This is a genomic window from Frateuria flava (assembly GCF_017837635.1).
In the GTDB taxonomy this organism is placed as follows: domain Bacteria; phylum Pseudomonadota; class Gammaproteobacteria; order Xanthomonadales; family Rhodanobacteraceae; genus Frateuria_A; species Frateuria_A flava.
The window spans coordinates 1-112786 of record NZ_JAGJRS010000016.1 but is presented as its reverse complement, the minus strand read 5'-3'; the positions used below and the strand labels follow the sequence as shown (position 1 = coordinate 112786).

General features: G+C 69.0%; 105 protein-coding genes (1 of these 105 cut by a window edge). 59 read left to right on the top strand and 46 right to left on the bottom strand.

The genetic code is table 11. From position 1 onward, the window contains the following. Positions 1 to 1527, bottom strand: partial view of an acid phosphatase gene (gene acpA, locus J7I44_RS08295; RefSeq protein ID WP_209618785.1) — the 5' portion only. The gene continues 165 nt to the left of window position 1, outside the view; the window shows 1527 of its 1692 coding nt (coding positions 1–1527); its start codon is at positions 1525 to 1527; its stop codon lies off the left edge, out of view. A gap of 198 nt (positions 1528 to 1725) precedes the next feature. Then, positions 1726 to 2223 carry an Lrp/AsnC family transcriptional regulator gene (locus tag J7I44_RS08290; protein WP_209618782.1) on the bottom strand — a complete coding sequence of 166 codons (498 nt, stop codon included), beginning with the start codon at positions 2221 to 2223 and terminating at the stop codon, positions 1726 to 1728. Between the two features lie 115 nt (positions 2224 to 2338). Between J7I44_RS08290 and J7I44_RS08285 the strand changes: the two genes are divergently transcribed. The 3 genes from J7I44_RS08285 to J7I44_RS08275 are packed head-to-tail and all read left to right on the top strand — an operon-like array spanning position 2339 to position 4246. Next, complete coding sequence (locus tag J7I44_RS08285) at positions 2339 to 3256, top strand: DMT family transporter (protein WP_209618779.1); 918 nt, start codon at positions 2339 to 2341, stop codon at positions 3254 to 3256. Beyond that, the gene (locus tag J7I44_RS08280) at positions 3246 to 3548 is read left to right on the top strand and encodes a cupin domain-containing protein (protein WP_209618777.1); all 303 of its coding nucleotides are present in this window, start codon (positions 3246 to 3248) and stop codon (positions 3546 to 3548) included. Before J7I44_RS08285 ends, J7I44_RS08280 begins: the two co-directional genes overlap by 11 nt. Before the next feature lie 11 nt (positions 3549 to 3559). Continuing rightward, positions 3560 to 4246: a glutathione S-transferase family protein gene (locus tag J7I44_RS08275; protein ID WP_209618773.1), complete on the top strand. Its 687-nt coding sequence runs from the start codon at positions 3560 to 3562 to the stop codon at positions 4244 to 4246. Between the two features lie 3 nt (positions 4247 to 4249). Here J7I44_RS08275 and J7I44_RS08270 read toward each other — a convergent pair whose 3' ends face one another. The 4 genes from J7I44_RS08270 to ubiE form a co-directional block, all read right to left on the bottom strand. Beyond that, entirely contained in the window at positions 4250 to 4861 is a 612-nt protein-coding gene (locus J7I44_RS08270; RefSeq protein WP_209618770.1) for an FmdE family protein, read from the bottom strand. A gap of 2 nt (positions 4862 to 4863) precedes the next feature. After that, positions 4864 to 5130 (bottom strand): DUF2249 domain-containing protein, encoded by a 267-nt coding sequence (locus tag J7I44_RS08265; RefSeq protein WP_209618769.1) that lies wholly within the window; start codon positions 5128 to 5130, stop codon positions 4864 to 4866. A gap of 73 nt (positions 5131 to 5203) precedes the next feature. Beyond that, on the bottom strand, positions 5204 to 5839 hold the full coding sequence (locus J7I44_RS08260) for a TMEM175 family protein (protein ID WP_209618766.1): 636 nt from the start codon (positions 5837 to 5839) through the stop codon (positions 5204 to 5206). A gap of 3 nt (positions 5840 to 5842) precedes the next feature. After that, positions 5843 to 6595 (bottom strand): bifunctional demethylmenaquinone methyltransferase/2-methoxy-6-polyprenyl-1,4-benzoquinol methylase UbiE, encoded by a 753-nt coding sequence (ubiE, locus tag J7I44_RS08255; RefSeq protein ID WP_209618764.1) that lies wholly within the window; start codon positions 6593 to 6595, stop codon positions 5843 to 5845. A 444-nt stretch (positions 6596 to 7039) separates the two neighbouring features. On the opposite strand from ubiE, the gene J7I44_RS08250 reads away from it, so the two are divergent. From J7I44_RS08250 to J7I44_RS08235, 4 genes are read left to right on the top strand one after another with little or no spacing between them, the layout of a single operon-like run. Next, positions 7040 to 7537, top strand: a complete 498-nt coding sequence (locus J7I44_RS08250; protein WP_209618760.1) for a MarR family winged helix-turn-helix transcriptional regulator — start codon at positions 7040 to 7042, stop codon at positions 7535 to 7537. A gap of 14 nt (positions 7538 to 7551) precedes the next feature. Continuing rightward, on the top strand, positions 7552 to 9648 hold the full coding sequence (locus J7I44_RS08245; protein ID WP_209618757.1) for an FUSC family protein: 2097 nt from the start codon (positions 7552 to 7554) through the stop codon (positions 9646 to 9648). Continuing rightward, positions 9638 to 9838, top strand: a complete 201-nt coding sequence (locus tag J7I44_RS08240) for a DUF1656 domain-containing protein (RefSeq protein WP_209618754.1) — start codon at positions 9638 to 9640, stop codon at positions 9836 to 9838. The genes J7I44_RS08245 and J7I44_RS08240 overlap by 11 nt, the downstream gene beginning before the upstream one ends. A 9-nt stretch (positions 9839 to 9847) precedes the next feature. Then, positions 9848 to 10849 (top strand): HlyD family secretion protein, encoded by a 1002-nt coding sequence (locus tag J7I44_RS08235; protein WP_209618751.1) that lies wholly within the window; start codon positions 9848 to 9850, stop codon positions 10847 to 10849. 159 nt (positions 10850 to 11008) lie between these two features. Here J7I44_RS08235 and J7I44_RS08230 read toward each other — a convergent pair whose 3' ends face one another. Then, a complete protein-coding gene (locus J7I44_RS08230) occupies positions 11009 to 11605 on the bottom strand; it encodes a GNAT family N-acetyltransferase (RefSeq protein WP_209618748.1) in 597 nt (198 codons plus the stop codon). Further along, entirely contained in the window at positions 11605 to 11811 is a 207-nt protein-coding gene (locus tag J7I44_RS08225; protein ID WP_209618745.1) for a YdcH family protein, read from the bottom strand. Before J7I44_RS08225 ends, J7I44_RS08230 begins: the two co-directional genes overlap by 1 nt. 77 nt (positions 11812 to 11888) lie before the next feature. On the opposite strand from J7I44_RS08225, the gene ttcA reads away from it, so the two are divergent. The 9 genes from ttcA to J7I44_RS08180 all read left to right on the top strand — a co-directional run bounded on the left by ttcA (position 11889) and on the right by J7I44_RS08180 (position 20937). Next, positions 11889 to 12776, top strand: coding sequence for a tRNA 2-thiocytidine(32) synthetase TtcA (gene ttcA / locus J7I44_RS08220; RefSeq protein ID WP_209618742.1), 888 nt, complete (start codon positions 11889 to 11891; stop codon positions 12774 to 12776). 41 nt (positions 12777 to 12817) lie between these two features. Beyond that, entirely contained in the window at positions 12818 to 14017 is a 1200-nt protein-coding gene (locus tag J7I44_RS08215) for an amino acid aminotransferase (protein ID WP_342451882.1), read from the top strand. Positions 14018 to 14216: 199 nt separating this feature from the next. Then, a complete protein-coding gene (locus J7I44_RS08210) occupies positions 14217 to 15134 on the top strand; it encodes a recombination-associated protein RdgC (protein ID WP_209618740.1) in 918 nt (305 codons plus the stop codon). A gap of 249 nt (positions 15135 to 15383) precedes the next feature. Then, positions 15384 to 16154 (top strand): M48 family metallopeptidase, encoded by a 771-nt coding sequence (locus J7I44_RS08205; RefSeq protein ID WP_209618738.1) that lies wholly within the window; start codon positions 15384 to 15386, stop codon positions 16152 to 16154. A gap of 72 nt (positions 16155 to 16226) precedes the next feature. After that, complete coding sequence (locus J7I44_RS08200) at positions 16227 to 16661, top strand: low molecular weight protein-tyrosine-phosphatase (RefSeq protein WP_209618736.1); 435 nt, start codon at positions 16227 to 16229, stop codon at positions 16659 to 16661. 126 nt (positions 16662 to 16787) lie between these two features. Then, entirely contained in the window at positions 16788 to 17708 is a 921-nt protein-coding gene (locus J7I44_RS08195; protein ID WP_209618734.1) for an NAD-dependent epimerase/dehydratase family protein, read from the top strand. 104 nt (positions 17709 to 17812) lie between these two features. Then, on the top strand, positions 17813 to 19216 hold the full coding sequence (locus J7I44_RS08190) for a mannose-1-phosphate guanylyltransferase/mannose-6-phosphate isomerase (protein ID WP_425599749.1): 1404 nt from the start codon (positions 17813 to 17815) through the stop codon (positions 19214 to 19216). A gap of 438 nt (positions 19217 to 19654) precedes the next feature. Further along, positions 19655 to 20296 (top strand): hypothetical protein, encoded by a 642-nt coding sequence (locus J7I44_RS08185; RefSeq protein WP_209618730.1) that lies wholly within the window; start codon positions 19655 to 19657, stop codon positions 20294 to 20296. A 2-nt stretch (positions 20297 to 20298) separates the two neighbouring features. Beyond that, positions 20299 to 20937, top strand: coding sequence for a helix-turn-helix transcriptional regulator (locus J7I44_RS08180; protein WP_209618728.1), 639 nt, complete (start codon positions 20299 to 20301; stop codon positions 20935 to 20937). A 75-nt stretch (positions 20938 to 21012) separates the two neighbouring features. Here the strand turns inward: J7I44_RS08180 and J7I44_RS08175 are convergent, their stop codons facing one another. The 3 genes from J7I44_RS08175 to J7I44_RS08165 all read right to left on the bottom strand — a co-directional run bounded on the left by J7I44_RS08175 (position 21013) and on the right by J7I44_RS08165 (position 23550). Continuing rightward, complete coding sequence (locus J7I44_RS08175; protein ID WP_209618726.1) at positions 21013 to 21732, bottom strand: pseudouridine synthase; 720 nt, start codon at positions 21730 to 21732, stop codon at positions 21013 to 21015. 10 nt (positions 21733 to 21742) lie between these two features. Continuing rightward, positions 21743 to 22522 carry an ABC transporter permease gene (locus tag J7I44_RS08170; protein ID WP_209618724.1) on the bottom strand — a complete coding sequence of 260 codons (780 nt, stop codon included), beginning with the start codon at positions 22520 to 22522 and terminating at the stop codon, positions 21743 to 21745. Between the two features lie 92 nt (positions 22523 to 22614). Next, complete coding sequence (locus tag J7I44_RS08165; RefSeq protein ID WP_209618722.1) at positions 22615 to 23550, bottom strand: ABC transporter ATP-binding protein; 936 nt, start codon at positions 23548 to 23550, stop codon at positions 22615 to 22617. A gap of 90 nt (positions 23551 to 23640) precedes the next feature. Here J7I44_RS08165 and J7I44_RS08160 point away from each other — a divergent pair, with 90 nt between their 5' ends. After that, a complete protein-coding gene (locus tag J7I44_RS08160; RefSeq protein WP_209618721.1) occupies positions 23641 to 24387 on the top strand; it encodes a ferredoxin--NADP reductase in 747 nt (248 codons plus the stop codon). 114 nt (positions 24388 to 24501) lie between these two features. Here J7I44_RS08160 and J7I44_RS08155 read toward each other — a convergent pair whose 3' ends face one another. Together J7I44_RS08155 and J7I44_RS08150 are read right to left on the bottom strand one after the other, a co-directional pair. Continuing rightward, entirely contained in the window at positions 24502 to 25203 is a 702-nt protein-coding gene (locus J7I44_RS08155; protein WP_209618719.1) for a zinc ribbon domain-containing protein, read from the bottom strand. Positions 25204 to 25230: 27 nt separating this feature from the next. Further along, entirely contained in the window at positions 25231 to 25767 is a 537-nt protein-coding gene (locus J7I44_RS08150; protein ID WP_209618717.1) for a cyclin family protein, read from the bottom strand. 562 nt (positions 25768 to 26329) lie between these two features. Between J7I44_RS08150 and J7I44_RS08145 the strand changes: the two genes are divergently transcribed. The 3 genes from J7I44_RS08145 to J7I44_RS08135 all read left to right on the top strand — a co-directional run bounded on the left by J7I44_RS08145 (position 26330) and on the right by J7I44_RS08135 (position 29152). After that, positions 26330 to 27811, top strand: a complete 1482-nt coding sequence (locus J7I44_RS08145; RefSeq protein ID WP_209618715.1) for a hypothetical protein — start codon at positions 26330 to 26332, stop codon at positions 27809 to 27811. A 54-nt stretch (positions 27812 to 27865) separates the two neighbouring features. Continuing rightward, a complete protein-coding gene (locus tag J7I44_RS08140) occupies positions 27866 to 28564 on the top strand; it encodes a hypothetical protein (RefSeq protein WP_209618713.1) in 699 nt (232 codons plus the stop codon). A gap of 234 nt (positions 28565 to 28798) precedes the next feature. Then, a complete protein-coding gene (locus J7I44_RS08135) occupies positions 28799 to 29152 on the top strand; it encodes a hypothetical protein (protein WP_209618711.1) in 354 nt (117 codons plus the stop codon). A 331-nt stretch (positions 29153 to 29483) separates the two neighbouring features. Here J7I44_RS08135 and J7I44_RS08130 read toward each other — a convergent pair whose 3' ends face one another. The 4 genes from J7I44_RS08130 to J7I44_RS08115 all read right to left on the bottom strand — a co-directional run bounded on the left by J7I44_RS08130 (position 29484) and on the right by J7I44_RS08115 (position 34759). After that, entirely contained in the window at positions 29484 to 30566 is a 1083-nt protein-coding gene (locus tag J7I44_RS08130) for a fimbrial protein (RefSeq protein ID WP_209618710.1), read from the bottom strand. A gap of 70 nt (positions 30567 to 30636) precedes the next feature. Beyond that, on the bottom strand, positions 30637 to 33399 hold the full coding sequence (locus J7I44_RS08125; protein WP_209618708.1) for a fimbria/pilus outer membrane usher protein: 2763 nt from the start codon (positions 33397 to 33399) through the stop codon (positions 30637 to 30639). Continuing rightward, entirely contained in the window at positions 33396 to 34142 is a 747-nt protein-coding gene (locus tag J7I44_RS08120) for a fimbrial biogenesis chaperone (protein ID WP_209618706.1), read from the bottom strand. The genes J7I44_RS08125 and J7I44_RS08120 overlap by 4 nt, the downstream gene beginning before the upstream one ends. 74 nt (positions 34143 to 34216) lie before the next feature. Beyond that, positions 34217 to 34759 carry a fimbrial protein gene (locus J7I44_RS08115; protein WP_209618704.1) on the bottom strand — a complete coding sequence of 181 codons (543 nt, stop codon included), beginning with the start codon at positions 34757 to 34759 and terminating at the stop codon, positions 34217 to 34219. A 447-nt stretch (positions 34760 to 35206) separates the two neighbouring features. Between J7I44_RS08115 and J7I44_RS08110 the strand changes: the two genes are divergently transcribed. Genes J7I44_RS08110 through J7I44_RS08075 form a run of 8 tightly spaced genes read left to right on the top strand, consistent with a single transcriptional unit; the run spans position 35207 to position 40574 of the window. Continuing rightward, complete coding sequence (locus J7I44_RS08110) at positions 35207 to 35806, top strand: hypothetical protein (RefSeq protein WP_209618702.1); 600 nt, start codon at positions 35207 to 35209, stop codon at positions 35804 to 35806. A 3-nt stretch (positions 35807 to 35809) separates the two neighbouring features. After that, positions 35810 to 36217, top strand: coding sequence for a hypothetical protein (locus J7I44_RS08105; protein WP_209618700.1), 408 nt, complete (start codon positions 35810 to 35812; stop codon positions 36215 to 36217). Further along, entirely contained in the window at positions 36214 to 36417 is a 204-nt protein-coding gene (locus J7I44_RS08100) for a helix-turn-helix transcriptional regulator (protein ID WP_209618698.1), read from the top strand. The genes J7I44_RS08105 and J7I44_RS08100 overlap by 4 nt, the downstream gene beginning before the upstream one ends. Positions 36418 to 36429: 12 nt before the next feature. Next, the gene (locus J7I44_RS08095; RefSeq protein ID WP_209618696.1) at positions 36430 to 36819 is read left to right on the top strand and encodes a hypothetical protein; all 390 of its coding nucleotides are present in this window, start codon (positions 36430 to 36432) and stop codon (positions 36817 to 36819) included. Between the two features lie 8 nt (positions 36820 to 36827). Beyond that, the gene (locus J7I44_RS08090) at positions 36828 to 37070 is read left to right on the top strand and encodes a hypothetical protein (protein WP_209618695.1); all 243 of its coding nucleotides are present in this window, start codon (positions 36828 to 36830) and stop codon (positions 37068 to 37070) included. Then, positions 37061 to 38638: an alpha/beta hydrolase gene (locus tag J7I44_RS08085; RefSeq protein WP_209618692.1), complete on the top strand. Its 1578-nt coding sequence runs from the start codon at positions 37061 to 37063 to the stop codon at positions 38636 to 38638. The genes J7I44_RS08090 and J7I44_RS08085 overlap by 10 nt, the downstream gene beginning before the upstream one ends. Then, positions 38635 to 39369, top strand: a complete 735-nt coding sequence (locus J7I44_RS08080) for an ABC transporter ATP-binding protein (protein ID WP_209618689.1) — start codon at positions 38635 to 38637, stop codon at positions 39367 to 39369. The genes J7I44_RS08085 and J7I44_RS08080 overlap by 4 nt, the downstream gene beginning before the upstream one ends. Next, positions 39366 to 40574, top strand: a complete 1209-nt coding sequence (locus tag J7I44_RS08075) for an ABC transporter permease (RefSeq protein ID WP_209618686.1) — start codon at positions 39366 to 39368, stop codon at positions 40572 to 40574. The genes J7I44_RS08080 and J7I44_RS08075 overlap by 4 nt, the downstream gene beginning before the upstream one ends. Positions 40575 to 40753: 179 nt before the next feature. On the opposite strand, the gene J7I44_RS08070 is transcribed toward J7I44_RS08075, so the two are convergent. The 3 genes from J7I44_RS08070 to J7I44_RS08060 all read right to left on the bottom strand — a co-directional run bounded on the left by J7I44_RS08070 (position 40754) and on the right by J7I44_RS08060 (position 46519). Beyond that, positions 40754 to 42742 (bottom strand): LTA synthase family protein, encoded by a 1989-nt coding sequence (locus J7I44_RS08070; protein ID WP_209618683.1) that lies wholly within the window; start codon positions 42740 to 42742, stop codon positions 40754 to 40756. 542 nt (positions 42743 to 43284) lie between these two features. Then, complete coding sequence (locus tag J7I44_RS08065) at positions 43285 to 44517, bottom strand: multifunctional CCA addition/repair protein (protein WP_209618677.1); 1233 nt, start codon at positions 44515 to 44517, stop codon at positions 43285 to 43287. Position 44518: 1 nt separating this feature from the next. Next, entirely contained in the window at positions 44519 to 46519 is a 2001-nt protein-coding gene (locus tag J7I44_RS08060; protein ID WP_209618674.1) for a transglycosylase SLT domain-containing protein, read from the bottom strand. Positions 46520 to 46658: 139 nt separating this feature from the next. On the opposite strand from J7I44_RS08060, the gene J7I44_RS08055 reads away from it, so the two are divergent. Further along, positions 46659 to 48245 carry a glycoside hydrolase family 17 protein gene (locus tag J7I44_RS08055; RefSeq protein ID WP_209618671.1) on the top strand — a complete coding sequence of 529 codons (1587 nt, stop codon included), beginning with the start codon at positions 46659 to 46661 and terminating at the stop codon, positions 48243 to 48245. Here the strand turns inward: J7I44_RS08055 and J7I44_RS08050 are convergent. The 5 genes from J7I44_RS08050 to J7I44_RS08030 all read right to left on the bottom strand — a co-directional run bounded on the left by J7I44_RS08050 (position 48159) and on the right by J7I44_RS08030 (position 52256). Next, positions 48159 to 48572: a hypothetical protein gene (locus J7I44_RS08050; protein ID WP_209618667.1), complete on the bottom strand. Its 414-nt coding sequence runs from the start codon at positions 48570 to 48572 to the stop codon at positions 48159 to 48161. The two genes, J7I44_RS08055 and J7I44_RS08050, sit on opposite strands and share 87 nt — an antisense overlap. Further along, positions 48569 to 49384 (bottom strand): endonuclease/exonuclease/phosphatase family protein, encoded by an 816-nt coding sequence (locus J7I44_RS08045; protein WP_245188048.1) that lies wholly within the window; start codon positions 49382 to 49384, stop codon positions 48569 to 48571. The genes J7I44_RS08050 and J7I44_RS08045 overlap by 4 nt, the downstream gene beginning before the upstream one ends. Positions 49385 to 49553: 169 nt before the next feature. Further along, on the bottom strand, positions 49554 to 50204 hold the full coding sequence (locus J7I44_RS08040; RefSeq protein WP_209618661.1) for a thiol:disulfide interchange protein DsbA/DsbL: 651 nt from the start codon (positions 50202 to 50204) through the stop codon (positions 49554 to 49556). A gap of 217 nt (positions 50205 to 50421) precedes the next feature. Beyond that, on the bottom strand, positions 50422 to 51297 hold the full coding sequence (locus tag J7I44_RS08035) for a thiol:disulfide interchange protein DsbA/DsbL (RefSeq protein WP_209618659.1): 876 nt from the start codon (positions 51295 to 51297) through the stop codon (positions 50422 to 50424). An 86-nt stretch (positions 51298 to 51383) separates the two neighbouring features. Continuing rightward, entirely contained in the window at positions 51384 to 52256 is an 873-nt protein-coding gene (locus J7I44_RS08030; protein ID WP_209618657.1) for a c-type cytochrome, read from the bottom strand. Positions 52257 to 52372: 116 nt separating this feature from the next. Between J7I44_RS08030 and yihA the strand changes: the two genes are divergently transcribed. Beyond that, the gene (yihA, locus tag J7I44_RS08025) at positions 52373 to 53005 is read left to right on the top strand and encodes a ribosome biogenesis GTP-binding protein YihA/YsxC (RefSeq protein ID WP_209618655.1); all 633 of its coding nucleotides are present in this window, start codon (positions 52373 to 52375) and stop codon (positions 53003 to 53005) included. Positions 53006 to 53122: 117 nt separating this feature from the next. Here the strand turns inward: yihA and J7I44_RS08020 are convergent, their stop codons facing one another. Continuing rightward, positions 53123 to 53611 carry a GAF domain-containing protein gene (locus tag J7I44_RS08020; protein ID WP_209618654.1) on the bottom strand — a complete coding sequence of 163 codons (489 nt, stop codon included), beginning with the start codon at positions 53609 to 53611 and terminating at the stop codon, positions 53123 to 53125. Between the two features lie 62 nt (positions 53612 to 53673). Between J7I44_RS08020 and J7I44_RS08015 the strand changes: the two genes are divergently transcribed. From J7I44_RS08015 to dcp, 4 genes are all read left to right on the top strand, one after another. After that, positions 53674 to 54357, top strand: coding sequence for a TMEM175 family protein (locus J7I44_RS08015; protein ID WP_209618652.1), 684 nt, complete (start codon positions 53674 to 53676; stop codon positions 54355 to 54357). 71 nt (positions 54358 to 54428) lie between these two features. After that, positions 54429 to 55139, top strand: coding sequence for a dethiobiotin synthase (gene bioD / locus J7I44_RS08010; RefSeq protein ID WP_209618650.1), 711 nt, complete (start codon positions 54429 to 54431; stop codon positions 55137 to 55139). Between the two features lie 128 nt (positions 55140 to 55267). After that, a complete protein-coding gene (locus J7I44_RS08005; protein ID WP_209618648.1) occupies positions 55268 to 55618 on the top strand; it encodes a hypothetical protein in 351 nt (116 codons plus the stop codon). 117 nt (positions 55619 to 55735) lie between these two features. After that, positions 55736 to 57925 carry a peptidyl-dipeptidase Dcp gene (dcp, locus tag J7I44_RS08000; RefSeq protein WP_209618646.1) on the top strand — a complete coding sequence of 730 codons (2190 nt, stop codon included), beginning with the start codon at positions 55736 to 55738 and terminating at the stop codon, positions 57923 to 57925. Positions 57926 to 58175: 250 nt separating this feature from the next. Here dcp and J7I44_RS07995 read toward each other — a convergent pair whose 3' ends face one another. Further along, positions 58176 to 59543, bottom strand: a complete 1368-nt coding sequence (locus tag J7I44_RS07995; protein ID WP_209618643.1) for a glutamate--cysteine ligase — start codon at positions 59541 to 59543, stop codon at positions 58176 to 58178. Between the two features lie 252 nt (positions 59544 to 59795). On the opposite strand from J7I44_RS07995, the gene J7I44_RS07990 reads away from it, so the two are divergent. Both J7I44_RS07990 and J7I44_RS07985 read left to right on the top strand, forming a co-directional pair. Then, complete coding sequence (locus tag J7I44_RS07990; protein WP_209618641.1) at positions 59796 to 61538, top strand: peptide-N4-asparagine amidase; 1743 nt, start codon at positions 59796 to 59798, stop codon at positions 61536 to 61538. 305 nt (positions 61539 to 61843) lie between these two features. After that, positions 61844 to 63718 carry a peptide-N4-asparagine amidase gene (locus J7I44_RS07985; protein WP_209618637.1) on the top strand — a complete coding sequence of 625 codons (1875 nt, stop codon included), beginning with the start codon at positions 61844 to 61846 and terminating at the stop codon, positions 63716 to 63718. 58 nt (positions 63719 to 63776) lie between these two features. On the opposite strand, the gene rho is transcribed toward J7I44_RS07985, so the two are convergent. Beyond that, complete coding sequence (rho, locus tag J7I44_RS07980) at positions 63777 to 65576, bottom strand: transcription termination factor Rho (RefSeq protein ID WP_342451881.1); 1800 nt, start codon at positions 65574 to 65576, stop codon at positions 63777 to 63779. Between the two features lie 158 nt (positions 65577 to 65734). Further along, positions 65735 to 66061, bottom strand: a complete 327-nt coding sequence (gene trxA / locus J7I44_RS07975) for a thioredoxin TrxA (RefSeq protein WP_209618633.1) — start codon at positions 66059 to 66061, stop codon at positions 65735 to 65737. Between the two features lie 393 nt (positions 66062 to 66454). Between trxA and J7I44_RS07970 the strand changes: the two genes are divergently transcribed. The 6 genes from J7I44_RS07970 to rpoH all read left to right on the top strand — a co-directional run bounded on the left by J7I44_RS07970 (position 66455) and on the right by rpoH (position 72805). Further along, entirely contained in the window at positions 66455 to 68161 is a 1707-nt protein-coding gene (locus tag J7I44_RS07970) for a DEAD/DEAH box helicase (RefSeq protein WP_209618630.1), read from the top strand. A gap of 275 nt (positions 68162 to 68436) precedes the next feature. Further along, positions 68437 to 69114: a cell division ATP-binding protein FtsE gene (ftsE, locus tag J7I44_RS07965; RefSeq protein WP_209618628.1), complete on the top strand. Its 678-nt coding sequence runs from the start codon at positions 68437 to 68439 to the stop codon at positions 69112 to 69114. After that, a complete protein-coding gene (gene ftsX, locus J7I44_RS07960) occupies positions 69111 to 70082 on the top strand; it encodes a permease-like cell division protein FtsX (RefSeq protein WP_209618624.1) in 972 nt (323 codons plus the stop codon). The genes ftsE and ftsX overlap by 4 nt, the downstream gene beginning before the upstream one ends. Positions 70083 to 70201: 119 nt before the next feature. Then, complete coding sequence (locus J7I44_RS07955) at positions 70202 to 71035, top strand: response regulator (protein WP_209618622.1); 834 nt, start codon at positions 70202 to 70204, stop codon at positions 71033 to 71035. Continuing rightward, positions 71032 to 71748: a uracil-DNA glycosylase gene (gene ung / locus J7I44_RS07950; protein ID WP_342451880.1), complete on the top strand. Its 717-nt coding sequence runs from the start codon at positions 71032 to 71034 to the stop codon at positions 71746 to 71748. The genes J7I44_RS07955 and ung overlap by 4 nt, the downstream gene beginning before the upstream one ends. A 205-nt stretch (positions 71749 to 71953) precedes the next feature. Then, a complete protein-coding gene (rpoH, locus tag J7I44_RS07945) occupies positions 71954 to 72805 on the top strand; it encodes an RNA polymerase sigma factor RpoH (protein WP_209618620.1) in 852 nt (283 codons plus the stop codon). Positions 72806 to 73028: 223 nt separating this feature from the next. Here the strand turns inward: rpoH and dinG are convergent, their stop codons facing one another. After that, positions 73029 to 75134: an ATP-dependent DNA helicase DinG gene (gene dinG, locus J7I44_RS07940; protein WP_209618617.1), complete on the bottom strand. Its 2106-nt coding sequence runs from the start codon at positions 75132 to 75134 to the stop codon at positions 73029 to 73031. Between the two features lie 221 nt (positions 75135 to 75355). Between dinG and J7I44_RS16925 the strand changes: the two genes are divergently transcribed. After that, complete coding sequence (locus J7I44_RS16925; protein ID WP_209618612.1) at positions 75356 to 78304, top strand: bifunctional diguanylate cyclase/phosphodiesterase; 2949 nt, start codon at positions 75356 to 75358, stop codon at positions 78302 to 78304. A 5-nt stretch (positions 78305 to 78309) separates the two neighbouring features. On the opposite strand, the gene J7I44_RS07930 is transcribed toward J7I44_RS16925, so the two are convergent. The 7 genes from J7I44_RS07930 to folE form a co-directional block, all read right to left on the bottom strand. Beyond that, positions 78310 to 79965, bottom strand: coding sequence for an NAD(P)/FAD-dependent oxidoreductase (locus J7I44_RS07930; protein WP_209618609.1), 1656 nt, complete (start codon positions 79963 to 79965; stop codon positions 78310 to 78312). A 169-nt stretch (positions 79966 to 80134) separates the two neighbouring features. Next, on the bottom strand, positions 80135 to 80347 hold the full coding sequence (locus J7I44_RS07925) for a hypothetical protein (RefSeq protein ID WP_209618606.1): 213 nt from the start codon (positions 80345 to 80347) through the stop codon (positions 80135 to 80137). 160 nt (positions 80348 to 80507) lie between these two features. After that, positions 80508 to 81020: a DUF1993 domain-containing protein gene (locus tag J7I44_RS07920; RefSeq protein ID WP_209618603.1), complete on the bottom strand. Its 513-nt coding sequence runs from the start codon at positions 81018 to 81020 to the stop codon at positions 80508 to 80510. Positions 81021 to 81034: 14 nt separating this feature from the next. Further along, positions 81035 to 82345 (bottom strand): TCR/Tet family MFS transporter, encoded by a 1311-nt coding sequence (locus J7I44_RS07915; protein WP_209618601.1) that lies wholly within the window; start codon positions 82343 to 82345, stop codon positions 81035 to 81037. A gap of 107 nt (positions 82346 to 82452) precedes the next feature. Next, complete coding sequence (locus J7I44_RS07910; RefSeq protein ID WP_209618797.1) at positions 82453 to 82788, bottom strand: EF-hand domain-containing protein; 336 nt, start codon at positions 82786 to 82788, stop codon at positions 82453 to 82455. A 41-nt stretch (positions 82789 to 82829) separates the two neighbouring features. Continuing rightward, positions 82830 to 83987 (bottom strand): GGDEF domain-containing protein, encoded by a 1158-nt coding sequence (locus J7I44_RS07905; RefSeq protein WP_209618598.1) that lies wholly within the window; start codon positions 83985 to 83987, stop codon positions 82830 to 82832. 52 nt (positions 83988 to 84039) lie between these two features. Further along, a complete protein-coding gene (gene folE, locus J7I44_RS07900; RefSeq protein WP_209618596.1) occupies positions 84040 to 84639 on the bottom strand; it encodes a GTP cyclohydrolase I FolE in 600 nt (199 codons plus the stop codon). Between the two features lie 188 nt (positions 84640 to 84827). Here folE and J7I44_RS07895 point away from each other — a divergent pair, with 188 nt between their 5' ends. Then, on the top strand, positions 84828 to 85460 hold the full coding sequence (locus J7I44_RS07895; RefSeq protein WP_209618593.1) for a hypothetical protein: 633 nt from the start codon (positions 84828 to 84830) through the stop codon (positions 85458 to 85460). Continuing rightward, on the top strand, positions 85457 to 85675 hold the full coding sequence (locus J7I44_RS07890; protein WP_245188037.1) for a helix-turn-helix transcriptional regulator: 219 nt from the start codon (positions 85457 to 85459) through the stop codon (positions 85673 to 85675). The genes J7I44_RS07895 and J7I44_RS07890 overlap by 4 nt, the downstream gene beginning before the upstream one ends. Positions 85676 to 85855: 180 nt before the next feature. Here the strand turns inward: J7I44_RS07890 and J7I44_RS07885 are convergent, their stop codons facing one another. Then, positions 85856 to 87301: a DNA recombination protein RmuC gene (locus tag J7I44_RS07885; RefSeq protein WP_245188036.1), complete on the bottom strand. Its 1446-nt coding sequence runs from the start codon at positions 87299 to 87301 to the stop codon at positions 85856 to 85858. A 46-nt stretch (positions 87302 to 87347) separates the two neighbouring features. Further along, complete coding sequence (locus J7I44_RS07880) at positions 87348 to 88418, bottom strand: DNA topoisomerase IB (RefSeq protein WP_245188044.1); 1071 nt, start codon at positions 88416 to 88418, stop codon at positions 87348 to 87350. Positions 88419 to 88539: 121 nt separating this feature from the next. Here J7I44_RS07880 and J7I44_RS07875 point away from each other — a divergent pair, with 121 nt between their 5' ends. From J7I44_RS07875 to pgaD, 5 genes are all read left to right on the top strand, one after another. Beyond that, the gene (locus J7I44_RS07875) at positions 88540 to 89733 is read left to right on the top strand and encodes an NAD(P)/FAD-dependent oxidoreductase (RefSeq protein WP_209618587.1); all 1194 of its coding nucleotides are present in this window, start codon (positions 88540 to 88542) and stop codon (positions 89731 to 89733) included. 180 nt (positions 89734 to 89913) lie between these two features. Then, positions 89914 to 91968: a poly-beta-1,6 N-acetyl-D-glucosamine export porin PgaA gene (gene pgaA, locus J7I44_RS07870; protein ID WP_209618584.1), complete on the top strand. Its 2055-nt coding sequence runs from the start codon at positions 89914 to 89916 to the stop codon at positions 91966 to 91968. A gap of 1 nt (position 91969) precedes the next feature. Next, a complete protein-coding gene (gene pgaB / locus J7I44_RS07865; RefSeq protein ID WP_209618581.1) occupies positions 91970 to 93805 on the top strand; it encodes a poly-beta-1,6-N-acetyl-D-glucosamine N-deacetylase PgaB in 1836 nt (611 codons plus the stop codon). Between the two features lie 2 nt (positions 93806 to 93807). Beyond that, complete coding sequence (gene pgaC / locus J7I44_RS07860; protein WP_342451879.1) at positions 93808 to 95064, top strand: poly-beta-1,6-N-acetyl-D-glucosamine synthase; 1257 nt, start codon at positions 93808 to 93810, stop codon at positions 95062 to 95064. Continuing rightward, positions 95061 to 95528 (top strand): poly-beta-1,6-N-acetyl-D-glucosamine biosynthesis protein PgaD, encoded by a 468-nt coding sequence (gene pgaD / locus J7I44_RS07855; RefSeq protein ID WP_209618578.1) that lies wholly within the window; start codon positions 95061 to 95063, stop codon positions 95526 to 95528. Before pgaC ends, pgaD begins: the two co-directional genes overlap by 4 nt. Before the next feature lie 74 nt (positions 95529 to 95602). Here pgaD and J7I44_RS07850 read toward each other — a convergent pair whose 3' ends face one another. The 4 genes from J7I44_RS07850 to J7I44_RS07835 form a co-directional block, all read right to left on the bottom strand. Next, the gene (locus J7I44_RS07850) at positions 95603 to 96790 is read right to left on the bottom strand and encodes a class I SAM-dependent rRNA methyltransferase (protein ID WP_209618575.1); all 1188 of its coding nucleotides are present in this window, start codon (positions 96788 to 96790) and stop codon (positions 95603 to 95605) included. Between the two features lie 123 nt (positions 96791 to 96913). After that, entirely contained in the window at positions 96914 to 97348 is a 435-nt protein-coding gene (locus tag J7I44_RS07845; protein ID WP_209618572.1) for a hypothetical protein, read from the bottom strand. Between the two features lie 69 nt (positions 97349 to 97417). Next, a complete protein-coding gene (locus J7I44_RS07840; protein WP_209618568.1) occupies positions 97418 to 98362 on the bottom strand; it encodes a serine/threonine protein kinase in 945 nt (314 codons plus the stop codon). A gap of 181 nt (positions 98363 to 98543) precedes the next feature. Continuing rightward, positions 98544 to 98981 (bottom strand): hotdog fold thioesterase, encoded by a 438-nt coding sequence (locus tag J7I44_RS07835; protein ID WP_209618565.1) that lies wholly within the window; start codon positions 98979 to 98981, stop codon positions 98544 to 98546. Between the two features lie 30 nt (positions 98982 to 99011). On the opposite strand from J7I44_RS07835, the gene J7I44_RS07830 reads away from it, so the two are divergent. Further along, the gene (locus J7I44_RS07830) at positions 99012 to 100103 is read left to right on the top strand and encodes a 2Fe-2S iron-sulfur cluster-binding protein (protein ID WP_209618562.1); all 1092 of its coding nucleotides are present in this window, start codon (positions 99012 to 99014) and stop codon (positions 100101 to 100103) included. Positions 100104 to 100121: 18 nt separating this feature from the next. On the opposite strand, the gene J7I44_RS07825 is transcribed toward J7I44_RS07830, so the two are convergent. The 3 genes from J7I44_RS07825 to J7I44_RS07815 form a co-directional block, all read right to left on the bottom strand. Beyond that, entirely contained in the window at positions 100122 to 100565 is a 444-nt protein-coding gene (locus tag J7I44_RS07825; protein WP_209618559.1) for a rhodanese-like domain-containing protein, read from the bottom strand. A 227-nt stretch (positions 100566 to 100792) separates the two neighbouring features. Continuing rightward, positions 100793 to 101206, bottom strand: a complete 414-nt coding sequence (locus J7I44_RS07820) for a hypothetical protein (protein ID WP_209618554.1) — start codon at positions 101204 to 101206, stop codon at positions 100793 to 100795. 27 nt (positions 101207 to 101233) lie between these two features. Next, positions 101234 to 101710, bottom strand: coding sequence for a YiiD C-terminal domain-containing protein (locus J7I44_RS07815; RefSeq protein WP_209618550.1), 477 nt, complete (start codon positions 101708 to 101710; stop codon positions 101234 to 101236). Positions 101711 to 101791: 81 nt separating this feature from the next. On the opposite strand from J7I44_RS07815, the gene J7I44_RS07810 reads away from it, so the two are divergent. The 8 genes from J7I44_RS07810 (at position 101792) to mddA (ending at position 112491) form a co-directional block, all read left to right on the top strand. Further along, complete coding sequence (locus J7I44_RS07810) at positions 101792 to 102544, top strand: uroporphyrinogen-III synthase (protein WP_209618547.1); 753 nt, start codon at positions 101792 to 101794, stop codon at positions 102542 to 102544. Between the two features lie 159 nt (positions 102545 to 102703). Continuing rightward, the gene (locus tag J7I44_RS07805; RefSeq protein WP_209618544.1) at positions 102704 to 103783 is read left to right on the top strand and encodes a uroporphyrinogen-III C-methyltransferase; all 1080 of its coding nucleotides are present in this window, start codon (positions 102704 to 102706) and stop codon (positions 103781 to 103783) included. Next, entirely contained in the window at positions 103780 to 105036 is a 1257-nt protein-coding gene (locus J7I44_RS07800; protein ID WP_209618542.1) for a heme biosynthesis HemY N-terminal domain-containing protein, read from the top strand. Before J7I44_RS07805 ends, J7I44_RS07800 begins: the two co-directional genes overlap by 4 nt. 2 nt (positions 105037 to 105038) lie before the next feature. Beyond that, positions 105039 to 105524 carry a hypothetical protein gene (locus tag J7I44_RS07795; RefSeq protein ID WP_209618539.1) on the top strand — a complete coding sequence of 162 codons (486 nt, stop codon included), beginning with the start codon at positions 105039 to 105041 and terminating at the stop codon, positions 105522 to 105524. 380 nt (positions 105525 to 105904) lie between these two features. Beyond that, positions 105905 to 106429, top strand: a complete 525-nt coding sequence (locus J7I44_RS07790) for an ECF-type sigma factor (protein ID WP_209618535.1) — start codon at positions 105905 to 105907, stop codon at positions 106427 to 106429. 156 nt (positions 106430 to 106585) lie between these two features. After that, positions 106586 to 109261: a serine/threonine-protein kinase gene (locus tag J7I44_RS07785; protein ID WP_209618532.1), complete on the top strand. Its 2676-nt coding sequence runs from the start codon at positions 106586 to 106588 to the stop codon at positions 109259 to 109261. An 862-nt stretch (positions 109262 to 110123) separates the two neighbouring features. Then, positions 110124 to 111554 (top strand): c-type cytochrome, encoded by a 1431-nt coding sequence (locus J7I44_RS07780; protein ID WP_209618529.1) that lies wholly within the window; start codon positions 110124 to 110126, stop codon positions 111552 to 111554. A 130-nt stretch (positions 111555 to 111684) separates the two neighbouring features. Further along, positions 111685 to 112491, top strand: coding sequence for a methanethiol S-methyltransferase (gene mddA, locus J7I44_RS07775; protein WP_209618526.1), 807 nt, complete (start codon positions 111685 to 111687; stop codon positions 112489 to 112491). The last annotated feature ends 295 nt before the right edge of the window (positions 112492 to 112786 follow it).

Below are 112786 nucleotides of genomic sequence, written 5' to 3'. Positions count from 1 at the left end.
GTGTCCCTTCTTCGCATGCGGCGACACGATGATCGCCGGAATGCGCGAGCCTGGCCCCCAGCGGTCGCCCTTGGGCGGCGCCACGTGGTCCCACCAGCCGCCGTTCTCGTCGACCGTGACGATCACCAGCAGACCGGGCCACGCCGGCGACTTCTGCAGTGCCTCGATCACGGTCATCACGTGGCGGTCGCCGGCATCCACGTCGGAGTAGCCGGCGTGCATGTTGAGGTCGCCCTGCGGCTTGTAGAAGGTGACCGTCGGCAGCGTGCCGGCCGCCACGGCGGCGAGGAAGTGGTTGGTCTGGGCGGTGTCGCCCACGCCCGCGTCGCGCAGGTGCTTCTCGCGCGCCGCGGTGCCCGGCGCATACGCGGCGAAGTAGTTGAATGGCTGGTGGTGCGGCTGGAAGTTGGGTCGCTGCGGGAATTCGGCCTGGTCCCCGTCGCCCTTGCCTTCGAGCGCGAGCTTCCAGCCGCCGGCGTACCAGGCCCAGTCCACGCCCGCCTCGGAGAGCACGTCGCCGATGGTGGCGTGCTTCTGCGCGACCAGCGTGTTGGCGCTGTTGGGATCGGCGTGGGCGGGATCGTTCGGGTCCTTGGAAAAGCCCGGTGTGTAGGGCGGCCCCATGGTGTTCACCGCCCAGAAGTCCGGCGTCAGCGAGCTGGGCGCCAGCGTTTCGGGTTTGCCCTGCATCGCGCTGGCCGGCGAGTCGTGGGCGAGCTTCAGATGGATGTCGGTCGCCTCGCCACTGACCGTCTGCGCGATGTTGAAGCGTGCGGGGCTCGTATCCGCGTGCGGGTAGTACGGCGGCTGCGCGGCAACCAGGTACTGGTGGTTGAGGAACGAGCCGCCGAAGGCGCCCATGAAGAAGTGGTCGCACAGCGTGTACTGGCGCGCCAGTTGCCACAGCCGCAGGTTCGCCGCGTTGTCGCCGTAATAGCCCATCACCAGCGCGCCCGAATCGCCCCAGGCGACGAAGCCGTCGTTGCTGCCGCCGTTGATCTGGCGCTGGTTCTCGTAGAAGCGGTGCCACAGGTCGCGCGTGACCACGCCCTGCGGCAAAGGCTCGCCGCTGCCGGTGCGCAGTGCCCACGGCGCGTTGGGCAGGCCGCTGATGTCCTCCTGCCGCACCACGTACTTGCGGTGGTTGACCACCTGTTCGTGCGGGGCCACGCCATGCCATACCGGCGGCAGCGTCTTGAGCACCGAGCCATCGCGGTCGCGTTGCCGGTACTGCTCGGGCTTGAGCGCCGAGAGGGGTTCGGCCACGCCCGGGAAGTCGGCGAACAGGTTGTTGAAGCTGCGGTTCTCGGCGTAGATCACCACCACGCGCTGGATGTGCTTGCGCAGCAGCGTGTCCAGTTGCGTCGGCGCGATCGCGGCGGCGCCCTTCGTGCTGGCTACGGCCTCGGCGCCGGCACCGGCGAGCGCCAGACCGGCGCCGGCCGCGGCGAGGCCCCCGAGCAGGCGGCGACGTTGCGGATCGGTCGGCTGGTCGTCGGTCTCGGGAGGCAGGGGAAAGTCGGACATCGGGGGCTCCACAGGGTACTCAGGCGTGCAGTATGCCGGCATCCGGCGGGGCTTCCCCCATCCGCCTGTCGGCGCCTTCCCCCGCGTGGCGGGGGAAGGCTCGGAACGCCCCTCCCGGTACACGTCGGGCCAGACAACCAAGTCCTTCCCCCGCCTGCGGGGGAAGGTGCCCGAAGGGCGGAAGGGGGAGGCCTAGCCTCAGCCTTCCACCGCGTGCGCCGCCTGCCACATGGCCCGCGTGAGCGGCCGATTCGCGTGTGGCGTCTGCAACACCACCAGCGTGGTCGTGCTCACGCTCGGATGGATTTTGAGCAAGCGGTCGAGCACCGCCTCCAGATGCGCTACCGACAGCGCGACCACATGCAGCAGCGCCGAATCCTCGCCGGCCAGCCGGCGGCACTCCAGCACCTCGGGAACATCCGCCACCAGCGCGCCGATGCGTGCGCAGATGCCGCCATCGCACCGCAGGCGGATCATCGCGTCGATGCTGTAGCCCAGCCGCTTCGGATCGATGACCGCACGGTACCCGGCGATGATCCCGGCTTCCTCCAGGCGTCGGACCCGTTCGGCGACCGCTGGCGCGGACAGGCCGACCTGCCGGCCCAGTTCGGCGTAGCCCTGGCGCGCATCCTGCTGCAGCGCTTCGAGCAGCTGCCAGTCGCGGGCGTCCAGTTCGGGTTTCGATACGAAGGCCATGGCGGGACTCTACGATTCGTTCGTCGGCGAAGCATGCCATGGTGGCTTGGTTGCATGCTTCCTGCGCATCCCGGCCGTCACTAGGATGCGCACTTCCCCGCACCGGAATTCCCCCATGGAAACCCCCCGCCTGGACGGGCGGACGCTGGCCCTGATCGGCGTCGCCCTGGTCACCTGGTCCTCCGCCTACGCGGCGATCGCCTTCGCCCTGTCGGCCTTCACGCCGGGCGAGGTGGCATTCGCGCGCCTTTCGATCGGCTCGCTCTGTTTTGCGCTGTGGCTGCTGGCCAAGCGCCCGGTGCTGCCCGCACGGCGCGATTGGCCGCAACTGGCGGCGCTGGGTGTGATCGGGCTGACCGTCTATCACTTGGCGCTCAACTACGCCGAAACGCGCATCGCCAGCGGCACTGCGGCGATCCTGATCTCGCTGGTGCCGGCGGCCACCGCCGCGCTGTCGGCGCTGTGGCTGCGCGAGCGCCTGCCGGCGCGCACTCTGGCCGGCCTGGGCGTGGCGCTGGTCGGCGTGGTGATGGTGGTGCTGGCCAGCGGCAAGCAGGTGACGTTCGAACCGATGGCCGCGCTGGTGCTTCTGAGCGTCATCGCCTCGGCGATCTACTTCGTCGGGCAGAAGCCACTGTTCGCGCGCTCGAGCGTGTTCGGCGTCACCGCGTTCACCTTCTTCGCCGGCACACTGGGCGCGCTGCCGTTCGCCACGCACCTGCCGCAGGCGCTGGCCGCCGCGCCATGGCCACGCATCGGCGCACTGCTGTGGCTGGGTTTCGCGCCAACTTTCGTCGGCTACATCGCGTGGAACGTCGCCATCCACCGCAGCTCGGCCTCGCAGGTGTCGAGCTTCATCTATTTCTCGCCGCCGATCGCGGTGCTGATCGGCTGGTTCTGGCTGGGCGAGCGGCCGGTGCTGCTGACGCTCATCGGTGGCGCGGTCACCGTCGGCGGCGTGATCCTGGCCAACCTGCGCCGGCGCCCGATGCCCGCGCGGACCACACTGGAGCCGCGCACCTGTGGACGCTGAGGTTCTCGATCTGCGCGCACTGGCGACTCGGTTGCCGCAGGCGTGGCAATCGCGGCTGCTGGGGAGCGTGGGCGAAGCCCGGCTCAAGCTCGTGCGCATGAATCCGGCGCCCTCCGCCGAGGAGACGCACGACTACACCGAAGCGCTGCTCGTGCTCGACGGTGAGTTGCGATTGCGCATCGGCGGCGCCAGCCGTGTCGTGCGCGCGGGCGAGCTTTGCCTGGTGCCCGCCGGTCTCGCCCATGCGGTGGAGGCGGGCAGCACCGGAACCTTGTTGATCATCGACACCTGAAAGGAGCCACCGTGTACGAGCTCTACGTCGGCAACAGGAACTATTCGTCGTGGTCATTGCGGCCCTGGCTGTTGATGGCCGAACAGGCGATCCCTTTCGACGAGCACCTGGTCGCACTGCAGGACGGCTCCAGCTGGGATGCCTTCCGCCCCTTCGCGCCCAACGGCAAGGCGCCGTGCCTGCGCGACGACGACACGGTGGTATGGGATTCGCTGGCGATCGTCGAGTACCTGGCCGAGCGTCATCCGGGCGTATGGCCGGTCGAGGCGACGGCGCGCGCCTGGGCCCGTTGCGCCAGCGCCGAGATGCATTCGGGCTTCACCGCGCTGCGCACCACCTGTCCCATGAACTGTGCCGTGCGGGTGGACCTGCACGGTATCGACGCCCCGCTCCAGCGCGATCTTTCACGCCTGGCCGAGCTGTGGAACGAAGGACTCACGCGCTTCGGCGGCCCGTTCCTGGCCGGCCACGCGTTCAGTGCAGTGGACGCATTCTTCGCCCCGGTCGCCTGGCGCATGCAGAGCTACCGCCTGCCGCTGGACGATGTGTCGCTCGCCTACGCCCAGCGCCTGCGCGCATTGCCTGGCATGCAGCGCTGGTACGCCGCGGCACTGGCCGAAACGGTGCGGCTGATGGACAGCGAGGACACCGCACGCCGTGTCGGCACGGTCCGCGAGGACCTCCGCGCACCGGCCTGAGCGTCAGGCCAGCGCTTCGATGCGGACCACCGCCGGGTCGTCGGCATGCTCCAGCAACAGGCGCCGCACGCGGTCCTGCCACAGTTCGCCGAAGGCGCGCTGCTGCTCGGCGGTGGCTGACGGCGCCAGGGCCTCGGCCATGCGTTCACGCAGGCCGGGGACCGGCGGCACGCGCGACAGGTCCAGCGCCACCGTGACCGCCTGCCCCGTGTCGCGCCGCTGGAAGCGCACGCCCGGCACCGCGTCGGTGGCGTAACGCAGCAGGCCCTGGCGCACGAAACGTCCGCCGATGCCGTGGAAGCCGTTGTCCGCCGCCGCGCCGGTGACCAGCGTCAGCACCTGGGCGACCACGCCCGTGGTGCCCTCCTGCTCCGGCGCATCCATCCGCACCGACACGCCGCCACGCTCGGCCGGTTCGCCGGGGAACAGCCTGCGCAGCGCGGCGCGTGCCATCAGCCAGGCGCCGGCCACGGTCGGGCAGGAGTGCCCGGCCAGCCGCACCGCGTCGGCGTAGCCGTAGACCAGCAGGCCATCGTCGCTCGCGCCCAGCAGGGCGGCGAGCGGATCGCGCACGGTAATCCGCGGCGCGAGATCGAAAAACGCAGGGAAGGCCATGGTCACTCGCCGGGCAGGCCGACGATGCCGAAGTCCACCACCACGCCCTGGGGGCCGCGTTCGCGGTAGTTCACCGTCAGGTAGTCGCCGAAGCGCTCGCGCAGTTGTGCCAGCAGCGGCAGCGGGTCGTGATCGTTGATGAAGCGCATCGTTTCGCCCGAACGCAGCGCGGAAAGTGCGCCGAAGATCGCCGAATGGCGGAAGCGGCGGGCGATGCCGCGGGCATCGAAGATGTGAGTGTTTTCTTCGGGATTGAGGCTGGCGTGCATGGTGGCCACTCGCAGGATGGGAGCGCCACCCTACGGCGCCACCCATCCGCTGCCCATGACCTGGATCAGGTGCTCAGGGCGTCGCTGGCGTAGCAGGATGCCGCAGCGCGCGGCGCCGGCCGAGCGCGGCATAGGCACGCGCCAGCAGCGGGATCAGCAGCAGGAAGCAGTTGTTGTTGCCCGGCATGTGCCAGGCCGTGAGCAGCGCGACCGTGGCAGCCGTCGGCAGCGTCAGCGAACGCCAGCGCAATGCGTTGATCTCTTCCGGCGGCACGTCCGCACGCACCCGTCCGGGCTTGAGTGCCACCTGGAATAGCCACAGCTGCAGCAAGCCGGCGGCGAGCAGGGTGGCCGAGTAGAACACCTCCGGCACGCGCGCGATCGGATTGGAGCTCATCAGCGCGGTGGCAAACGGCATGAACGCGATCACCATCAGCAGCAGCATGTTCGGCCACATCAGCCGCGGCTCGTAGCTTTCCAGCACGCCGAACAGCCGGTGGTGCGCCATCCATAGTGCGCCGATGGTGAGAAAGCTCAGCACGAAGCCCATGAAGCTCGGCCCCAGGTGCGCGAGCGCGGCGAGGTAGGCGGCGTCGTCCAGCGTGTCCAACCGGGGCACATGCACTTCGATCACCAGCAGCGTGATGGCGATGGCGAAGACGGCGTCGGAAAAGGCCTTCAGGCGTTCGAGCTGCGCGCCGTGATTCATGGCTCAGAACTTCCAGGCCTTGTGGATCGCCACGATGCCGTTGGTGAGATTGCGCACTTCGACGCGACCGAAGCCGGCCGTTTCCATCATGGATTTGAGGGTCTGCTGGTCCGGATGCTTGCGGATCGATTCGGCCAGGTACTGGTAGCTGTCGGCGTCGCCGGCAAACAGCTGGCCGAGCTTCGGCAGCACCTTGAACGAATGGAAGTCGTAGAGCTTGCCGAACAGCTCGCTCTGCACGCGCGAGAACTCCAGCACCAGTGCGCGGCCGCCGGGCTTGAGCACGCGGCAGATGTCGGCCAGTGCCTTGTCCTTGTCGGTGACGTTGCGCAGGCCAAAGGCCATGGTCACGGCGTCGAAGCTGTTGTCGGGGAAGGGCAGGCACTCGGCGTTCAACTGCGTCCAGCGCAGGCCCGAGACCAGACCGCGGTCGGTCATGCGGTCGCGGCCGACCCCGAGCATGGCGGCGTTGATGTCGCCCACCACCACCTCGCCTTCGGCACCGACCACCGGCTTGAGCAGCGCAGCGATGTCGCCGGTGCCGCCGGCCAGGTCCAGCACGCGGTCGCCGCGGCGCACGCCGCTGATGGCGACGAAGTGGCGCTTCCACAGGCGATGGACGCCAAATGACATCAGGTCGTTCATCAGGTCGTAACTGCGCGCGACCGAGGTGAATACCTGGCCGACCAGCTTTTGCTTGTCACCGACGGGGACGTCGCGGAAACCGAAATGGGTGGTCTTGGGCTGCTCGCTCATGGGCGGCAATGCTACAGCCTTTCGCTTTTGCCCCCTCTCCCCGCCGGGGAGAGCGCTGGGGTGAGGGGCCGGGGCTCGCGTGGTTGCCTCCTGTACCAGGGATGCACCGGTTGTCGCTCTTGCATGGTCTCCCCGCGACCTGGCTCGCCTGCCGTGGGCTTTCGATCGCCTGTCGGCGCTCAAGCCACGTTCTTTGCTGGCCCAAGGCCAAGCCCGGCGAGGAATGAGCGCTTGGGTACCACCCCGCCTTGATGCGTGAGCTGCATGCTCCTGGAAGCGCTGCCGCCGCTTGACCGCGGGCGCCCGGAAGCCAAGGCCAGGAGGCACTGGGCAGGTCAGGTGGTGCCGGCGCGACCATGCACGTGGCTCCCTCTGCACCGAGAGATCGCCATTGCGCAAATTGCTACATAAATATAATATATCCAAAGCAGGCAACACCTTCCGATGACCAGCTTCCTACCCACCGAACAACGCCTCGCCGTGACCCGCCGGCGCCACCCCGCGTTCCCGCGTGCGCCGGCCGTGCTCGTGCGCCTCATCAAGCACCTGCACAAGCGCATCCACGACGACGCCAACGCCGCGCTCAAGTGCTTCGGCCTCAACCATCCCCAGTACAACCTGCTGATGATGCTCTACGGCACCGAGGATGGAGGACTGAGCGCGTCCGAACTGGCCCAGAGTTCGGGCGAGAAGGCCGCCAACATCACGCGGCTTACCAACGAGCTGTGCGAGAAGGGTCTGATCGAGCGTGCCGCCAGCGAGGACGATCGCCGCAAGTTGATCCTCAGCCTTACGCCCGCCGGGCTCGTCTTGATCGAACGCTTGCTGCCCTCGATCTGCGTCCTGCTGCAAGACCAGACTGAAGGGTTGACGGCGCGCGAACAGGCCGAGCTGGAACGGCTGCTCAAGAAATTCCTCGACGGGTTCGACCGCCGCGGCTGAAGGCTTCACCGACCATGTCCGCCACCACAACCGCCAAGCTGCCGCGCTGGCCTTGGCTGCGCGCGTTCCTCGCCGAGGAATCGCGCGCCTGGCTGTTCGTCGCCAAGTCACTGCTGGCGATGTACGTGGCGGCATGGCTGGCCATGTGGCTCAAGCTCGAACAGCCATCGACCACCATGATCACCGTGGCGGTGGTGATGCATCCGCACAGCGGCATGGTGCTGGCCAAGAGCTTCTACCGCGCGCTGGGCACGCTTGCCGGCAGCCTGTTCGGGCTGGCGCTGATCGCGCTGTTCCCGCAGCAGCGCGAATTGTTCTTCCTCGTTCTGTCGGCGTGGCTGGCGCTGTGCGCCGGCGGAGCGACGCTTTATCGCAATTTCATGGCCTACGGCTTCGTACTGGCCGGCTACACCGCGGCCATCGTGACGTTGCCGACGGTAGGCAACCCGCTGAACAGCTTCGACTCGGCCGTGATGCGCGTCAGCGAGGTGCTGCTGGGCATCCTGGTCGCCGCCGTGTTCAGCGACCTGCTGCTCCCGCAAAGGCTGCGCGTAGTGCTCAGGCAGAGCGCGCGTACGCAGTTCGCACGCTTCATCGACTTCGTGCGCGAGAGCACCGGAGGCGCGCTGCCGCGGGCACGAATGGAACAGGCGCACCTGGAGTTCGTACGCGCGGCCGTGCATCTGGAGGACCTGCGCGCGTCGGTGATCTTCGAGGATCCGGAAGTACGCATGCGCAGTGCACGCATGCGCCTGCTCAACCAGCGTTATATGGCCGCTGCCACCAGCTTCCAGTCGCTGCACCACCTGATCAACCGCCTGCAGCGGCGTGGCCGCGATGCCGTGGCGCAGGCGCTGATCGGCGCGTACCGGCCGATTGGCGAGGCGCTGTCGCTGCCGCTGGCGGAGCAGCACGATCCGGCCCTGCTGACCCGGCACCTGCGCGTTTGCGCGGAACGCCTGCCGGCACACGTCGCCACCTTTCGCGCGCGTTTCGACGAGCCGGCGGCGCGGCTGGAGTTCGACACGGGCGCCGCGCTGGTGCAGCGCTTTGCCGACGAGCTGGCCGACTTCACCGCGGTGGAAGCGTCGCTGCGCGCCGGCAACCTGCGCGGCAGCGTCGAGCGCGTGCACTTCCGTCGCGGCAACGACCTGGCCGGCGCCGCGGTGGCGACGCTTCGTACCTTCCTCACCATGCTGGTGCTGGCCGCTTTCTGGCTGGCCAGTGGCTGGGCCTTCGGCGGCAGCGCGATGTTGCTGGCGACGATCTTCGCCGGCTTGCTGGCGGCTTCGCCGAACCCCATCGCCGCGGCCACGCGGACGTTCTACGGGTATGCCGGCGGCATGGCCGCGGGCTTTGTGGCGGTGTTCGTGCTGCTGCCGGGCAGCGAGGGCTTCGCCATGCTGGTCTGCGCGACCGCCGGCCTGCTGCTGATCGGGCCGTACCTCGCCACGCGTGACGCGTTGCCGGGGGTCGGGGCGGGCTACACGCTGGGTTTCGTCTACATCCTGGCGCTCAAGAATCCGATGGTGTACGACCCCACGCACTTCCTCAACGACGCGATCGCGCAGGTCGCGGGCCTCGGTCTTTCCGGCGCGGCCTTCATGGTGATGCCCGGCGTCACCGGTACGCAGTGGCAGCGCCGGCGCCAGCTGCGGTTGCTGCGCGAACAGGTCACGCTCGCGGCAAGCGCGCCGCTGCCAGGGCTGATGTGGCGCTTCGAGAGCGTCAGCCGTGACCTGCTGCAGCAGGTGGTGGCGCACACCCGGCCGGACAGCGAGGAGTCGCACCATCTGCTGGCCTGGTCGCTGGCGGTGCAGGAGAGCGGTCGGGCGGTGATCGAACTGCGCCAGGAGTTGAGCGGCACCGACTTGCCGGCCACCGCGCGCGAAGCCTCGCGGGCTGCGCTCGAGGCGGTCGCCGATCTTTACCGGGCTCCCACGCCGCCGCGCTGGCAGGTCGCCGATGCGGCCGTGCTGGCCGCGATCCACGCCGTGCCGCGGGGTGCCACCGCGCGCAGTCACCTGTACCAGTTGCGCAGTGCGCTGCGCGACGAGGAATCGCCGCTAGGCGCCTACATGCCGCTGCCGGAGGCTGCCCATGCCGCCTGAGATCGAACTCTTCGGCGTGATGATGCCCAGCCTGCTGCCCGTGTTCCTGCTGAGCTTCGCGCTGATGGTGGTGCTGGACCTGGCCATCGGGCGGGCCGGCCTGTACCGGCGCCTGTGGCATCCCTCGCTGTTCCGTTTCGCCCTGTTCGTCTGTCTGTTCGGCGCCGCCGGACTGTTGCTGATCCGCTGACCCCGACCCATGAAGGCTGCCTCCCTGCTCCGATTCCTGGTCACCGCCACCGTGGTGGTGCTCGCCGTGCTGCTAGGCCACGCGTTGTGGAAGCACTACCTGTACGCGCCGTGGACGCGCGACGGCCGCGTGCGTGCCGAGGTGGTGCGGGTCGCGCCGGACGTGTCCGGGCTGGTCGACCGCGTGGCGGTGGTCGACAACCAGTTCGTGCACAAGGGCGACCTGCTGCTGGTGATCGACCAGGCGCGCTTCCGCAACGCGGTGGCGCAGGCCGAGGCCAACCTGGCCGCTGCCGAAGCCGGCGCACGCGCCGCCGGCGCCAACATCGCCGCGGCGGTGGCCAGCGCCAAGGCGCGACAGGCGCAGTACCGCATGTATGCCGAACAGGCACAGCGGCGCGAGCAGATGGGCGACGTGATCTCGCGCGAGGCGCGCAGCGATGCCGCCGCCACCGCCAGCGCGGCCCGCGCGAGCTGGCAGCAGGCCCAGGCCGGCGGCAGCCAGGCCAACGCCGCGCGCGAGCAGGCTGCCGCGGCGGTGGAGCAGGCGCAGGTCGCGCTGGACCGCGCGCAACTGGACCTGGAACGAACCGAGGTACGCGCGCCGGTCGACGGCTACGTCACCAACCTGGCCGTGCGGGTGGGCGACTACGCCGCCACCGGCACGCCGCGGCTGGCGCTGATCGATGCGCACAGCTATTACCTTTACGGCTATTTCGAGGAAACGAAGCTGCCGCAGCTGCGCGTGGGTGATCCGGTCGACGTGCGGCTGATGGCCGGCGGCGTGCATCTGAAAGGCACCATCACCGGCATCGCGCATGGCATCACCGACCGCGACAATCCGGCCGGCGGCGACCTGCTGGCGGACGTCAATCCGACCTTCAACTGGGTGCGGCTGGCGCAGCGTGTGCCGGTGCGGATAGCGATCGATACGTCGAAAATGCCGCCCGGAACGATGCTCGCGGCGGGAATGACTGCGACGGTGGAAGTGCATCCGCGCGGGGTGCGCTAGTTCCGGGCGAGCCCCGGCCCCTCACCCCAGCCCTCTCCCCGAAGGGGAGAGGGAGCAAATCGCGTAATGCCAATCGCGCTGGCTCCCGCTCCCCCTTCGGGGAGAGGGTTGGGGTGAGGGGCCAAGGCTTGCGAAAGAATCCTTACGAGCGGGAACGCTTCAGCTCGAAGCAGCCAGCCGCGCCAGCCGCAACGCCAGCCAGCGCTTCACGTCCGGCCACTCGCGCTCGAGGATCGAATAGCACACCGTATCGCGCAGGCTCCCATCCGGCCGCCGCTTGTGCGCACGAAGCACGCCTTCGCGTTGCGCCCCGAGCCGCTCGATCGCCCGCTGCGAATCGAGGTTGCGCCCGTCGGTGTGGAACTCTACCGCCACGCGCCCCATCCGCTCGAACGCATGCTCCAGCAGCAGCCGCTTGCAGGCAGTGTTGAGGTGGCTCTTCTGCCAGCGTCGGGCGTACCAGGTGTAGCCGATCGCCGCGCGCGGCGGGTCTTCGATGATGTCGTAGAAACGCGTCGTTCCCACGCATTCGCCCGTACGGCGCTCGCGGATCGCGAACGGCAGCATGCGCCCCTCGCGCTGTCCGGCCAGCGCCTTTTCGACGTACGCGGTCATCCCGCCCGGCGCCGGCACCGAGGTGAACCACAGGCGCCACAACTCGCCGTCGGCGGCAGCCGCCTCCAGCGACGGAACGTGTTCGGCGGCGAGCGGTTCGAGGACGACGTGCGCGTCCTCCAGCACGGCGGGCGTGGGCATCAGGCGTCCAGATCGGGGATCATCTTGCTTTCCAGCCGCGCAATGGCGTCCTTGAGCAGCAGCTTGCGCTTCTTCAGTCGCGTCAGTTGCAGCTCGTCGCGGGCCGGGTGCGTGGCCATGTGGCTGATCGCTGCGTCCAGGTCGCGGTGTTCCTGGCGCAATTCCGCCAGGCGGCGGGCGATCTGGATGGGATCCTGGACCTGCATGGCGGACGCGACGGTGGGGCACAGGCCCACAGTGTACCGCTGCCGGGGAATGGCGGCGGGCAGGTACAATGACGCACATGTCCTCCGTTCTTCCCGACTCCCGCGCCGATCGCAAGCGGGCCCACGAGGCCGCGCGGCTGGCCAAGCGGCTGCGCCGCCAGGTGGGCCAGGCGATCGTCGATTTCCAGATGATCGAGGAGGGCGACCGCGTGATGGTCGGCCTGTCCGGCGGCAAGGATTCCTACACGCTGCTGGACATGCTGCTGTCGCTCAAGGCGAGGGCCCCGGTGCGCTTCGACCTGATCGCGGTGAACCTGGACCAGAAACAGCCCGGGTTTCCGGCCCACGTGCTGCCGGACTACCTGACTGCGCGCGGTGTGCCGTTCCACGTCATCGAGCAGGACACCTACAGCACGGTCACCCGCGTGATTCCCGAGGGCAAGACCATGTGCAGCCTGTGCTCGCGGCTGCGCCGCGGCGCGCTGTACCGCTGGGCGGCGGAAAACGGCATCACGCGCATCGCACTGGGGCACCACCGCGACGATATCCTGGCCACTTTCTTCCTCAACCTCTTCCACGGGGCGAGCCTGAAGGCGATGCCGCCGAAGCTGCGCTCGGACGATGGCCGCCACGTGGTGATCCGGCCGCTGGCCTACTGCCGCGAGAGCGACATTGCCGAATATGCGCGCGAGCGTGCGTTCCCGATCATCCCCTGCAACCTTTGCGGTTCGCAGGAGAACATGCAGCGCAAGGCGATCGGCCGCATGCTGCAGGAGTGGGACGCGCAGCACCCCGGCCGCTGCGAGACCATCTTCCGGGCGCTGGGTAATGTCGTGCCTTCGCAGCTGGCCGACCGCAACCTGTTCGACTTCGCCGCGCTGGGTGCGCGTGAAGGTGTTGCGCGTGGCGACCTGCACGGCTGGCTGGCCGGCGAACCGGCCGATATGGCCGATAACGATATTTAGACGTCCATACTTTCTTTTCCACCTCTTGCGCGAGTCTTCCAGTGTCCCACTTTGCTTCCGTTGAAATGGCGCCCGGCGATCCGATCCTTGGCCTTACCGAGGCCTACCTCGCCGACCCGCGCTTGCAGAAAGTCAACCTGGGCGTGGGCATCTACGTCGACGAACAGGGCCAGATCCCGCTCCTGCGCGCGGTGCGCGAGGTGGAACAGGCACTGGCGGCGCAGGCCAAGCCGCGCGGCTACCTGCCGATCGATGGCCTGCCGGCGTATGACACCCTGACCCAGCACTTGCTGTTCGGCGAGGACTCGCCGCTGCTGGAGGCCGGTCGCGTGGCCACCGCACAAACCATCGGCGGCAGCGGCGCGCTGCGCGTAGGCGCCGATCTGCTCAAGAAGGTGCTGCCCAACGCGCGCATCGCGATCAGCAGCCCGAGCTGGGAAAACCACCGCGTGGTGTTCGGCAACGCCGGCTTCGAGGTCGTCGACTACCGCTACTACGACGCCGCCACGCACGGCCTGGATTTTGCCGGCATGCTGGAAGACCTCGGCAAGCTGGAACCGGGCACGGTGGTGCTGCTGCATGCCTGCTGCCACAACCCCACCGGCGTGGATCTGGATGCGCAGCAATGGCAGCAGGTGGTCGAGCTGATCAAGGCGCGCGACCTGCTGCCGTTTGTCGACATCGCCTACCAGGGGTTCGACGAGGGCATCGACGCCGACGCGACGGCGATCCGGTTGTTCGCCGCCTCCGGCATCGAAGCCTTCCTGATCGCCAGCTCCTACTCCAAGTCGTTCTCGCTGTACGGCGAGCGCGTGGGCGCGCTGTCGATCGTCGGCGCCGACCGGGAGGAGGCTGCGCGGCTGCGCGCCAAGATCAAGCAGACCATCCGCGCCAACTATTCGAGCCCGTCCACCCACGGCGGCGCGCTGGTGGCCGGCGTGCTCGGCAGCCCCGAACTGCGGGCGATGTGGGAGGCCGAGCTGGCCGGCATGCGCGAGCGCATCCATGCGATGCGCGCAGGGCTCGTCGAGAAGCTCGCCGCGCACGGCGCGCCGCAGTTCGCCTTCATCCAGCAGCAGGCCGGCATGTTCTCCTACTCGGGCCTGTCCCGCGCGCAGGTCGACCGCCTGCGCGAGGAGTACGGCATCTACGCGCTGGGCACCGGGCGCATCTGCGTGGCCGCGCTCAACCGCAGCAACCTCGACTACGTGGCCGAGGCGGTGGCGGCGGTGAGCCGCTAGTTCGGACGCCGGGCAACCCTTCGACTTCGCTGCGCTACGCTCAGGGCGAACGGAGGAGGGCTGGTCCCCGACGTTGTCCACCCCTAATTTGAACCGTTCACCCTGAGCGTAGGCGCATGCGCCGAAGTCGAAGGGCTCTTCGACTCCGCTTCGCTACGCTCAGGGCGAACGGCTTTCCCGCTTTCCTACCGGATCCCGCATGTTCTTCCGCAATCTCACCCTGTTCCGTTTTTCTCCCGCCGTCGCCGAAGACCTCTCCCGCCTTGACGAGGCGCTCGGCGAGCACCGCCTGCGTCCGTGCGGCCCGCTGGAGCTGTTCACCAAGGGCTTCGTGCCGCCGATCGGTCGCGGCGAGGAAGCCGCGCTCACCCACGCGGTCAAGCACTGCACCTGGGTGTCCGTCGGCGGCGAGGACAAGCTGCTGCCGGCCGCCGTGGTCAACGACGAGCTGCACCGGCGCGTGCAGAAGATCGCCGAGGAAGAAGGCCGCAAGGTCGGCGGGCGCGAACGCAAGCGCATGAAGGAAGACCTGCTCACCGAACTGCTGCCGCGCGCCTTCGTGCGCAACTCGCGCATGTCCGCCTACGTCGACCGCCAGCACGGCTGGCTGGTGCTGGATACCTCCAGCCGCAAGTCCGCCGAGAACGCGCTGACCCAGATGCGCGAGGCGCTGGGCAGCTTTCCGGCGGTCCCGCTCGCGCCGGAGGAAGGCCCGCGCGTGCTGATGACCGACTGGCTCGCCAACGGCACGCTCCCGGCCGGCCTTGCCCTCGGCGACGAGGTCGAACTGCGCGACCCGGGCAGCAACACCGGCGCCATCGCCCGTTGCCGCCGCCAGGATCTGGAAAGCGAGGAGATCAAGGAGCACCTGCGCAACGGCAAGCAGGTGTTCCAGCTCGGGCTGGTGTTCGACGACCGCATCAGTTTCGTGCTGGGCGAGGATCTGATCCTACGCAAGCTCAAGCTGCTGGACGTGGTGACCGACGAACTGGCCGACAGCGGCTCCGACGCCGCCGCCGAACTGGACGCCCGCTTCGCCCTGTTCACGCTGGAAATCGAGCGCCTGCTGGGCAAGCTCGAAGAATGGTTCGGCCTGCCGCGTCCCAAGGACGCCTGAGCTCAGCGGTTCTTCCCCTGCACACCGGGGAAGGCTCACCTGTACTACCCGGCCTCCGGGCCGGTCCTTCCCCCGTTTACGGGGGAAGGTGCCCGCAGGGCGGATGGGGGAAGCCTTGCCCCAGCCCCAGGCGAGGCGCAAATCGTCAACGCCACGTGAACGCCAGCCCAAAACCCCGGCCCAGCCCCATCCAACCCTTTCCTCACGCCCCCCGTTGCAAGGTTATGCTCTACCGACGGGCTCGGGACCATGGCAGCAGAACTTCAAGGCGATTGGCTGGAACTGGCAACGGCGAGCGGCAGCACCATCCGCGTGCTCAAGGCCGCCCATCCGCGCGCGCGGCGCCTGCGCCTGACGGTCACGCCCAAGGGGGCCCGGGTGTCCTATCCCAACGGGACCCATCCCTCGCAGGTCAGCGCCTTCCTGCGCAGCCACGCCGACTGGCTGGAGCGCAAGCTCGACGAGCTCAACCTCATCGTCAAACCGCTGCCGGCGCTGCGCGTAGGGCACGCGGCCGAATTTCCGCTGCGCGGCGAAACCGTCCTGCTGGACTGGGCCGAAGGCCCGTATCCGCGGGTGGAATCGTTCGACGGCGGCCTGACCCTGGTGATCCCGCGCCCGCACACGCGCGCCCTGCCGGTCGCGCGCGGCCTGCTCGCCTCGCATTTCGAGGCGCAGATGCGTCGCGACGTCTCACGCTGGATGGCAGGTTACGTGCCGCAGCTCGGGCTGGCTCCCACCTCGTTGCGTATCCGGCCGATGAAGAGCCTGTGGGGCAGCCTGGACACGCGCGACCGCATCAACCTCGATCTTGCCCTCGCGCTGGCCCCGCCGGCCGCGCTGCGCTACGTGCTGGCGCACGAGCTGTGCCATCTCAAGGTCCGCAGCCACGCGCCGCGCTTCTGGGCGTTGGTGGCCACGCTGTTCCCCCACTGGCGGGAGCAGCGCGACTGGCTGCGCGTCAATGGCGCCACGCTGAAGGCGGAGCTGGACCGGCTGGTCGCCGACGTCGCCGATTAGCCGCGCGTCCTTTCGCTTCGGACAAGCGACGCGCGGCACGTCCTTCTTTTTCAACCGCCCGGATGGGAAGTCGTGTTCGACAAAGTCCTGGTTGTCTGCATCGGCAACATCTGCCGTAGCCCCACCGCGGAGTACCTGCTGCGCGAACGACTGCGCGGGCGGGCGACCACGGTGGCTTCCGCCGGACTCGCCGCGGTCGCCGGCAATCCGATCGATCCCATGGCCGGGGCGTTGCTTGCCGAGCGCGGCATCGACGCCTCCGGCCATCGCGCACGCCAGGTGGACGAGGCGGCGATCCTCACGGCCGACCTGGTGCTGGTGATGCAGCGTACGCACCTGGCCAGCCTCGCCAGGTATTCGTCGCACGCGGTGGGGCGGACCTTCCTGCTCGGCAAGTGGCAGGGCGATCGCGACATTCCCGATCCGTATCGCAAGGAGCGCGACGCCTTCGAATACGCCTATCGGCTGATCGAGGAAGGCGTGGACGCCTGGCACAAACACCTGTGATCGATATGAGACATACAGCTCAATATTGCTGTTCTGTCAGGCAAGTGCGTGCAAAATAGGCCCGACCGCCGTCAAGGGGGGCTTTCGGGCCTGGCAAGCGGGGCGCGAATCGAATGGGGTGGGGCCATGAACCTGGATGCACGCATCCTCGTCACCGGACAGTGCGGATGGGTGGGCGGCGCGGTGGTGCGGCGCCTGTGGGCGGCCGGTTACAACAACATCCGTTTCCTGGGGCCGGACGAGGTGAACCTCGCCCGATCGGCGTCAGTGGAGGCGTTCTTTCTGCGCCATCGGCCTGAATACGTGTTTCTCACCGCCGCGCGGGAAGGCGTCGACGGTGGCCAGTCGGACCAGGCGGTCCGCGAAAGCCTGGCGGTGCAGGCCAATGTGATCCACGCGGCGTGGCGGGCGGACGTGCGCAAGCTGTGCTTCCTCGCCTCCTCGAGCCTCCATCCGGTCGGCGCGTTGCCGCCGTTGCGCGAGGGCGCGCTGCTGTCGGCGGTGGTTCCGTCGGGCGAGAACGGCGAGGCGCTTGCACAGCTCGCCGGCATCCGCATGTGCCAAGCCTATCGGCGGCAATACCGGTTCGATGCGATCGGCGTCGTGCCGGCCGAGTTGTATGGGCCCGGCGACAGCCCCGGCGCCCAGGCGGGTGTGTTGCCTCGACTGGTCAGGCGCCTCCATGAGGCGCAATCGGACGACCTGTCGCAGCTGGCGATCGATGGCGTGCCGACGCGTCCGTGGCTGCAGGTGGACGACTTCGCCGACGCGGCTCTGTTCCTGATGCGCCAATACAGCAGCGACGTCCCGGTCAACGTCGATGGGGGCGAGGCGGCCGATTTCGCCGCCGTGGCACGCATGGCGGCGGACGCCGTCGGCTACCGGGGGCGGCTGGTGCACCGCACGTGCGCGATCGGGTCCGTCGAGGCCATGCCCGAGGGCTTGCGCTTGAACGGCATGGGCTGGGTACCGTGCATGCCGCTGCGCGACGGGATCGAGCAGATGTGCGCGTGGTATCTGCAGGTCGCCGGTGCGCTGGTCGCGTAGAAGGACGCGCAGGCTTCGCGGCTACAGGGCATCATGTGCTTTTCGCGTCGATGCTCTCCCGGCGGGGGGAGCACACGGGCGCGTCAGGTTCGATGGAGACGTTGATGATTCCGGTGATTCTTTCGGGGGGCTCGGGTACGCGCCTGTGGCCGTTGTCGCGCGAGTCCTATCCCAAGCAGTTCCTGCCGCTGACCGGCAAGGACACCATGCTGCAGGCGACCTGGCTGCGCATCGCGCCGCTGGCTTCGTCCGCGCCGATGGTGGTGGCCAACGAGGCGCACCGCTTCATGGTGGCCGAGCAACTGCGCCAGGTCGGCTGCGTGCCCTCGGCGATCCTGCTTGAGCCGGTCGGGCGCAATACCGCGCCGGCGATCGCCGTGGCGGCGTTGCAGGCGACGCGCGAGGGCGCCGATCCGCTGCTGCTGGTGCTGCCCTCCGATCACGTGATCAAGGATGCTCTCGCCTTCCAGGCCGCCGTGCGCCAAGCCGAGCCGGCCGCGGCGCAGGGCCGGCTGGTCACCTTCGGCATCGTGCCCGACGGGCCGGAGACCGGTTACGGCTATATCCGCGCCGGCGCCGATGTGGGCGAAGGCGTGCGCCAGGTGGCGCAGTTCGTGGAGAAGCCGGACGCGGCTACGGCGCAGCAGTACGTCGCCTCGGGCGAATATGTCTGGAACAGCGGCATGTTCCTGTTTCGCGCGTCGGTGTACCTGGCCGAGCTCGAGCGCCAGCAGCCGGCCATGCTGGCCGCCTGCCGCGCCGCGATCGAGGGTGCCGCGCGCGATGCCGATTTCGTGCGGCTGGACAAGGCCGCCTTTGCCGCGTGCCCGGCCGACTCGATCGACTACGCGGTGATGGAACGTACCGATGCGGCCGCCGTGCTGCCGATCGACGTGGGCTGGAACGACCTGGGCAGCTGGTCGGCACTGTGGGAGGTGGCCGAACAGGACGGCGAGGGCAACGCGCACCACGGTGACGTGGTGGCGCAGGATTGTCGCAACACGCTGGCCTGGGCCGAGGGACGCCTGGTCGCGCTGCTGGGTCTGGATGACGTGGTGGTGGTCGACACTGCCGATGCCGTGCTGGTTGCCCACAAGGACCGCGTGCAGGACGTCAAGGGCATCGTCGCCCGGCTCAAGGCCGAAGGTCGCGTCGAGCCGGCCAGCCACCGCAAGGTGTACCGCCCATGGGGCAGCTACGACTCGATCGATGTGGGCGACCGGTTCCAGGTCAAGCGCATCACGGTCAAGCCGGGCGCCAGCCTGAGCCTGCAGATGCACCACCATCGCGCCGAGCACTGGGTAGTGGTCAGCGGCACCGGCCGCATCACCCGCGGCGACGAGGTGCTCACGCTGACCGAGAACCAGAGCACCTACATCCCGCTCGGGGTGAAACACCGGCTGGAGAACCCGGGGCGGCTGCCGCTCGAACTGATCGAAGTGCAGTCGGGCAGTTACCTGGGCGAAGACGACATCGTGCGGTTCGAGGACGTGTACGGGCGCGGTTGAGGGCGGTGATCAAGGCTGACGGACGCCACCCGCCATCGGCGGGCGGCCAGGCGATTGCACCTGCAGGTCTGGCAGAACACGGCCTAGGGAACACCGGCGGGCCTTCGTAGCCCGGCCGAGATCGACGAGGAGCCGAAGAACCCGTGGTCGATCACCTCGTCCCCATGCGTCTACGTGCAGTGCAAACGGAGTGGTGACACGCAGGACCGGGCTTTTTTCCTCAAGAGGGATGGCTCCCGCAGCACGGTTGGCCGCTCCGTCCGAAACCCATCACCGCCACGCGCGCCTTCCCATTTCTACCCGGGACTGGCGCGCGGCGTCGCAGCGGGAGCGCCGACACCTAACAGGTCGGCGCTTTACACATATCTCTATTGCGCGTAAACCAGGCCCGTCCAGACTCCTCCCGTCGCACCCGCGACGGCCCTCTGGAGACCGACCATGAAACCTTCGACTTGCCTGTCCGCCCTCGTCCTCGCCGCCGCCTTCGCCGCGGCGACCCCCGCCCTGGCCACCCCGCCGGACACCCCGATGTCCGCCGTCCCCGCCGCGCCCAGACTCGACGCCGCGATGCGCTCGCTCTGGCACGGCCACGTCGTGCACACCCGCGACTACGCGCTGGCGGTGCATGCGCATGACAGCGCCAAGGCCAAGGCTGCGGCCGATGCGGTGGTCGCCAATGCCAAGCAGATCGCCGATGCGGTCGGCGGCTTCTACGGCAAGCCGGCCGGAGCGCGCATGCTCGACCTGCTCGCCGGCCACTGGGGCGGCGTCAAGGCCTTGACCGACGCGCGCGCGGCCAACGATACATCCGCCGAGCAGAAAGCCATGGCCGACCTGCAATCGAATGCCACGGCAATCGCCCGGTTTCTCGCCGCCGCCAACCCGAACCTGCCGGAGAGCGCCGTGCAGGGCCTGATGGCTACGCACGTGGCGCACCATGGCACGGAGATCCAGCAGATCATGGCCGGCGACATGAAGGGCGAGCAGTCCACCTGGCAGGCGATGCAGGCGCACATGGACATGATTTCCGACGCACTGGCCAGCGCGATCGCCAAGCAGTTCCCCGACAAGGCCTCCTGAGCATGAGCGCGCTCGCACGGCTCGGCTCGACCCAGCAGCGCCTGCTTCGCCAGCTGTTGATGGCGTCGGAGGGTTGCTCGGTGGAGGAGTTGTGTGAGCGCCTGCACATCAGCCACAACGCCGTGCGCCAGCACCTGAGCGCCATGCTCGCGCGCGATTACGTCGAGCGCGGGCAGGCGCGGGCGACCGGTGGCCGGCCGCAGGCGCGCTTCCGCCTCACCGAAAACGGGCGCGGACTGTTTCCGCGCAACTACGGCCTGCTCAGCGCCGCGCTGCTGGACAAGCTGCGCGAACGCTACGGCACGGCGGTGCTGGAGGAGATGCTGCAGGACCTGGGCCGTTCGCTAGGCAGCCACGAGGTGCCGCTGCCGCCGGAGGCCAGCCACGATGACGTGGTGCGGCAGCTGGCCAGCCAGCTCGATGCGCTGGGCTATGAGGCGGTGGTCGCGCGGCACGGCCAGGAACAGCAGGTGGAAGCCTTCAACTGCGTGTTCCACGCGCTGGCCCGCAGCGTGCCGCAGGTGTGCAAGTTCGACCTGGCGTACATGGAGGCGGCCAGCGGCCGGCGTATCCACCACATGGAATGCATCATCCGCGGCGGCCACGTCTGCCGCTTCCGCATCGGCGAGGTGAAGCGTTGAGTTTCTGTAGGAGCGCACCCTGTGCGCGACGGTGGTGCCCCGCGATCGCGCACAGCGTGCGCGCCTGCAAGGTATTCACCACCGTGTGCGGCCGGGCAACAGGCCCTTCAGTTCCGCATCGGTGAGATTGCGCCACTGGCCCGGGCGCAGGTGGCCCAGGCGGACGTTGTCGATGCGCACGCGGCGCAACTGCGTCACGCGGTAGTCGAAGGCCGCGGCCATCAGGCGGATCTGCCGGTTGAGCCCCTGCGTGAGCACGATGCCGAAACCGAACTTCGCGATCTTGCGCACCTTGCACGGCAGCGTCATCTGCCCGTGGATGCGCACGCCGCGCGCCATGCCTGCGAGGAACGCGTCGGTCACCGGCTTGTTCACCGCGACCAGGTATTCCTTCTCGTGGCGGTTCTCCGCGCGCAGGATCTCGTTGACGATGTCGCCGTTGCTGGTGAGCAGAATCAGCCCTTCGGAATCCTTGTCCAGCCGGCCGACCGGGAACACGCGCTCGCGGTGGTCGACGAAATCGACGATGTTGCCGACTACGCTCTGATCGGTGGTGCAGGTGATACCGACCGGTTTGTTCAGCGCGATGTAGACCGCCTGCTTCGCCGACGGCGTGGCGGCCAGCACGCGCATGCGCACCAGTTCGCCATCGACGCGCACCTCGTCGCCCTCGAGCGCCTTGGCGCCGGTACCGACCACCTCGCCGTTGATGGTGACGCGGCCGGCAACGAGCCACTCGTCCGCCTCGCGGCGCGAGCACAGGCCGGCCTCGCTGATGTACTTGTTGACGCGCATGGCGGGACGGTCAGGAACGCAGGCCCACGCCGCGCTTGAGCAGCTGCAGCGCCACGATCGACAGCCCGGCGACGAACGCCAGCATCACCACGAACGCGACCCCGATGTGCACGTCGCTGATGCCCAGCACGCCGAAACGGAAGGCGTTGACCATGTACAGGATCGGGTTGGCGCGCGAGATCGCCTGCCACGGCTCGCCCAGCATGTTGACCGAATAGAACACGCCGCCGAGGTAGGTGAGCGGGGTCAGCACGAAGGTCGGCACCAGGGCGATGTCGTCGAATTTCTTGGCGTAGACCGCGTTGACGAAGCCGGCCAGCGAGAAGATCGTCGCGCCGAGCAGTACCGAGAAGAAGGTGACCAGCGGGTGGGCGATGTGCAGCGAGGTAAAGAACAGCGCGATCATCAGCACCAGCGCACCGACCACCAGCCCGCGGGTCACCGCGCCGGTCACGTAGCCGAGCAGGATCACCCAGTTCGGCATCGGCGAGACCAGCATCTCTTCCACCGCGCGGCTGAACTTGGCGCCGAAGAAGGAACTGGAGATGTTGCCGTAGCTGTTGGTGATGATGCTCATCATCACCAGCCCCGGCACGATGTACTGCATGTAGCTGAAGCCGCCCTGGATGGTGCCGATGCGGCTGCCGATCAGCTTGCCGAAGATGACGAAGTACAACGTCATCGTGATCGCCGGCGGGATCAGCGTCTGCGTCCAGATGCGCATGATGCGCACGATCTCGCGGCGCACGATGGTGTGCAGGGCGACCAGGTTGGCGGTGGTGTTGCTCATGCTTGGTCTCGCTTTGGTGTCCCGGCGCGCGGGAAACGGTGAGGGTGTTTCGTGTAGGAGCCGAGCTCCCGCAGGGGACGGTGGCGGTGGGCTCAGGCGGCCTTGTCGCGCCCGTTCTCGACCAGCCGCACGAACAGCTCCTCCAGCCGGTTGGTCTTGTTGCGCATCGACCTGACCGTCACTCCGTGCGCCGACAACGTGGCGAACAGCGAGTTGAGATCGTGTTCGCGCGCCATCTCCGCTTCCAGCGTGTAGTCGTCCACGCGGCGCAGCATGACACCCGGCAGCGTCGGCAACGTGGCCGGCGCGGCAACCACGTCCAGGATGAAAGCCTCCACGTCCAGCGTGGCGAGCAGCCGCTTCATCGTGGTGTTCTCCACGATCGTGCCGTGGTCGATGATCGCGATGTTGCGGCACAGCTGCTCGGCTTCCTCCAGGTAGTGCGTGGTCAGGATCACCGTGGTGCCGGCCGCGTTGATGCCGCTGACGAACTGCCACATCGAGCGGCGGATCTCGATATCCACGCCGGCGGTCGGCTCGTCCAGGATCAGCAGCTTCGGCTCGTTCATCATCGCGCGGGCGATCATCAGGCGCCGCTTCATGCCGCCGGAGAGCATCCGCGCCTGGTGCTGCGCCTTGTCCCACAGGCGCAGCTCCTTCAGGTACTTCTCCGCGCGCACCGCGGCGAGCTTGCGCGGGATGCCGTAGAAGCCGGCCTCGTTCACGCAGATGTCGAACGGCTTTTCGAACTGATTGAAGTTGATCTCCTGCGGCACCAGGCCAATCAGCTTCATCGCCTCGTTGCGCTGCTGGTTGACCGACACGCCGAAGATGCGCGCGTCGCCGCCGGTGGAGTTGACCAGCGAGGAGAGAATGCCGATCAGCGTGGACTTGCCCGCGCCATTGGGGCCGAGCAACGCGAAGAAATCGCCCTGCTGGACGGTCAGCGAGATGCCCTTGAGGGCTTCGACGCCGTTGCCGTAGGTCTTGCGCAGACTGTCGACGACGAGTGCGGGAACAGATGACATGGGCTGCACCGTGGGGGCCAGCCCTTTATTATACGGGGCCGTTTACCTGCCGCCCGCTCACGCCGGGCGTGCCTCCCGCTCCGGAATCCCATGGCCGACCACTTCACCCTCCGTCTCGTCGACAGCTACATGCTCGCCCCCAGCGTGCGCCACCTGGTGTTCGAGCGCGCCGACGGGCAGCCGCTGGCCTTCCAGCCCGGGCAGTTCCTGCAGGTGCATTTCCACTACGACGACGGCACGGCGACCAAGCGCAGCTATTCGGTGGGCACCGTCGGCGACGGCAGTTCCCCGACCATGCGCATCGAGATCGCAGTCAGCTATGTCGAAGGCGGCGCGGCCACGAAACTGCTCGCCAACCTGCAGCCGGGCCAGACCATCGAGGCCAGCGGCCCCTACGGCCGCTTCTGCCTGCAGCCGGGCGACACCCACCCGCGCTACCTGCTGCTGGCTACCGGCACCGGCGTCACCCCCTACCGAGCCATGTTGCCGCTGATCCGCCAGCTGCTGGCCAGGGGCGACCGCGAGGTGGTGCTGCTCTACGGCGCGCGCAATGAAGCCGAACTGCTCTACGGCGAGGAGTTCGAGGCCTTCGCGAAGGAAAACCCCGGCTTCACCTTCCACGGCTGCCTCAGCCGCCAACCCCGCGCCGTACCGCGCCCGAACGACCGCAGCGGCCACGTACAGACGGTCCTGGCCGAACTGGCCCCGCGCGCCGACCGCGACATCGCCTACCTGTGCGGCAACCCGAACATGGTCGATGCCGCCTTCACCGCCCTGAAGGAGTACGGCCTGCCCGTCTCCCAGATCCGCCGCGAGAAGTACATCAGCTCGCGTTGATCGGCGATCCCGGCCAACCCCGATCCACCGCATCGATGTTCCCCTCTTCCCGGGGGCAGTAATCGGGTCCCGCAGGGAACAAGTGCAGTACGCTCATCCGCCACACCCGCCTGTTCAGTACAAGGGCGCCGGCGGCATCCCGGGCGGATCACCACTTGCCGCACGCTGACCGCACTCGGGACAAAAACGGCTGCCGGCCGGCAAGGTGGCGTGGCAGCCGCTGCACTGCGGGCTGGTGGCCAGTGCGTGGCCGCACTGTGGGCAGAATTTCGCGCCGCGTGCTTCTGCATGACAGGAGGGGCAGACCAGTTGCTTGCGCGTCTGGACGTCTACCCGTCCGGCCAGGTCGGCACCGGCTTCTCTTGCCCGGTCCATGGCCGCGTCGCGCTGGCCCTGGTAGCGTGCCGTTTGCACGCTGGCGGCAAGGTCCGGAGCACAGACCTGGCACAGGCCGGTGTCGGCATTCCAGCAGCGGGCGCACACGTGGTTGTGGCACTGCGCGCAACGGTTGAAGTGTTGCTTCGCGGCGGCCAGCGCCTGCTTGAACGCTTGGTCGCGTGCGGTGCCCCAGCCCGCGCGGGCCAGGCCGTCGACCGCATTGTCTACGCTGTAACCCACGCTGCCCAGCAGGTTGCCCAGCAGGCTGCCGGCTTCCTGCATCCAGCCGGAAGCGCGGCCGCTGGTGTAAGGCTGAAACGGCGAGCGCCAGGTGTCGTTGCAGCACTCGCAGTAGAACTCGAACTGGAAGCCGGCGCCGGTGCCGGACTGTATGCAGCGGTCGCGGTGGTTATCGGCGAAGTGCAGGTCGTTGGTCATGAAAGTTCCGTGGCTGGGCGCGGTCGGTCAGTGGCTAAGGCAGTCGGGCAGCTTGCCCCCGTTGGCAGCCAGCAGGCGTTTCCCCAGTGCCTGCTGGTGCTGGTGGATCCGTGCGTTGTGGGCACGGTAGAACACCAGGTTGCCAGCACTGACGCGGCTGCCATGGGTATCCACGTACTGCGTCATCTCCGGATGCGACTGTTCCAGGTCCTGCATGGCCGCGGCGGTCAGCACCGACATGCCGATCAGCGCCTGGCGCCCAGTCAGGCCGTGGCGCGCAAACATGGCGTGCACGCCGGGCTGGGCGTCGTACCGGCTGGCCACCTGGTCGAGCGAGCGAGGCTGCTCATCGCCGAGGAGGGCGAGCATGCTCAGGTGGCAGGGATTCTTGGCGGCATCCTCCTGAACGGCCATGTAGCGGTCCAGGAAATCCTGGTCGAGCTGGAAGCTGTTGATCGCGGCGATGTCGGCCGCCGAGGGCGTGTCGCCGGCGCGCGTGACAGGCGGCGCGAAGGCGGTGGCCAGCGCGAGCAACAGGGTGGAAGGTACATGGGTCAATCGCATGAGCGGTTCCTTCGTCTGATCCGGCGCATGGACGAAGTTGACACCTGAGGTGCCCATTCTGCGAAGGGATGATCGGATCCCATGGGCGTGGCCTCATGCCGGGGATCGCTGCGCCCAAGCGATCGGGCGCGTCATCGCAAACGAACCAAGCAGGCGGCTCGGCGCGTCGAATGCGATTTGCGAGGACCGAAAGGTGGCGCCAAACGCGATGTGATCGCAGGAGCACGACGGCCCGGCGGCGACGCCGTGGCAAATCGGTGGCGTGGACTTGAACAGCCGCTTTCGAACATCCCTATGCCGCACACGAAATCCATGTCCACTCCCTGAGCCAGGGCGCAAAACGATAACTCACCCATACGTCATGCGGACCGCCCCATTGCGGGACCAATTCAGCAAGCGTGCGTTTGCGCCATGATAATTTGCGGCCTCCAGCCACCGGTGAGAAGGGGCGGCTGTGCCTGCCCGCCCGCCTGTTCTGGTCGTCAACTTCAGCAGACGTTAGTTTCGAGCGTCGCACCCGGGCGGGGCGAGCAGACGTCGGCCCGCAATACAAGGAAGAAAAATGAAGCTAGGAATGTGCGCTCAGTGGACGGCGGTATCGCTGTTTGTTGCGGCCTTGACGGGGTGCCAAGCCTTGCCGCGCAACCCGACGACGCTGACCCAGCCGGTCAGCACAAGTATCGCCGATGCCTACCCGACGGTGAACTGGCTCGATGTCGCCTTGCGACACCGCGAACCGCAGGCCCTTGCGCCGCGCGCAGGGCAACGGTTGCGGCCTGGCTATTACACGATGGAGCTGCAGAGTTTTTGCCTGCACGCCGGCGCTTATGGCCCGAGCCGTGGCGCGGGGTACGAGATTGGTCCGCTGCTCGGACGCGATGCCGCGGCCATCCGCACCGTTCTTCAGAACGCCGCGCACCATCCGGAGATCAACCAGGGCGATGTTCAGAGGCTTGTCTGGATTATCGAAAGCCACGCGCTGAACGACGGACTCGAGCCCGCATTCGCTGCCCGCACGGCTCCGTTGCTTGTCGGTGCGCCGACCTTGGTGCCCATGCTGGAGTCCCACAGTGGGGCCGGTTTCGGTTTGGGCGCGTGGTTGCCCGGCCAAGTGCAGGAAGTGCTGGGCAAAGTAAGCAGCTTGCAGAGCAAGTTGACCGACATGTCGCTGAGTTTCGCCGAGCTGGAGCGGGTAGCGGTTCCGGTGGCTCCCGGGGGGCTGCGCACCATCGACCCTGGGCATTGGAGCTACCAGGCCGAAGGCTATTACCTGCGCGCTTTTCCGCATAGCTATCAACACACGACTGTGGAATTGCTGCGCCTTGCGCCGGTTGTCGTCGAACGCGATACGCAAGGACGCATGAGCGCACTGGCCAGTGGCGAGCAGCGGATAGAGATTCGCTATACCGGTTCGGTAACGGCGCCATTGTCCGTGGACGGCCGGGCGGCGCTTGCGACCTGGCCCGTTGCCTCCGTTACCTTCAGCGATACGACGGGACGGCACACGATAGACAATTTCCCACCCCTGCCGGCCTATCCGGAACCCACGCCTGGGTCCGGACCGCAGCCAACCAATGCCATGGCTGACTACTATCGCCAAGCACAGCAGATGCATGAGGCGTACGACCACATCCGCCCTGATACCCCGGGCGACCGGTCGAACAAAATCGAACGCATCCATGATTTTATCGATTCGGTGGAAGACCTGGCCGATAGCTGGAACTCCCTGAAAGACGCCCATGACCGCCTGAATCAGGGGCTACATCCGGATGAGCGTGCCCTGCGGGACTTTATCGACGTTGGGTTCTTTGAGGATGGTCTTGAAGCGGCCATCAAGATTACGGACAAGAAGGCCCAGTCGGACTGGTTGCGCGAGTGGCTGCAACGCACCACCAACGCCTGGGCATACGTGACCTGCGTCCTCGCTGGTGACTGCCCGCCGCCAGGTCAGGATGACCCGCAGCTGGACCTCAGTGGGAAGACGGCTATTCCCGGGGACACCGGGCAGCAGCGCCTGGGCTTCTCTTTGAGACCTTACCGCTAATGAGGTCGTGCCCGATCCCGGGACCGTGAGAGCGAAGATCAAGGAGCAATAGACATGGCAGTTCAAGGAAAGGCGGCCGCCATGTGCGCGGTATTCCTCGCGATGGCGTGCACGGGCGCCGATACGTTTGCCCAGACACGCCAGAGCGACCGGGTACCAAACGACAGCGCCGTGGCGGCTTTTGCCGGCAACGCGGTGTTGCCTGCGGATGAAAGCGACGCACGGGAGGTTTTGTCCGATCGCATCCTGGATGGGTTTGAGGCGGCGCCACAGAGATTGCCTCTGGACGGCGGCGCGGTCATTTACTGGGGCCAGCAGTACCGGGAAGGCAATCTGCAATCGGTAGTCATTACCGATGAGAAAGGCGACATCCGCCTGATGGCCGCCGTAGATGATGTCCTGGAGATCGCGCGCGGCAATGAACCGTCCGTCAGTTCGCTTCAGCAGCACCAGGCCTTGGTGAAGAAGAAGCTGGGTGGCGATGTACCACTGGCCAGCGTATTCGTCCGGCGGCCGGACGATCTGGAAACCTACCTCCCGTTGCTCAAACGCTGGCTCCAGGCTGATCTGCTCGGCTTCAATGTGAAGTGCGCCAAGGGGCCCCGGATGACACAGGCCTGCGCCCTCGCCACCCAGGTCAATGTACGGATCGAGGCTTTCCTCATCTGCGATGACCCGCCCCGAGCGCGCGCCATAGCGGTCCCCGCAGTGGCGGCATCGACCGCCATTCCACTGGAAGCTTTCCGCATGTGATGGCTACAACGGGCCACGCCTTCAAGTTTGTCCGGGTCGCGTCGATAACTAACCCGCCAGCGCAGGCGCCCCGTTCACCACCGCTCCGATAAAACCTGTCCCGAGCACGACCGCCAAAAATGTGACGCAGTTCGCGCTTTCGGAGGGAGGTCCGTCGCGTGCCATCAAGGCCGGGCGGGCGGTGCCGAAAGCACCTTCAGGTACGCGTGTTCGCGTGTGCCGGAGGATTCGCTTATGTGGGCTCGACATTCCTGGCTGGCCTATGTCCTGGGCACGCTGGCGCTGCTCGCTGCGTCCGATGCGCATGCTGGTGGTGGCCGGATCACCTTCAGCGGTGCCATCGTGGTCCCGACCTGCGCGGTGCAGGACGAGGCCGTCGCGCAGACAGGCGGCGATTTTTCCTCGGCCGAAGCCGTTCCGTGCGGCGGTCGTTCGCAACCGGCGTCCAGTGTTTCCAGCTACGGGCTTTCGGTGAGGAGCTTGGGAGCCAGCGAAACCGCGGGCATTCCCTTGCTGCAGTATTACGCGGACTATTTTTCCGCTTTGCATGCCGGCAGCGCCCGAATCGTGACGCGGACCTATCAGTAGCCGCGTCGCTTTAAGGCGCCAGGTTCGCCTGCCACTCCGACATTGCCTGCTTATCCGTCGACGCGTAGCTCGCCATCGCTGACACCTTGCCTCCGGAGACGGCGCCATCCGCTCGAACTAACGGCTTGCCGCGACCGAACTTGAAGTCAGCGCGCGATCCGCTCCTGAAGTGTTTTCAACGGCCCAGGCAGCGCCTCAGCCGACACCGCGCATGATGACGCGAACGTACGAGTAACACCCTGCGCGGCTGGGCAGGCGAGCCTTTTCTACGCGCGGGGGGGGGCAGCCTGTGCCACGACATCCATGCGGCAAGCGCGGCGTGCCGTCGCTGCTAATTGTAGTTCAGGGTGTAGGTGGCAATGGCCTTCACGTTGCCCGCGCCGGCCGAGTTGCCGGTCTGGTAGTACTGGGCGAACAGGTTGATGTTGTAGGTGCTGGCGCTGGCCGTGCCGACCTGGGTGGGGGTGTCGAACGGAAACGCCGAGCTGCCATCGGACTGCAGCACTTGCACGCCCACGCCGGCGGCAAAGCCCGAGCCGCTGGTGGGCGCGATCACACCTGTGGTGTTGGGCTGCGGGCTGCTCGTGCTCAGGGTGAGGAAGATGTTCTGACTGTTGGGGCAGTTGACCAGCTTAAGGCTAAAGGGTGTCTTGCCCGCGGTGGTGCCTTTGCCACCAAGCTGGGTGCCGGTGATGTCGGGTAAGGTGACGATCTTGTCCTTAGAGCCTGGGTCCACGTCGCAGGTAGGCACTTGGATCTTGATGACGGCATTGATGTTGAAGGTTTCGACGGGCCGAGGGGCGACGGTGCCCTTACGATCGCAGCCCCTGTAGATATAAATGCCGAGAAAATTGTTGATGTTTGGCTTGTCACAGATATCGATCTGCCACTGCGCCAGCTGGCCGGTCAGATTGCTGTTGTCGGGCGGCAGGTAGGGCCCGGTGTACACCAGCTGCAGGTTGGAGGCCACGCTAAAGGTGCCGCTGCCGGTGGGGTAGTTCGGGTACAGCGCCAGCAGCGTACTGGCGTCCGGGTGCAGCAGGCGGTAGGAGATGCCGGGAATGCCGGTGGGGAACAGCGTGTTGTCGCCATTGACCGGCGTGGAGGCGGCGATGATGTTGAAGATGCCGCCGGCCGTGTCGCCGTCACAGGCGAGCACGGGCGGGTTGGGCGGGGTGGCCGTGTCCGATGTCCACAGAACCGAGCCCAGCTGGGTGCTGGGGGTCAGCGTGATGGTGCCTGCATTGAAGGTAACGGTAGCGGCTGTGCCACTCGCGTATCCGCAGGTGGCCTGCGCGCTGCGCGGCATCGTGACCAGTCCCAGCAGCAGCGCGCAGGCGATCAGCAGGCCGCGCAAGGGGTGCGAGGTCGTCGTCTCCGGCGCCGTGGCCTCGAACGAAAGGATCAGTTGCATGGCTCACCTCGCAGGCCGGCGCGTCGCGGCGAGGCGGTGCGCGATACCGGCCGGAAAACGTTCGGCGTGATCATGGCGCGCTTCCGCCATGGGGAGTGGTGGCGGATGCGGTCGCGCTGCAGGTGGCGTCGATCATCATGCCGATCTGACGCCGCGATGCATCGGCCGGCACGGTGTAGGCGAAGCGACAGGCGTGTTCGGCCTCACTGGCATCCTGCCAATGCGCGGCCAGCTGGCCGCTGGCGCTGGCCACGCGCAGCAAGGCCATGCCGCCCTGGCCCACCGTGCCGGCCAGGGACCCGTCCGTAGCGCGGATCTCGCTGCCGAACGGCAACGCCGTGCCGTTGTCCGTGCGGATGCGCACCACCAGCGCGCGGCCGTAACGGGTCTTGAAATCGAGCTTGACGATGGCGCCGGCATACGGCGCGACGTTGCCGCTGGTGGCGTCGAGCTGCACGCCCAGCGGCAGGCCCTGCGGGTCGATCTCGACGGTATCGAGCTGGTAGGGCGCCAGGTAGGGGACCAGCGCGTAGCCGGAGCGGCCCACGCGCAGGCCCGGGGCATTGGTGATGTGCGCGCCGGCGGCGCCAGGCACGTGCACCAGCGCCACCGTGTCGCCGGTGGGCGGACCGAAGGTCACGCCGCCGGCGTGTACCACCATCGCGCCACTGGCATTGGCCGAGCTCTGCGAATAGCCCGATCCGTGGCCGACGCTGGCGGCCAGCGTGGCGTAGGGACCGCTGTAGCCGCCGTTGACGCTGTAGGCGTTGCCGATGCCATCGCTGCCATGCGAGGCCGATGCGCCATAGGTGAACTGGTTCCACTGGCCCAGCGTGCCGTTGACGGCGGCCTGCTGCTGGTTACCGCCCTGATCGTCGTGGCTGGCGTTGAACATCAGGCTCGGCGAATGGGCACTGTTGCCCAGCGGCAGGCTGGCGCTGAGGAAGAACTGATTGTCGTAGCCGCCGAACTGGGTGCGGCCGCGGCTGGCCGAGACGCCCCAGGACAGGCGGCCGACGTGGCTGTTGTAGCCCAGCTGGAACTGGCGGTCGCTGCCGGAGCGGTTCCAGTAGTCACTGATCGACGCATTGGCGTACAGCGAACCGCCGCTCTGGCCCAGTTGCTGGCTGAGCGTCAGCGTGAACCGGTTGCGCTGCTGCACTAGTCCGCGCATGGCGTAGGGATTGTTGTTGACGAAGGCGCTGCCACCCAGTGCCGCCAGCTGGGCCTGGCTGAGCAGGCTTTGCAGCGGCACGCCATCGATCATCTGCGGCATGCCGGAGACGTTCTGCAGCGTGTCCAGTCCGCGCCGCGCGAAGTCACGCGCGTACTGCGCGTCCTTCAGGCTGAGGAAGCCGCTGGTGGAGTAGCGGTAGGCAGCCACGCTCAGCGAGGTATCGGTTTCCGGCACGATCTTGCTATAGGTGACGCGGAAGCTGCGGCCGTTGTAGTCGCCCTTGCCGGGAATCTGCGCATGCGCCTGGGTCACGTCGAGCGCCAGGGCGCCCCAGCGGGTGTTGAACGCGCCGCCGATCAATGCAGACGCATAGCCCTGCGCGCCCTGCGCGCCGGCGTAGCCGGTGAAACGGTTGCCGAAGCCGTGCTGCACCGCGGCCTGCACCACGGCGGGCTGGTCGTGCAAGGCGTTGTCACGCAGGCGGCCAGCCGCCATGTCGAAACGGGTGATGCCTGCGCGCAGCGACTGCGCAACCGAGGCATAGGGCACCTTGAATGCATGCTGGCGACCGTCGGCCTCGGTCACCACCACGTCGAGGTCGCCGCCGTAGCCGGTGGGGTACAGGTCGCTGATCACGAACGGGCCGGGCGCCACCGTGGTCTGGTAGATCTGCACCCCGTTCTGGTTCACCACGACCTTGGCATTGCTCTGCGCCACGCCGCGCACCACCGGTGCGTAGCCGCGCTGCGATTGCGGCAGCATGCGGTCGTCGCTGACCAATTGCACGCCGCGCAGGCCGTAGCTGTCGAACACCGCGCCATCGGTGTAGCTGTCGCCCACGCTGAGCACCGCCCGCCAGCGCGGCAGCGCGCGCTGCACGTAGGTATCGATGTTCTGCCAGTGGCGCTGCGCCGGTGCGCCGGCGACGCCCGACTGCCAGGTCACGGTGCTGTCCTGGCGCAACTGCCACAGGCCGATGTTCAGCGCGGAACGCAAGCCCAGGTAGGTGCTGGTCTGGCTCTGCCCGTTACTGTCGCTGCGGTAGGCATTGAGGTTGTAGTTAAGCAGGAACGCCGGCACGCCGGCATCCCACGACTCGGGGCTGACCCAGCCACGGGGGCGCTGCCGCATGTAGGCCTGCGGCACCGTGGTGTCCAGGCGCAGGTTGGGCAGGTCGAAGGCCATGGTGGCGTCGGGAATGAGCTGGGCCAGGCCCACGCAGGCGTTGTTTCCCGCTGCCTGCAGCTTCGCGATGAGTTTGTCCGAGGCCAGCCCCATCCGCTGCAGCAGCGCGGCATCCACGCAGGGCACGGCGCTGGCCTGTTCCGTCGGCGCGGCCAGGCGCACGTCGAGCCGGCCCACCCATTCGCCGTTCAGATACACATCGACGTTGTAGATGCCCGGAAACACGATGTTGCCGCGCTCGAAACGGGACAGGTCGGTCGCGTGACTGCCACCGCCGGCAAGCAGGCTGCGGTCGAAGTCGGCCAGGCCGCCGCTGGCAGCGGCGCCCTCCGGCGGTGCGGTCGCACCCTCTGGCGATGCCGCCGCCGCGGGGTATGCCAGGACGCTGGCCAGCGCCACGCCACAGGCCATCGCCAGCGCCGTGCGGCGCAGGGATCGGTGGCAGCAGGGCGGGCGCCGGAAGCTGATCACGGCGTCACGGTGGCCGTGTGCGTTTCGGCAGCGCCAAAATCATTGATGGTCACGTAGGACACCGCGATGCCAGCGGCGGGCGCGTGCGCGTCGCCCTTGAGCGGGATCGCCAGGTCGGCGAACGGCGCCACCATGCCGTGCGCCCCCGCATCCGGCTTGCTGCCGGCGCCCAGCGCCAGGCTGCTGATGGTGACGTAGTAGGGCGTGGGGTTGTGCACGACCACGGCAGACGCCTGTCCAGGCGCCGCCTTGAAAATCAGTTTGCCAGCGGCTTTCAGGGCATCGCCCTCCAGCCCGCTGGGACGATAGAAAAGCTTCAGTCGCGAGCGGATCGCGAACTGCAGGTAGTTGCGCCCGGCGTATTGCGCACCACTGGGCTTGGGCGGCACCTCCAGCACGTTCAGCCAGAACACGGTTTCGCGATCGCCGGGCAGGGGCTGCGCCGCATGCGTGAACAGGATGCGCAGGCTCTGGTCCTTGTGCGGCTCCATGCGGAACAACGGCGGGGTGATCAGGAACGGCGTGCTGACCGCGTCCGGCGTGGACGCGGCGTTGCCGGTGTCGATCCACGCCTCGACCAGGGCAGGCTTGTCGCTCTGGTTGGACAGGCGCACCGTGACCTCGCCTTGCTGCGCCGGAAACACGACGCGGGTACCGCCTACGACGATGCTGGCGTGCACTGCCGGAACCATGAGGCACAAAGCGAGCATGGCCGTGCCAAATGCACGGGTCAGGATCTTCATGGGAACCTCTGCCGAAGGATGGGTACAACAAGCTGCCGCATTCATGCGAATGCGGCAGCGGAGGCAGGCAGGCCTCAGTTGTAGGTCAGCGTGTAGGTGACCGACGCATTCACCAGGCCCGGCGTGACGGCGGTGGCCGTTGCCTGGTAGTAGCGGGCCTTGTAATCCAGCGAGGCGGTGCCGGTGGGGCTGATCGTGGCGCTCACCGGGTTCGGGTTGGTGTTCAGGTTGATGCCGGTGTCGTCCGTCTTGGTCATCTGCACTTCGACGTTCGAGTTGCCGGCGCCGGTGGCGTTCTTGATCGCGCCGGTGGTGGTGTCGATGTTGGTGCCCGAGAACGCGGCGCCCACCATCACACCCGACGGCGTGGTCGGGCAGCCGGTCAGGGTCAGCGAGAACGGCGTGGAGCCGGCGGTGGACGCGGCGCCGGTGAAGCTGCTCACGGGCACGGCCGGCAGGGTCACGGCGACGTTGCCACCGGAAGCATTGCTCACGGTGCAGGTAGACGACAGCACCTTGCCGTTGAAGGTGACGGTGTCCGCACTGGCGGCCTGCGGGGCAAAGGCGACGACGCCGAGCACGGCGGCCAATGCGGTGGAGAGAACACGCTTGGACATTGCTGTTTTCCTCTAGTGGTGTGTGACTGGCTTCAAGTGATCGGAGCGGTGCAGGCTTTCTAGAAGCGTCCGAGCTGCCGTCCGCGAATGACAAGCCCAGTGTCCGTAGAGCTGGTCTGCAGCTCGGTTCGCAATTCCTGTGCCAAAACTTGAAAAGATCAGCCAAGCCTCGGACGCGCAAGGTATTGCGCCAAAAAACTGCCGCTCCCCCAAAAAGTTCCACGGCCGAGGCCGGATGGAGTCGGGTATCCAACTGACCCCGTGTGTCACTTTCCTCACATTGTGATCACAATCACAGTTTCATCACTAAAGTCGCGCGAGGCAAGACCGATATACAGCTTTTGTAAAGGACGCTTGACATGCGTAGCGGACGCGCTTAGCCTCCCTGTCAAGTTTGCTTGACAGGTCGCCGAGGTGGCGGCTCCATCGGGCAAAGGGGAGCCGGGAATGCCGCGTTTCAACGAAAACCGTTACCGCAGCCAGCTGTCCGTCGCGATGGTCGTCTACATGGCCGCGATGCTGCTGGTCTGGCCGCTGAGCCGGACCGTCGCCGGCGTGCCGTTGAAGGTGCTGCTGGCCGTGGTGCCGGTGCTGCCGATGCTGTTCGTGATCGGCCTGATGGCCCGACGGATCGGCGCCAGCGACGAGTTCGAGCAGCGCGTGCATCTGGTGGCGCTGGGTGCTTCCACGGCGTTGCTCGGGGCGCTCAGCCTGGTCGGCGGTTTCCTCGCCGCCGCCGGCGTGCTGGCGCTGGACGGCAGCATCCTGATCTGGGTGTTCCCGGTGACCATGATCGGCTACGGCATCGCCCGCTGGTGGTTGCTGGTGCGCCATTACGGCGAAAGCGCCAGTTGCGAGGGGAGCTCGCCGGGCGGGCAGCTGCTGTTGCTGGCCGTATTGGTGCTGATGGTGCTGGGGGTGGCCTGGTGGCGTGGGCGGCTGGACGACTTCCAGGCCGGGCTGCTGGTCGGGCTGGTGCCGGGCGTACTGGTGGTGCTGGTGGTCCTGTTGTGGCGCCGCCTGCGCCGCCGGTCCGTGGACGGCTGAGCGATGGCCATGCGCGCGGTGCACAAGCGATATATGTGGCGGTTCGTACCGGCCATGGCCGGTTACTGCGCCTTGATCGGGCTGTATGGCTGGCTGGTGCCGCGCACCGACAGCGTCGCTCTGCGGACGCTGCTTGCCTTGCTGCCAATGCTGCCGGTGGTGCTGGCGATGCGCGCCATGGCGCTGGTCATCCGCGAACAGGACGAACTGGAGCGGCAGATCGACCTGCAGGCGCTGTCCGTCGCGGCCGTGCTGACCTCGTGCGGCTTCCTGAGTTTCGGGCTGTTGCTCAGCGCCGGCGTGCTGGACGGGGTGCCGGCCGCGCTGGTCGCGCTGCTGGTGCTGCCGTGCTTCTTCTGGATCTTCGGCCTGGCCAAGCTGGTATTGGTGCTGAGGCTGCGCCGCCGATGAAGAACCAGGTACGCGACCTGCGCGGGGAGCAGGGCTGGTCGCAGGCGGATCTGGCCGAGCGACTGGACGTGTCGCGCCAGACCGTCAACGCGATCGAGACCGGCAAGTACGACCCGAGCCTGCCACTGGCCTTCAAGATCGCGCGCCTGTTCGGGCGGCCGATCGAAGCGATCTTCGAGCCTACTGATGCGCAAGCCTAGGGAGGAAATCCAATGAACAGGTTGCTGCGACGCTACGCGCGCCGACTCTGGTTGCCATCCACCGTGATGATCGTCGTGGTGGTGCTGTTCCTGCGCTATGCACGGGAGCTGTCGCCCGCCGGCAAGCTGATTGCGGCGGCCGCGCTGCTGGCGAGCTATGCGTGGACCGGCTGGGCGGAGTTCCGCCACATGCAGCTGATGGACGAAATGCGCCGCCGGCTGGAGATGGAGGCCATGGTGCTGGCGTTCATCGCCGGCACCGGCATCGTGCTGGCGCTGTTCTTCCTCAATGCCTTGAAGCTGGTCGCGATGCCGTTCGCCGCGGCGCCGATGGCGCTGTTCGGCTGCTATGTGGTGGCGCAGTTGTGGGCGCGGCTGCGCTATCGCTACTGGTCGCTGTAGGAAGCCGCGTGGGACACCGCACCGCCGTCATCGTCGCCGCACTCGTGCTGCTGGCCAGTGCGCGCATGCCGGCCTGGTCGGAGTCGGCCTCGGCCTTGGCCTCGCGCGAGGCGAAGCCGGTGCCTGCCTCGCACGTGGCGACGGCCGACGGTCGGACCGGAATGGACATCGAATGGGAGCTGGCGCCGACACTCGGGCGCTGGCTGGAAATCATCCGTGGGACGGGAAGGGAGTTGAGGACATGGCTTTGAAAGCGCGCACCGTGCTGCGCATCGTGGTGGTCGCCGGCGGGCTCGGCCTGCTGGCGTGGAACCAGTTCCACCGGCGTGCGCCGGCGGCGGCCGGTGCCGACGCGCTCGCCGCGCCGGCACCGGTGGCACCGGCGAAGGACCAGCCCGCGGCCAAGCCGCATACCTGGAAGCTGGGCCGGCTGGTCTTGACGGCCTGTGAACTGGGCCGGCCGGACAGCGGCCTGTCGACGGCCGCCTGGTGCGCGCCTTTCGAGGTACCGGAGAACCGCGACGACCCGGCCAGCCGCAAGATCACGTTGAACCTGGCGGTGCTCCGCTCCGACGCCGACGTCCCCGCCGGGGACATGCTGGTGTACCTCGCCGGCGGCCCCGGCCAGGCGGCGACCGAAACCTGGCCGATGGTGGCGCCGGCGCTGGAACCGTTGCTGGCACACCGCAACGTGCTGCTGATCGACCAGCGCGGCACGGGTCGTTCCCATCCGCTGGACTGCAAGGCGACGGAGAAGGCCGACAAGGTCGGCGCCGTCGCCGGCTTCGATCCCGACCGGTTGCGGGCGCAGGTCGAGGCCTGCCTGAAGGAAGTGCAGGCCAAGGCCGACCCGCGCTACTACACCACCACCGCGGCGGTGGCCGACCTGGAGGATGCCCGCCAGGCGCTGGGTGCGCCCGACTTCGACCTGGTCGGCGTGTCCTACGGCACGCGCGTGGCGCAGCAGTACGCCATGCATCATCCCGATGCGGTGCGCAGCATCCTGCTCGACGGCGTGGTGCCCAACCAGCTGGTGCTGGGCGAGGACTTCGCGCGCAACCTGGAGGATGCGCTCAAGGCGCAGTTCGCCCGCTGCACCGACGAATGCAAGATTCGCTTCGGCGACCCGTACCAGACCCTCTACCAGCTGCGCGACGCGCTGCGCGCGAACCCGCACAAGGTCAGCTTCCGCGATCCGCAGACCTTCCAGAGCGTCGAGCGCACGTTGAGCGACGACGCGCTGGCCAGCGTGGTGCGCCTGTTCGCCTACTCGCCCATCACCACCGCGCTGCTGCCGTTGTCGATCGACGCGGCTGCGCACGGCGACGTCGGTCCCTTGCTGGGCCAGGCCAAGCTGATCAGCGGCGACCTGGCCGACAGCATGAACGGCGGCATGCAGTCCTCGGTGATCTGCAGCGAGGACGCCGACCTGCTGAAGCCGCGCCCGCAGGATGCCGACACCATGCTGGGCACGCGCATGATCGATACGCTCCAGGCGGTCTGTTCGGTATGGCCACACGGCACGCGCCCGGCCGATTTCCACCAGCCGCTGAAGACCGCCATCCCCACGCTGCTGCTGTCGGGCCAGTACGACCCGGTGACGCCGCCGCGCTACGGCGAGGAAGTGCTCAAGGGCCTCTCCAACGGTCGCCATCTCGTGCTCCAGGGGCAGGGCCACAACGTGATCGCCGCCGGCTGCATGCCCACGCTGGTGAAGAACTTCGTCGAGGAGCTCGATCCGCAGAAGCTCGACGCGAGCTGCCTGGACCGCCTGCAACCGACCCCGCTGTTCATCGACTTCAACGGAGCGACCCCATGATCGAGGTCAAGGACCTGCACAAGGCGTTCGGCGCGGTCAAGGCCGTCGACGGCGTCAGCTTCACCGCCCGCGACGGCGAGATCACCGGCCTGCTCGGCCCCAACGGCGCCGGCAAGACCACCACGCTGCGCATGCTCTACACCCTGATGACGCCCGACCGCGGCCAGGTGCTGATCGACGGTGTCGACGCGGCGACCGATGCGCTCACCGTGCGTCGCCGACTGGGCGTGCTGCCCGATGCGCGCGGCCTGTACAAGCGCCTTACCGCGCGCGAGAACATCGACTATTTCGCGCACCTGCAAGGCCTGCCGGACGACGAGGTGCGCAGTCGGCGCGACGCGCTGATCGAGGCGCTGGACATGGCCGACATCGCCGACCGTCGCACCGAGGGCTTTTCGCAGGGCCAGCGGGTGAAGACCGCGATCGCCCGCGCGCTGGTGCACGACCCGCGCAACGTGATCCTGGACGAGCCGACCAACGGCCTGGACGTGATGGCCACCCGCGCGTTGCGCCAGTTCATGCTGAAGCTCAAGGCCGAAGGGCGCTGCGTGCTGTTCTCCAGCCACATCATGCAGGAGGTGGCGGCGCTGTGTGACCGCATCGTGGTGATCGCGCACGGCCGCGTGGTGGCCGACGAGACACCCGACGCGCTGCGCGCGCAGACCGGCGAGGCGAACCTGGAGGAAGCCTTCGTGAAACTGATCGGCAGCGAAGAGGGACTGGCCGCATGAACAAGATGGACAACCACCCGCTGCGCCGCAGCCGCGCGTTCCTGACGGTCTTTCTGAAGGAAGTGCGCGAGAACCTGCGCGATCGCCGCACGCTGACCAGCGCCTTCCTGATGGGGCCGCTGCTGACGCCGCTGCTGTTCGTGATGATCATCACCGTGACCATCAACCGCGAACTGGACAAGGCCGAGCAGCCGCTCAAAGTGCCGGTGATCGGCGCGCAGTACGCGCCCAACCTGCTGGGTGCGCTCGAGGCCGGCGGCGTGGTGCCGCAGCCGGCCCTGGCCGATCCCGAACGCGCCGTGCGCGACCAGCAGGCCGACCTGGTGCTGCGTATCGCCCCCGACTACCCCAAGGCCTGGCGCAAGGGCGAACCGGTGCAGGTGGAGTTGATCTACGACTCCTCCCAGCGCGATTCGAGCACGCCGGTCGAACGGGTCACCCGGCTGGTGGAGGGCTATTCCCGCCAGCAGGGCGCGATGCGGCTGATCGCGCGCGGCCTTTCGCCCGCACTGGGGACGCCGGTGGTCGTGGCCAAGCGCGACCAGGCGACCGCGCAGTCGCGCGCGGTGCTGATGTTCAACATGCTGCCGTACCTGTTCGTGCTCACCATCTTCATCGGCGGCATGTACCTGGCGATCGACCTGACCGCCGGCGAGCGCGAGCGCCAATCGCTGGAGCCGCTGTTCGCCAACCCGGTGCCGCGCTGGAAAATCTTCCTCGGCAAGCTGGCGGCGATCTGCGCGTTCTCCACCGCCAGCCTGGTGATCTGCCTGGTCGCCTTCTCGGTGGTCGGCGGCTTCATCCCGACCGAGAAGCTCGGCATGGAAGTGCACCTGGGAGCGTCCTTCGCCCTGTACGTACTGCTGCTGCAGTTGCCGCTGATCGTGCTTCTGGGCGCGCTGCAGTCGATGGTGGCGGCGTTTGCCAAGAGCTACCGCGAGGCGCAGACCTACCTGTCGGTGCTGATGATGGTGCCGATCCTGCCAAGCATCGCCCTGATGGTGATGCCGCTGAAGCCGCAGAACTGGATGTACGCCGTACCGCTGCTGGGCCAGCACCTTGGCATCCTGGACCTGGTGCGTGGCGAGGGCGTGGCCGCCGTGCCGCTGGCGCTTTGCCTGGCCGGGACCTCATTGGCCGCGCTCCTGGTCACGCTGGTGACGATGCAGCTTTACCGTTCCGAACGCCTGGCCATTTCGGGCTGAGGCGCGAGGCCCCGCTTCTGGCTCCCTCTCCCCTCCGGGGAGAGGGCTGGGGTGAGGGGTCAAGGCTTGCGGGAAGATCCGGCGAGCGTGAGTGTCATTCGCGCCAAGCGTTGGTGAGGGCCCCGGGCGAGCCCCGGCCCCTCACCCCAACCCTCTCCCCGTAGGGGAGAGGGAGCTGTTCAACGCGAGGTGGAACTGCTTGCCGGTGCCGGCTGTACCGGCGTCCTGTCCTCGGGCCGGCGCACCAGCTTGCCCTGTTTGAACAGCTCGGCGGCAACCTGGTAGTACGCGGTCGCGTCGTCGACGTCCTCCGGATCGCGCGGATGCGCCGGTGAGGCATCGCCGGTCTCGAAATCGGGCCGCAATTGTTCCAGCTTCTTCTGCGGCTCCAGGATCGTCAGCAACCCCTGGTGCAGGTAGCCGAGCTTCTCGTACGTGGCGGGGAACGCCCGCTCGCGCCCGGGCGGCAGCTGGAAGATGTCGTAGCCGAAGAACCGGCTGCGGTAACTGAAGTGCAGCAGCCCCAGCAATGTCGGCGCGATGTCGATCTGGCTCATGAAGCGGTCCACACGCCTGGGCGCGATGTGCGCGGGCGCGTAGATCCACAGCGGGATGTGGTAGCGGTTCACCGGCAGGCTGGTCTTGCCGGCGCTGGAGGAATCATGGTCGGCGGTGATCACGAACACGGTGTCGTTGAAGTACGGCTTGCTGCGCGACCGCTCGATGAAATCGGCGATCGACCAGTCGGTATAGGCCACCGCGCCCTCGCGCGTGCCGTTGCGTTCCTTCACCCGCCCGGCCGGGAAGGTGAACGGCCGGTGGTTGCTCGTGGTCATGATGTGCAGGAAGAACGGCTTGCCCTGGCCGTGGATCTTGTCCATCTGGCCAAGCGCCAGCGTGTAAAGGTCCTCGTCGGCGACGCCCCACACGTTCTCGCTGTGGATGGTGGCGTCCTTGGGGATGTCCTTGCGGTCCACCGGGATGTACCCGTTGTGGCCGAAGAAATAATTCATGTTGTCGAAGTAGCCGTAGCCACCGTAGAGGAACTCCGACACGTAGCCGCGATCGTTGAAGATGTCGGCCAGCGAGAACAGGTTCTCGTTGTGGTGCATCTTGATCACCGAGTCACCCGGCGTGGGCGGGATCGACAGCGACAGCGCCTCCAGCCCGCGCACCGTGCGCGTGCCGTTGGCGTAGACGTTGTCGAAGAACAGGCTGTTGCCGGCCAGCGCGTCCAGGTGCGGAGTGATCTCGCCGTGGCTGGCGCCGAAGGTCTTGAGGAAGTCCGCCGACAGGCTTTCCACGCTGATCAGCACCACGTTGAGATGTTTCTCCGGGCCGGGGTTGCGGATGGCGCGGGTGAGGTCGTAGGGATCGTCGCTGACGTAGGTGGCGTCGGGGGTCTGCAGACCCTTGCGCACACGCTCGAACGCGGCCTGGTCGGGCAGCGTGCGGTAGAAGCGCGAGTAGTCCAGGTGGCTGCTGCGGAAGGCGTTGAAGAACTGGTAGATGCCGTTGCCGGCCAGCTCGTTGACGTAGGTGTTGTCGGTGCGGTCCTTCATCGTGCCGTTGACGGCGAGCACCGAAACAATGGTGAGCGCCAGCCAGCCCAGCACCACCTTGCCGCGGCCCAGGAAGCGGCTGCCCGGGTCGGCCGTGCGCAGCCAGCGCCGGCTGAACCACACGATGGCCAGGGCCAGCAGGCCGATCAGGCTCATCCACAGGCCGATCGGGTACGACTCGCGGATGTTGCCGATCACCTCGGTGGTGTAGACCAGGTAATCGACCGCGATGAAGTTGAAGCGCACGCCGAACTCGCCCCAGAACACGAACTCCGAGGCGGCCACGAACAGCAGCCAGTACATCACCAGCAGCGCCAGCAGATAGAGCGCCCACTGTCCCGCACGCGACACGTAGGCGCGCCGCGGCACCAGCCACAGGAACAGCACCAGCGGCCAGGCCACGTAGAGCAGCGTGACCAGGTCGTAGCAGGCGCCGATGCCGAACGCGTAGAGCCAGTACAGCGGATTGTGCGCCACGCCGGGGCCGGTCATCGCCAGCAGCACGACGCGGGTCACCGCCCCGATCAGCAGGTAGGTGACACCCAGCCACCACAGCGGGCGGAAACGCTGGCGCAGCGGCTGGTCGGGCGTGGCGGACAAGGACATGAGGACCCCTGGGGTGGGCTTGGATGGCAACACGACTTTATACACGGGGGCGCTTGGCCGGCGCTTAGGAGGCTGGCCGGGGGAGGCTCCGGGTTCCCCCGTTGGGAGAGGGCAGGGGGAGGAGCCGGGGTTCGTCCGGACGATCGGTGGCGCGGCAGCCTTCCTGGTGCGAAGCAAGAGCGTGCGCGCTTCAATCGCCGCGTCCCGCCAGCCTTGGCCCCTCACCCCAACCCTCTCCCCGGAGGGGAGAGGGAGCCTGGTTTGAGGCGAGTGGTCATGCGGTCATCTTGTCCATGGGTCCCATGATCCCAAGGCCCTCCCCTCTGGAGAGGGCGTCTGGTCTGCGGCTGAGCCGGGGTGAGCCGATCGCGGGAAACGGGACGTCCCAGCTCCCTCTCCCCTTCGGGGAGAGGGTTGGGGTGAGGGGCCGGGGCTCGCCCGGACGTCCCCTGGCGCGCGAGCCTCTTTTGGGGCACGAAGCGGGACGAGCGCCCGCCGCTTCCCGCCAGCCTGGCCGCTTCTCCCCGGAGGGAGAGGGCGCTTTAGTCCGTGGCGGGTTTCGCTAGGGCCGCGATTGCCGCCACGCGCGCCTGGTCCATGGCCTCGCCGATCGCCGGACCGGTCAGACCGCGTGCGACGAACTCGGCCGCAGTGACCGACGCCGCGGCGTCGCGCGCCGCGCGCAGGAATCCCGCCTGCGGATAGGCCGCCTCGGCCCGCCCCATCCGACCGCGCTTGTCCGCCTCGCACACGAGAAGGAACGCCTCCAGCCGCTGCGGGCGGCGCAGGGCGTCGAGCTTGCCCAGCAGCCTCAGCACGGTCGCCGGCTTGAGCTCCAGGGCGCGATGCGCATTGAGATGCTCGCGGCAGACCAGCTCGGCCAGCGCGGCGTGTTCGGCCGGCACCTTCAGCCGCGCGGCCAGGGCGCGCAGCGGTGCCACGCCGGCGTGTTCGTGTCCGATGTGGCTGGGCAGCACGTCGAGCGGCGTGCGCGCCTTGCCCAGGTCGTGGCACAACGCGCAGAACCCGACCAGGTCGTCGCCGGGAGCCAGCCGCGCGGCCATGTCCAGCACCAGTTCCAGGTGCACCCCGGTATCGACCTCGGGGTGGTACTCGGGCCGCTGCGGCACGCCGTAGAGCGCGTCGACCTCGGGAAACAGCACGGCCAGCGCGCCCGCTTCACGCAGCACGCGCACGAAGGTGGACGGTTGCGGTTCGGCCAGTGCGCGCCGGGTTTCGGCCCACACCCGTTCGGGTACCAGGTGGTCGACCTCGCCGTCGGCGACCATCGTGCGCATCAGCGCCATGGTTTCCTCGGCCACGCGGAAACCCAGCGGCGCGAAACGCGCGGCGAAGCGGGCCACGCGCAAGAGCCGCACGGGGTCCTCCACGAACGCCGGCGACACGTGCCGCAGCACGCGCGCTTCGATGTCGCGCTGGCCATGGAACGGATCGACCAGCGCGCCGGACTCGTCCTGCGCGATGGCGTTGATGGTGAGGTCGCGCCGCGCCAGGTCCTCTTCCAGCGTCACGCCCGGATCGGCGTGGAAGGCGAAGCCGTGGTAGCCGTGGCCGGTCTTGCGCTCGGTGCGCGCCAGCGCGTATTCCTCGCCGGTGTCCGGGTGCAGGAAGACCGGAAAGTCCTTGCCGACCGGCTTGAACCCTTGCGCCAGCATCGCCTGTGGCGTGGCGCCCACCACCACGTGGTCGTGGTCGACCACCGGTCGCCCCAGCAGCCGGTCGCGCACCGCACCACCGACCAGATAGCGGCGCATGTCAGCGGCTGGCGCCGGCGGTCGCGACCGCGCTGGCCGGCGCCGTCGGGCAGGTGACGTCCTTGCGCGGCGTATGGACGTCCGGAAGGCTGTACGGCTGCCCGATCGCCGGCATCCGCGAGGCCAGCGGCAAGGCCTTGCCGTAAAGGCGCCAGTCATAGATCACGGCGAAGGCCATCACGCGGGCCACGTAGTCGCGGGTCTCATGGTAGGGAATGGTCGCCACGAACAGGTCCGGCGGCAAGTTGCCGCGCTCGGCGAGCCACTGGTCGACCTTGTTCGGGCCGGCGTTGTAGGCGGCGCTGGCCAGCCACGGCGCGCCGCTGAAGCGGGCGGCCATCTGCGCCAGGTAGCGCGTGCCGAGCATGATGTTGACCGCCGGGTCGTATAGCGACTGGCCGCCCTGCCAGGCCAGCCCGTTCTTCTTCGCCACCTGCGCGGCGGTGGCCGGCACCAGCTGCATCAGGCCGCGGGCATCGGCGCCGGAGTGCGCGTCGCTCATCCAGGCGCTTTCGGCGCGCGCGATTGCGTAGGCCCAGGACGGGTCGATGCCGGCCTGCTGTGCTTGCGGCACCACGCCATCCTGGCTGGCCAGCGGGAAGCGCTGGTCGTAGTAGCGCAGCGCCTCGCCGCTGGAGTAGGTGAACACCGCGCGGTCGTACCAGCCGCGCTCGTAGGCCAGCCGCGCGGCGATGCGCAGCGTGTCGCGGTCGGTGTCACCGAGGGCGCGCGACCACTCGCGGCGCGCGAGGTGCGGCAGGTCCACGGCGAACAGTTCGAAGGCGCGCTGCAGCCCGGGCTTGTCCAGCAGCGCCTGTTCGCGCTGCGCGTCGTCGGGCGGGTTCAGCGGGCAGATCGCGTAATCGCCCTGCACGCGGTCGGCGGCGAGGAAGCCGTAGTAGGTCGGCTCCTGCGCGAGCTTCGCGTAGAGCGGGTCGGCCTGGTCGGCCTGGCCGGTGGCGGCCAGTGCGCGGGCGCGGAAGTAGCGCCACTCGTCCTCGTCCTGCTGGCCGGCGGGCATGGCGTCGATCGCGGCCAGCACGGCCGGCCAGTCCTGCCGCGCCAGCGCGACGCGCGCGCGCCATTCGCGGCTGGTGTCGGTCTGCACGTCGGCCGGCAGGCTGGCCAGGCGCACCAGCGCGTGCTCGTCGAAGTCGGTGGCGTGGAACAGCGCCAGCGCGTACAGCACGCCGTCGCGCTGCGCGGGGGTGAAGCTGAAGCGCGGGGCCAGGCGTTTCCAGCCGGCGTCGGCCGCGTCGGTGTCGCGGCGGGCCAGGCGCTTGAGCGCCAGCGCGGCGGCCTGCCGGTGGCGCGGTGTGTCGGGCCAGTGGGTTGCATCGGCGACGGCAGCGGCGGGATCGCGCAGGGCTTGCGCCAGCCGTGCGGCCGCCGTGCCCTCCTCGCCCGGCAGCCAGCTCGCCAGCGCCGCGACGGTGCCGACCTGGCCGGCGTCGAGCGCTCGATCGATGCGCGCCCACAGGCGCGTGCTGGTCAGCAGGCCGGCATCGTGCGCGGCGTCGAGCACCGGGTCGCAGGCGCCGGGCAGGCTGGGGCTGTTCCACAACGCGGCCAGGTCGCGCTCGAAGTCGAGCGTGCCGCCCTGCGCCAGCTTCGCGTGCAGCGCGTCGCAGGTCAGCGCATCGCCGAGTCCGCTCCGGTAGAGCGCGAGGAAGTCGTCCCAATGCTGTTTGCGCGCCTGGCTGCGCAGCCACGCGCGGCGCAGGTCGGCGGCGGGCAGCAGGTCGGGGTAGCGCTTGAGGTAGTCGGCGACGGTGGCGCGGTCGAGCGTGTCCACGTCGTGCTCGAGCGCGGCTTCTTCCAGATAGGGATACAGCGGGTAATCGGCCAGCCCCGTGGCCCAGCTGCGCCAGCCGTCGCCGCCCTGCTGGGCCACCGCCCAGGCCTGCCTGAAGGCCAGGCGCTGCTCCGCCAGCGAGGGCGCGGCATGTACCGCCGGCGCCAGCAGGCACCAGGCGGCGAGGGCGAACAGGAGGTGCGACAAGGGGCGCCGCGCGCGGGCGGCCGGAAAGGTGTTCGGGGTCATCGTCACAAGTGTAGTAATCCGCGGTAAGCGCAGCGTTAATCGCCGGCATCCCGGCGCAGGCTTGATAAGCTGGCGTCTTTGCCCGCCGCAGGAATCCATGTCCGCCACGCCGCCGCTTCGTTCCCGCCCGCACTGGCCCGCGTGGACCGCGCTCGTGCTGGCGGCCTTGGCCGGCGTGATCGGCTGGTGGTGGATGGGCCGTCCCGTGGCGCTGCCGGATGCGCCCTCCTCGCGTATCGCCTGCGTGTCGTACGCGCCGTACCGGCGCCCGGGCGAAACGCCGTACGACCCGAGCACCTTCATCAGCCCCGGGCGCATCGATGCGGACCTGCGCGCGCTGTCGCAGCGCTTCGACTGCGTGCGTACCTACTCGCAGGGCCAGGGCCTGGCCGCGGTGCCCTCGATCGCCCGGCGCTACGGCATGCAGGTGCTGATGGGCATCTGGCTCGGCCGCGACCCGGCGGCGAACGCGCAGGAAATCGCCAGGAGCATCGCCACGGCCAGCGCCAACGCCGACGTGCTGCGCGGGGTGGTCGTCGGCAACGAGGTGCTGCTGCGCGGCGAACTCGCGCCGCAGACGCTGGCCGGCTACGTACGCCAGGTGCGTGCGGCGATCCCCGCCGCGGTGCCGGTGACCTACGCCGACGTGTGGGAGTTCTGGCTGCGCTATCCGCAGATGGCGCAGGTGGTCGACTACCTGACCATCCACATCCTGCCGTACTGGGAAGACGAGCCGGTGCCGCCGGAGCACGCCGTGCGCCACGTGGCGCAGGTGTATGCGCAGATGCAGCGCGCATTCCCCGGCAAGCCGGTGATGATCGGCGAAACCGGCTGGCCCAGCGCCGGCCGCCCGCGCCGCGCCGCGCGCGCCACGGTGGTGAACGAGGCGCGCTACCTGCGCGAGTTCCTCAGTTACGCCGCCAAGGTGGACATGCCCTACAACGTGATCGAGGCCTTCGACCAGCCGTGGAAGCGCGTGCAGGAAGGCACGGTGGGCGGCTACTGGGGCATCTTCGACGTGGACGCGCGGCCGAAATTCCCGATGACCGGTCCGGTGGTGGAGGAGCCGCGCTGGTGGTGGGGCTGGATTGCCGGCGCGGCCGCGGCGCTGTTGTTCGGCCTGGCCGGCGTGGCGCGCGGCACACGCGCGGCTGGCGGCATGCTGCTGGCCGGCTTCGCCAGCGGCGCCGCGCTGGCCTGGCAGGGCCGGCAGATGATCTATGCCTGTCGGGACCTGTTCGAGTGGGGCGCGTCCATCGCCGCCTGCGTGGCTGCGCTGGCGACGGGGTTCTGGCTTGCGCGCGGGATCGTGGATCGCCTGGCCGGACGGCAGGCGGTCGCGTCGGTCCCGGCCTGGCTGTCGCTGGGCTGGCTGTTCGCGCTGGCCTGGTACGACCTGCTGCTGGTGTTCGACGGGCGCTACCGCGACTTTCCGCTCGGCCTGTTCGCGCTGCCGTGCGTGGGCGTCGCGCTGGCCGGCTGGCTCGATCCGCAGCCGGCGCGTCCGCCGCTGGAACACCGCCTGCTGGCCGTGCTGCTGCCGGCGCTGGGGACGCTGGTGGTGGTGCAGGAGGTGGGCCTCAACCTCACCGCCTGGCTATGGCTGGGGCTGAACCTCGCCCTCGCCGTGCCGGTGCTGGCGGCGTGGTGGCAGGCTGTCCGCCTGGACGCGCAGCAGGCGTAGCGCGCCGACCAGCAGCGCGAACGCGCCGGCCTCGAAGCAGTACAGCACCAGTGCGGCCACGCCCAGCGCGGCGGCCAGCCACGCGGCCAGCGGATGGCGCCAGAACAGCGCGACGAAGGACGCGACAAGTGCCGCGTAGCCGTAGCTGTAGCTGAGGAATCCCAGCACCGCCCATTCGCGCCAGGCGCACCAGGCCGGGCCACCGCCGACGGTACACAGGTTGGCCACCGCCGGTGGCTCGATCACGCCATAGCGCAAGGCGGAAGCGGCCAGCGCGACCAGCGCGAGGGTGAACCAGGGCAGCACCAGGCGCAGCGTGCGGCTCATCGGCGCAACCGGTGGGCGCGTGGCGCCAGTGGCGCGGCCAGGCGGATTTCCGCCGCCAGCGGCAGGTGGTCGGAAAACGCCTGCGGCAGGGCCCACACGCGTTCGAGCGTGAGCGACTCGGACAGCAGGATGTGGTCCAGTGCCCGCCGCGGCTTCCAGCTGGGGAACGTCGGCGTGGGTTGTTCGGGCGGCTGCAGGCTGCAGCGCGCGAACAGGTGGCGCATCTCGGCGCTGTGCGCCTCGGTGTTGAGGTCGCCCATCAGCACCACGTTGCGATAGCCGTGCAGCACCTCGGCGATGAAGGCGAGCTGGCGCGCGCGCGCCTGCGCCGACAGCGAAAGGTGGGCGATCATCACGGTCAGCGCCTCGGCCTCGGCGCCGTAGCGCACCAGCAGCGCGCCGCGGCCGGGAATGCGGCTGGGCAGCGGGTAGTCGTAGACGCTGTGCGGCTCCATCCGGCTGATCAGGCCGTTGGCCGAGTGCGCCAGGCGCGCCATCGGCCGGTTCGGCTGGTGGCTCCAGAACGGCAGGCCGGACGCCTCGGCCAGGTAGCGGGTCTGGTTGAGGAAACCCGAACGCAGGCTGCCGGCGTCGGCCTCCTGCAGGCCGATCACGTCGAATTGCGGCAGCACCTCGGCCAGGCGGTCAAGGTTCTCCAGTTTGCTGCGGCCGGGCAGCACCGCATTGATGCTGCGGGTGACGTACTCGCTGTAACGCTGCACGCTGGCGCCAGCCAGGATGTTGCAGCTGAGCAGGCGCAGGCGGCGTTCGGCGGGAGCCTTGTCGGGGAGGGCTTTGGCGGCGCTGGTCATCGAGGCGGATGAGGAAGGGGCGTGGTGGACGATCATTCCCTGGAACGTTTGCCCTGGGCGTGGCGCAACGGAGTCGAAAGGTCGCTCGATTCCGCCGCAGGCCCGCGGCCCGGGGCAACGGTCACGGCAGCAGCATCGCCCCCCATGTGTGAACGCGAAGCGCGCCCGGTTACTTTCCGGCCAGTTCCCGGTCGACCAGCCAGCGGGTGAGCTTGACCAGTTCGTCCAGCGTCTTGACGTGGGCGCTGCGGTACTTGCCGTCCACCACGATGGTCGGGGTACCGTCGATCTGCCATTTCTGCAGCAGGTCGAAATCCTTTTTCATCTGCGCGGTCGCGGCGTCGGAGTTGGCGATCTGGAGGAACTTCGCGCGGTCCACGCCCTGGCGCGCGTAGAAGTCGGCCAGCTCGTCGAGCGTGTTGATCGGATAGTGGTCGTCGAACTTGGCCTTGAACAGCGCCAGGTGGGTGCGGTCAGCGACGCCCAGTTGCCTGGCCGCGTAGTAGGCGCGGGCGAATGGCATCCAGGCGTCGTTGAAGGGCGCCGGCAGCAGCTTGAATTCGACGCCCTTGGGCAGCGACTTGCGCAGCTCCTCGGCGGTCGGCGCGAAATGCGCGCAGTGCACGCAGCCGTAGGAGAACACCTCCACCACTTCGACCTTGCCCGCGGGGCTCAGGCGCTCATGCGGCGCCGGCAGCGTCACGTACTGGTCGCCCTCGGTGAAGGGCGCGGGCGTCTCGGGCGACGCGGTGCAGGCGCTGGCCAGCAGCAGGCCGCCGAGCAGGGTCAGCAGGCGCAGGCGGGCGAGGTACTTGATCATGGAGGTCTCCGTGGAATGGAAGCGTGCGGCGCGCGCGTACCGCGCGGATCGGCATGCATTGAACCACCGCTGCACCGATCCGGCGTAGAACCCGCTCGCGGAAACGCGACCTTGGACCCGCAGATCGCCGCGGCGAGTTTCACGGCCGCGGGCGACGGGCGCAGCGCCGAAAAGGCATCGGCCGGACGGGGACCGCGGCAACCCTGCCGTGACCGGATTACTTCCCGGCCGCTTCCTTCGACACCAGCCAGTTGGCCAGCTCGATGGTCTGCGGGTAGCCGCCGGCATCGCCGACGTCGAAGCGGTACTTGCCGTTGACGATCAGCGTTGGCGTGCCGGTGACGCCGTAGGCCTTGATCAGGTCGTCGGCGCGCTTCATCTGCGTGTTGATGCTGAAGGAGTTGGCGACCGCCACGAATTCCTTCGGATCGGCGCCGCACTTGGCGTAGACCTTGGCGGCGTCGGCGATGGTCGGCAGCGCGTCACGCGGCTTCAGGCCGTTGCCCGCCTGGTTCATGGCCGACAGCTCGCCGCTCTTCCACACCGCGTCGTACATCGCGTCGTTGCACTTGTCGGCCACGCCCAGCGCCTTGGCGGTGAAGTAGGCGCGCTGGAGCATCGGCCAGTTCTCCTGCGGGATGAACGAGGCCGGCAGGTAGGCCATCACGGCGTCGGACGGCAGGCTTGCGGCGAGCCGGGTGACCACCGGGTGGAACTGGTTGCAGGCCGGGCAGCCGTAGGAGAACACCTCGGTCACCTCGATCTTGTCGGTGGAGGTGGCCTTGGACTGGGCCGGCTCGATGCGGAAGTAGTTCTTGCCTTCGACCCACTTGCCGTTGTCGACGAACGGCGCGGCCGGCGGCGCGGTCGGCGTCGGCGCGCTCGTGGTGGTGGTCGCGGTGCTCGCCGGTGCACTGGCGGCGGACACCGGAGCGCTGGTGCTGCTCGCGGCTGGCGCGGTGTTGGCGTCGGGCGCGGTGGCCGTGGTGCTGCTCGGGGGCGGCGATGCGGGCGCGCTGCCGGTGTCGCTGTCATGGCTGCAGCCGGCAAGGGCGAGCAGGGCGGCACACAGGATCGGCAGGCGCTTGAGCATGGGAACCTCGGAGCTGGGGCGGGGAGGCGGCGGCATCCCCGTGGTCTGAAAACGGACACGCCGGCGGGGCCGGCGTGTGGGATCGATCAGGGCGTGGCCGGCTTGTTGGGGCCCGCCGCGTCGTTCACGTGCAGGCCTTCGACGTAGCTGGACAGGGCCGCGATGTCCTTGTCGTCAAGCTTCTTGGCGATCGCCGGCATGATCTTGGCCTGCGCGTCCTCGCCCCAGGTGGTGCCGTCGCGCCAGGCCTTGAGGGTCTTCTCCACGTACTGCGCGTGCTGGCTGGTCAGCTGCGGATAGGCCGCGCCCGGGTTGCCGCGGCCGTCGATGCTGTGGCACGCCATGCAGGCGGGGATGCCGCGCTCGACGTCGCCCTGGCGGAACAGCGTCTCGCCCTGCTGCACCAGCGCGGCATCGGCCACGCCCGGCAGCGACTGCTTGCTGGCGAAGTAGGCGCCCAGATCGTGCATGTCCTGCTCGGACAGCGGTGCGGCCATACCCATCATGATCGGGTTCTGCCGCTGACCCGCCTTGAAGTGGGTCAGCTGGCGGACGATGTAGGACTCGTGCTGGCCGGCGAGCTTCGGGTACTGCGCGTCGGTGGAGTTGCCGTCCATGCCATGGCAGGCGCCGCAGGCGGCCGCCTTGCCCTGGCCGGCAGCCGCATCACCGGGCTTGGCCACGGCCGCCACTTCAGCCGGCGCGGCCGGCTGGGCGGCGGAGGCGGCGGCCGACGGCTCCGCGCTCGCCTGCTTGCCGCTGTCGGCCGGCGCGGAGGGCAGGGCGTCGACGCCGGGCGCACCGGCCGAGCTCTTCTGCGCGGCGGTGGTGGCATTGGCCGGCGCAGCTTCCGCGGGCTTGGCGTCCTGCGCCATGACCACGCTGGCAGAGAGCGCAAACACCAGGGCGATCATGCCGCCGAGGGCAGCGGGCCGGAAACCGGCGGACCGAAAACTCATACACTTGTCTCCCGAAAGACGGCTCAATCCGCCGTGGACCGCTGCCAACATGGCCTGCGGCAGGCAGAAACCGCCGAATTATCCCCGCGCCACCGCATTCCGGTCAAACCGTTCCCATGCCCAATCCGCTCAACGGCGCGCAGTTCGTGCTGGCCGCCCACCGTATCAGCCAGTTGCCCGCCGACCAGGGCGCCGAAGTGGCCTTTGCCGGGCGCTCCAACGCAGGCAAGTCCAGCGCGCTCAATACCCTGACCGGGCACAAGGGCCTGGCGCGCACCTCCAAGACGCCCGGGCGCACGCAGCAGATGGTCGCCTTCTCGCTGCCGCCGCTCGCGCAGGGCGAATACGCGCCGCCGTTGGAGGCGCGCCTGATCGACCTGCCCGGCTACGGCTACGCCAAGGTGCCGGAGGAGCTGCGCGCGCACTGGAAGCAGGAGATCGATGCCTACCTGCACCGCCGGCGCAGCCTGCGTGGCGTGGTGCTGATCGCCGACATCCGCCATCCGCTGAAGGAGTTCGACCGGATGATGCTGCAGTTCTGCTTCGAGACGAACCTGCCCTGCCATCTGCTGCTGACCAAGGCGGACAAGCTCTCGCGCAACCAGGCGATGCAGGCGCTGGCGGCCGTGCGCAAGGGCTTCGGCGACGGCGTGCAGGCCAGCGCGCAGGTGTTCTCCTCGGCCGACGGCACCGGCGTGGAAGCGGCGCGCGAGGCGGTGCTGGCGCTGTTGCGCACGCCGCGCGGCTAGCTTCCCCAGTCCCGGACGGGGCCTGCGCAGGAGCGCACCCTGTGCGCGACCACCATGCACCCGGTCGCGCACAGGGTGCGCTCCTGCGGGATACGGTGGTGGCTGCGACGAGCCAGTTCAGCCCAGCGATGCCATGAACACCGCGCACAGCGCCGCCATGCCTTCGCGGTCGTCCTCATCGAAGCGGCCCACCCGCGGGCTGTCGACATCCCACACGCCGAGCAGCGAGCCGTCCGGCCTGACCAGCGGCACCACGATTTCCGATTGCGAAGCGGCGTCGCAGGCGATGTGGTCTTCGAACGCGTTGACGTCGTGCACCAGCTGGATCTGCCGCGTGCGCGCCGCGGCGCCGCAGACACCGCGGCCCAGCGCGATGCGCACGCAGGCGGGCTTGCCCTGGAACGGGCCGACCACCAGCTCGGTGCCGTCGAACAAATAGAAGCCGGCCCAGTTGAGGTCGGGCAGGCTGTTGAACACCAGCGCGCTGAAGTTGGCCGCGTTGGCGATCAGGTCGTGTTCGTCGGCGAGCAGGCCGCGCGCCTGGCTGGCCAGGTCCGCGTAGTGCTCGCGCTTGCTGGCGTAGGTGGTTTCGGCGAGGTGGAACATCGGCGCGTTTCCGGCGGCAAAGCCCGTATTATGCGCCCGACATCCGGTGGGGGAACCGTGCGATGAGCCTGACCGAGCAGCGCGAGGGCATCGAGGCAGGGCGGCTGGACATGTTCGTTGACGGCGCATTCGCCTTCACGCTCACCCTGCTGGTGATCGGTGGCGACGTGGTGCCCGACAGCGCGGGTGCGCTGCTGGCGATGCTCGGCGGTATCCCCGCCTTCGCCGTGTGCTTCTGGATGATCGCCTTCTTCTGGCACGGCCACGTGCGCTGGCGCCGGCGCTGCCCGCACGCGGACGGCGCCGGGCTGTGGCTGTCGCTGCTGCTGGTGTTCTTCGCGCTGATCTTCGTCTACCCGCTGCACATGATGTTCGCCAGCCTGTTCAACATGTTCAGCGGCGGCCGGCTGCCCAGCCGCTTCAAGCTGATGGGCGCCAGCGAGATCCGCACGCTGCTGGTGGTCTACGGGATCGCCTTCACTTGCATGGCCGGCACGCTCACGCTGCTGTTCGGCCACGCGGCCAGGCGCGCGCGGCGCCAGGGCTTCTCGCCGCTGGAGGCGCAGCGCGAGCAGCTGGTGTGGATCGTTCCGGCCGTGCTGGGCCTGGCTTCGGCGCTGGCGGCGCTGCTGCTGCCGCTGTCCGCGCCGCCGGCGCTGTGGTCGTTGCCCGGTTTCCTCTACGTGCTGATGTTCCTGATCGGTCCGCTCACCACGCGCTTCCGTCGGCGCCACGGCCTTGCCTGAAACCCGTCTTGCTTGCCCATGACCGTCGCGGCGCGGAACATGTCCGGTCCGCGTGACGTTCCGGGACCGCAATGCAGAACACATCGAACGCAGGCAGCGCCATGTTTGTCGCCGGCACAGACACCGGCATCGGCAAGACCCACGCCGCCTGCACACTGATCCATGCGCTGCGCGCGCGCGGGCTTGCAACGTGCGGCATGAAGCCGGTCGCCAGCGGCTGCCTGCAAACGCCCGACGGGCGGCGCAACGAGGATGCGCTGGCACTGCAGGCCGCAGGCAGCCGCCCGCTCGACTACGACGCGATCAACCCTGTCGCGCTGCGCGAGCCGCTCTCGCCGCACCTGGCCGCGCGCTTCGAACACAGGACGGTGGCGATGGCGCCGCTACGGGCTGCCTTCGACCGATTGCGCGCCGCGCATGCGATGGTGGTGGTCGAGGGCGTGGGGGGCTGGATGGTGCCGCTCGCGCCCGGCCTGCTCGCCTCGGCCATGCCTCGACAGTGGGACCTGCCGGTGGTGCTGGTGGTCGGCCTGCGGCTGGGTTGCCTCAACCACGCGCTGCTCAGCGCCCGTGCGATCCTCGCCGACGGCTGCCGCCTGGCCGGCTGGATCGGCAACCGCATCGACCCGGCGATGGCCGCGGTGGAGGACAACCTGGAGACCCTGCGCGAGATGCTCCCCGCACCCTGCCTGGGTGTGCTGCCCTACGGCCTGGACCCCGCCCAGGCCGCAGGGCGGCTGGAACTGGCGCCGTTGTTCGAACACCAGGCCGCGGCCCGGTAGGGACGCACCAATGCGCGACCGCCTGTCATGGCGGGCGCACCCGGGTGCGCCTGCATCGCCCTCGCCGCGTGGCGACCGCTTCACGCCTAGCATGATTCGATTCTTCCACGCCCAACGCAGGAGTGCGCATGAGCAACCGCAATCACTATTACCTTTCGGTCGACGACATCCGCCACGCGCGCGGCGCCGATCCGGCGCTGGCCTGGCAGGGTGCCAGCCCGGACGACCTGGCCGCCGCGCTGCAGGAATCGCTGCGCGGCACCGGCCTGTTCGAGCGCTGGCGCACCCTGCAGCCGGACCCCGATGAGGTCGACATGAGCCTGGCCGCCACCGACCCGCAGGCCACCGCCAGCGCCAGGGTCGCCGACCTGCACGTGGACCTGGACGTGGTCACCGACCTGCCCATGCGCGTAGTGCGGCCACGGCTCAACTGGCTGATCGGTTCGAGCTGGCAGCTGCGCGACATGCGAGCCGCCTGAGCGTCCAAGCGACGGCGAGGCACTTGCGGCCCTTGGAAGTCGCGCCCCAGTGTGGTTAGAGTCGAACGCTTTGACTCATCCGTTCCGCACCGCGGACGCCACTTCTGGGGAAAATCGATGCCTCGTCTTCGCCTGCTCGTGATCGCCACTTCGATCGCCATGGCCGCCTGCTCGCAATCGTCCACCGACAACCAAGCCACGCCCGCGCCCACCGCGAGCGCGCCGGCGGCCGATGCCGGCACGGCGCAGGCCAATCCGTTCTTCGCCGCCAGCACGCTGCCGTTCCAGGCGCCGCCATTCGACAAGATCCAGGAGAGCGACTACCAGCCAGCGATCGAAGAGGGCATGCGCCAGCACCTGGCCGAGATTGAAAAGATCGCCAACAATCCCGAGCCGCCGACCTTCGACAACACCTTCATCCCGATGGAGAAGTCCGGGGCGCTGCTCAAGCGTGCGATGACCGCCTTCGACACGGTCACCGGCGCCAACACCTCCGACGCGCTGCAGAAGGTGCAGGAAGAGGAAGCGCCCAAGCTCGCCGCGCACCGGGACGCGATCTATCTCAACGACAAGCTGTTCCAGCGCGTAGAGACGATCTACAACCAGCGCGACAAGCTGAATCTCGATCCGGAGTCGCTGCGCCTGGTTGAAGTCACCTACAAAGACTTCGTGCACAACGGCGCCAAGCTCTCGGCCGCCGACAAGGCCAAGCTGAAGGAGCTCAACAAGGAAGAGTCCACGCTCAGCACGCAATTCACCAACAAGCTGCTGGCCGCCACCAAGGCCGGTGCGTTGACGGTCGATGACGCGGCCAAGCTCAAGGGCCTGTCCGAGGGCGACCTCGCCGCCGCCGCGCAGGCCGCCAAGAGCCGCGACCTCGATGGCAAGTGGACACTCACGCTGCAGAACACGACCCAGCAGCCGGCGCTGAAGGACCTCGACGACCGTGCCACCCGCGAAGCGCTGTTCAAGGCCTCCTGGGACCGCGCCGAACACGGCGGCGACAACGACACCCGCGCCACCATCGAGCGCATCGCGCAGATCCGCGCCGAGCAGGCCAAGCTGCTGGGCTATTCGACCTTCGCCGCCTGGAAGCTCGAGGACCAGATGGCCAAGACGCCCGAGCGCGCGCTGGACTTCATGCACAACCTGGTGCCGGCGGCCACCGGCCGGGCCGAGCGCGAGGCGAAGGACATCCAGGCGGTGATCGACAGCCAGCACGGCGGCTTCAAGCTCGCCGCGTGGGACTGGCAGCACTACGCCGAGCAGGTGCGCAAGGCCAAGTACGACCTGGACGAAAACCAGATCAAGCCGTACTTCGAGCTGGACAACGTGCTGCAGAACGGCGTGTTCTACGCCGCCAACCAGCTCTACGGCCTGACCTTCAAGGAGCGCCACGACATCCCGGTGTGGCAGCCGGACGTGCGCGTGTTCGAGGTATTCGACAAGGACGGCACCTCGATGGCGCTGTTCTATTGCGACTACTTCAAGCGCGACAACAAGGGCGGCGGCGCCTGGATGAGCAACCTGGTGGAAGAGTCGACCCTGCTCGGCACCAAGCCGGTGGTCTACAACGTGGCCAACTTCACCAAGCCGGCGCCGGGCCAGCCCGCATTGCTGTCGTTCGACGACGTGATCACGATGTTCCACGAGTTCGGCCACGCGCTGCACGGCATGTTCGCCGACACCAAGTACCCGTCGCTGTCGGGCGCCAACACCGCGCGTGACTTCGTCGAGTTCCCCTCGCAGTTCAACGAGCACTGGGCAACCAACCCGAAGGTGTTCGCGCACTACGCGATCAACTACAAGACCCACGAGCCGATGCCGCAGGCGCTGGTCGACAAGATCAAGCAGGCGCGCCATTTCAATAGCGGCTACGACATGACCGAGCTGGTCGCCGCGGCGCTGCTCGACATGGGCTGGCACACGCTGCCGGCCGACGCGCCGAAGAAGGACGCCGACAAGTTCGAGCAGGAGGTCCTCACCAAGGACAAGATCAACCTCCCCTACGTGCCGCCGCGCTACCGCTCCAGCTACTTCCAGCACATCTGGGGCAACGGCTACGCCGCTGGCTACTACGCCTACCTGTGGACGCAGATGCTGGCCGACGACGGCTTCGAATGGTTCAAGGAGAACGGCGGCATGACCCGCGCCAACGGCGACCGCTTCCGCAAGATGGTGCTCTCGCGCGGCAACACCGAAGACCTGGCGCAGATGTACAAGGCCTGGCGCGGCAAGGAACCGAGCGTGGAACCGATGCTGATCGATCGCGGGCTGAAGGATGCGCCCGAGGGCAACGAGAAGTAAGCAAGAAGGGTCGGCGCAAGCCGGCCTTTCTTTTTGGTGTCTTCCTTGCGGGGCAGAGGAACCGAAATCCACTCTGCAGGCGTATGCGCCGGCTACTGGGGCTATGCCACCGCCGTATGGGGTGGGTCCGCCGGGGAGAGGGCTGGGGTGAGGGGACACGCTTGCGGCAAGCCGCCATCAGAGCGTGGCTCTGATCGACAAACCCGCGAGCCCCGGCCCCTCACCCCGGGGGCAGAGGGGCGCAGGGTACTCAATAGGCGAATTCGCGGAACACCGGATCCACGCTGCCGCCCCACGGCCCGTGAAACAGCTCCAGCTTGCGCTCGGCCGGTGTCTGGTTGGCCTCGACGATCTCGATCATCGGCTCAAGGAAGATGCTCTCGTCGGCGCCGTTGCGGTTCAGTCGCGCACGACGCTTGAGCCCGTGCGTGGCGATCTTCAGCGTCTGGGCGGCCAGGTCGCGCACGCTGCCACCCCGGAAGGGCAGCTTGAGCGCCTGCCGCGGCACGCCGTCGCGCAGGGCGTGGCGTTCTTCCATGGTGAAGTCCTTCACCAGGTCCCAGGCCGCGTCCAGCGCCTCATCGTCGTACAGCAGGCCCACCCACAGCGCCGGCAACGCACACAGGCGGTTCCACGGGCCACCATCGGCACCGCGCATTTCCAGGTACTGCTTCAGGCGCACCTCGGGGAAGGCCGTGGTGAGGTGATCGGCCCAGTCCTTCATCGTGGCGCGCGTGCCCGGCGCGGCATCCAGCCGACCGTCCAGGAAGCGGCGGAAATCCTGCCCGGCCAGGTCGATGTAGCGGCCGTCCTGGTAGCTGAAGTACATCGGCACGCTGAGGATGTAATCGACGTAGCGCTCGTAGCCGAAGCCGTCTTCGAACACGAAATCGAGCATGCCGGTGCGGTGCGGGTCGGTGTCGGTCCACACGTGCGAACGGTAGGAGAGGAAGCCGTTGGGCCGCCCTTCGGTGAACGGCGAATCGGCGAAGAGCGCGGTGGCGACCGGTTGCAGCGCCAGGCTCGCGCGGAACTTCTTGATCATGTCCGCTTCGGAGGAGAAATCCAGGTTGACCTGCACGGTGCAGGTGCGGGTCATCATGTCCAGCCCCAGATTGCCGACCTTGGGCATGTATTCGCGCATGATCTTGTAGCGGCCCTTGGGCATCCAGGGCATTTGGTCGCGGCGCCACTTGGGCTGGAAGCCCATGCCGAGGAAGCCCAGCCCGAGCCCGTCGGCGACCGAGCGGACCTCCTCCAGGTGCGCGTTCACTTCGCAACAGGTCTGGTGGATGTTCTCCACCGGTGCGCCGGAAAGTTCGAGCTGGCCGGCCGGCTCCAGCGTGATGTTGGCCTTGCCGCGTGTGAGCGCTACCGGCGTCTCGCCCTCGCGGGCAATCTCCCAGCCGTAGCGCGAGGCCAGCCCTTCAAGCAGCGCGCGGATGCCGCGCTCGCCCTCGAACGTCGGCGGCGCCAGGTCGTCCGTGCGGAAGCCGAACTTCTCGTGCTCGGTGCCGATGCGCCAGTCCTCGCGCGGCTTCTCGCCGGCGGCGAGGTAGTCGGTGAGCTGCTGGCGGCTTTCGATCGGGGTGCTCTTTACGGCACTGGGGATGGACACAGGCGATGCCTTGCTTCGGAGGAGCGGCCACTATGGGGATGGCGCCCGGGCCTTGAAAGGGGCGGACGTCGAAATAGTGTACGCCGAGGTTCTGGATAACCGCCGTGAAAGGCTGCGCCCGCTTGATTCGCAAGCAAAAACAGCGCGTTCGTGAACCGGCCTCGGCTGTGAGGAAAGCGTGAAATCACCCTTGACGGGACAGGGCGCAAGATCGCGCGGCCTCGGGGTGGCATCTTGCGTAGGGAGAAGCCTATGTTTACCAAGTTCGCGCGTCGCAGCGTGGCTGCTGTGACGCTTTGCCTGCTTCCCGCGGTGGCCGTCCTGGCGGCACCGGCGGTGCCCACGGTGGAACCCCGCGTATCGAGCGCCGCAGGCGCCCCGTGCGTGGTGAACCTGTTCACCCATCAACTGTTCGACGAATTCACCAGCTACAGCTATGCACCACCGCCGGGGTGTCCCGGCCCGTGGTCGAAGGTGGTGCTGAAGCTCAACCTCGGCGGCTCGCGCGCCGCCAATACCGCGCAGGTCAACCTGAGCCTTGGCGGGGTGAGCCTGTTCAACGGGTCGCTGTCGCAGACCGACGAGGTGGACAACTGGCACGTCGAACGCGATCTGACCGACTACGCCGCGCTGCTGCACGCGCCGCGCGTCGGCACGCTCAACTACCTGGACCTGGGCACGCCCTACGGCGACGGCAGCCGGGTGACCGGTAGCGCGAAGCTGGTGTTCTACCGCTCCACCGCCAGCACGCCGGCGCACCGCGTGCCGGACCGGGTGGTGCAGACCAGCGGCGGTCCGCAGGACCTGCCGCACAACATCGTGCGCGCCTACCTTGATGTGACAGCGCGCGCCGAGCCGCTCTGGTACACCTGCGTGCCGGACGCTTCGGCGGTGAGCTATCCGGCGCTGCTCAGCGTGCTGGCCCCGGGCATCAACCAGCCCGGCATCTTCCCGCAGCCGCAGGGGTGCACCGGCGGCAGTTTCCGCGAGGTGGAGGTGAGCGTCGACGGCTCGCCGGCTGGCGTGGTGCCGGTGTTCCCGTGGCTGCCGAGCGACCTGAACGGCGTATTCCACAATGCGCTGGATACGCCGATGCCGGGCGTGCAGGTGCTCAACCTGGTGCCCTACCGCGTCGACCTCACGCCGTTCGCGGCGATTCTCAGCGACGCCGGCCCGCACACGGTGGCGCTCTCTGGTGGCGCTTGGACGGACGCGCAGCTGCTGCTCTATCTCGACCACGGCAGTACGCACGTCACCGGTGCGGTCACCCTCAACACGCTGACCGGCGGCGTGCCGACGCCGGTCGTGACCAACTCGCTGTCCGCCTCCGGCGCGGTGCTGGAGGGCAATGTCGGTACCGAGGTGAAGCGCCAGTTCGAGATCCGTGGCTTCGTCAACACTTCTGGCGGGCGGATCGACTCGGCGGTGAAGGAGAAGCTCGGGTTCCGCAACCTCCAGGGTTTCCGTCTGGAAGGCCTGGTCTACGAGGAGCTTCAGTCGTATCGGCAGACCGTATGGCTGCAGAGCACCGTGGATCGCCGCAGCCGTCGCACTCGCGGCAGCAAGGTGCTGAGCCGCGATCACGAGATCGTCGCGTATCCGTTGACGCTTCACTACGCCACGTTCGGCGAATACGACCCCGATGGCGGCGACGGTCCGATCGTCAACCTGACCGGCTACAAGTTCGCGGTCGACCAGAAGCGGCACGTGGAGGGATGGCACCGGCGCCCCGGCATGCCCTGGTACGCCACCGTGTTGAACGACCGCTTCGTCGCCAGCCACGCCATGGACGAGAGCACGCACAGCCACTGGAACAGCCTGCGCCGTTATGGCTTCAAGGACAGCTTTGGCAGTTGCTACAAGGCGGTGCGCACCAGCGACAGCGGTGTGCTGACCGGTTCGACCTTCGGCAGCGGATGCCCGGGCGGGAGCAACCACGTGCGCTGGTACGCGCATGCGGATGGCTCGCCTGATGCGATCACCTGGCGGCCGTAGGCGCGCCCGAAGGCACGGGGCCGGTGGCGCCGGCCTCGTGCCAGTGGCGGGCCGTGGTCGAGGAGCGATCGTGTGCCACCGCCGGGCCGGGCATGCGCGTCGGCGTGGGTTGTCCGGCGCCTGACGCTTCGCGGCGAGGCCGGTGGCGCTTGCGCAGGCGAGTTGCACCGAAAGGTCCGGTTTGCCCGGCAGACAGGTCGATAAACGGGAGCGAACTGAGCTGTTAGTTTTTCGTAAGGACGTTCTCTTGATGCGCTCGCCCGCACGATAGGCGGGCAGGGGACATCAGAGGAGGAACCATCACGATGTCTATCGAGACGGCGCGTCAACGACTGACGCAAGCGACGTTCCCGGTCGCGGCATTCGCCCTGCTTGCCCCCTGTATCGCTGCGGCTTCGCGGCAGGAGGCGATCGAACGCGCAGGTCCCCCGGTCCCCACGCCGCACACCCAGCCGTGCGAGGTGCAGCTGTTCAGCAACGCGCCGTTCGATACCCCGGCCACCGGTTTCGTGTTCACCCCTCCTGCCAACTGCCCGGGCCCGTGGGCCAGGGTGGTGCTGAGCGTGGACCTGAGTGGTTCACGCGACGCCCGGACCCGCGGGATCGCCCTGGCGCTGGACGACGTGACGCTGTTCGTCGGTCCCACGCCGGACACCGCGCAACCCGCGCAGTGGCACGTGGAGCGCGACCTGACCGATTACAGCGTGCTTTTCAAGCAGCCGGGCAACGGCGCGCTGACCGCGCTGCGCGCGTTCCGCGACACCGGCGGGAGCAGTTCCCACGTGACCGGCAGCGCGACCCTGCGCTTCTATCCGCCGAGGGCCGGCAACCCGGCGCCGCGGGTCCCCGACGCCGTGTTCCCGGCCTACGCCAACCAGCTCGGCGGGCCGCCCGGGGTGAAGGACCTCGCCTCGCTGCCGCACAACATCGAGCGCGCCTATCTGGACGTGACCGCCAATGCCGAAACGTTCTGGTACAACTGCATCACGCCCGCCATGGCGCAGGCGCACCCGACCCTGATCAGCCCCGTCGCGCTCGGCCTGAGCCAGCGCGGGATCTATCCCGCCGAGCAGGGTTGCCTGCCGCACAGCTATTCGGACGTACTGGTGACCGTCGATGGCACGCCGGCGGGCGTCGCGCCCGTGTTCCCGTGGCTGCCGACCCACTTCAGCATCAACTCCGGACCGCGGCGATCGCCGTTCTGGAATGTGGTGGATACACCGACCGACAGCGCCCAGTCGCTGGACTTCGTTCCCTATCGCGTGGACATCACCCCGTTCGCTGCCATCCTGAACGAGGCGGGTACCCATCAGGTCGCGCTGAACATGACGGCGCATTCGGACATCAACGAGCAGTGGTTCCTTGCCCCGAGCACGGCCAACCTGCTGGTCTACCTCGATCCGGGCAAGACCCGCCTGGCCGGTGCGGTGACCTTCAACTCGTTGCCCGCCGGGTTGCCGGTGCCGGCGGTCACCGACGGGCTCGTGCAGGACGGCAACCTGCTGGACGGACGGGTTGGTACGCGACTGGATCGCAACTTCGAGATCCGCGGCTACCTCGACACCTCGCGCGGCCGTGTCGAATCGTCGGTGACCCAGCAGTCCAGCTTCCAGAACGTGCGCCAGTTCCACGTCAAGGATGATCCGGCCGACGACAACGACCAGCCCTACTACCGCGAGGACCTGTGGCTGCAGAGCACGACCCAGAGCACCAGCCGTCGCACGCGCAACGGCACGCTGCTCAGCGAGGACCAGCTCCAGGCCAGCTACCCGCTGGAACTGCACTACATCGGCGCCGGCCGACTGACTGACTGGTACAGCGAGGAGGGCACGCTCGACGTCGACCTGTTTGGCGGTTCGGTCAACGTGCACCAGCAGCGCCGGCTGGACGTGACCCACTCGCGGCACGGCCTGTCGCCTTACACCACGCAGGTGCGCGAGGAGTTCGAGGGCAACCACCGGGTCGATCCGGATAGCGACGCGGACAGCAACTGGCATGCGGCGCACACCTACGTCTTCACCGACAACCGTGGCAGTTGCTACCAGAAGGCGGTGCTGACCCGGAACGGATTGCTGGATGACACGGCCACCGGCATGGGTTGCCCCAATGACACCAACCACGTGCGCTGGTACGCGCACCCGGACGGTTCAGCCGATGGGTTGAGCTGGCAGCGTCCGTAACCTGCAAAACGAAACAGGCCGGCGGACGCCGGCCTGTTTTTTTTCGCAGCCCTCTGGACTACCGCTTCATCGAATTGAAGAACTCGTCGTTGGACTTGGTGTTCTTCATCTTGTCGAGCATGAACTCCATCGCCGCCAGCTCGTCCATCGGATGCAGCAGCTTGCGCAGGATCCAGATTTTCGCCAGCAGGTCCGGATCGATCAGCAGGTCCTCGCGGCGGGTGCCGGAGCGGTTGATGTCGATCGCCGGATAGACGCGCTTTTCGGAGATGCGACGGGACAGGTGCACTTCCATGTTGCCGGTGCCCTTGAACTCCTCGTAGATCACCTCGTCCATCTTCGAGCCGGTGTCGATCAGCGCGGTGGCGATGATGGTCAGCGAGCCGCCTTCCTCGACGTTGCGCGCGGCGCCGAAGAAGCGCTTCGGACGCTGCAGCGCGTTGGCGTCGACGCCACCGGTGAGTACCTTGCCCGAGCTCGGCACGACGGTGTTGTAGGCGCGCGCCAGACGGGTGATCGAGTCGAGCAGGATCACCACGTCCTTCTTGTGCTCGACCAGGCGCTTGGCCCGCTCGATCACCATCTCGGCGACCTGCACGTGCCTGACCGCCGGTTCGTCGAAGGTCGAGCTGACCACCTCGGCGCGCACGGTACGGGCGATCTCGGTGACCTCCTCGGGGCGCTCGTCGACCAGCAGGATGATCAGGTGCGCTTCGGGGTGGTTGTAGGTGATCGCCTGGGCGATGTTCTGCAGCATCATCGTCTTGCCGGACTTCGGCTGCGAGACGATCAGCCCGCGCTGGCCCTTGCCGATCGGCGCCACCAGGTCGAGGATGCGCCCGGTGATGTCCTCGCTCGAGCCGTTGCCTCGTTCGAGGTGGAACGCCTTGCGCGGGAACAGCGGCGTCAGGTTCTCGAACAGCATCTTGTTCTTCGACGCCTCCGGCGGATCGCCGTTGATGTCGTCGACCTTGAGCATCGCGAAGTAACGCTCGCCTTCCTTCGGGTGGCGCACGCGCCCGGTCATGTAGTCGCCGGTGCGCAGATTGAAGCGGCGGATCTGGCTCGGGCTGACGTAGATGTCGTCCGGGCCGGCGAGGTAGGACTCGTCCGCCGAGCGCAGGAAGCCGAAGCCGTCCTGCAGGATTTCCAGCACGCCTTCGGCCCAGATGCCGCCGCCGGAGCGGGCGTGGGCCTTCAGGATGGAGAAGATCACATCCTGCTTGCGGGCGCGGGCGACGCCTTCCTGGATACCGAGCGATTCGGCGAAGGCGAGCAGCTCCGGTGCCCTCATCCGCTTCAGCTCGGTGAGGTTGATCAGCCGGTCGTTGCTGCCGATGTCGGCGTTCTCGTCGTCCTCGGGCAGACCGCGCGGATTGTTGCGGTTGGGCTGGCCCGGGTTGCCGCCCTGGTTGCCACCCTGTCCGCCCTGCGGGCGCTGGCCGCGCTCGTGGCGGCGACGGCGACCGCGGCCGTCACGCTCGTTGCGATCGTTGCGGCGCTCGTTGTTGGCGCTGCCGTTGGCCTGCGGCTGGCCGTTGCCGTTCTGGCCGCCCTCGCGGGCTTCCTGCGGGGCGCGCGGGGCATTGTCGCCAGCGTCCATCGGCAGGCTGGCCTGCGCCGGAGCGGGCGCGGGCGCCGGAGCGGGGGCTGGTGCCGGAGCGGGGGCTGGTGCCGGAGCGGGGGCCTGAGCGGGAGCGGGGGCCTGAGCGGGAGACGCAGCTTGAGCCGGCGCCGGCGCGGCCGCCGCGGCCTTCTCGGCAGCGGATTTGCGCGGCGCGCGGGTGCGCGGCGCGTCCGCGCTCTTGGGTTCGGCGCGCTTGGCGTCGGACGGGTCTTGGGTTTCGATATCGGACACGGGCAAACCTCGTGGGGCGCCGTTGGAAGAACAGGAGGGAGGACGGGCGTCGCGCGGAACGCGCGGGAGGGGCGAAGCGGACCGCCCCTTTCGGCCGTGAAAGGCAATCTAGCATCCGCCGCGCGGCGCCGTAAAGCGCGCGCGGCGGGAAAAGCGCATCAGAGCGTCTTGTCGATCATCTGGGAGAGCTGGCCCTTGCTGACGGCGCCGATCTGCGTCGCCTCGACCTTGCCGTGCTTGAACACCATCAGGGTCGGGATGCCGCGCACGCCGTAGGTGCGGGGGGTCTTCTGGTTCTCGTCGATGTTGAGCTTGACGATTTTCAGTTTGCCTTCGTACTGCTTGGCCAACTCGTCGAGCATCGGCGCAATGGCCTTGCACGGACCGCACCATTCGGCCCAGAAATCGAGCAGCACGGGGGTGTCGGACTCGAGCACGTCCTTCTGGAAGGCATCGTCGTTGACGTGGGTAATCAGGTCGCTCACCAGGGTCTCCATGGTTGCGTGGAAAGGGGGTTTGGGACCGCGCGGCCGGCATCGGCTACACTGGAGCGCCCATGTTGCGCGGGTTCCAACGGGAATACTGCAGGATTGCCATTGCGGCAGGCCTCCATTCCAGCGTAACTCGGGTCGCGATTCAAGCGATTCAAGGGCGGCGACGGAGGGTTCCGTTGTCATAGGCGAGCCGGTCGGAAAGCGGGCCCGTTCGCCTATGCCAGCGGAACCGTCGGTCGCACGCCCTCCACCGGCGGGGATGAGCGACGGTGCGCGCACCAGACTGGCGCGCGGTCGACCTGCCCGCAACCTCAACCGCCCCGCGCCTGCATGGCAGCGGAGCCGGGCCCGCCGTGCGGCCGCCCGCATTCATTCCAGTGACCCATGTCCCAAACCGTACTGACTGACACCTTTTTCACCAATTTCGACCTTCACCCGCTACTGCAGCAGGGCCTCGCCGAGGCCGGTTTCACCCGCTGCACGCCGATCCAGGCGTTGACCTTGCCGCTGGCGCTGACTGGCCGCGACGTCGCCGGCCAGGCGCAGACCGGTACCGGCAAGACCTGCGCGTTCCTGGTCGCGCTGATGAACCGCCTGTTGACCCGGCCCGCGGTCGCCGAGCGCAAGGATTCCGATCCGCGCGCGCTGATCATCGCGCCGACCCGCGAGCTGGCCATCCAGATCGACAAGGATGCGCGCAGCATCGGCCGCCACACCGGCCTGAAGACCGCGCTGATCTACGGCGGCGTCGACTACGACAAGCAGCGCCAGCAGCTGAAGGACGGCTGCGACATCATCATCGCCACGCCCGGCCGCCTGCTCGACTACTACAAGCAGCAGGTATTCGGCTTCAACGGCGTCGAGGTGATGGTCATCGACGAGGCCGACCGCATGTTCGACCTGGGCTTCATCAAGGACGTGCGCTTCATCTTCCGCCGCCTGCCGGCGCGCGAGCAGCGCCAGGTGCTGCTGTACTCGGCCACCTTGAGCCACCGCGTGCTGGAGCTCGCGTACGAGCACATGCACGAGGCCGAGAAGCTGGTGGTGGAGACCGACAACGTCACCGCCGACAAGGTGCGCCAGGTCGTCTACTTCCCGGCCAAGGAAGAGAAGATGCCGCTGCTGCTCAACCTGCTGGAGCGCGAGAAGCCCAGTCGCAGCATCATCTTCGTCAACACCAAGGCCGCCGCCGAGCGCATCACCGATCGCGTCAAGCGCCAGGGCTACCGCGTCGGCGCGCTCTCCGGCGACGTGCCGCAGCTGAAGCGCCAGAAGCTGCTGCAGCGCTTCCAGGAAGGCCAGCTCGACATGCTGGTGTGCACCGACGTCGCCGCGCGCGGCCTGCACATCCCGGCGGTCAGCCACGTCTTCAACTACGACCTGCCGCAGGACGCCGAGGACTACGTGCACCGCATCGGCCGTACCGCGCGCCTGGGCGCCGAGGGCGATGCGGTCAGCTTCGCCTGCGACCTGTACGCGATGAGCCTGCCGGACATCGAAACCTACATCGGGCAGAAGATCCCGGTGGCAACGGTCGAGGCGGACCTGCTGGTGATGCCCAAGCCGCGCGAGATCGACCCGCAGTTCGCCGCGCAGGCGGCGGCCGACAGCGCGCAGTTCGGCGACAAGGTCGAGGCGCGCGGGGACGAGCGCAAGGGAGCCCGCGACGGCTCGCGTCGTGGCGGGCGCAGCGGCGAGCGTGGCTCCCGTGAGGGTCGCCCGCCACGCGCACCGCGTCCGCCGCGGGCAGAGGGCGAGGCTGCCGTGGCGACCGAGCCGCAGCCGGGTGTCGTGGCGACGGGGCCGGCCGCACCGGACGCCACCCCGGCGGCGGATGGCGAGGGCGCACGCAAGCGCCGGCGCCGCCGCGGTGGACGTGGCCGTCGCCGCGAGGGTGGCGAGAATGCCGCGCCGCAGGCCCAGGCAACGACCGAGAATCGTCCGCCGCACGGCGAGCGCAAGCCGCCGCGCGAGCGTAGCGCCGGCCCGTCCCGTCCGTCGCGCCAGGTGACCGTGCAGTCGGGCGTGGAGTCGACCGGCAAGAAGCCGGGCTTCTTCCGTCGCCTGACGCGCCTGTTCACCGGGCGCTGAGCGTTGATCCTTCTCCCTTCCGGGGAGAAGGTGCCCCGAAGGGGCGGATGAGGGGCCGGGGCTCGCGATGGGCTCCATCAAAGCCAGGCTTCGACGTAACCGTGCCGCAAGAGTGGCCCCTCACCCCAACCCTCTCCCCGCGGGGAGAGCGGCTTGGTCCGTGGCAACCTGGTGATCCTCGAGGAAGCGGGGCTTCTTCCGCGCGCGACAGGCACCAACCGCACCAGGCATTCCCGTATCCTTTGCCCCTGGTGCGGGACAAGGAACCACACGCGGTGATCCGCTTCGACCAGGTGAGCAAGCGCTACGAGGGCGGCCATGAGGCGCTCTCGCAATTGTCCTTCGAGGTGGCGGCCGGCGAGATGGCCTTCGTCACCGGCCATTCCGGTGCCGGCAAGAGCACCCTGCTCAAGCTGATCGCGCTGATCGAGCGGCCCTCGCACGGGCAGATCGTGGTCGACGGCCAGGCCCTGGCCAAGGTCGGCCGGGGCGGCATTCCCAAGCTGCGGCGCCGGCTGGGCATGGTGTTCCAGGATCACCGCCTGCTGATGGACCGCACGGTATTCGCCAACGTGGAGCTGCCATTGCTGATCGGCGGCATCGCGCCGGCCGAACGCAGCCGTCGCGTGCGCGCGGCGCTGGAAAAGGTCGGCCTGCTTTCCTACGAGCGGCAGTTGCCCGACTCGCTCTCCACCGGCGAGCAGCAGCGCGTGGGCATCGCCCGCGCCATCGTGGCGCGCCCGGCGGTGCTGATCGCCGACGAGCCGACCGGCAACCTCGACCCGCAACTGGCGGTGGAGATCATGGGCCTGTTCGCCGAGTTCCAGGACATCGGCACCACCGTGCTGGTAGCCAGCCACGACCTGCCGCTGATCAAGCGCATGCACAAGCGCGTGGTGGTGCTCGACCACGGCCGGCTGGTGGCCGACATTCCCGGCGAGGAGGTGCTGTGAACGCGCCTGCCGTCACCGAGAAGGCCGCGCCGCGCAGCGAGCGCAGCCAGTCCCGGCGCTTCGCTGGCTGGCGGGAGCACCACGGGTGGAGCGCGGCGACCAGCCTGCGCCGGCTCGGCGGACGCCCGCTCGGCACCCTGATGACCGTGGCCGTGCTCGGCCTGGCGCTGGCGCTGCCGCTGGCCTTCTACCTGTTGCTGGCCAACCTGCAATCGATGGGCGGCGCGCTGGGCCAGAATCCGGCGGTCAGCGTGTTCCTGAAAGCCGACCAGACCGGTCCGCAGGCCAACCTGCTGGCCGGCGAACTGCGCAACCGGTCCGACGTCGCCGGCGTGACCATAAAGACGCCGCAACAAGGCCTGGACGAACTGGCCAACCTGCAGGGCTTCTCCGGCGCCGTGCACGCGCTGGACGACGCCAATCCGTTGCCGTGGGTGCTGGTGGTGCAACCGAAGGCCGGACTGGATGCTCCCGCGGTGAACGCGCTGGTCGAAGCGCTGCGCGGCGAGCGTGCGGTCGATCTGGTGCAGGACAGCAGCCAGTGGCGACTGCGGCTGGACGCACTGCTGGGTGTCGGCCATCGCGTGGTGCTGGTGTTGGCCGCACTGCTCGCCCTGGCGGCGTTGCTGGTGGTGGGCAACACCGTGCGTACCGATATCGCCAGCCGCAGTGAGGAAATCGGCGTGCTGATGCTGCTGGGCGCGAGTCGCGCCTTCGTGCGCCGCCCGTATCTTTATGCCGGCATCTGGTACGGCCTGTTCGGCGGCGTGCTGGCTTCGCTGCTGGCATTGGCGATCGAACTGGCGCTGGCCGGCCCGGCGGCCGAACTGGACCGAGCTTACGGGGGCAGCCTCAGCCTTGGTGCATTGCCATGGTGGCTGCTGCTGGCCGTGCCGCTGGCGTCGGCGTCGCTGGGCTGGATCGGTGCGCGGCTGGTCAGCGCCCGGCAGCTGCGCAAGGCTGCGTAGGAGCCTTGGGCGCCAGGCGCCTTAGTGATCGCCTTCGCACCCGTGCAAGGCGCGATGATGCAAGATAGCCTCGGGTGCGCGCGGGGCGCACACAAGGGTTCGATGTGGATGGGTGGGGCATGAATGCAGAGGTTGGCAGCCGCGCCGACACCGCACCGCGGGTGCTGGTGGTCGACGGCTCCAAGGTGGTGCGCCAGCTGATCACGCGCGTGCTCAAGGCCGAGTTGCCGGAAGCCGAACTGGTCGATTGCGGTAGCGGCGCGGAGGCGCGCGCGCTGATCGAGCAAGGCCCGTTCGACTTCATCACCATCGCCCTGCGCCTGCCCGACATGGACGGGCTGGAACTGGCCCGCCACGTGCGTGAGTCGGCGCAGGCCTATGTGCCGATCGTGGTGGTTTCCGGTGATGTCGATGCTCGCCTGCACAAGCGCGAACTGGGCGACGTCACCGACTACTTCGACAAGTCGCTCGGCTTCCAGGCGCTGGCCGATTTCATCCGTGGCTATGTGCGCCCGGAGGCGACCGCCGAAGGCACCGTGCTGTACGTGGAAGACAGCCGCGTGGTGGCGCTGGCCACCCGCCGCATGCTCGAAAAGATCGGCCTGACCGTGCGCCACGTGGTCAGCGTGGAGGATGCCCTCGCCATGCTGGAAACCGATCGCGCGCAAGGCCAGATCGGCGCCGACGTGGTGCTCACGGACGTCAGCCTGAAGGGCGAGCTGACCGGCGGCGACCTGCTGGAGCGTATCCGCAGCCATTTCGGCTATGGCAAAGGCGAGCTTCCCGTACTGGTGATGACCGGCGATGAAAACCCGGCCAACCAGGCCGCGCTGCTCAAGGCCGGTGCCAACGACCTGGTCGAGAAACCGGTCGAGGAAAAGCTGCTGGTGACCAAACTCCTGTTCCAGCTGCGGGTGGCCAAGCACCTGCGCGCGCGGGCGCAAGACGCGTGAGCGAAACGGCCGACGCCGAACGCGTCCGCCTGGAGCCGTCCTGGAAGGCGCATCTGGGCGATTACCTGGAGCGCCCGGAGATGCGCGAACTGGCGGAATTTCTGCGTGCACAGAAGCGTGCCGGCAAGGTGCTCTATCCGCCCCGCCCGGAGATCTTCAACGCCTTCGCGCACACGCCGTTCGACAAGGTGCGCGTGGTGATCCTGGGCCAGGACCCCTACCACGGCCCCGGCCAGGCGCACGGGCTCTGTTTCTCGGTACGCCCGGGCGTGCCGGTGCCGCCCTCGCTCAACAACATCTTCGCCGAGATCGAACGCGACCTCGGCATTCCGCGGCCCGGCCATGGCTGCCTCACCTCCTGGGCCGACCAGGGCGTGCTGCTGCTCAACAGCGTTCTGACAGTCGAGCAGGGCCGTGCCGGCGCGCACCAGAACAAGGGCTGGGAAGGCTTCACCGACGCCGCCATCGAGGCCTTGAACCGCGAGCGCGAAGGCCTCGTGTTCCTGCTCTGGGGCGCCTACGCGCAGCGCAAGGGACGGCTGGTGGACCCACGCCGGCATCTGGTGCTGAGCTCGGTGCACCCCTCGCCGCTGTCGGCGCACCGGGGCTTTATCGGCAATGGCCATTTCTCGGCCGCCAACCGCTACCTGGAAGGCCACGGCCAGCCGCCGATCGACTGGTCGCTGCCGCCGCGTTCGGAACGCGCCGCCTGAGCGGCTGCCGGGCCCGGTTACCCGTTCACGGTCGATAGATCGCCGCTATGAACAATGGCGGCATGACCGTGCGGCGAGGGGCTGGCCAGGCCGCTTCCATTGCTGTACGATTCGGTACAATAAATCCCGCAGCTGAAACTTTTCGCCCCTTTAGCACTCTCAGCAGACGAGTGCTAAGCTGCGATTTACTTGCCGGAGGTTCCACATGTCCCAAGCCTTGGTGACCGCCAACCTGCCGATCCCCAGCGTCGTTGGCAGCCTGGATGCCTACATTTCCGCCGTGCACCGCATCCCGGTGCTCAGCCATGACGAGGAGCAGGCGCTGGCGCGCCGCTTCACCGACGAGAACGACCTGGGCTCGGCCAGGAAGCTCGTGATGTCGCATCTGCGTTTCGTGGTCCACGTGGCCCGCGGCTATTCGGGCTATGGCCTGCAGCTGGGCGACCTGATCCAGGAAGGCAACATCGGCCTGATGAAGGCGGTCAAGCGCTTCGACCCGGATCAGGGCGTGCGCCTGGTCAGCTTCGCGGTGCATTGGATCCGCGCCGAGATGCACGAGTTCATCCTGCGCAACTGGCGCATCGTCAAGGTCGCCACCACCAAGGCGCAGCGCAAGCTGTTCTTCAACCTGCGCAAGAGCAAGAAGCGCCTGGGCTGGATGAATGCCGAAGAGGTGCGCGTGGTGGCCCACGACCTGGGCGTGCCCGAGGCGACCGTGCGCGAGATGGAATCGCGCCTGTCCGGCCGCGACATCGGTTTCGAGGCGCCCGCCGATGCGGACGACGACGCCAAGCCGGCGCCGGAGGCCTTCCTGGTGGACGATGGCGCCGATCCGTACGACAACGTGTCCGACGCCGACCAGGCTGACAACCAGCTTGAAACGCTGTCCAGCGCGCTGTCCAAGCTCGACGAGCGCTCGCGCGACATCATCCAGCGCCGCTGGCTCAACGAGAACAAGGCGACGCTCCAGGATCTGGCTGACGAGTACGGCGTTTCGGCCGAGCGCATCCGCCAGGTCGAGGCGAATGCGATGAAGAAGATGCGCGCGCTGTTCTGAGCGTAGCCAAGGCAGCCAATGGCAAAGCGGCCCTTTCGGGCCGCTTTTGCTTTGTGGGCTCTTCGCTCACCGCAACCTTCTCCCGGTCGAGAGAAGGCATCATCCGCGCACGGCCATTCCACGCCGCCATGGTGTCGGGGCCATGCCGCTGGGCGAAGGCGTGCCTGCACGCAGCCTTGGGACAACTTCGCAGGCAAGGGCCGGAGCCGGTGGCTCGCCCGCGCTACGCGACGCGCTCGATCACCCGCTGGAACGGCGGCAGCGCACGCAGCATTCCCGCGCCGTAGCGCTTGGTTACCACGCGCCGATCCAGCAGGACGATACGGCCGCGGTCGGTTTCGCTGCGGATCAGGCGACCGCAGTACTGCGTGAGCAGGCGGGTCGCCTCCGGAATGCTCACTTCGAGGAACGGGTTGCGGCCGCGCGATTCCAGCCACTCGGCGTAGGTCGCGCCGACCGGGTCGGTCGGCACCGCGAACGGCAACTGGGTGATCACCACCGTCTCGCACAGCTTGCCGGGCAGATCCAGGCCTTCGCCGAAGGAAGCCAGGCCGAACAGCGTGCTGCCCTTGCCCGACTCGACGTCGGCGATGTGTTCGGCGATCAGCTGTGCCTTGCCGAGCGAACCTTGCGCGCGAACCTTGCGCACCTTGTCGATCGGCAGCCGCTGCAGCACGCGGTCGAGCTTGGCGCGCGAGGTGAACAGCACCAGGTTGCCGGCGTTCCAGTCCAGATGGCCGGCGAGCCAGTCGCAGATCGCCTGCGCATGGGCTTCGCGCGCGTCGGGCAGTACGTCGATCGCCGGCACTTCCAACCGCGCCTGCGCGGCCAGGTCGAACGGCGAAGGCAGGCTCAGCGTGATCGCGTCGTCGGGCAGCCCGACCGCATCGGCAAAGCCCCGGAAGTTGCCGCCCGCGCTCAGCGTGGCCGAGGTCAGCACCACGCCGCTGGCGTTGTTCCACAGCACGTGCCGCAGCAGGCCGCCAGCGGAGACGGACGAGGCGTGACAGACCAGTTGCTGGTCGCCGGCGAGGGTCACCCAACGCGCCAGCGGCGGTGCGTTGTCGGCATCGTCGCCGGCCCAGGCGCGCCAGGTGCGTTCCTGCCGGTCCAGCCGTTCGAGCGCCATGCCCAGCTCGCGTGCCAATGCTTCCTGGGTCGGGCCGCCGTCGGTCATCTCCACCACCGCGCGACGCACGGCGGTGAGCCAGCGCTGGATCTCGGCCGTCTGTATGTGCAGTGCCTGCGCCTGCAGTACCCAGTCCTCGGGCAACTGGCCGAGCGAGCCGCGGTACATCGGCTCGTTCTCGGCCGGATCGGGCAACCAGGACAGACGGATGGCCTTTTCCAGTTCCTCCAGTCCGTCGGAGAGTTCCTGCAATTTTGCGTCGCCTGCGTCGAGCGCAAGCTTGCCGAGCGACTCCTTGTCGGTCAGCGAGTAGGCTGCGTGCACCTGTCGCGCCAGTCGGCTCAGCTGGCGCACGCTGGCCCCAAGGTAGACCTCGGCCGCACCGCGGTCGATCGCCTTGGCCGGCACGTGATGCGCCTCGTCGAACACGTACAGCGTCTCGCTCGGCTTGGGCAGGATCACGCCACCCCAGCCTTCGTCCTCGCCGGGCATGGTCAGGTCGGCCAGCACCAGGTCCTGGTTGGCGACGATGAGCTCGGCGTCCGCCACGGCGCGGCGGGCGGCGAAGAACGGGCATTGCATGAAATGGATGCACTTGCGCCCGGTACAGCCGCCGGCGCTGGTGGTGAGCATGGGCTTGAGGAAATCGCCCACCGGCTCCGGCGCGGCGTCCATGTCGCCGTTCCATTCCCCGCGCTCGAATGCACCGGCGAGCTTGGACAGCGTCTGCTTGTCGCGCTCGGCCGGCGGCTTCGACCACAACGCCAGATCCGCATCGAAACCCAGGCCCAGCTGGCCGGCATCGGCGCCCATGCTCTGGCGGGCCATCACCAGGTTGCGCGGGCACAGGTAGCGGCCGCGGCCCTTGGCCAGCGCGACCTTCGCTTCGCTGCCGTCGAGCTTCAGATAGAGCGGAATGTCGCGCTCGACCAGCTGCTCCTGAAGTGCCACGGTCGCGGTGGCGATCAGCAGCTTCTTCTTCTGCGCGCGGGCCACTTCCATGCCGGCGATCAGATAGGCCATCGACTTGCCCGTGCCGGTCGGTGCCTCGACCACCGCGGCACCGCCTTCGGTGGCCAGCGCCTTGGCCACTTCGGCGATCATCCGCCCCTGCGCAGCGCGCGGCCGGAAGCCGGGCAGGCCTTCCTTCAGGCGTGCGTAGGCGGCGCGGATCGCGTCCTTGGTGGCATCGGTGAGCATTGCGTGATTCTAGCCCGCGCAGGTCGCCGCCGCCGTGGCGTTGCGCTGCTTGCACGCGGCTCAAGATAGGTTCGCGGCAGCCGATCTTGTGGTATGGATCACGAACGGGCTGAAACCGGGGCGCGCGATAGGAACTCCATGAATCGGCACTGTCGCAGGGCAGGGGGGCATGAGCGGGCCAGCGGTTGCGGTGACAGGCTCCGCTGTCGCAGGGTGTTTGCATGAGCGCTCCGCACGCCATGCCGCCCGAGCCCACGCAGGGGGGTGAGGCCGCCTGGCTGGCCCGCCTGGTGGTGGCGACCACGCCGGGCGAGGTCGCCGCGGTAGTCGCGGCCTTCGTACAGGAGCAGGCCGGTTGTCGCCACGCCGTCGTGGCCTGGGCGGGCAGCGGGTTGCCGCGCGCCTACAGCAGTTGTGGCCGGCTGCCCGACTACGGACGCCTCGACCGCGCCCGGGCCTTGCTGGCATCGAACGGCCAGGGCTGCGTGCGCCAGGGGCAGGAGCTGCTGTTGCGCCTGCTGCCGCAGGAGCGCGCGTTCCTGATGCTCGACATGGAGCGCGGCCAGACCCCGGAATCCCTGCTGGGTCAGCTTGAACCCTTTCTGGAACTGGCCGGCCCGTACCTGCAGCGCGCGCTGAAACTGGCCGACCTGGAAGATTCGCACAGGCAGCTGGCGCGTTCGGAAGTTCTGCAGCGCGCGTTGTTCGCCATCGCCGACCTGGCCGGCTCGGACCTGGACATGCCCGAGATGCTCAAGCGCATCCACGGCATCATCAGCACGCTGATGTACGCGGAGAATTTCTTCATCGTGCGCAGCGACCCGCAGCGCGGCACGATGCGCTTCCTCTACTACGCCGACATCGAAGACACCGACGCGCCGGACACCAGCCACGACGTGCCGCTGGAAAGCCTGCGCAACTCCATGACCTGGCACCTGCTCACCGGCGGCAAAGCGCTGATGGGAAGCCTGGAGCAGATCAGCCGACAGGTGTCGGGAACCTTCGCCCCCTCCGGACCGGAGGCGGTGGACTGGCTGGGCGTGCCGATGCTGCGCGATGGCCAGGTGTACGGCGCGCTGGTGGTGCAGAGCTACCAGGCCGGCATCGGCTTTTCCGAGGACGACCGCGCGCTGCTGGAATTCGTCGGCAGCCACGTGCTCACCGCGCTGGAGCGCAAGCAGAGCAAGGACGAGCTGGAGGAACGCGTGCGCCTGCGCACGCAGGAACTGGCCGAGGCCAACCGCGGGCTGCAGCAGGAAGTGCACGAGCGCCAGCGCGCCGAACGGCTGCAGGCGGCGTTGTTCCACCTGGCGCAGCTGGCCACTGCCGACATCGACGAGAACGAGTTCTACGAGCGCACGCACGCGGTGGTCGGCGAGCTTATCAACGCGGAGAACTTCTTCATCGCGCTGCTCTCGGACGACCGCCAGAAACTGGTGTTTCCCTATTACGTCGATGCCGGCATGCGCAAGGCGCAGGAGCGCCCGCTCGGCCGCGGCCTGTCCGAATACGTGCTGCGCAGGGGGCAGCCCTTGCTGGCCTTCCAGGAAGACACCTTGGAGCTCGCGCGCCGCCATGAGGTCGACCTGGTTCGCGTGGGCCGCCCGGCGGTGTGCTGGCTGGGCGTGCCGCTGCGGGTCGACGAGCAGGCGATCGGCCTGGTCGCGGTGCAGAGCTACACGCCCTCGATCGACTACGACCAGGCCGACCAGGAGCTACTTACCTTCGCGGCGCTGCAGATCGCCAACAGCATCCACCGCCGCCGTGCCGCCGTGTCGCTGCAGCGCGCCTATGCCGAGCTGGAACAGCGCGTGGCCGAGCGCACGTTCGAGCTGCGCCAGGAGATCGCCGAGCGCGAGCGCGTGCAGAGCCAGCTCAAGCACGAGGTGATGCACGACGCGCTCACCGGCCTGCCCAACCGCGGCTTCCTGCGCGACCGGCTCGAGCGCGTGCTGGCCATCCTGCAGCGTGAGCCGGGCCGCCGCTGTGCGCTACTGTACCTGGACGTGGACCGCTTCAAGGTGATCAACGACAGCCTCGGCCACCTGGCCGGCGACGCCTTCCTGAAGGAGATCGCCCGTCGATTGCACGACTGTGTGCGCGAGCCGGACGTGGTCGCGCGGCTGTCCGGCGACGAGTTCGCGATCCTGCTGGAGGACATCGACATCCCCGCCGCCGCGGTGGCGGTGGCCCAGCGCGTGCTCGATGCGCTGAGTGTGCCGATGCAGATCGCCGGTCGCGAGCTGGCGCCCTCGGCCAGCATGGGCATCGCCATCGGCGACAGCACCTACACCACCGCCGACGAAGTGCTGCGCGATGCCGACATCGCGCTGTACCGTGCCAAGGAGGAGGGCCGCAAGCGCTACGAGCTGTTCGACGAGACGCTCGCCAAGAACGTCATCGACGTGCTGACCATGGAAGGCGAACTGCGCCAGGCGCTGGCGCGCGACGAATTCGAGCCTTACCTGCAACCGTTCTGCCGGCTGGAGGATGGCGCGGTGGTGGGCTACGAAGCGCTGCTGCGCTGGAACCATCCGAAGCTGGGCGTGCTCGGGCCGGCCGATTTCCTCAAGGTGGCGCATGACAGCGGGCACATCGAATCGATCGACTGGCGGCTGTTCGAGCGCGGCTGCGAACGCTTCCTGCAGCTGGCCGACCAGAACACTTTCCTGACCTTCAACGTATCCGCGCTGCATCTGCGCCACCGCGACTTCGATGCGCGCCTGGTGCACCTGCTCGAACGCACCGGCCTGCCGCCCTGGCGGCTGATCGTGGAGGTTACCGAAGGCTCGCTGCTGGACAATCCGGAACAGGTCCGCACGATGCTCGAACGCCTGCGCGCGATCGGTGTGGGCGCGGCGCTGGACGACTTCGGCACCGGCTATTCCTCGCTGAGCTACCTGCACTCGCTGCCGCTGCGCATGCTCAAGATCGACCGCGCCTTCGTGCATGCGCTGGGCGCGGACGAACACACCACCGCGACCACCGTCGTTGCGGCGATCCTGGCGCTGGCGCGCGCGCTCGATATCCAGGTGATCGCCGAGGGCATCGAAACGCCCACCCAACGCGAGGCGCTGCTCGGCATGGGCTGCGAATTGGGGCAAGGCTATCTGCTCGGGCACCCGGCGCCGATCGGGAGGTGGCTGGGGCGCGAGGGCCGCGCCGACTGAGGCCTTCAGATCGCCCGTGGTTCCGACCCGGTGATCGCCAACGCCACCGCTTCGGCCACGCGGATGCCATCGACCGCCGCCGACAGGATCCCGCCGGCGTAGCCCGCGCCCTCGCCGGCCGGAAACAACCCGCGCGTGTTGAGGCTCTGGTAGTCGCCTTCGTTGCGCCTGACCCGCACCGGCGAGGAGGTGCGCGTCTCCACGCCAGTCAGCATCGCGTCGTGCATGGCGAAGCCGCGGATCTGCCGGTCGAATAGCGGCAGCGCCTCGCGGATCGCGCCGATGGCGTAGCCGGGGAGGGCGGCGGAGAGATCGGTCAGGTGCACGCCCGGCTTGTACGAAGGCAGCACGTCGCCGAGTTCACGCGATGCGCGGCCGGCGAGGAAGTCGCCCACGCGTTGGCCGGGCGCGCTGTAGTCGCCGCCACCCATCGCAAACGCGTGTGACTCCCAGTGACGCTGCAGCGCAATGCCCGCCAGCGGCCCCTCGCCGTAGGGCGCGAAGTCTTCCGGCGTGATGCCGCAGACGATCGCCGCGTTGGCGTTGCGCTCGTTGCGCGAGTACTGGCTCATGCCGTTGGTGACCACCCGCCCGGGTTCGGACGCGGCCGCCACCACGGTGCCGCCCGGACACATGCAGAAGCTGTACACCGAGCGGCCGCTCTGGCCGGGTTTGTTGCCGTGGTGGACCAGCTTGTAGTCGGCCGCGCCGAGAATCGGATGACCGGCCTGCGGGCCGAAGCGCGCGCGGTCGATCACCGACTGCGGATGCTCGATGCGGAAGCCGATCGAGAACGGCTTGGCCTCCAGATGGACGCCACGCGCGTGCAGCATCTCGAAGGTGTCGCGCGCGCTGTGGCCGACGGCCAGCACCACGTGGTCCGAGCGCAGCTCGCTGCCGTCCGCCAGCCGCACGCTGCGCACATGGCGCAAGCCGTCGGCGGCGGTTTCGACCCGCAGATCCTCCACGCGCTGGTCGAAGCGGATCTCGCCGCCGAGCGCCTGGATCGTGCCGCGCATGTTCTCCACCATGGTCACCAGGCGGAAGGTGCCGATGTGCGGCTTGCTGACGTAGAGGATTTCCTCCGGTGCGCCGGCCTTGACGAATTCGGTCAGCACCTTGCGCCCGTGGTGGTGCGGGTCGGAGATCTGGCTGTAGAGCTTTCCATCGGAAAACGTGCCGGCGCCGCCCTCGCCGAATTGCACGTTGGATTCCGGATGCAGGTTGCGCTTGCGCCACAGGTCCCAGGTGTCGCGGGTGCGTTCGCGCACGGCCTTGCCGCGGTCGAGCACGATGGGTCGGAAGCCCATCTGCGCCAGGATCAGTGCCGCGAAGATGCCGCACGGACCGAAACCGATCACGATCGGCCGGTGTTCCAGCCGCGCCGGCGCCTGCGCGACCGGGTGATAGCCGGTGTCGGGCGTGGGCTGCACGTGGCGGTCGTCGGCGAAGCGGGCCAGCACCGACGCCTCGTCGACCAGCTCCACGTCCAGCGTGTAGACCAGCGCAATCGCGCCGCGCTTGCGGGCGTCGTAGCCACGGCGGAACACGGCGAAACCGCGCAGCGCCGACGCCGGAAGCGCCAGGCGCGCGAGGATCGCGCCTGCCAGGGCTTCGGGCGGGTGGTCGAGCGGGAGCTTGAGGTCAGTCAGTCGCAGCATGGGCGGGGAGCACGTCGGCTGGCGTGGCGAGCGCGCTACGCCGGGTCGCCTATTGTCCCGGCCGCGACGGTGCCGGAACAAGCAGGGAGGCCGACTCGCACGGCGGATTCAGCCGCCGCGGCCTGCGCAATGGCAGGCTGAAGCCCGCCCTACTGACGCAGGGCGCCACTTACGCCGCAAGAATGGTCCGGAACTGCTCGCCAGTGGCCTGCGGGTGCAACAGCACCACGCGCGAGCCGAACTTGCGCGCGGCCGGCGTGCACAGCTGGCCATCGTCGGTGACGACCGCCAGCGGCGTGGGATGGCGGGAGTTCAGCGGCCGCTTGTAGACCAACCCGTGCTGCGGGCCGCCACAAATGACGCATTCGTAGAAGCTGTCCATGATCTGCTCGATGGAGGAAATTCGCGCAGGGACAAGCAGGGCTCGCGCCATGGAGCGGCGGCGAGTGTGAGCACGATCACGCTTCGGGAGATGCCGGAAAACCGGCACATCGCTTTCGTTCAGCCAGGCGCGACGGCTGACCGTCGCGCCCTTCGGGCAACTACTGCTGGGCGCCGGCGATGAAGTCGGTCTTGCCCAGTTCCGCGCCGGCCTCGCGCAGGATCACGTAGGTCGTCGTGCAGTGGAAATAGAGGTTCGGCATGACGAAGCCGAACAGGTAATCCTGGCCTTTGAAATCCATCTCGCCGTTGCGCATCTTCAGGTGGATGTCGCGGCCTTCGCTGCCGTCGATCTGGCTCGCGCCGAAACCCTGCACGTACTCGATCGCGCGCTGGATGCGCGCCTGGACCTGCTCCAGCGTGGTTTCGTTGTCCTCGAACGAGGCCGGTTCCACGCCGGCCAGCCGGGCAGCGCCGCGCGTGGCCATGTCGCAGGCGATCTGCACCTGCTTGACCAGCGGCAGCATGTCGGGGATCAGGCGGGTGTTCAGCAGCACCTCGTCGGTCACGCCCTTGGCCCTGGCGTGCGCCTCGCCCTTCTTCAACACGTGGGCAAGGTTGGTCAGTGCACGCACGAACACGGGAACGGAAGCCTGGTACATCGAAAGCGTCATGGAGAACTCCAGTGTCAGTGGGAGGAATCGTGCGGCAGCGCGTCCGGGGCGTCCGCCGCATGGTGGGTGGGATCGTTGCCGGCCAACGGTGCGGTATGCGCGGTCACGCGCGCCGCGATGATCGTGCCGGCCAGCAGCAGCAACGCGGCCAGCACGAAGGCCAGGCCTGGCAGATGCACGGGCGAGGTGGGCGCGATGGAGAAGGCGAACACCTGCGCGAACAGGTACGGCCCGAAGATGCCGGCAAAGCTGCCCAGACTGGTGATCGCGCCCTGCAGGCGGCCCTGCTCGGACGGATCGACCTGGTGCGTCATGAGCGCCTGGATAGGTGGCCCGGACAGGCTCCACAGCGCCATCAACGGAATGCCGGCGAGGAACAGCCAGCCCTGTTTCGCCACGCCCATCAGCGCGAATGCACCGATGCCGCAGACCAGGCCGGCCAGCAGCACCCGCCGCTCGCCGAAGCGCGGCGTCAGCCGGCCGGTGAGGAAAGCCTGCACCGAGCCGTCGCAGGCGCCGACCAGCATCAGCACGAAACCCACCGCCTGCGGACCCCAGTCATAGCGGTAGTCCGCGTACAGCACGAAGGTGGTCTGCAGGACGTAATGGGCCAGGTACACCAGGAACATCACCACGCCCAGTCCCAGCACCTGCGGGTGGCGACGGAGCAGTTTCAGCGAACCGAGCGGATGCGCGCTGTGCAGCTCGAAGCGCGGTGTGCGTCGTTCCTTCGGCAGCGACTCGGGCAGGATGAAATAGCCGTACAGGAAGTTGCACAGCGCCAGGCCGCCGGCCACCCAGAACGGCAGCCGCAGCGAGATGTCGCCGAGGAAGCCGCCCAGCCCCGGTCCCACGATGAAGCCCAGCCCGAACGCGCCGCCAAGCATGCCGTAGGCGGCCGCGCGCTTTTCCTTCGGGGTGATGTCGGCGATGTAAGCGTTGGCGGTGGTGAAGCTTGCCGCGGTCATGCCCAGCAGCGCGCGGCTGACGAACAGCAGCCACAGCGTTGGCGCCAGCGCCAGGATCACGAAGTCGATCGCCAGCCCGAGGTTGGAGATCAGGATCACCGGCCGCCGGCCAAAACGGTCCGACAACGCGCCCTGCACTGGCGAGAAGGCGAACTGCACCACCGCGAACACGGTGGAGAACACGCCGACCCACCACGCAGCCCGGGCGATGCCGCCGCCAGCCAGTTGTTCGATCAGGTGCGGCAATACCGGGATGACGATGCCGAACGCCAGCATGTCCAGCAGTACGGTGACGAAGATGAAGATCACTGCCGCGCGGCGGCGTGTGTCGCTGAGTGCGGTGTGGCTCGAATCCATGCGGCAGGTCACCGGCGAACGAAGCGCGCACGATAGCGCATCGTTGCGGCCGGATTGCTGCGTGCGCGGCACGGATGGCGTGCGGCGGATGCAGGGTCAGGTGTCCCCTAGCCTGGCGGTTGCGCCAGTTCCCGCGCGCTGAGAAAGCCGTCGTGGTTGCGGTCGGAGCGGCGGAACTGCGCGCGCAGGTCGGCCTGGAAGGCGGCCAGCGAACGCGGCACACGGCGGGACCCGGGCGGCAGCTCGTCGGCCTCGAGCACGCCGTCGTCGTTGGCGTCCATCGCGTGGAAGCCGGCGCTCAGGTAATCGACGTATTCCTGCGGCGCGATGCGTCCGTCGCCGTCGCGGTCGAACAGCGCCAGGTAGGCGGAAACCGCGGTCGGATAGTCGTTGGCGTGGACCGGCCCGCAGAGCAGGGCCAGCAGCGGAAGCAGATGGCGCATCGGCGCATTGGAGCAGGCCGCCTGCCGCAGCGGCAAGCGTCTCAGGCCGGTGCCTCGTCCGCGGCCACGACGCGATTGCGGCCGGCGCGCTTGGCCTCGTACAGGGCGCGGTCCGCGCGGCGCACGAGGGCGGCGGCATCCCGGTCGGCCGGCGTTCGCACGGCCACGCCGATCGAGACGCTGATCGGCTGGACCTCGCCGTCCAGTTCCAGCGACATGGTCGCGACATGGGCCCGCAAGGCCTCCGCCAGCGCGCGAGCGTCGTCCAGGTCGCTGCGTGGCAGCAACAGCAGGAATTCCTCACCGCCGACGCGGCCCAGGATGTCGCCCGGGCGGAGCAGGGTGCCCATGCCATGGGCCAGTGTGGCGAGCACGCGATCGCCGACGGCGTGGCCGAAGCGGTCGTTGATCGCCTTGAAGTGGTCGGCGTCCAGCATCAGCACCGCGAGCCCGGCGCCCGTGCCGAACATCCGCGCGCCTTCCTCGTCGAGCGCCAGGCGGTTGAACGTGCCGGTCAGCGGGTCGGTGCGGGCCAGGCGGCGCAGCTCGGCCTGCGCGGCCTCGTTGTACATCAGCAGGAAGCCGAGCGTGGCGAACACCGGCTCCAGCGTGCCGTACACCATGTTGGCGATGTTGCCGGGGGTAGGCCGCAGCAGCCCGACCTGCGGCAGCGTGGCCAGCTCGTGCAAGCGCAGGCCCCAGGCGACCGCGGCACCGGCCAGCACCAGCAGCATCACCCGCTGCGCGGTCGAGCCGCCGCGACGCAGCGCGTGGCGTAGCGGCCACAGCAGCATGCCCAGGTAGCAGCCCAGCATCGCCGCGGCGATGCACACACGCGTGCGGTAGTCCGGTTGGACGACGCCGAACCAGACGATGCCCAGCCATGCCGCCAGGCCGATCGCGGCCAGCCAGCCGCGCCGCTGCGGCACCTCCAGCAGCAGGCGCAATGCCCGCGCGGTCTCGGCGTAGGACACGATCAGCACGCCGTTGGCCAGCACGATCGACCACCAGTCACTGACCTGTCCGCGCAGTGCCGCCAGCAGCCAGCCCAGCGACTGCAACACCAGTACCGTGCCCCAGATGCGCAGGCTGGTGCGTGCGCGGCCGGTATAGGCGCGCGTGGCCAGCAGCAGCAGCGGCGCGATCAGAAGCGCCTGCAGGGCGCCGAGCAGGCTCAGGGTGGCAAGGTCCAGATGCACGGGGCAGGGGTCGTTGTAATCGCGCCCTGTAGCGGCCGAGCGCCGCGAAACTTCAGCGTGCGCCGTGGATACCGATGAACTGCAGGAACTCCGCGCGGGTGCGCGCGTCCTCGCGGAAGGCGCCGAGCATCTGGCTGGTCACCATCGACACGCCGCGCTTGTGCACGCCACGGGTGGTCATGCACTCGTGGCTGGCGTCGACCACCACCGCCACGCCGGCGGGCTTCAGGTGTTCCTGGATGCAATGGGCGATCTGCGCGGTGAGCTTCTCCTGCACCTGGAAGCGGCGCGCGTAGCCTTCGACCACGCGGGCGAGCTTGCTGATGCCGACCACGCGGTTGGTCGGCAGGTAACCCACATGGGCGCGGCCGATGATCGGCGCCATGTGGTGCTCGCAGTGGCTCTCGAACTCGATGTCGCGCAGCACCACCATTTCGTCGTAGCCCTCGACCTCCTTGAAGGTGCGCTTGAGGTACTCCGACGGGTCTTCGGCGTAGCCGCAGAACCAGTCGCGATAGGCCTTGACCACGCGGCGCGGCGTGTCCAGCAGGCCCTCGCGCGAGGGATCGTCGCCAGCCCAGCGCAGCAGCGTGCGCACCGCTTCCTCGGCCTGCGCCTGGGTGACGTCGTTGGAGTTGCTCGGGTCGCTCATGCGGGTGCCTCGGGCTTGAGAATGAGTGGCTTGCCAGGACCGCGGCGCTGGCAGCGTTCCAGTGTAGCGACCGTGTCAAGCAAACCGGTTCGAAGGGTGTGCAAAGGCCGCCGGATAGAGCGAAAGTATGGTTGACGCGACAAAATGTAACATTTAACGTACATCCCACTTTGAGGGAGGGTTGTGCCATGAGCCGTTCGTTGCGCTACGCGGTGCTGATACCGCTGTCCATACTGGCGTTCTACGTGCTGTTCGTCCTGCCGGATGTGGACCTGGGCTGGCCCGGCGGTCTGGCCCTGATCGGGGGTGCCTGGCTGGTCTGGTATCTGCTGTGGGCTACCTGGACGGCGTCGGGCACCTCGCTGGGGGAGGCCGTGGCCGCCGTTTCGCCGGGCGAGCAACGGGCCTGGATCGGCCTGCTGTTCACCTTGGCGATCCTGCTTTATTTCGGGTTGCGCGCGTCGCAGATGGTCGGCACGGATGGCGGTCGCGCGCCCGAGGCCACGGCCATCGGCAGGCACATCGGCATGATGGTGGTGGCCTGGCTGGTCGTGATGCAGGTGCTTGCCCGACGCTGGCGCGACAAGGTGCAAGCAGACGAGCGCGACCGCGCGATCGAGGCGCGCGCCGCCGGCTGGGCACGCGGCAGCCTGGTGGTTCTCGTCGTCGCGCTCGCCGTGCTGTTCGCCTTCACGCCGCCCGACAGGCTGGCCTGGGCGCGGCCGATGACACTTTCGAACATGCTGATGGCCGGGCTGATCGGCTCCTGCCTGCTCGAATACCTGGTCACCGGGCTGGCCTACTGGCGCGACCGGCGTTGAGCGCTCCGGGCACCCCGATCGGCAACGTCATCCGCCGGCTGCGCTTCGAGCATGGCGAGATGACCCAGCAGGCACTGGCCGACGCCTGCGGCATCACGCGGCAGACGGTGATCGCGCTGGAGGCGGGCAAGTACGCGCCGTCGCTGGAGCTGGCCTTCCGCATCGCGCGCACGTTCGGCGTGGGCGTGGAGGACGTGTTCGAGTGGAAGGCGTGAGCCCTCCCCGCACGGCGCGCCCCCATCCGCCTGTCGGCACCTTCCCCCGCGTTTGCGGGGGAAGGCTCGCGAGGGTGGCGCTACGGCGCCCCCGTTTAGGGCGAGGCGGCGGATCCTTCCCCCGCCCGCGGGGGAAGGTGCCCGAAGGGCGGATGGGGGAAGCCTTGCGGGAAACCACCCTCACTCGAGCGTGCTTTCCTCGACGTCGTCATCGAGTTCCGGCACTACGCCCAGCAATTGCTGGGTGACCTCGCCCGAGAGCGTCTCCACGCCGCGCAGCTTGCGCTCGATCGCCCGCGTGCGCACGCCGGTCGCATCGATGTGCTTGCCGGCCTCGTCGAGCTTTTTCTTGACCTTGTCCAGCACGTCGCCGAACTTGCCGAATTCGGTCTTCACCGCGCCCAGGATGTTCCACACCTCGGAGCTGCGCTGGGCGATGGCCAGCGTGCGGAAGCCCATCTGCAGGCTGTTGAGCAGGGCGCTCAGCGTGGTCGGACCGGCCACCACGACGCGATGGTCGCGTTGCAGCAGCTCGAACAGGCCGGGGCGGCGGATCACCTCGGCGTAGAGGCCCTCGGTAGGCAGGAACAGCACGGCAAAGTCGGTGGTGTGCGGGGCCGCGACGTACTTGGTCCTGATGCGCTTGGCCTCCTCGCGCACGCGCACCTCCAGCGCGCGACCGGCGACGGCGGCCGCTTCGGCGTCGGCCAGTTCCTGGGCTTCGAGCAGACGCTGGTAATCCTCGACCGGGAATTTCGCGTCGATCGGCAGGTAGAGCTGGGCGACGTCGCCCTGGCCGGGCATGCGGATGGCGAATTCCACTCGCTCGTTGGAGCCGGGTACGGTGACCACGTTGGATTCGTACTGCTCGGGCGTGAGCAGTTGCTCCAGCAGCGCACCGAGTTGCACTTCGCCCAGGATGCCGCGGCTCTTCACGTTGGACAGCACGCGCTTCAGGTCACCCACCCCGTTGGCCAGGCTCTGCATCTCGCCCAGCCCGCGCTGCACGGCTTCGAGCCGCTCGGACACCAGCTGGAAGGACTGGCCCAGGCGCGTTTCCAGCGTGCTCTGCAGCTTCTCGTCGACGGTGGCGCGCATCTGCTCGAGCTTGGCCGCATTGTCGTCCTGCAGCGCCTTGAGTTTGGCCTCCAGGGTGGCGCGCACTTCGCCCATGCGCTTTTCGTTGTCGGCGGTGAGCGCGGCCAGCTGCTGGCGCTGCTGATCGCTGGCGCGGGTTAGGGTGAGGACCATTTCCTCGCGACTCTTGCGTGCATCGTCGGCAAGGCGCTGGGCAAGGCCCTGCAGCCCGGCGTCGGTGCGCGTGGTAAGACCATCCAGGCGCTGGCCGAAGCCGTCGATGCGCTCAGCCTGCTGGCGCGACATGCCGCCCAGCTGCTCGGCGACGTGGGTGCGGAAGCGGTCGAAACCCTGCTGCAGTTCCTCGCGACCGGCGCGCTGCTCCTCGCGCAGCGTGCGTTCGAGGCGCTCGCCGTCGCTCTTCAAGGCGTCCAGACGGATGGCCAGGCCGTCGTCGGCACGGCCACGGCGCAGCAGCACCAGCTGCAACACGAGGATGGCGAGGGCGACCAGGAGCAGGAGGGCGAGCAGTACGTTGGCGAGGGGCATGGCAGGTTCCGGCAAGCTACAGGACCGGAGTTTACGCGCACCCGTCTCAACGGCCGCGACGCGTCGGCTTGAGGCGTTGCCGCAGGAAGCGCAGCGTGGCTTTTTCCAGCTCCCGCGGCTTGCCCGCGCAGGCCTGGGTGATCGCCCGCTGCAGGCTGCCGTCGCGCCAGCCCTCGAACACTTCCGGATGGATGTAGGACTTGCGGCAGACCGCCGGCGTGTTGCCCAGCACCTCGGCCACCTGCTTGACCGCGTCGACCAGCGCGTGGCGGCGGGCGCGTTCGCCACCCTTTTCCGGCAGCGGCGTGCAGGCCAGCACGCCGGCGGCATGGGCGGTGCCGCCCCAGGTGCGGAAATCCTTGGCGCTGAACGCCTCGCCGCAGGCCTCGTGCAGGTAGTCGTTGACCATGCCCGAGTCGACCGGCTGGCGCTCGCCCGCATCGTCCAGGTACTGGAACAGCCGCTGGCCGGGCAGGTGCTGCACGCGGCGCACGATCCGCGTCAGGCGCGAGTCGTCCAGTTCGACGTCCTGCTCCTGGCCGCTCTTGCCCTTGAAGCAGAAGCGCAGCCGGCCGCGTGCCACGCGCACGTGGCGCGAGCGCAGCGTGGTCAGGCCGTAGCTCCTGTTGGCGCGCGCGTAGCTTTCGTTGCCGACGCGGATCAGCGTCTCGTCCAGCAGGCGGACCAGCAGCGCCAGCACCTTCTCGCGCGGCAGGCCGGCCAAGGCGAGGTCCTTGCGGGTGCGCCGGCGCAACGTCGGCAGCGCGGCGCCAAAGGCGAGGATGCGGTCGAACTTGCCGTGGTCGCGCAGTTCACGCCAGTCCGGGTGGTAGCGGTACTGCTTGCGCCCGCGCGCATCGCGCCCGGTGGCCTGCAGGTGGCCGTCCGGGTTGGCGCAGATCCACACATCCTCGTAGGCCGGCGGGATGGCCAGCGCACGGATGCGCGCCAGTTCGGCCTTGTCGGTGACCGGCCGGCCGTCGGCATCGCGGTAGCCGAAGCCCTTGCCCCGCCGCAGCCGGCGGATGCCCGGCTGCGTGTCGCTGACGTAGACCAGGCCAGCCTTGCGTACCTGCGCGCGCAGGGCCGGGTCGGGATCGCTCGGGCGGGTGTTCATCGCCGGCAGTGTGGCGGGCGCGGCGATCAAGGCCGTGTGCAGGCCGGCTTTGCACCGCGTCGTCCCCCGTGCCAGTGGAACGGGCGCATCATGGCCGGAGGGCAGGCCACGGGAGCGGGACATGGAACACGCGTACGACTACCTGATCATCGGCGGCGGCATGGCGGGCGATGCGGCGGCCAAGGCGATCCGCGCGGCGGATGCGGCGGCCAGCATCGGCCTGGTCAGTGTGGAGACCTCACCGCCCTACGAGCGGCCGCCGTTGTCGAAGGCGCTGTGGAAGGGCGACAAGACGCCCGAAGCGATCGACCTGGGCACCGCCGCCACGGGCGCGACGCTGCACCTGGGGCGGCGCGTGCAGTCGCTGGACCGGGCCAGTCGCCGCGTCGGCGATGACCACGGCGACGGCTACCGCTACGGTCGCCTGCTGCTGGCCACCGGCGCCACACCGCGGCCGTTGCCCTTTGCCGGGGGCGACCGGGCGATCGCCTTCCGCACGCTCGACGACTACCGGCGCCTGCGTCGCCATGCCGTGGCGGGTGCGCACGTCGCCGTGGTCGGCGGCGGCTTCATCGGCAGCGAGCTGGCCGCCTCGCTCCGCGGCGTCGGCTGCAAGGTGACCCTGCTGTTCCCGGGCGCGTCGATCGGCAGCGGGCGCTACCCGCCGGCGCTGTCCGCGTTCCTGGACGACTACTACCGCGAGCGCGGCGTGGAACTGTTGTCGGGCGTCAAAGCGGTCGATGGCAAGGAAAGCCACGACGGCGTCGAACTGGTTCTCTCCGACGACCGGCGCCTGCGTGTGGATGCCGTCGCCGCGGGCCTGGGCGTGACGCCCGATACGGCATTGGCCGCGCAGGCGGGCCTTGAGATCGCCGATGGCGTAGTGGTCGATGGGCAACTGCGCACCAGCGACCCGCACATCTGGGCCGCCGGCGACATGGCCAACTTCTTCAACCCGTCGCTCGGCCGCCGGTTGCGCGTGGAGCACGAGAACGCGGCCGTCGAGATGGGCGCGCATGCCGGCCGCGCGATGGCCGGCGCCGGCGGCGACTTCACCACCCTGCCGTACTTCTACTCCGACCTGTTCGACCTCGGCTACGAAGCAGTCGGCCTGCTCGATGCGCGCCTGCAGGTGGTGGAGGACTGGAGCGAGCCGCACCGCAAGGGCGTGGTCTATTACCTGGACGATGGCCGCGTGCGTGGCGTACTGCTGTGGAACGTGTGGGGCCAGGTGGACGCGGCGCGTGAACTCATCGCGCAGGCAGGCCCTTGGCAACCCGCCTCGCTGCGTGGACGCATCCCGCACGACGGCTGAGGGCATGCCGTCCGGCCAGCGTCCGGCGCGACGGGAAGGACGTCTGGATGGCCAGTCGACAGCTGGCAAGCCGTAAAAGGCGCTGTGATAGAGTTCACAAAAACGCGCTCGCGCGCCGATCGACCGTCCGTCTTCCGGTAGCCGACCCGGCCAGAACGGACAGGACAGGGGGAAAACGGCATGGCCATTCAAGGCCCCATGTGGGTGGGCCGACGGCGTGTTGCGCTCGCCGTCGCCGTGTGGGCGGCGTTGCTGGCCGCGCCTGCCCGCGCCGGCGCAGCCGATCCGGCCGAGGCCGTCGCGACGATCGACCGCCTGCGTCAGGCCGGAAACTGGACCGGCGCACTGGCGGTGTGCGAGGACGCGCTGCGTGGGCACCCCGGGGATGCGCAACTGCTGCGCCGCCAGGTGCTGATCCTGGTCGACGCCGGCGCCGTCGGCCGCGCACGCGAGCTGGCGCAGGCGATGCCGGCCGATCCCGCGTTGCTCGCACGACTCGATGCCGATGTCGCCGCGCAACGCGCGCGTCGCGCGGCACGCGATCCGCTGGCACCGGGTGCCGATCCCTATGCCGCCGCGGATGCGGCGGTGCGCGAGCTCGACAGCCTGATCGCGCGCCACGCCGACGACCCGGTGATCGTGCGCCGCGGCCAGCTCGACCGGCTGGTGGCGTTGCAGGCGGCGGGCCGCCCGGTCGAGGTGGTGGCGGCCTACGACGCCATGCGCCCGGCGCAGCGCGAGGCCCTGCCGAGCTACGTGCTGCGGCCGCTCGCCGAGGCGCTGCTCGACCGTCAGCGGCCGGAGGAAGCCGCGCGCCTGCTCGAACGCGCCGGTCCGGCGAACCCGGGCAGCCTCTCCGACAGCGAGTCCGATCCGGCCATCGTATTGATGTACGCCTACAGCGAAGCCGGCCAGTACGCCAGGGCGGAGCAGGCCATCGATGCGGCCGCCGCAGCGCAACCGGTGTGGCTGCGCAAGCCGGGGCAGTCCGCGCCGGTGGCCAATCCGCACCGCAGCGAGGACGACCTCCACGCGGCGTTGCTGCGCGGCTATGCCGGCCTGCTGGCCCAGGCCCATGCGCGCCTGGCCGCGGGCGTGCGCGAGGCGCCGGCCAACGGGGCCTGGCGCCGCGAGCTGGCCAACAATGAGCGCAGCCGTGGCTGGCCGCGCCGCGCGGAAGCGGACCTGGCGATCGCGCACGGGCTGGACCCGCAGGACATCGGCGTGCGCCTGGGCCAACTGGAAACGCAGCGCGACCTGGGCGATTTCGCCGGTGTCGAACCGGGCCTGGAAGCGCTCGAGGCACGCTACCCGCGCAACGCCCAGGTGCAGCGCGCGCGTCGCGCCTGGGATCGCCAGCGCGGCTGGCAGTTCGATGCGGCGCAGACCTTTGGTCATGGCAACACCATCGACTACGGCGACCGCGACCAGAACACGTTCGCTTCGCTGGCCTCGCCGTTGCTAGCCGATCACTGGCGTGTCTACGCCGTCGCCCGCCGTGCACAGGCCTCGCTGCCCGAAGGCGACGCCCACCGCACGGACGCGGGACTGGGTGTGCGGGGCCAGTGGCGCGGCCTGCAGGCGTACCTGCAGGCGCTGCCGTCGCGCGGCACCGGCAGCGATCCGATGGCCGTGGAAGCGGGTTTCGACTGGTCGATCAGCGACCACTGGGCCTGGAGCACCGACGCCAGCAGCTCCGGCGCGGATATTCCGCTGCGCGCCCGCTACTACGGCATCCACGGCAGCACGCTGGACAGCACGGTCCAATGGCGCGCGAGCGAACGGCTTGCCGCTCGCCTGGGCGTGCAGGCGGCCAACTTCAGCGACGGCAACCGCCGCCGTGCGGCGGACCTGGGCGTCAGCGGGCGCGTACTGACCCGCCCGGGGCTGCAGCTGGACCTGGGCGCGGACCTGTATGCCTCGCACAACACGCTGGATGAGGCCGCCTATTTCAACCCCGCACGCGATGGCGCCGCCACCGTGAGCGCCCACCTGGACCACGTGCTGGCGGCCCGTTACGGGCGTACCTGGCACCAGCTGGTCGACGTGGCGATCGGCAGCTACGCACAGCAGGGCCAGTCGCCCGGCTGGGTCGCGGACGTCGGCTACGGACAGGCCTGGCAGCCGCACGAAGGGCTCGGCTTCGGCTGGCGTCTGGGCTGGCACAGCCAGCCCTACGACGGGCGGCGCGAAACGCGCGCTACGCTCGAACTGACCCTGCACTGGGGGGAGTGACATGCGCTACCTGATGCTCGCCCTGCTGCTCCTGCTGGCCATTCCCGTGCACGCCGGACGGCTGGTGATCCTGAGCTACCACGACATCCACGACGCCGCGCAGGGGCCGACCACCGATCCGGATGCGACCAGCCTGGACCACCTGGTCGCGCATCTGGAGTACCTGCACGCCAACGGCTGGACCGCGGTCAGCGCCTCGCAGGTGCGCGCCGCCGGGCAGGGCGGTCCGGCACTGCCGGACAAGGCCTTCCTGCTGACCTTCGACGACGGACTGGAAAGCTTCTACACGCGCGTCTACCCGCTGCTGCAGGCCTACCACTATCCGGCGCTGCTGGCGCTGGTCACCGGCTGGATCGAGACTGCGCCGGGTGACCGCCTGAACTACAACGGCCGCGACTGCGACGCCTCGTGTTTCGTCACCTGGGCGCAGGTGCGGCAGATGCAGCGCTCCGGCCTGGTCGAGATCGCCTCGCATACCCACGCCCTGCACGAGGGCATCCTGGGCAATCCGCAGGGCAACCTGCTGCCCTCGGCGGTGACGCGCCGTTATGACCCGTCCCGTGGAAGCTACGAAAGCGAAGCGGCCTGGCACGATCGCATCACCGGCGACCTCACGCGCAGCGTGGCGGCGATCCGCGAGCACACCGGGGTGGCGCCACAGGCGATCGTCTGGCCCTACGGCGCGTTCAATCGGCCGGGACGCGAGATCGCCGCGGCGCTGGGCATGGAGATGTCGCTGACCTTGGGCAACGCCGTGCCCGACCCGGTGCGCGACCACACGCTGGATCGCTTGTTGATGGGTGGCGATCCGGGCGTGGCGGACCTGGCCTGGCAGCTGCTGCCGAGCCATCCGGTCGAACCGCGGCGCGTGGTCCAGGTCGACCTCGACTATGTCTACGATCCGGACCCGGCGCAGCGCGAGCGCAATCTTTCGAAACTGCTCGACCGCATCAAGCGCATGGACGTCGACCAGGTGTGGTTGCAGGCCTACGCCGATCCCGACGGCGATGGCGTGGCCGACGCGCTGTACTTCCCCAATCGCCACCTGCCCATGCGCGCGGACCTGTTCGGGCGCGTGGCCTGGCAGCTGCGGACCCGGGCCGGCGTGCAGGTCTATGCCTGGATGCCGTCGCTGGCGTTGCGCCCGCGCGCGGATGACCCGGTCGCGGCATGGGGGTTGCCCGGCAAGGGCAAGGACGTGGCACGGCTGGACCCCTCGCAGCCGGCCGTGCGCGCGTGGGTCGGTGACCTCTACGAGGATCTTGCCGGCCATGCGGCCTTCGCCGGACTGCTGTTCTCCGACGACACATTGCTGCGCGACACCGACCGCCTGCACGATGCGCCACCACCCGGCCCCGCGCGCACGGCATGGCTGGTCGATTACACCCACGAACTGGTCGAGCGCGCGCGCCGCTGGCGGCCACAGCTGCGCACCGCGCGCAACCTGTTTGCCGCGCCCGTGCTCGATGGCAAGACCGAAGCGTGGTTCGCGCAGTCGCTGCCCGCGTTCGTGGCCGGTTATGACGAGGTGGGTCTGATGGCGATGCCGCAACTGGATCGCGCCCGACCCGACAAGGGATGGTTCGAACGCCTCGCCGGGGCCGTTGCCGCGGTGCCGGGTGCGCGCGAGAAGACCATGTTCGAACTGGCTACCCGGGACTGGCGCACACGCCAACCGATCGCCACCGCGACGGTGCTTGCCCGCATGCGCCTGCTGCAGGTCCACGGCGCACTGCACCTGGGCTACTACCCGGACGACTTCCCGGCCGACCACCCGCAGCTGGAACGCATCCGCCCGGGCATCTCCTCGGCTACCTATCCATACAGGGGGCGCTGATCGTGGAAACGACAAACCACACCCTGTCCGTGCTGCTCGACTTCGCCTTCTACTACCCGCTGGTGATGTCGATGCTGTGGATGAGCGGCAGCATCCTCTACTTCCTGCGCTGGGAGCGACGGCAGCCGCCACGCACCGAGCCCCAGCCGCTGCCCGAGCAGCCGCCGATCAGCATCCTGGTGCCCTGCCACAACGAGGGCACGCACATCCGCGAGACGATCGGGCAGCTGGCGCGCCAGCGCTGGCCGGAATTCGAGATCATCGCAGTCAACGACGGTTCCACCGACGACACCGGCGAGCAACTCGATGCGCTGGCGAAGGAAGTGCCCCAGCTGCGCGTGATCCACTTCGCCGCCAACCAGGGCAAGGCGATGGGCCTGCGCATGGCGGCGCTCGCGGCGCGCCACGAGTTCCTGGTGTGCATCGACGGCGACACCCTGCTGGACGAAAACGCCGCGCACTGGATGATGCGCCACCTGCTGGACAGCTCGCGCGTGGGCGCGGTCACCGGCAACCCGCGCATCCGCAATCGCTCCACGTTGCTGGGGAAACTGCAGGTCGGCGAGTTCTCCTCGATCATCGGCCTGATCAAGCGCGCCCAGCGTGTTTACGGGCGCATCTTCACCGTATCGGGCGTGATCGCGGCGTTCCGCAAGCGCGCGCTGCTGGACGTGGGCTACTGGAACGTCGACATGGTCACCGAGGACATCGACGTCAGCTGGCGCCTGCAGATGCGCCACTGGGACGTGCGCTACGAGCCTAACGCGCTGTGCTGGCTGCTCACCCCCGAAACCGTGCATGGCCTGTGGCGCCAGCGGCTGCGCTGGGCGCAGGGCGGCAGCGAGGTGCTGCTGCGCTACGCCAGTGGCCTGTTCAACTGGCGCCGCCGGCGCATGTGGCCGGTGGCGCTGGAATACCTGCTCAGCCTGGTCTGGGCCTACCTGATGCTGGTGGTAGTCGCGGTGTGGGCGGTGGGGAAATTTGTTCCGCTGCCGCCCGAGATCGCGGTGCCGAGCCTGCTGCCACGCTGGCACGGCGTCATCCTCGGCCTGACCTGCCTTACGCAATTCATGCTCAGCCTGGTCATCGACCGGCGCTACGAAACGCGCATCGGGCGCAACTACTACTGGATGATCTGGTACCCGATCGCCTACTGGATGATCAACACGCTGACCACCGTCGTCGCGTTCCCCAAGGCGCTGCTCAAGCGCCGCGGCGTGCGCGCGGTATGGGTCAGCCCGGACCGGGGGCTGCGATGAAAGCCGAAGGCTTCCTGATCCAGAACGAGCGCCGCCGCACGCCGACGCAACGCGCGCTGTCCTCGCTGGTCACGCTGGTGGCGTGGATGCTGTGGTTCTACCTGTGGCTGCCGGTGATCACGCTGGTCGCCTGGCTGGCCGGCGTGCGCACGGCCTGGATCGAGCTGTCGGCCGAGGCCTACGCGAACCAGACCAGCGACCTGCTGGCGATCCTCGGCTATGCACTGGTCAGTGCCGTGGTATTCGCCGGCTGGGCCTACTACAACCAGGCCCGCTTCGCGCACCGGACCCGCCGCCGGCAGGGGCCGGCCGCGGTGACGCTCGTCGAGGAAGCGATGGCGCTGGACGTCGACCCGCGCGAGGCCCAGGCCCTGCGCAACCAGCAGCACAGCACGCTGGTGTTCGACAAACATGCGCGGCCGATCGTGCGCCGCTCGGCGGACCGCGAACCGGAGATCGCCTGACAGGCACAGGGTGGGCTCGAGCCCACCCTCGGATCGGCGGCGATACAGCGGTGGGCTGAAGCCCACCCTACGCATCACTCGACGCGGCAGAACACTGCCTTGAGGTAGCGGCCCTCCAGCACGTCGGCACGCACCGGGTGGTCGGCGCCGGCGCCGGCCACCTGCAGCACCTGGATCTCGCGGCCGGCGTTGAGCGCCACGCGGCGCAGCATCTCCAGGAAATCCGCCTCGGCCACCAGGCCGGTGCACGAGCAGGTCAGCAGCAGGCCGCCGGGCGGGATCACGTCCAGCGCCAGGCGGTTCATCGCGAAGTACTTCTTCAGCGCGTCGAACACCTTGTTGCGGTCGCGCGTGAGCTTGGCCGGGTCGAGGATCACCGCGTCGTACTGCTCGCCACGCGCGGCCGCCTCGCGCAGCCACTCGAAGATGTCCGCCTGCTGGAAATCGATCGCCAAGTGATTGGCCGCGGCATTGGCGCGCGCGATCTCGAGGATGCCCGCGTCCATGTCCACGCCGACCGCCTCGCGCGCACCGGCGGCCATCGCATGCACAGCGAAGCCGCCGGCGTTGCAGCACAGGTCGAGCACGCGACGGCCGCGCGCGAACTCGGCGAAGCGGCGGCGGTTCTCGCGCTGGTCGGCGAAGAAGCCGGTCTTGTGGCCCAGCCCCGGGGCCGCGTGGAAGGCGAGTCCGTGCTCGTGTACCTGGACTGGCGCCGGCGGTTCGGGACTGCGGCAGTCGAAGGATTCCTGCTTCTGCACGTGGTTTTCGGCAAACCAGTACAGCCGCGCGCCGGGGAAGTGCTCGAGCAGCGCGGCATGGATCGCCTCGCGGAACTTCCACATGCCGGCGGCGAAGTACTCGATCACCAGGATGTCGGCGTAGCGGTCGACCACCAGGCCGGACAGGCCGTCGCCCTCGCTGTGCACGACGCGCCAGGCATCGCTGGCCTGATCCAGCTGAAGCAGGTCGCGACGCAGCTGCACGGCGCGGGCGATGCGGGCGGCGATCCAGTTCGCGTCGATCGCTTCGGACTGGGCGCTGGCGAGCAGGCGCAGCGCGATGCGCGCATGGCCGTTCCAGAAACCGCGGCCGACGAAACGGTCCTTGCTGTCCACCACCTCGACCACGCTGCCCGGCGGCAGCCGCTGCTCGGGCTTGTACACCTGCGCCGACCACACCCATGGATGGCCCGGCGCGCGGTCGGATTTGAGGCGGATGCGCGGCAGCGCGGTGGAGTCGTGCGGGATGGGGGTGTTCATCCGGCCATGATACCGGCACCGCCCACGACACCTGCAGGAGCGCCCTTGGGCGCGACCGCCATGCGGCAAGTTGCGTTGCCGCCGGACATGGCGGTCGCGCCCAAGGGCGCTCCTGCAATCCGGCTAGCGCAGCTTGAGGATCAGCCAGGACACCACCGCCAGCAGGTTCACGCCGATGCGCGACACCGACGGCCCGGCCACCGCCAGCACGAAGCCCTGCGTGCCGAAGTGCCAGTCCAGCCACGGCCGCGCCAGGTGGAAGGTGGTGTGGATGTTGAGGAAGGCCCCCGCGTGCAACGCATAGCTGAACACCGGCGTGGCGATCAGCGGCAGCTGCAGCAGTTGCGCCACGCGCGAAAACGCCACGCCGCGATCGCTCCCCTCGACCAGCCACACGCCTGCCAGCAGCACGAAGCCGAAGGCGATCAGCGCCAGCAGCGCGTGCAGCATGTCGAAGGTCGAGCCCATCCCCAGCAGGCGGCGCAGCGCGCCCGCGGCGCCGTACAGGCCACCGGCGATTTCGAGGATGCCGATCAGGCGGAAGAGGAAACTGCGCATTGAAGAGGTTCCGTGCACCGTGGACGAAAGCGCGGAGTGTGCCGTGTTTGCGGCGCAGCGTGTGCGACTTCAGTCCAGCGTGTCGATCAGTTCGTGCAGGTCGGCGACGTGTTGCTCCCACCAGCGTGGTTCGGCCGCGAACGGGAACGCGGCCGGGAACGCCGGGTCGGCCCAGCGCTGCGCGATCCAGCCGGCATGGTGCACCTGGCGCATGGCGCGCAGGGCGGGGACCAGCGCGAGCTCGGCGGGGTCGAAATCGCGCATGGCCGTGTAGCCCGCCAGCAGCGCATCCATCGCCGCATCGTCGTGCGCGAGCATCCACAGGTCCTGCACCGCCGGACCGGTGCGGGCGTCGTCCAGGTCGACGAAGTGCGGGCCGGCATCGGTCCACAGCAGGTTGCCCGGATGGCAGTCGCCATGCAGCCGTAGGGCGCGTACGGGACCGACCGCGTCCTGGCGGGCGGCCACCGCTTCGTCGAGCTGGCGCACGGCGGTGCGGTAGGCCTCGGCGAGGTGGGACGGCAGCAGGGGCGAGGCCAGCACCGCCTGCGCGGGGCGCTCGATCAGCGTGGCCCGGTCGATACGCTCGCGGTGGTCGAATGGCGAACGTGAGCCGACCGCATGCAGGCGCGCGATCAGGCGCCCCAGCCACTCCAGCTGCTCGGCTGATTCCAGCGAGGGCGCGCGGCCGCCACGGCGCGGGTAGAGCGCGTAGCGGTAGCCGGCGTGATCGAGCAGGGTGCGGCCGTCGAAGATGAGTGGCGCGACCACCGGCAGTTCGTCGGCGGCCAGTTCCAGCGCGAAGGAGTGCTCCTCGGCGATGGCTTGGTCGCTCCAGCGCCCGGGCCGGTAGAACTTGGCGATCACCGGCGCCTGGTCCTCGATGCCGACCTGCCAGACACGGTTCTCGTAGCTGTTGAGCGCCAGCAGCCGGCCATCCGGCCACAGGCCGCAGGCGCCGACGGCGTCGAGCACGAGGTCGGGGGTGAGGTTGGCGTAGGGGGCCGCGATCATGCGCCTGGCCCGCTCTTCCGGCCGGTGCGAGGGTCGGGGGCCGTCCCGGCGGAAAGGCTCCGCAAGGGCGAGGTCTTGCTTTGCACGCGTCGGGAGGCTTTCCCGGCGAGCCACGGCCCCTCACCCCGACCCTGCGCCCGCAGGGGAGAGGGAGCAAAGCGCGTGTGGGCCGGTCCGCAGCTCACCGCACCACCGCCCGCCGCGGCACCACCGCCATGGTCAACCGCGAGATGCACACCAGCGCGCCTTCCTCGTTCGCGATGCGAATCTCCCACACCTGCGTCGAGCGGCCCAGGTGGAGCGCCTTTGCCGTCCCGGTGACCACGCCCGAACGCGCGCCGCGCACGTGGTTGGCATTGATGTCCAGCCCGACCGCCACCTCCCGCTCCGGGTCGAGCGTCAGCAGCGCCCCGGTGCTGCCCAGCGTCTCGGCCAGCGCCACCGAGGCGCCACCGTGCAGCAGCCCGAACGGCTGGTGCGTGCGCGCATCCACCGGCATCGTGCCGGCGAGCCAGTCCTCGCCGATCGCCGTGAAGCGGATGCCGAGCACCTGCATCAGCGTGTTGTCGCTCCACGCGTTGATGCGCTCGAGGTCGGGTGCCTGCTTCCAGATCGCCATGGGAACGTGCCGCGCCAGGGAAAGCATGCATTGTCCGTCCACGGCCCTCGCGGCGACAATGCGCGGGTGTTCACCATCACCCTCCAGAACTCCGGCCGCACCTTTCCCGCCGCGCCGGGCGAAACCGTGCTCGAAGCGGCGCAGCGCGCCGGCATCGCGCTGCCGTATTCATGTCGCGCCGGCGTCTGCGGCAGTTGCAAGGCCACCCTGCTGGCCGGCGAGTGCGGCTATCCGCGCAATCCGCCGGTCGCGCTGAGCGGCAGCGCGATGGCGCGCCACGCGATCCTGCTGTGCCAGGCGGTGCCGGCCAGCGACCTGACCATCGCCGCGCGCGAGGTCACTTCGGTGGAAGACATCGCGCGCCGCCGCCTCACCGTCGAGGTGACCGGCAAGCAATCGCTGGCGCCGGACGTCACCGGTCTGGTGCTGCGTCCCGTGGCCGGCCAGAAACCGCTCAACTGGCTGCCGGGCCAGTACCTGGACGTGCTGCTGGAGGAGCGCAGGCGCCGGCCGTTCTCGATCGCCAGCGGACCGAAGCCGGACGGCAGCATCGAGCTGCACGTGCGGCACGTCGCCGGCGGCGGCTTCACGTCCTGGGTGCACGAGGGCCTGGCGATCGGCGCGCGGCTGCACGTCGAGGGGCCACTGGGCACCTTCGTGCCGCGCGAGGACTCGGAGCGGCCGATGGTGTTCATGGCCGGCGGCACCGGCTTCGCGCCGGTCAAGGCGATCGTCGAGCATTTCCTGGCGCTGCCCACGCGCCGGCCGATGGCGTTGTACTGGGGCGCGCGCAGCGCCGGTGACCTGTACCTGCGCGGACTCGCCGAGCGCTGGGCGCGCGAGGCGCCGAACCTTGCCTTCCACCCGGTCCTGTCCGACCCCGAGCAGGCCGCCGCCTCGGGCGTGCGCGCCGGCCTGGTGCACGAGGCGGTGCTGGAGGACCAGCCGGACCTGTCCGGCCACGAGGTTTACATGAGCGGTCCGCCGGCGATGATCGACGCCGGCCGGCAGACCTTCGCCGAGGCCGGGCTGCCCGACGAGCGGCTCTATTTCGATTCGTTCGAATACGCGCCCGATGTGCTGGCGCAGATCCTGGCCGGCCGCGCCGGGATCGGCGGATAGACGGCCAGCCGTCCCGGGTTACTTGTTGCCCTTGGCCAGCGGCAGCTGCGCCTGCTGCCAGGCCAGCACGCCGCCACCGAGGGTGTAGACCCTGGTGAAGCCGGCCTTGACCAGCCGCTGCGCGGCCTTGTCGGAGCCGCGGCCGTCCTTGTCCATCACCACCACCGGAAGGTCCCTGGCCTTGGCCAGGTCCTTGTGTTCGGGGTCGAACTGGCTGGGCAGCACGTGGCGCGCGCCGGGCACGTGCATCTTCTCGAAATCGGCGCGGGCGGACAGGTCCACCAGCAGGGGGGTCTCGCGGTTGATCAGCAGGGTCAGCCCGCCCGGGGTCAGCTCCTTGTACTTGCGCAGCAGGCGACCGAACTCCATCGCCACCAGCGCGAGCAGGATGATCACGAACAACGCCGACAGCGCGAGGTGGTTGCCCACGAAGGTGGGGAGCTTGTGCAGGAAGTCGTTCATGGCGGGTCTGGCCGGATGCGCAAACCGGCGATTATCCGGGACTGCACGAGCAGGCGCAAAGGTCGCCCCTCGCGCTCTGAAGCCCTCTCCCCGCCGGGGAGAGGGTTTGGGTGAGGGGCCGGGGCTCGCGGGGAAGGTCGGTGGAGCGACAGCTCTGGGGGGGCTCCGCTAAGGCCCCCCACTCCAGAGCTCTCCCCCGGTCATGACCGGGAGAGGCCGCCGAACACCTATTCCCGCGTGATATCCGGCAACCCGCTCATCAGCCACCAGCGCTTCTTCTGCGCGTCGTAACGCCAGCTCTGCCGATCGACCACGGTCCGCTCGGACTGTGTGTTCACGTTGACCAGGCTGATCTGCACCACCTGCCGCACCTGGTTCTCGCCGTCGGGCACGGGACCGGCGCCCTCGTCGTAACCGGTCACGCGCACCTGCTCGTAACGCGCCAGATCCAGCGAACTGACCGGATTGGCCTCGCGCACCTTCGGGTCGATGAACTGTTGCGCGCTCCGGAAGTCGCCCCAGCGCAACGTGCTGGCGTAGGCATTGAGCGTGGTGACCAGCGCCTGGTTGCGCTGGTCGGTGGCGCAGCCGGCGCAGAGCATCGCGACGAGCGCGAGCAGCGGGAACAGATAGCGACGCATGGACGATCCCCTTACGGAAACAGGATGTCATTGTGCCCCAGCGCGCCGCTTGGCGACGAAGCGGGCCTGCAGCGTGGCAGCCGGGCGAGCGCCACTGCCGGGTACTTCGCAGCGCACGTCGATGCGCGCCTTGCCGCGCTCGGCGAGCGTGGCGAAGAACGTCGCGAAGTCCGCATCCTCGGCCAGTCGCGCCTCGGCGCGGAAGTCGTCCCACACCGGCTCCAGGTAGCGCACCTGCGAGTCGCCGACGAACACGTCGCAGTCCTCGCCGCGCCGCTTCAGTTCGAGCTCCACCAGTGCCCAGCCGGCGAGTGTCATCACGCTGGCCAGGCTGCCGCCGAAGGCGCAGCCCTTGTCGTTCACGTTGGGCGCCAGCGGCGCGGCCAGCGCGAGGCGCTCCGCGTCGTAGCGGTGCAGGCGCAGGTCCATGGCGCGGGCAAGCGGGATCTTGTCGCGGATGAAGCTAATCAGTTCGTCGGCAAGCAGTCGGGAATCGGCAGTCACGGTTCGACACGGGGAGGGAAAGCGGCAAGTGTAGCGAGCGGCTTACACTGCCCGCCTGTTCCGGCTGCATGGGCCCACGCGGTGCCACACGCTTCCTCCTCCGGCGGGCTCGACGGCCGCGTGATCGTGATCACCCGTCCTGCCGGCACCGCCTCGGCCTTCGCGCGCCAGGTGCGCGCACGCGGCGGGGTGCCGCTGCTGCTGCCCGGGCTGGCGTTGCGCGCGGGCGAGGACGGCGCGCGCGCGGCGTTGCGCGAGGCCCTGCGCCAGGACGACCTGCTGCTGTTCACCAGCCCCGCCGCGGTGCGCTTCGCTGCCGCGCTGGCGCCGTTGCGCACGCGCGCTTCGGTGCTGGCGGTCGGGCAGGGCACCGCCGCCGCGTTGCGGCGCCATGGCCTTGCCGTGCAGGCGCCCACGCGGCAGCAGGACAGCGAAGGCCTGCTCGACCTGCCCGCGCTGCGTGATGTGCAGGGTCGCGGCGTGGCGCTGATCGGCGCCTCCGGCGGCCGCGGCCTGTTGCAGCAACGTCTGCTCGATGGCGGCGCGCGGCTGCGCGAAGTGTGGGTCTATCGGCGCACCGCGCCGCGGCTGGACCGCCGGCACGTCGAGGCGGTACGGCAACTGCGCCCGGGCGCCCGCGTGCTGCTGTCCAGCGCGCAGGCGCTTGCGAACCTGCATGCGGGCCTGCCGCCGGATGCGTGGGCGCGTCTGTGCCACGCCGTCGCCGTGGTCAGCAGCGAGCGCCTGCAGGCCGCCGCGCGCGAGGCGGGCTTCCGCCACATCCGTCGCGCCCCCTCGGCGATGCCCGCCGATCTCCTCAGCGCCTCCCGCTGACCCTGCAGGAGCGAACCCTGTGCGCGACCGCCATGCACAGGGCCCGGAGCCGGCCTGCCGCGCGTCGCGGTCGCGCGCCGAGTGCGCTCCAGCCCTGGCCGCCGACGGCTTCACACGGGTCATGCGAACCCCGCCAAGCGGCCTGCTAGCATGGCGCGCATGAACCAAGACGACCTCGCTTTCGATCGTCCCGCCGCGCCGGTTCCGGCCGCCGCCCCGCGTCCCGCGCCCGCCCCACGCCGCGGTGGCACGCTCGCCCTCGCGCTGCTGATCGGCCTGCTCGCGCTGGTCCTGGCCGGCTACGTGGCCTGGCGCCAGTGGCAGCAGATGCAGGGCGCGGCCAGCGACCACCTCGACCAGCGCGTGGGCCACCTGGAAGACACCCTCACCACGCTGGGCGACGAGCGCTCCTCGCTGCGCCAGCGCCTGGGCGACGCGGAGCAGGTCAACCGCAGCCTGCGCGAGGAAATGCTCGGCCAGTCCGAGCGCCTGCGAAACCTGGAGGACGCGGTCGCCAAGCTGTCGGAAAAGAGCCTGTCGGGCCACGACGCGATGCTGCTGGACGAAACCGAAACCCTGCTGCGCATGGGCCAGCAACGCTACGCGTTGTTCCATGACGCACAGGGCGCGGCGACCGCCTACGCACTGGCCGACCAGGCACTCGCCGCGGTGAACGACGGTGCCTTCTCCGGCGTGCGCCAGAGCCTCGCCGCCGAGCGCGAGGCGCTGGAGCAGAGCGTGCCGCGCACCCGTGCGATCGACACCCTGCAACAGCTCCGTGGTGCCGTCGGGACGCTCCCGCTCAAGCGCGAGGACACCGCCACGGTACCGGCCAACCCCGGTGCCTGGGCGCGCATCCGCCATGCGCTGGGCAGCGTGGTCAACGTGCAGCGCGACAACGGCGCACCGCTGGCGGTGGCCGATGCGCGCTTCGCGCGTGAGCTGACCGCGCTCGACCTGGCCCAGGCGCAGGCCGCGCTGCTGGCCGCCGACGTCGACGCCGTGCACGCCGCCATCGTTCGCGCGCAGGCAAGCATTGCCGCGCAGTTCGACACCGCCGAGCCGTCCGTCGCGCACGTCCAGGCCGAGCTGGCGAATCTCGCCTCGACGCTCAAACCCGCCACGCCGGTGCAGTTGGGCGCCGCGCTGGCCGAACTGCGCAACCTGCGCGCGGTGCACGCGCTCAAGGCGGTCGATGCCACGCCGGCACGCGCGGCCAGCACGGGGCAGCGGCCGTGAAGCTCTGGCGCTGGCTGTTGCTGCTGATCGTGGTCGCGGCGCTGGCCGCGTTCGGCTGGCACTGGGTCGCCGAGGACCCGGGTTACGTGCTGGTGCGCCTGCGCGGCTGGCGCGTGGAAACCACCGTGGTCGTCGCGCTGGCGATCGTGGTGCTGGCCTGGGCGCTCCTGGCCGGCCTGTGGCGGCTGGCGCGCTGGCCGTTCGGCGCGATGTCGCGGCGGCATCGCCGGGTCAGCCGCCAACGCCTGGGTGGCGGCCTGGTCGCGCTGATGGAAGGTCGTCATGGCGAAGCCGAGCGCGACCTGGAGCGGGCCGCCCGCCTGGATGAATTGCGCGGCCCGGCGCTGGTCGCGGCCGCCGAGGCTGCCTCGCGCCGCGGTGAACCGGCGCGCGCGCTGGAAACACTCAACCGGGCCGGCCAAGTCGCGCCGCAGGCAGCGCGCGTGGTACGCGCGCGGGTGCTGCGCCGTGACGGCAAACCCGCCGAGGCGCTGGCGCTGCTCGGCCCGGAAGCCGACAGCGGCAGCCTCACCCCCGGTGGCTGGCACGAACTGGCGCTGGCGGCGCTGGCCGCCGGCGAACCGCGACGCGCGCTGGCCGCGCTGGAGCCGCTGCAGAAGAGCGGCGCGCTCGGCACGCAGCGCTACGCTGCGCTGGAAACCCAGGTACTGGTCGCTGCCCTCCTCGCCGCGCCCGACGGCCAGGCGCTCAATGCGCTGTGGTCGCAACTGCCCAAGGGCCAGCGCCGCGCGCCCGCGGTGATCGACGCTTATGCCCGCCGCGCCGCCGCCTTCGGCCTGGCGCTGCCCGCGATGGACGAACTCGAATCGGCCCTGCGCCGCGAGTGGTCGCCGCAGCTGGCCGAAACCTGGGGCACGCTCGAGGGCGACGACCTGGACACCCGTCTGCGCCGCGCCGAAGCCTGGCTCGACGCCCATCCGAACGACCCGGGTCTGCTGCTCGCACTCGGCCGCATGTGCGTGCGCCAGCAACTGTGGGGCAAGGCGCGCACCTACCTCGAACGCTCGCTCGCCATCGCACCCAGCCCCGGCGCCTGGGAAGCGATGGGCGACGCCTGCATCGGCCAGGGCGACATTCCGCTGGCCCAGCGCTGTTACCGCAACGCGCTGGCGCTCACCCGCGGCGATGCCACGCTCGACCTGCCGCGGGACGGCCGGCTGTCCCATCCGGACACGCGCTCGCTGGCAGTGGAAGAGCGCGACGAGCACGGGATCCCGCGATTGCGGAAGTGAACGTGCGCGGGAGTCTGCGGCCATTGCTGGGCGTTGCCATGCTCGTCTGCGGCCTCGGTACGGCTGCCGCGGCTTCCGACAGCAGCGGGTACCTGCACAGCGCGTTCCAGGAGACCTACGCGCGCGCCCAGATAGGCCATGCCACCACGCTTGGCGGTGCCTACGACCAATCGCTGCGCGAGGGCCGAACGGCAGACACGCTCGCAGCAATGTTCAAGGCCTGCGTACGGCAGCACCCGCAACCAGCGGCCGCCGAATACCTGCTTGTCGGTTTCGTGCTGCAGGACGGGCGCATGGTCAACACGCAAGTGGCGCCGGCCGACGAGCTGGGCATCTGTTTCGCTCGCGCCGTGGCAGGGCTCGCTTTCCCGCCACCCCCGGCACGCTATGTTCCCTGCGCCGTCGCGCTCAGGTTCGATGGCAGGACGCTGCAGCAGCTATCGGCTTTCCCGTCGGCGGAGGCGCCGCCGCCGCCACCGGCCTGGTGAACAACCGACCTTTGCGCTTTGCCGGAGGAGTGCATCGCGTCACCCCAGACCTCCCGCACGTGCCTGATCAACGCCGGTCTCGGAGCAGCGCGGGCCGCTTCAACCGGATGTCCTTACCGCGCACGCGAAAGTCCGTTCCGGTTCATCCAGGCGGGATGGAATGACTGGCATTCGCGGTTGAAAAGCGTCTCCCGCTTTCGCGGCAATGACGCCGGGGAATGGGGGAGTCCAGGTCCCCATGCCGGGACGGAACGCCGACCGGGCTCCGACCAGCAGAGCCTGACCGGCATGGGTGAGTCTGCTTGGCGAGCCAACGGCTTCCCCACCCCCAAAGGCGTACCATCCCCCCGTTGAGACCTGCCACAGCGGGGTGCTTCGCGATGCCCACGCCCACGTCGCTCGACCAGTCGGCCGAGGCGCTGTTCGTCACGGTCTACGCGCGCCTGAAGGCGATGGCGGCCAAGCAACTGGCCAGCCGCCGCAACGCCACCCTGGACACCACCGAGCTGGTGCACGAGCTTTACCTGCGCATGGGCCAGCGCGAGGGCCTGCAGTTCGAGCACCCGGCGCAGTTCTTCAGCTACGCCGCACGTGCCATGCGCCACCTGCTGATCAACCGCGCCCGCGACCGCCTGCGGCTGTGCGCCGGCGGCCAGTGGCAGCGCGTCACGCTGGACGACCAGTCGCTCAGGCTCGCGCTGGACACCGCCGAGCAGGCGCTCGCGCTGGACGCCGCGCTGGACGAGCTGGAGCAGGCCGACGCGCGCGCCGCGCAGGTCGTCGAACTTCGCTTCTTCGCCGGCCTGAGCCTGGAGCAGGTCGGCGAAACGCTGGGCCTGTGCCGCCGCACCATCGACCGCGACTGGCGCTTCGCCCGCGCCTTCATCAAGGCCCGCATGGATTAGGGCCCCACGCGAAGCGCGAAGAAAGCCGCAAAGGGGCGAAGCGACCCCACCCTCTGCCGCCGATGTGCCCGCAGAAGAGCGAGACTGGCGACAGGTCGCAAACCGCACCCATCCGGGGTTTATCGATGGGCAGGGCCAACCGTCAGGAGAGGCGCCGTGGCATCCATACCGTCGTTGCGCGACTTGTTCGAAGCGGCCCTGCCGCTGCCGGAACGCGCGCGCGCGCGCCTTCTCGCCGAACGCTGCCCCGACCCCGGCCAGCGCGCGCAACTGGAACGCATGCTGGCCGCCGACGCCACCGAGGGTGAGTTGCTCTCCACGGGCGACGCGGCGCGGGCCGCGCAGGCGATCGGCGATGCCAGCGTCAGCGACGCGCTTCCGGCGGGCAGCACGATTGGCCCGTTCGAGCTGGTCGAGGTACTGGGCGAGGGCGGTTCCTCCACCGTCTTCCGCGCCTTCCGCGAGAGCGAAGGCGTGCGTCAAGAAGTGGCGATCAAGTTGCTCGCACGCGGCCTCTACACCGTCGAGTCGCAAAACCAGTTCCGCCGCGAGCGCGAGGCACTGGCGCGGCTGCGCCATCCTGGCATCGCGCGGCTGATCGAGGGCGGCATCACCGACGGCGGCCAGGCTTATATCGCGCTGGAACTGGTCGATGGCCAGCCGATCACCGGCTACGCGCGCGAGCGCCGGCTGGCCCTGCGCCAGCGGCTGGTGCTGTTTCTGATGGTATGCCGCGCGGTGGAGACCGCCCATCGCGCGCTCATCGTGCATCGCGACCTCAAGCCCTCCAATGTCCTGGTCACCCCCGAGGGCGACGTCAAGCTGCTGGACTTCGGCATCGCCAAGCTGCTCGACGAAGAGATCGATGCCGCTCCGCGTACGCAGCATTGCGCGCTCACCCCGGCGTACGCCGCACCGGAGCAATTCGCCCAGCAACCGATCACCACCGCCACCGATGTCTACGCCCTGGGCATCCTGCTGGACGAGCTGCTCAGTGGTCGCCGCCGCGCCGCCAGCACCGCCACCACGCCACCGTCGCGCACCGACACCCCGACCCTCGCCGGCGCCTACGGCCTCACGCCCTCGCCAGCCGCCGTCGCGCCGCTGCGACGCAAGCTGCGCGGCGACCTGGACAACATCGTGCTGAAGGCCGCGTGCCCGGAGCCCGAGCGGCGCTACACCTCCGCCGGCGCGCTGGCCGAAGACATCGAACGTCACCTCGACAGCCAACCGGTGCAGGCCCATCCACCCTCGCGCTGGTATCGGGCGGGCAAGTTCGCCGCGAGGCACCGCGGCGGCGTGGCGATCACCGTCACGTTCCTGCTCGCCATCCTCGTCTCGCTCTCGGCCGCGCTGTGGCAGGCGCGCGCGGCGCGGCACGAAGCGCAGCGCGCCGAGGCGATCCGCGACTTCGTCGTCGACCTGCTCGGCAGCACCGCGCCGGACGTGCCCGCCAGCCAGCGCCCCGACGTGCCGACCCTGGTCTACAACGCCGCCGAAAGCCTGCCACAGAAACTGCGCGACCAGCCCGACCTGCACGCCGAACTGCTCTACACACTCGGCAACGTGCTGCGGGACATGGGCGACCCAGAGCGCTCGGAGACGTTGCTGCGGGCTGCCGAAGCCAACGCCGCGACGCTGCCCGAGGCCTCCTCCGTGCGCGTGCAGACCGGCATGGGCCTGGTGCGCACGCTGGTCCGCCTAGGCAAGTACGACGAAGCCGCGCGGCACCTGGCCCCGTTGCTCGCCATCGCGCCGCGGCGCCTGCCCTCGGACGTGTCGCGCGCCGAGCTGCTGAAGATCGCCATGGCGGTCGAGGACGGCCGCGGCCACATGGTGCAGGCGGTGGCCTACGGCCGCCAGATGATCGCCGCCTATCGCGCCGACTGCGCCGCCGGGACGCGGTGCGACCAGCTCGGCTTCGCCACCCACGACCTCGCCAGCGTGTTGCTCGATGCCGACCGCATCGCCGAGGGGCGCGCGCTGGCCGACGAGGCGCTGGCGCGCAAGCAGCGTGACGCCACGCCCATGAGCCTGGCCAACACGGTCGAGCTCGAGTCGAAGATCGCGCTCTACCGCGGCCAACTCGATGCTGCCGAGGCCGACGCGGTCAAGGCCCAGGCGCTGGTCGATTCGCTCGGCGACAGCCTGCACCGCAAGCCGCTGGAGCCGCGCGTGCAGCGCATCGACGTATTGCTCGCGCGCGAGAACGCCACCGACGCGCTGGCCCAGGTGCATGCGCTGCTCGACACGCAGCGCGCACGCGAGTCGTCGCGTTGCTCGATCGCATGGAGCGAACTGCAGCAATCGCGCGCCCGGCTTCTTCTGCGCCAGCCGCAGGAGGCCGTTGCCGCCGCGACGCGTGCATTGGCCGACGGCGCCACCTGCCAGCGCGCCCGCACCGTCACCGTGGCGCTGGCCGGCATCGAGCACGGCCGCGCACTGGCTGCCGCGGGCGACCGTAGCGGCGCCGAGGCGGCCTACGCCAGGGCGGCCGCGTTCAACGCCCCCGTGCACGCCGACGACCCCTTGTCATGGCCGCTGTACCTGATCGACACCACCCGCCTGGCCAGCGCCCTGGGCCACGATGCCGCCGCCGGACGCACCGCACGGCAACTGCTCGCCGCGCTGGATCGCGCGCAGGCCCCGCCCAGCCATCCCTGGCGCCTGGAAGCGCAACTCACCCTCGCCGCCGCCGCGGCCGGAGCGCCCCGCGTCGCCGTGATCGACAACCGCGCATTCGACACTGCGCTCGGCCGCATCCACGCCTGGCCGGTCGGCGCCCGCCTGGCTCAGTGGCGCGCCGGGCTCAAGGCGAACGCCACCAGGTAACCCCGCGCTTGAACCCTCTCCCCGGCGGGGAGAGGGCGCTGATCGTGCTCGAATGGCGATGGCCCTCGACACATCCCGCGCACCGACACTTGAACCTTCTCCCCTCCGGGGAGAGGGCAGGGTGAGGGGCCGGGGCTCGCCGGGGAGGGCGTCGGTGCGGCGGCTTTTCACAAACTTTGGACGAGGTGGTTCCTCGCCAGTGCGACCCCTCACCCCAACCCTCTCCCCGGCGGGGAGAGGGAGCTGATCCGGCGCGCATGGCGATGGCGTCGACAGATCCTGCCCACCGCCACTTGAACCCTCTGCCTTGCGGGGAAAGGGATCTGATTGCGCTCCAATGGCGAGTGCGTCGACACACCCCGCGCACCGCCGCTTGAACCCTCTCCCCTCCGGGGAGAGGGCAGGGTGAGGGGCCGGGGCTGGCGGGAAGCGAGTCGGCGCGGCGGCTTTTCAGAAGCTTTGGACGAGGTGAGTCCTCTGCAGTGCGACCCCTCACCTCAACCCTCTCCCCGGCGGGGAGAGGGAGCCGATTGCGCTCGAATGTTGAGTGCGTCGGCACACCCGGCGCACCGCCGCTTGAACCCTCTCCCCTCCGGGGAGAGGGCAGGGTGAGGGGCCGGGGCTCGCGGGAAACGTGTCGGCACGGCGGCTTTTCAGAAGCTTTGGACGAGGGGTGGTTCCTCGCCAGTGCGACCCCTCACCCCAACCCTCTCCCCAGCGGGGAGAGGGAGCTGATCCGCTCGAGTGGCGATGACTTCGAACACCTCCCTCGCGCCCCATGTCGCACTTCCCCGCCGCCCAGTGTTCCCCGTCGTGCCACGCCCTTTGCAACCCGGCGCCACCGACACACGGGAACCACCACATGTCCACCCTCTACGCCACTCGACCCGCCGCCACCCGGCGACTGGCCGCCACCCTTGCCGCGCTCCTGCTCGGCGCGAGCGCGGCCCACGCCCAGCAGGCCAATCCCGCGCGCGGCAATCCGCTGGCATCGCCCGACGATTCCGGCTGGGTGCAGACCACCACGCCCACCGGGCGCATCGACCACAACAACGCCTTCTTCCAGGGCTTCGGCAGCAACGGCCGCACCTGCGATTCCTGCCATCGCCAGGCGCAGGGCTGGTCGGTGACGCCGCAGGAGCTGCGCCAGCGCTTCGCCCGCACCAGCGGCATGGATCCGATTTTCGCCCCGGTCGACGGTGCGGTCTCGCCGCTGGCCGACGTCTCTTCCGTCGAAGCCCGCCGCAGCGCCTATGCCTTGCTGCTCAACCGCGGCCTGATCCGCATCGGCATGCCGATCCCGCCCAACGCGCAGTTCCGCCTTGACGGGGTGGACGACCCGTACGGCTACGCCAGCGCGCACGAACTGTCGCTGTTCCGCCGCCCACTGCCCTCGACCAACCTGATCTGGCTCACTGCCGTGATGTGGGACGCGCGGGAGACCTTCACCCCGTTCAACCCACCGATGGACGCCGGCATCGACTTGCAGGACCTGCGCAGCAGCCTGGCCCAGCAGGCACGCAACGCCATCCTCGGCCACGAACAGGCCGCGCGCGCCCCCTCCGACGCGATCATCGACAGCATCGTCGAGTTCGAGCTGCACCTGGTTACCGCGCAGATGGACGACAAGGCCGCCGGCCGACTCAACGAGGCCGATGCGCTGGGTGGCCCGGCCATCCTCGCCCTGCAGCGCTTCTGGATCGGCATCAACGACACGCTGGGCAATGACCCGACCGGCGATGCGTTCGACGAGAACGCCATGCACCTGTTCGACAACTGGGACGACCCCGGTCGATCCGGCCGCGACCGCCGCGGACGCGCCCGTGCCGCCATCGCCCGCGGCGAGAAGCTGTTCAATGCCATGCGCATGAACATCACCGGCGTCGCGGGCTTGAATGACGTCACCGGCAAGGCGCTCATCCGCGGCAGCTGCAGCAGTTGCCACAACGCGCCCAACATCGGCAACCACTCTGTCGCGTTGCCGGTGAACATCGGCATCGCCGACGCCAGCCGGCGCACACCCGACCTGCCGCTGTACACGCTCACCAACCTTGCCACCGGCAAGCGCGTGCAGACCACCGACCCGGGCCTGGCGATGATCACCGGCAAATGGTCCGACATCGGCAAGTTCAAGGGCCCGATCCTGCGCGGCCTGGCCGCGCGCGCGCCCTACTTCCACAACGGCTCGGCCGCCACCCTGGGCGACGTCGTCAACTTTTACGACACCCGCTTCCAGATCCACATGAGCGCGCAGCAGAAGCGCGACCTGGTGGCGTTCCTGTCGGCCCTCTGAGCGCCAACCATCCCGCCGGGGAAAGGTGCCCGAAAGCCGGACGGGGCGCGCCCCGAGCCCATCCCGTCATCCCGGCGATCGGCCCTGTTCCTCCGTCCACCACCGGCTCCCTCACATCGAGATTTCCGCCATGTCACGCCTGCTTGCCCTGCTATACGGTGCCGTCGCCTACGCGGTCTTCCTGCTCACTTTCCTCTACGCCATCGGCTTCGTCAGCGGCCTGGGCGTGCCGCGCACCATCGACGACGGCCTGACAGACACGCCAGCCGTCGCGCTGGTGATCGACCTGCTGCTGCTCGGCCTGTTCGCTGTTCAGCACAGCGGCATGGCCCGCCCGGCGTTCAAGCGCTGGTGGGCGGGCTACGTTCCCGCGCCGATCGAACGCAGCACCTATGTGCTTGCCAGCAGCGTGGCGCTGATCCTGCTGTTCTGGCAGTGGCGCACGCTGCCGCTGGTGATCTGGCAGGTCGACAACCCACCGGCCCGCTGGGCGCTCTACGCCCTGGCCGCGATCGGCTGGCTGCTGGTGCTGACGGGCACTTTCGTGATCAACCACTTCGACCTGTTCGGCCTGCGCCAGGTGTGGTCCTACGCGCGCCGGCGCGGGCCTGAGCGCGATGCGCCCTTCGTCACCCGCGCCTACTACCGCATCGTGCGCCACCCGCTGATGCTTGGCTTCCTGATCGCATTCTGGTCGACCCCGGACATGACCGCCGGGCACCTGCTGTTCGCCCTGATGACCACCGGCTACATCCTGCTCGCCGTCAGGTTCCTGGAGGAGCGCGACCTCATCGCCCAGTACGGCGACACCTACCGCAGCTACCAGCGCGACGTACCCATGCTGCTGCCATGGCGATTCACGCGCGGGCAGGGCGGTGCGTCGACCGGCTGCCCGCTGGGACACGCGGCCGGCAATTCGGAACACCTGCCGCACTGAGCCCGGGCCCGCAGGGTGGGCTTCAGCCCACCCTCACGGCGAGGCCGTCACCGGCCTCGCCAACACAAGGTCCCGTTGGGGATCGCTTCCCACCGCAAACACGTGATCGCCCACCTCGGCGAAACCGAACTTCCGGTACGTGGTGGCTCATGGACGGATCGTCGCGTGGAGGTTGGGCTAGGCTCCCAAGCCGTCTTGCGCGTCGCCTACCGGGAATCGCCAAGTGATCCTTCCCCCGTTTACGGGGGAAGCAACTGTGTTGCCGGTCAAGTGCTGTGGAGGGCCGGATCGAAGC

What these genes read in the sequence shown, in the direction of transcription:
- J7I44_RS08290 (WP_209618782.1), bottom strand. Translation starts at nt 2,223, where the DNA reads ATGGCCTTCGTATCGAAACCCGAACTGGACGCCCGCGACTGGCAGCTG.
- J7I44_RS08285 (WP_209618779.1), top strand. Translation starts at nt 2,339, where the DNA reads ATGGAAACCCCCCGCCTGGACGGGCGGACGCTGGCCCTGATCGGCGTC.
- J7I44_RS08270 (WP_209618770.1), bottom strand. Translation starts at nt 4,861, where the DNA reads ATGGCCTTCCCTGCGTTTTTCGATCTCGCGCCGCGGATTACCGTGCGC.
- J7I44_RS08265 (WP_209618769.1), bottom strand. Translation starts at nt 5,130, where the DNA reads ATGCACGCCAGCCTCAATCCCGAAGAAAACACTCACATCTTCGATGCC.
- J7I44_RS08260 (WP_209618766.1), bottom strand. Translation starts at nt 5,839, where the DNA reads ATGAATCACGGCGCGCAGCTCGAACGCCTGAAGGCCTTTTCCGACGCC.
- ubiE (WP_209618764.1), bottom strand. Translation starts at nt 6,595, where the DNA reads ATGAGCGAGCAGCCCAAGACCACCCATTTCGGTTTCCGCGACGTCCCC.
- J7I44_RS08250 (WP_209618760.1), top strand. Translation starts at nt 7,040, where the DNA reads ATGACCAGCTTCCTACCCACCGAACAACGCCTCGCCGTGACCCGCCGG.
- J7I44_RS08245 (WP_209618757.1), top strand. Translation starts at nt 7,552, where the DNA reads ATGTCCGCCACCACAACCGCCAAGCTGCCGCGCTGGCCTTGGCTGCGC.
- J7I44_RS08240 (WP_209618754.1), top strand. Translation starts at nt 9,638, where the DNA reads ATGCCGCCTGAGATCGAACTCTTCGGCGTGATGATGCCCAGCCTGCTG.
- J7I44_RS08235 (WP_209618751.1), top strand. Translation starts at nt 9,848, where the DNA reads ATGAAGGCTGCCTCCCTGCTCCGATTCCTGGTCACCGCCACCGTGGTG.
- J7I44_RS08230 (WP_209618748.1), bottom strand. Translation starts at nt 11,605, where the DNA reads ATGCCCACGCCCGCCGTGCTGGAGGACGCGCACGTCGTCCTCGAACCG.
- J7I44_RS08225 (WP_209618745.1), bottom strand. Translation starts at nt 11,811, where the DNA reads ATGCAGGTCCAGGATCCCATCCAGATCGCCCGCCGCCTGGCGGAATTG.
- ttcA (WP_209618742.1), top strand. Translation starts at nt 11,889, where the DNA reads ATGTCCTCCGTTCTTCCCGACTCCCGCGCCGATCGCAAGCGGGCCCAC.
- J7I44_RS08210 (WP_209618740.1), top strand. Translation starts at nt 14,217, where the DNA reads ATGTTCTTCCGCAATCTCACCCTGTTCCGTTTTTCTCCCGCCGTCGCC.
- J7I44_RS08205 (WP_209618738.1), top strand. Translation starts at nt 15,384, where the DNA reads ATGGCAGCAGAACTTCAAGGCGATTGGCTGGAACTGGCAACGGCGAGC.
- J7I44_RS08195 (WP_209618734.1), top strand. Translation starts at nt 16,788, where the DNA reads ATGAACCTGGATGCACGCATCCTCGTCACCGGACAGTGCGGATGGGTG.
- J7I44_RS08190 (WP_425599749.1), top strand. Translation starts at nt 17,813, where the DNA reads ATGATTCCGGTGATTCTTTCGGGGGGCTCGGGTACGCGCCTGTGGCCG.
- J7I44_RS08185 (WP_209618730.1), top strand. Translation starts at nt 19,655, where the DNA reads ATGAAACCTTCGACTTGCCTGTCCGCCCTCGTCCTCGCCGCCGCCTTC.
- J7I44_RS08180 (WP_209618728.1), top strand. Translation starts at nt 20,299, where the DNA reads ATGAGCGCGCTCGCACGGCTCGGCTCGACCCAGCAGCGCCTGCTTCGC.
- J7I44_RS08175 (WP_209618726.1), bottom strand. Translation starts at nt 21,732, where the DNA reads ATGCGCGTCAACAAGTACATCAGCGAGGCCGGCCTGTGCTCGCGCCGC.
- J7I44_RS08170 (WP_209618724.1), bottom strand. Translation starts at nt 22,522, where the DNA reads ATGAGCAACACCACCGCCAACCTGGTCGCCCTGCACACCATCGTGCGC.
- J7I44_RS08165 (WP_209618722.1), bottom strand. Translation starts at nt 23,550, where the DNA reads ATGTCATCTGTTCCCGCACTCGTCGTCGACAGTCTGCGCAAGACCTAC.
- J7I44_RS08160 (WP_209618721.1), top strand. Translation starts at nt 23,641, where the DNA reads ATGGCCGACCACTTCACCCTCCGTCTCGTCGACAGCTACATGCTCGCC.
- J7I44_RS08155 (WP_209618719.1), bottom strand. Translation starts at nt 25,203, where the DNA reads ATGACCAACGACCTGCACTTCGCCGATAACCACCGCGACCGCTGCATA.
- J7I44_RS08150 (WP_209618717.1), bottom strand. Translation starts at nt 25,767, where the DNA reads ATGCGATTGACCCATGTACCTTCCACCCTGTTGCTCGCGCTGGCCACC.
- J7I44_RS08145 (WP_209618715.1), top strand. Translation starts at nt 26,330, where the DNA reads ATGAAGCTAGGAATGTGCGCTCAGTGGACGGCGGTATCGCTGTTTGTT.
- J7I44_RS08140 (WP_209618713.1), top strand. Translation starts at nt 27,866, where the DNA reads ATGGCAGTTCAAGGAAAGGCGGCCGCCATGTGCGCGGTATTCCTCGCG.
- J7I44_RS08135 (WP_209618711.1), top strand. Translation starts at nt 28,799, where the DNA reads ATGTGGGCTCGACATTCCTGGCTGGCCTATGTCCTGGGCACGCTGGCG.
- J7I44_RS08130 (WP_209618710.1), bottom strand. Translation starts at nt 30,566, where the DNA reads ATGCAACTGATCCTTTCGTTCGAGGCCACGGCGCCGGAGACGACGACC.
- J7I44_RS08120 (WP_209618706.1), bottom strand. Translation starts at nt 34,142, where the DNA reads ATGAAGATCCTGACCCGTGCATTTGGCACGGCCATGCTCGCTTTGTGC.
- J7I44_RS08115 (WP_209618704.1), bottom strand. Translation starts at nt 34,759, where the DNA reads ATGTCCAAGCGTGTTCTCTCCACCGCATTGGCCGCCGTGCTCGGCGTC.
- J7I44_RS08110 (WP_209618702.1), top strand. Translation starts at nt 35,207, where the DNA reads ATGCCGCGTTTCAACGAAAACCGTTACCGCAGCCAGCTGTCCGTCGCG.
- J7I44_RS08105 (WP_209618700.1), top strand. Translation starts at nt 35,810, where the DNA reads ATGGCCATGCGCGCGGTGCACAAGCGATATATGTGGCGGTTCGTACCG.
- J7I44_RS08100 (WP_209618698.1), top strand. Translation starts at nt 36,214, where the DNA reads ATGAAGAACCAGGTACGCGACCTGCGCGGGGAGCAGGGCTGGTCGCAG.
- J7I44_RS08095 (WP_209618696.1), top strand. Translation starts at nt 36,430, where the DNA reads ATGAACAGGTTGCTGCGACGCTACGCGCGCCGACTCTGGTTGCCATCC.
- J7I44_RS08085 (WP_209618692.1), top strand. Translation starts at nt 37,061, where the DNA reads ATGGCTTTGAAAGCGCGCACCGTGCTGCGCATCGTGGTGGTCGCCGGC.
- J7I44_RS08080 (WP_209618689.1), top strand. Translation starts at nt 38,635, where the DNA reads ATGATCGAGGTCAAGGACCTGCACAAGGCGTTCGGCGCGGTCAAGGCC.
- J7I44_RS08075 (WP_209618686.1), top strand. Translation starts at nt 39,366, where the DNA reads ATGAACAAGATGGACAACCACCCGCTGCGCCGCAGCCGCGCGTTCCTG.
- J7I44_RS08070 (WP_209618683.1), bottom strand. Translation starts at nt 42,742, where the DNA reads ATGTCCTTGTCCGCCACGCCCGACCAGCCGCTGCGCCAGCGTTTCCGC.
- J7I44_RS08065 (WP_209618677.1), bottom strand. Translation starts at nt 44,517, where the DNA reads ATGCGCCGCTATCTGGTCGGTGGTGCGGTGCGCGACCGGCTGCTGGGG.
- J7I44_RS08055 (WP_209618671.1), top strand. Translation starts at nt 46,659, where the DNA reads ATGTCCGCCACGCCGCCGCTTCGTTCCCGCCCGCACTGGCCCGCGTGG.
- J7I44_RS08050 (WP_209618667.1), bottom strand. Translation starts at nt 48,572, where the DNA reads ATGAGCCGCACGCTGCGCCTGGTGCTGCCCTGGTTCACCCTCGCGCTG.
- J7I44_RS08045 (WP_245188048.1), bottom strand. Translation starts at nt 49,384, where the DNA reads ATGACCAGCGCCGCCAAAGCCCTCCCCGACAAGGCTCCCGCCGAACGC.
- J7I44_RS08040 (WP_209618661.1), bottom strand. Translation starts at nt 50,204, where the DNA reads ATGATCAAGTACCTCGCCCGCCTGCGCCTGCTGACCCTGCTCGGCGGC.
- J7I44_RS08035 (WP_209618659.1), bottom strand. Translation starts at nt 51,297, where the DNA reads ATGCTCAAGCGCCTGCCGATCCTGTGTGCCGCCCTGCTCGCCCTTGCC.
- J7I44_RS08030 (WP_209618657.1), bottom strand. Translation starts at nt 52,256, where the DNA reads ATGAGTTTTCGGTCCGCCGGTTTCCGGCCCGCTGCCCTCGGCGGCATG.
- yihA (WP_209618655.1), top strand. Translation starts at nt 52,373, where the DNA reads ATGCCCAATCCGCTCAACGGCGCGCAGTTCGTGCTGGCCGCCCACCGT.
- J7I44_RS08020 (WP_209618654.1), bottom strand. Translation starts at nt 53,611, where the DNA reads ATGTTCCACCTCGCCGAAACCACCTACGCCAGCAAGCGCGAGCACTAC.
- J7I44_RS08015 (WP_209618652.1), top strand. Translation starts at nt 53,674, where the DNA reads ATGAGCCTGACCGAGCAGCGCGAGGGCATCGAGGCAGGGCGGCTGGAC.
- bioD (WP_209618650.1), top strand. Translation starts at nt 54,429, where the DNA reads ATGCAGAACACATCGAACGCAGGCAGCGCCATGTTTGTCGCCGGCACA.
- J7I44_RS08005 (WP_209618648.1), top strand. Translation starts at nt 55,268, where the DNA reads ATGAGCAACCGCAATCACTATTACCTTTCGGTCGACGACATCCGCCAC.
- dcp (WP_209618646.1), top strand. Translation starts at nt 55,736, where the DNA reads ATGCCTCGTCTTCGCCTGCTCGTGATCGCCACTTCGATCGCCATGGCC.
- J7I44_RS07990 (WP_209618641.1), top strand. Translation starts at nt 59,796, where the DNA reads ATGTTTACCAAGTTCGCGCGTCGCAGCGTGGCTGCTGTGACGCTTTGC.
- J7I44_RS07985 (WP_209618637.1), top strand. Translation starts at nt 61,844, where the DNA reads ATGTCTATCGAGACGGCGCGTCAACGACTGACGCAAGCGACGTTCCCG.
- J7I44_RS07970 (WP_209618630.1), top strand. Translation starts at nt 66,455, where the DNA reads ATGTCCCAAACCGTACTGACTGACACCTTTTTCACCAATTTCGACCTT.
- J7I44_RS07955 (WP_209618622.1), top strand. Translation starts at nt 70,202, where the DNA reads ATGAATGCAGAGGTTGGCAGCCGCGCCGACACCGCACCGCGGGTGCTG.
- rpoH (WP_209618620.1), top strand. Translation starts at nt 71,954, where the DNA reads ATGTCCCAAGCCTTGGTGACCGCCAACCTGCCGATCCCCAGCGTCGTT.
- dinG (WP_209618617.1), bottom strand. Translation starts at nt 75,134, where the DNA reads ATGCTCACCGATGCCACCAAGGACGCGATCCGCGCCGCCTACGCACGC.
- J7I44_RS16925 (WP_209618612.1), top strand. Translation starts at nt 75,356, where the DNA reads ATGAGCGCTCCGCACGCCATGCCGCCCGAGCCCACGCAGGGGGGTGAG.
- J7I44_RS07930 (WP_209618609.1), bottom strand. Translation starts at nt 79,965, where the DNA reads ATGCTGCGACTGACTGACCTCAAGCTCCCGCTCGACCACCCGCCCGAA.
- J7I44_RS07925 (WP_209618606.1), bottom strand. Translation starts at nt 80,347, where the DNA reads ATGGACAGCTTCTACGAATGCGTCATTTGTGGCGGCCCGCAGCACGGG.
- J7I44_RS07920 (WP_209618603.1), bottom strand. Translation starts at nt 81,020, where the DNA reads ATGACGCTTTCGATGTACCAGGCTTCCGTTCCCGTGTTCGTGCGTGCA.
- J7I44_RS07915 (WP_209618601.1), bottom strand. Translation starts at nt 82,345, where the DNA reads ATGGATTCGAGCCACACCGCACTCAGCGACACACGCCGCCGCGCGGCA.
- J7I44_RS07910 (WP_209618797.1), bottom strand. Translation starts at nt 82,788, where the DNA reads ATGCGCCATCTGCTTCCGCTGCTGGCCCTGCTCTGCGGGCCGGTCCAC.
- folE (WP_209618596.1), bottom strand. Translation starts at nt 84,639, where the DNA reads ATGAGCGACCCGAGCAACTCCAACGACGTCACCCAGGCGCAGGCCGAG.
- J7I44_RS07895 (WP_209618593.1), top strand. Translation starts at nt 84,828, where the DNA reads ATGAGCCGTTCGTTGCGCTACGCGGTGCTGATACCGCTGTCCATACTG.
- J7I44_RS07885 (WP_245188036.1), bottom strand. Translation starts at nt 87,301, where the DNA reads ATGCCCCTCGCCAACGTACTGCTCGCCCTCCTGCTCCTGGTCGCCCTC.
- J7I44_RS07880 (WP_245188044.1), bottom strand. Translation starts at nt 88,418, where the DNA reads ATGAACACCCGCCCGAGCGATCCCGACCCGGCCCTGCGCGCGCAGGTA.
- J7I44_RS07875 (WP_209618587.1), top strand. Translation starts at nt 88,540, where the DNA reads ATGGAACACGCGTACGACTACCTGATCATCGGCGGCGGCATGGCGGGC.
- pgaA (WP_209618584.1), top strand. Translation starts at nt 89,914, where the DNA reads ATGGCCATTCAAGGCCCCATGTGGGTGGGCCGACGGCGTGTTGCGCTC.
- pgaB (WP_209618581.1), top strand. Translation starts at nt 91,970, where the DNA reads ATGCGCTACCTGATGCTCGCCCTGCTGCTCCTGCTGGCCATTCCCGTG.
- pgaD (WP_209618578.1), top strand. Translation starts at nt 95,061, where the DNA reads ATGAAAGCCGAAGGCTTCCTGATCCAGAACGAGCGCCGCCGCACGCCG.
- J7I44_RS07850 (WP_209618575.1), bottom strand. Translation starts at nt 96,790, where the DNA reads ATGAACACCCCCATCCCGCACGACTCCACCGCGCTGCCGCGCATCCGC.
- J7I44_RS07845 (WP_209618572.1), bottom strand. Translation starts at nt 97,348, where the DNA reads ATGCGCAGTTTCCTCTTCCGCCTGATCGGCATCCTCGAAATCGCCGGT.
- J7I44_RS07840 (WP_209618568.1), bottom strand. Translation starts at nt 98,362, where the DNA reads ATGATCGCGGCCCCCTACGCCAACCTCACCCCCGACCTCGTGCTCGAC.
- J7I44_RS07835 (WP_209618565.1), bottom strand. Translation starts at nt 98,981, where the DNA reads ATGGCGATCTGGAAGCAGGCACCCGACCTCGAGCGCATCAACGCGTGG.
- J7I44_RS07825 (WP_209618559.1), bottom strand. Translation starts at nt 100,565, where the DNA reads ATGAACGACTTCCTGCACAAGCTCCCCACCTTCGTGGGCAACCACCTC.
- J7I44_RS07820 (WP_209618554.1), bottom strand. Translation starts at nt 101,206, where the DNA reads ATGCGTCGCTATCTGTTCCCGCTGCTCGCGCTCGTCGCGATGCTCTGC.
- J7I44_RS07805 (WP_209618544.1), top strand. Translation starts at nt 102,704, where the DNA reads ATGAACCAAGACGACCTCGCTTTCGATCGTCCCGCCGCGCCGGTTCCG.
- J7I44_RS07790 (WP_209618535.1), top strand. Translation starts at nt 105,905, where the DNA reads ATGCCCACGCCCACGTCGCTCGACCAGTCGGCCGAGGCGCTGTTCGTC.
- J7I44_RS07780 (WP_209618529.1), top strand. Translation starts at nt 110,124, where the DNA reads ATGTCCACCCTCTACGCCACTCGACCCGCCGCCACCCGGCGACTGGCC.
- mddA (WP_209618526.1), top strand. Translation starts at nt 111,685, where the DNA reads ATGTCACGCCTGCTTGCCCTGCTATACGGTGCCGTCGCCTACGCGGTC.